Here is a 115,343-nt window from a genome sequence, read left to right as displayed (position 1 = left end):
GTCCCAACCGCCTCGCCCCGCCCAAGCGCCGCGGTGTGCTGACGCGGCTGCTGATGCAGTTCCACAATATCCTGCTCTACGTGATGCTCGGCGCAGCGGTGATCACCGCCATCCTCGGGCACTGGGTCGATACCGGCGTGCTGCTCGCCGCCGTGGTGATCAACGCCATCATCGGCTTCATCCAGGAAGGCAAGGCCGAAGCCGCGCTGGATGCCATCCGCGCCATGCTCTCGCCACACGCCACCGTGGTGCGCGGCGGCGACCGCCGCCAGATAGACGCCGCCGACCTGGTTCCTGGCGATCGGGTCTTGCTGGTTTCCGGCGACCGGGTGCCGGCCGACCTGCGCCTGGTGAAGGCGAAGGAACTGCGTGTCGAGGAAGCCGCGCTCACCGGCGAATCCCTGCCGGTGGAGAAAAGCATCGAAGCGGTGGCGGCCGATGCGCCGCTGGGCGATCGCTACGGCATGGCCTATTCCGGCACGCTGGTGGTGTTCGGCCAGGCCACGGGCATCGTCGTCGCCACTGGCGCGGCGACCGAACTGGGCAAGATCAACCAGATGCTCACCGGCATCCGGAACCTGACCACCCCGCTGCTGCGCCAGGTGGATCATTTCGGCCGCTGGCTGGCCTTCGCCGTGCTGGCCGCCTCCGCCGCCACCTTCGCCCTCGGCACGCTCTGGCGCGGTCATCCGGCCGCCGACATGTTCATGATGGTGGTGGCCCTGGCCGCCTCGGCGATTCCCGAGGGCCTGCCGGCGATCATGACCGTCACCCTGGCCCTGGGCGTGCAGCGCATGGCCCAGCGCAACGCGATCATCCGACGCCTGCCGGCGGTGGAAACCCTGGGCTCGGTGACGGTGATCTGCTCCGACAAGACCGGCACCCTCACCCGCAACGAGATGACCGTGCAACGGGTGGTCTGCGCCGATCACGTATTCGACGTCTCCGGGGTGGGCTACGAACCGGTGGGTGATTGCAAACTCGACGAGCGGATCGTCGACCCCGAGCATTACCCCGCACTGGCGCTGGCGATCCGCACCGGCGTGCTCTGCAACGACGCCCACCTCCAGCAACAGGCCCATCAGTGGCGCGTCATGGGCGATCCCACCGAGGGCGCGCTGCTGGTCCTGGGCGGCAAGGTCGGCTTCAGCCAGCACGTCGCCGACGGCGCCTGGCCGCGTCTGGACTCGATTCCCTTCGAGTCGCAGCACCGCTTCATGGCCTCCTACCACCAGGACAGCGACGGCGCGCCCTGGATCTTCGTCAAGGGCGCGCCCGAGCGCATCCTGGAAATGTGCGGCAGCCAGGCCGGGCACGCCGGCGACCAGCCCATCGACCGCGACTACTGGCGGCGCATGGCGACCGACACTGCGGCCAAGGGGCTGCGCCTGCTGGCGCTGGCCTGCAAGCGCAGCGCGCCGGCGAACGACCAGCTGACCTTCGCCGATGTCGAAGCCGGCTACACCCTGCTGGCGCTGGTCGGCATCATCGACCCGCCGCGCGAGGAAGCCATCGTCGCGGTGGACGAATGCCACCGCGCCGGCATCCGCGTGAAGATGATCACCGGCGACCATGCCGAGACCGCGCGGGCCATCGGCGCCCAGCTCGCCATCGGCGTCGGCAAGCCGGCGGTGACCGGCGCCGAAGTGGCGCTGATGGACGATGCCGCCCTGCGCCAGGTCGCCATGGACGTCGACGTGTTCGCCCGCGCCAGCCCGGAACACAAGCTGCGCCTGGTGCAGGCCCTGCAGGACGACGGCCAGGTCGTGGCCATGACCGGCGACGGGGTCAACGATGCCCCCGCGCTCAAGCGCGCCGACGTCGGCGTGGCCATGGGCCTGAAGGGCACCGAGGCGGCCAAGGAGGCCGCGGACATGGTGCTCGCCGACGACAACTTCGCCACCATCGCCTCCGCCGTGCGCGAAGGCCGCGCGGTCTACGACAACCTGAAGAAGTTCATCCTGTTCATGCTGCCCACCAACGGAGGCGAGGCGCTGGTGGTGATCGCGGCGATCCTCTTCGAACTCACCCTGCCGCTGACGCCGGCGCAGGTGCTGTGGATCAACATGGTCACCTCCAGCACCCTGGGGCTGGCGCTGGCCTTCGAGCCGGCCGAGCGCGGCATCATGGGCCGCCGGCCGCGCCCGCCGGGCGAGGCCCTGCTGTCGGGCTTCTTCGTCTGGCGGGTGCTGATGGTGTCGGTGCTGATGATGACCGGCGCCCTCGGCCTGTTCCTCTGGGAAATGCACAGCAGCGGCAACGTCGAGGCGGCGCGCACCATGGCGGTCAATGCGGTAGTGATGGCGGAGATGTTCTACCTGCTCAACAGCCGCTCGATCCTCGCCTCGGTCGTCAACCGCCAGGGCCTGACGGGCAATCCCTACGTGCTGCTGGCCATCGCCGCCTGCATTCCCCTGCAACTGGCCTTCACCCACGCGCCGCTCATGCAGTCGATCTTCGCTTCGACCGCTCTGTCGCCGCTGCAGTGGGGCCAGGTGGTCTGCGCCGGCCTGCTGGTGTTCGGCATGGCGGAACTGGAAAAGCTGGTGATCCGCCATACGCCGCTGGCCGCGCGAATAGCACCGGCCGGTGCACGCTGAGCCGCGCGCGGCGGCCCTGTTCGAAGCCGGACGGCACGCTCCGGTCCGGCTTCGCAACGGGCGTCAATCCCCCGTCACCGATCGGCCAGCAGCGCATAAAAATTGTGCACAATATTAAAATTAATTGTTTATTAGCCTGTCTACAGATTGCTATAGTCCGAGCATCCTGACCGACCGAACAGGTTTCGGCGGCCAGCGAAAGAGGTGCCGTGAAGCCTCGCAAGCCCATGACCGTACAACAACAAATGGCAGGCTTAACAATGACCGCAACCGAAACCAGGAGCGGCAGCGCTCCGCAAGCGAACCAGGACCTCATCTACCGGCTGGAGGACCGGCCCGCCCCGCTTCCCGCCATCTTCGCCGCCGTGCAGCACGTCCTGGCGAGTTTCGTCGGCATCATCACCCCCACCCTGATCATCGGCAGCGTGCTCGGCCTCGGCCAGTACGTGCCCTACCTGGTCAGCATGGCGCTGTTCGTCTCCGGCATCGGCACCTTCATCCAGGCCAGGCGCATCGGCCCCATCGGCGCCGGCATGCTCTGCCTGCAGGGCACCAGCTTCGGCTTCCTCAGCGCCATCCTCGCGGCCGGCTTCATCGTCAAGAGCCGTGGCGGCAGTCCCGAGGACATCCTCGCCACGCTGTTCGGCATCGGCTTCTGCGCCGCCTTCGTCGAGATCGCCTTCAGCCAGTGCATCAACAAGCTGCGGCGGGTGATCACCCCGGTGGTCACCGGCACCATCATCTGCCTGATGGGCCTCTCGCTGATCAAGGTCTCGATGACCGACATCGCCGGCGGCTACGGCGCCGAGGACCCTGGCGCGTTGCGCAACCTGGCGCTGGCCGGGCTGGTGCTGGGCACCATCATCGTGCTCAACCGCTTCGGCATGCCGCTGCTGCGGCTGTCGGCGGTGATCGTCGCGCTGACCATCGGCTATTTCGCCGCCTGGCTGATGGGCCTGGTGGATTTCTCCAGCCTCGCCACGCTGCCGACGTTCAGCGTGCCGCAGCCGTTCAGGTTCGGCTTCGCCTTCGACTGGATGGCCTTCATCCCGATCGCGGTGATCTTCCTCATCACCCCGCTGGAAACCGCCGGCGACCTGACCGCCAATTCGATGATCTCGCGCCAGCCGGTCCGCGGCCCGCTGTACCTGCGGCGGATCAGGGGCGGCATTCTCGGCGACGGCTGCAGTTCGGTGATCGCCGCGGTATTCAACAGCCTGCCGATGACCACCTTCAGCCAGAACAACGGCGTGATCCAGCTGACCGGGGTCGCCAGCCGCCACGTCGGCCGCTACATCGCGGCGATCCTGATCCTGCTGGCGCTGTTTCCGGCGGTGGGTGGCGTGCTGCAGGCGATGCCCAAGCCGGTCCTCGGCGGCGCCACGCTGATCATGTTCGGCACCGTCGCCATCGCCGGCATCAAGATCCTCGCCGAAGCCGGCCTGAACCGCCGCAACATGCTCATCGTCTCGATCTCGCTGGGCCTCGGGCTCGGCGTCGCAGCGGTACCCGAGGTGCTCAGTCATCTGCCTGAAGTATTGAAGAATATTTTCGGCTCGCCGATTACCATCGGCGCCTTCAGCGCGATCCTGCTCAATCTCTTCCTGCCGCGTGAGCCGGGCGAAGAGGACGTCTTCGACCCCGAAGAGCTGATCGAGGATGCCGTGGGCACCAACACCCTGTCGGTGAACATCCCCGATTACCGGGAGCACGACGGCCACCGCCGCGACGCCATGCCACAGGCCGCCAGGGCCGATTCCACCGGCTGAACGGCGCACGCCTCGCTTCCCGCCGCCGCGACCTTCGCCCAGAATACGCGCCCGGTCGCGCTCGGCCTCGCCCGATAAAAAAACACACAGGAACCCTCCACATGCAACTGAAGACTGCCCCACTCTGCCTCGCCCTCAGCGGCGCCCTGATCGCGACCCCGGCGCTGGCCGGCGACCTGCTGCACTGGCAGGACAACAGCCTGACCTACCTGTACGGCAAGGACTACAAGATCGACCCGGACACCCAGCAGACCGTCACCTTCGAGCACGCCAGCGGCTGGGCCTGGGGCGACATGTTCCTGTTCGTCGACAACATCTGGTTCAACGGCGTCAGCGGTAACGACGGCCACACCTACTACGGCGAATTCAGCCCGCGCCTGTCGCTGGGCAAGATCAGCGGCCGCGAGCTGTCGTTCGGCCCGGTCAAGGACGTGCTGGTCGCCGCCACCTACGAACGCGGCGAAAGCTCGGCCGACGGCGTGCCGAACCAGAACTACCTGCTCGGCCCGGCGGTGGACCTGGAGCTGCCCGGCTTCGACCGCTTCGCCCTCAACCTCTACTACCGCAAGCCCGATGGCTCAACCGGGCGCGCCTCCGGCCAGTGGCAGGTCACCCCGACCTGGGCCATGACCTTCCCGGTCGGCAAGTCCGACATCCTCTTCGACGGCTTCATCGACTGGGTGGTCAACGACGCCGGCTCCGAGTCGCGTGGCGACTTCCTCTCGAAGAACCTGCACATCGTGCCGCAGATCAAGTACGACCTGGGCAAGGCGCTGGACTACACACCGGGCAAGCTCTACGTCGGTATCGAGTACGACTACTGGAGCAACAAGTACGGCCTGGAAGACGGTTCGCTGCCGTTCAAGACCGACCAGAACACCTTCAGCGCCATCGTCAAGGCGCACTTCTAAGCGTCACGGCGAAGGGGCCAGCCCCCTTCGCCCGCCGCCCGGCGCTGGGTTGAGCGTCTCGCGAAGCCGGTGCCAGGGTCCGTTGACGTTTCGCTCGCGGCCGCGCCGGAGCCCGTTTTTGCGCGGAGTAAGGCATGAGGAGAGAAGTTTGGTCATTCCAAATGAACGACGAATAACGCATCGCCGCACAAAAACGGGCCCGGCCCTCCGGGTTGCGCGGCAAATGACACCCGCTGTCGTTGCAGGACTTGACAAGGGAACGACCATTGCCTGCATCCTGCGCCTAACCGGGTGCCATTTGTCGCAGCAACGCGGCTCGCGCCGAAACGTCAACAGGCCCTAGAATGCCGGCGGTCGTCGGCAAGCGACGGCAGCCAGCGAAAAGGCCCTATGTCCAGTATCCGTGAGCGCAACAAAGAGCTGATCCTGAAAGCCGCCAGCGAGGAATTCGCCGAGAAGGGCTTCGCCGCCACCAAGACCAGCGACATCGCCGCCCGCGCCGGGCTGCCCAAGCCCAACGTCTACTACTACTTCAAGTCCAAGGAAAACCTCTATCGCGAGGTACTGGAAAGCATCGTCGAGCCGCTGCTCGAAGCCTCGGCCCCGTTCAACCAGCCGGGCCATCCGGCCGAGGTGCTACGGGCCTACATCCGCACCAAGATCCGCATCTCCCGCGATCACGCCTGTGCATCCAAGGTGTTCGCCAGCGAGATCATGCACGGCGCCCCGCACCTGTCGCCGGAGCGCACCGTCCAGCTCAATGCCCAGGCTGCGCACAACATCGCCTGCATCCAGCGCTGGATCGACCAGGGTCTGATGGCCGACGTCGACCCGCATCACCTGCTGTTCAGCATCTGGGCAGCGACCCAAACCTACGCCGATTTCGACTGGCAGATCAGCACCGTCACCGGCAAGGCCCGCCTCGACGACGCCGATTACGACGCCGCTGCCGAGACCATCATCCGCATGGTGATCAACGGCTGCGAGGTGAGTGACACCGCCGCGCCCAACTGAGCTCCCGGTGCCCGTGCAGCCATAACCATAAAAAGAGGCTCGATATCGGACTGGCAAGATTGGGTGTGTTGAATGAAAGTTTTGCTTTCATGGGCGTTTAGCGAGTTGCTTGAAGGCTTGGTTTCGCCCTGCTGGGCGAGTTCCTTTTGGCAGTCGCCCGGATGGCCGGCCCCGCCAAAAGGAACCAAAAAGTCTTGCCCCTGCATACGGCCCTGCGCTTCGCTCCGGGTCCGTTCGCTCCATCGCCGCTTCAGGGGTCGGCTTACAAGGGCCATCCATGGCCCTTTAAGCGGGGACGCCCAGTCCTTTCGCCGCATCCCTGCGGCTCAACCCCCTACGCAACGATTCCGCTCACCCTCCTGAAGGGGCGTTGGGTGTCGCCTGATGGTTCGTGCAGAAAGAAAAAGCCAAGCCAAAGAAAACATCAACGATCTTCCAGGCAACTCGGACTCCATTCCCCGTCAGGAGGCCGAGTGGAGGTGTCGCGCAGGGGGACGCGAGGCATGGACGCCGAGCGAGGAATGATGGGACAGGGACGTCCCATCGTGACGGCCCCCGGAGCGGCACCGGAAGGAGGGAACCCCGGCGCAGCCGGGGCCGGATGTCGGGTGGCCTTCTTTTTGGTTCCTTTTTCTTGGCCAAACAAGAAAAAGGGACTCGCCCAGCAGGGCGAAACCAGAAGTATCAGCACACTCGATAAGCGATTTAACGACCAAGTCTCAGACTAAACCGAACAGCAGCACCATCACCCAATTTTGCCAGTCCGGTGCCAAGCATCCATATCCCATGAAATGCGAAAAAACGCAGCCGGCGCAGGGTCAGCCGCGCGCCCGTGCCGCATCGCGTAGCGCCTTGACCTGGTCATGGTTACGCAGCACCCCCTGATACTGCCGCTCGACGATGGTACGCACCTCCGCCGGCAGATCCTTCTCCAGCGCCTTGCGGTAGCTTCTCACCGCCACATCCTCGCCACGCTCGCATTCGTTGAGGATCGCCTCGTCGTCCTTGCCGGTGATCATCGACTTGAGGTCGACCCAGCGCCGGTGCATGTCACCAGCCACGCTGGTGCTGGTTTCCGGGGCGCCACCCAGGGTGCGCACCAGTTGCTGCAGCTCGGTCGCCGCGGTGGCACAGTCGCGCGCGCGCTGGTTCATGATGCTCTTGAGCTGCGGCTCGCGCAGATCCTCGGCACACTCCATGAAGCCCTTCTCGCCATCCTTGCTGGTCTCGATCAGATCGTTCAGTACGGAAATCGTATCTTTCGTATCCATTTCTCTCTCCTGCGGGACCGATTGAAATGGCCGGAATGATCGCGGCCTGCTTTCAAAATCGACTGCCCCGCAAGAACAAAGGTTCAGCGCAACCGCCCGGAGGCAACCGGCCTGCAGGCCACCTTCGCGCAAAAGGCGGTGCTCAGCGGCGCAGTTGCTCGAGCGGCGCCGGCCGGCCGAGCAGATAGCCCTGCGCCTTGTTGACCTGCAGCCGGCGCAGCACCGCGAGTTCGGCCTCGGTTTCGACACCTTCGGCCACCACCTTGCAGCCGGTCTCCTCGGCGAAGCGGATCAGCGCAGCGGCCAGCGCCCGGCAATCGGCGTCACTGTCGAGGTTGTGGATGAGGCTGCCGTCGAGTTTGATCACGTCCGGCTTGAGCCTGAGGATGTGGCGAAAGCTGGCATAGCCGGCGCCAGCGTCGTCCACCGCCAGGCGCAGCCCCCGCTCGCGCAAGGGGCGCAACACATCGGCCATGAGCGTGTAATCCGGAACCGAGGCATGCTCGGTCACCTCCAGCATCAGCCGGTCCAGCGGCTGCCCGCCGAGAACCTGGTCCAGACCTCCGGCCAGAATCGTGTCGGGCGACACGTTGAGCGAGAGGTAGCTGTCCGCCGGCAGGTGCCTGAGCCCCTGCAGAGCCGCCTCGATCAGCGCGACTTCCAGTTCCTGCTGAAGCCCGACCAGGCCCGCCTCGGCGAACCACTGGTCAGGGGAGCGCTGCGGCACCGCGCGAAAGCGCGCCAGCGCCTCATGGCCGACCACACGCCCCTCCCCCACATGGACGATGGGCTGGTAGACCACCGCGTAGGCGCGCTCGGCCAGGACCGAACGGATCCGTGCCTGCATCTCGTCACGTCCGCGCTCGCGCCTGACCTGGTATTCGAGCAGGCGGCCGGCGAAACCGGCGAACAACCGCAGGGTGTTCAGGTCCCGCTCGTTGAGGCTGCCGTCAGGCTGCGTGCTGAAACAGCAGAAGGTGCCGTAGAGTCTGCCGTCGCTGAAACGGATCGGCACGCTGAGGTGCGCGCCCACCGGCAGCGCGCGGGTCACCGGCAGCAGCAGGGCCTCGGCCAGCTGCGAGGCGTCGTTGATCAGCTCCGGCAGGCGGCCATCGACAATACGCTGGCAGTAGCTGTCTTCGAGCGGGCCGGCGTCACCGGCGCTGATCGTCACACGCTCGGTACGGCCATCGACATAGCGGAATATCCGCTCCTCGCCACTGAACTCGGCGATGAAGGCCACCTCCATGCCGAGATGGGTCCGTACCGAATGCAGGGCCTCGCAGAGCATCCCGCCAAGGGACAGGTCCTGCGTCTCCAGCATCTCCAGGAGAGGAAGCGATTGCGGCCCGCATTGCGCAGCCAGCGCGGAATCGATTTGCCTGAGCATCCGTACCTCCTGCCGAAAGCCTAGTGCACGCCCGGGCAACCGCACGGGCGCCGATTTCCCCACCTTAGAAGGCCGCCGACGAAACCGCCAGCGGCCGGCGAGGCGCGCTGGCGGGACTATTTGGCCGGTGCTCGCCGCCGCTTGGCGGCCGGGCCATCGGGTGGCGCGGCCAGCTCGATCCAGGCCGGGGCGTGATCGCTGGCATGCTCCTGGTCGCGCACCCAGCGGTCGACGCCCGCGTCCCGCAGACGCAGTGCCAGGTCGGGGCTGAGCAGCAGGTGGTCGATACGCAGGCCGGAGTTCTTCGGCCAGTGCTGACGGAAGTAATCCCAGAAGGTATAGATCCGCGCCTGCGGGTGCTGCGCGCGCAACGCATCGGTCCAACCCTGGGCGAGCAGGCGCCGGTAGCCGTCGCGGCTTTCCGGCTGCAGCAGCGCATCCTTCAGCCAGGAGCGCGTGTTGTAGATGTCTTCGTCGGTCGGCACCACGTTGTAGTCGCCGGCCAGCACCACCGGGTGGCCGCTGTCGAGCAGGCCGCGGGCGTGCACGATCAGCCGCTCGAACCAGGCCAGCTTGTAGTCGAACTTCGGCCCCGGCTGCGGGTTGCCGTTGGGCAGGTAGAGGCTGGCGACGACGATGCCATGAGCCGCGGCTTCCAGATAACGGCTGTGGCTGTCGTCCGGATCGCCGGGCAGGCCGCGGCGAATCTCCAGCGGATCGCCACCACGGGCCAGGATCGCCACGCCGTTCCAGGATTTCTGCCCATGCCAGAGCGCGCCGTAGCCGGCACCGTGAATGGCGTCGATGGGGAAATCGGCATCGGCGGCCTTCAACTCCTGCAGGCACACCACGTCGGGCTGTTCGCGCTCGAGCCATTCGAGCAGGTTCGGCAGGCGCGCACGGATACCGTTGATGTTGAAGGTGGCGATTTTCAGCGTGTCCACGGCAGGCCTCGCGACGAGAAGGCGAGTTTGAGGGTAGCAGCTGTTCTGACCGCACCAGCGTGCGGAGGTGCTCGCGAGCGACACAGCTCGAGGTGACGTAGGTTGGGTTGAGCGCCGCGAAGCCCAACGGGCACAACATCAGGCAGCGCTTGCGTGCGATGTTGGGCTTCGCCGCTACGCAGCTCAACCCAACCTACATAGCTCAACGCACCTCCCAGTACCCCGGCGCGTTGTAGATGGCCTTCAGGTAGTCGATGAAGAAGCGCACCTTCGCCGGCAGGTAGCGCTGCTGCGGGTATACCGCCTGGATGTCGTAGGCCGGCAGGGCGTACTCGTCGAGCACCGTCACCAGTTCGCCGCGCTTGAGCTCGGCCTGGATCTCCCAGGTCGAACGCCAGCCGATCCCGAGGCCCTGCTTGACCCAGTCGAACAGCAGCTCGCCATCGTTGCAGTCCAGGTTGCCGGCCACGCGGATCGCCACCTGCTTGCCGTCACGCAGGAAGGTCCAGCCGCGCTGCTGGCCGCCCTGCAGGTTGAACGCCAGGCAGTTGTGCCGCGCCAGCTCCTCCAGCGTCTGCGGCGTGCCGTGGGTGGCGAAGTACTCCGGTGCGCCGCAGACCACCCGCCGGTTGGGGAACAGCTTGAGCGCCACGTAGTTGGGGTCGGTGACCTCGCCGATGCGGATGCCCATGTCGTAGCCATGGCGCACCAGGTCGACCACGCTGTCGGTGAAGTTGAACGACAGCTGCAGGTCTGGATAGCGCGCCTGGAACGCCGGCGCGTGCGGGCCGATGTGCCGGCGGCCGAACGCCGCCGGCGCCGAGACCACCAGGTGGCCGCGCACCGAGGTGCGGTCGTGGCTGATGCTGGCATCCACCTCGTCGAACTCCTTGAGCAGCGCCCGCGCCCGCTCCAGGTACTGCTCGCCCAGGTCGGTCAGCGACAGCCCGCGGGTGGAGCGGTGCATCAGCTTCACCCCCAGGTGCCGCTCCAGCGCATCCAGGCGCCGGCCCATCACCACCGGGGTGACGTTTTCCTGATGCGCGGCGGCGGCGAAGCTGCCGCAGTCGGCCACCAGCACGAAGCTGCGCAGGGTCGTATAGCGGTCCATTCGATACTCCTGATATCGACAGAACTGAAGTCTCGGCCAATTCCGCCATGGAATCCAGGCCGGCATGCTTGGGCCACCTACAAAAACTATCGGATCCCTCGAGGAGGAAGAACCATGGCCCGCATGAGAGCAATCGATGCCGCCGTCGCGGTAATGCGCAAGGAAGGCATCGACACCGCCTTCGGCATTCCCGGCGCGGCGATCAACCCGCTGTATTCCGCCCTGCGGGCCGACGGCGGCATCCGCCACATCCTCGCCCGCCACGTCGAGGGCGCCTCGCACATGGCCGAGGGCTATACCCGCGCCCGGCCTGGCAACATCGGCGTGTGCATCGGCACCTCGGGCCCGGCCGGCACCGACATGATCACCGGCCTGTACTCCGCCTCGGCCGACTCCATCCCGATCCTCTGCATCACCGGCCAGGCGCCGCGTGCCCGCCTGCACAAGGAAGACTTCCAGGCCGTGGACATCGAGTCCATCGCCAAGCCCGTCACCAAGTGGGCGGTCACCGTGCTCGAACCGGCGCTGGTGCCGCGGGTGTTCCAGCAGGCCTTCCACGTGATGCGCTCCGGCCGCCCCGGCCCGGTGCTGATCGACCTGCCGTTCGACGTGCAGATGGCCGAGATCGAGTTCGACGTCGAGACCTACGAGCCGCTGCCGGTCTACAAGCCGGCGGCCAGCCGCGCGCAGGTCGAGAAGGCGCTGGACATGCTCTGCGCCGCCGAGCGCCCGCTGATCGTCGCCGGCGGCGGTATCTACAACGCCGGTGCCGAAGCGCTGCTGGTGGAGTTCGCCGAGACCCTCGGCGTGCCGGTGATCCCGACGCTGATGGGCTGGGGCTCGATCCCCGACGACCACCCGCTGATGGCCGGCATGTGCGGGCTGCAGACCAGCCACCGCTACGGCAACGCCAACATGCTGGCCTCGGATTTCGTGCTCGGCATCGGCAACCGCTGGGCCAACCGCCACACCGGCTCGGTGGAGGTCTATACCAAGGGCCGCACCTTCGTCCACGTCGACATCGAGCCGACCCAGATCGGCCGGGTGTTCGCCCCCGACTACGGCATCGTCTCCGACGCCGGCGCTGCGCTCGAGCTGTTCGTCGAAGTGGCCAAGGCGCGCAAGGCCGAGGGCCGCCTGCCGGATCGCCGCGCCTGGGCCGCCGACTGCCAGGAGCGCAAGCGCACCCTGCTGCGCAAGACGCACTTCGACGAGGTGCCGATGAAGCCGCAGCGCGTCTACCAGTGCATGAACAACGCCTTCGGCAAGGACGCCTGCTACGTCAGCACCATCGGCCTGTCGCAGATCGCCGCCGCGCAGTTCCTGCACGTCTACAAGCCGCGCCACTGGATCAACTGCGGCCAGGCCGGCCCGCTCGGCTGGACCATCCCGGCGGCCCTCGGCGTGCGCGCCGCGGACCCGGCGCGCAAGGTGGTGGCGCTGTCGGGCGACTACGATTTCCAGTTCATGGTCGAGGAGCTGGCAGTGGGCGCGCAGTTCAAGCTGCCGTACATCCACATCCTGGTGAACAACGCCTACCTCGGGCTGATCCGCCAGGCGCAGCGCGGTTTCGACATGGACTACTGCGTGCAGCTGGGCTTCGAGAACATCAATGCCGACCAGAGCGGCATGGAAGGCTACGGCGTCGATCACGTCGCGGTGGTCGAGGGCCTGGGCTGCAAGGCGATCCGCGTGTTCCGCCAGGAGGAGCTGCGCCCGGCCATCGAACAGGCCGAGGCCTGGATGGCCGAGCACCAGGTCCCGGTGGTGATCGAGGTGATCCTCGAACGGGTGACCAACATCGCCATGGGCACCGAGATCGACGCCATCAACGAGTTCGAAGCGCTGGCCAGCGGCCGCGAGGACGCGCCGACCGCGGTCGGGCTGCTGGATTGAGGCGTCCCGACACGGTGGATAAGCCGCAAGCGGCGTTATCCACCCTACGCCAAAGCAAACCGTAGGGTGGATGTCGCGAAGCACATCCACCGAAACCGCAACACCGAGGATGGCTGCGCGTCGCGCAACCACCACGAGCAACACCGAACTGTCCCTACAGACATCAGGAGAAAACCCATGCCCCGTTTTGCCGCCAACCTGTCGATGCTGTTCACCGAGCAGGACTTCATGGAGCGCTTCGCCGCCGCCGCCCAGGCCGGTTTCACCGGCGTCGAATACCTGTTCCCCTACGACTACCCGGCCGAGGAGATCAAGACCCGGCTGGACGCCAACGGCCTGACCCAGGTGCTGTTCAACCTGCCGGCCGGCGACTGGGCGGGCGGTGAGCGCGGCATCGCGATCTTCCCCGAGCGGGTCGCGGAGTTCCGCGCCGGTGTCGACCAGGCCATCGCCTACGCCAAGGTGCTGGGCAACACCCAGGTCAACTGCCTGGCCGGCATCGCCCCGCGCGACGCGGACATGGCCGTACTGGAGGCCACCTTCGTCGAGAATCTGCGCTACGCCGCGGAGAAACTGCAGGCCGCCGGCATCCGCCTGGTGATGGAGATGATCAACACCCGCGACATCCCGCGCTTCTTCCTCAACACCACCGCGCAGGCCCTGGCGATCCGCGAGCGGGTCGGCCACGCCAACCTCGCGCTGCAGTACGACATCTACCACATGCAGATCATGGAAGGTGATCTGGCGCGGACCCTGGAAAACAACCTGGCGGTGATCGACCACGTGCAACTGGCCGACAACCCCGGCCGCCACGAGCCGGGCACCGGCGAGATCAACTACCGCTTCCTGTTCCAGCACCTGGATCGCATCGGCTACCAGGGCTGGGTCGGCTGCGAATACAAGCCGGCCACCACCACCGAGGCGGGCCTCGGCTGGCTGAAGAGCCACAACGCCATCTGACCGCCACACCGACGCTCAAGCAGCAACGCAGGCCCCACGGCGGCCTGCCCCCACAGAATCGAGGAGAACACACATGGCTAAGATCGGATTCATCGGCACCGGCATCATGGGCAAGCCCATGGCAATCAACCTGCAGCAGGCCGGCCACCAGATCTTTCTGTCCCAGCACCACGACCAGGCGCCGGCCGAACTGACCGAAGCCGGCGCCGTCGCCCTGGCCAACCCCAAGGAAGTGGCGCAGGAAGCCGAGTTCATCATCGTCATGGTGCCGGACACCCCGCAGGTCGAGGACGTGCTGTTCCGCGCCGATGGCGTCGCCGCCGGCGTCGGTGCCGGCAAGGTGGTGATCGACATGAGCTCGATCTCGCCGACCGCGACCAAGCAGTTCGCCGAGAAGATCAAGGCGAGCGGTGCCGAGTACCTCGATGCCCCGGTCTCCGGCGGTGAAGTCGGCGCCAAGGCGGCCACCCTGTCGATCATGGTCGGTGGCAGCGAAGCGGCCTTCGAACGCGCCCTGCCGCTGTTCCAGGCGATGGGCAAGAACATCACCCGCGTCGGCGACAGCGGTGCGGGCCAGACCGCCAAGGTGGCCAACCAGATCATCGTCGCGCTGAACATCCAGGCGGTGGCCGAGGCGCTGCTGTTCGCCGCCAAGAACGGTGCCGATCCGGCCCGGGTGCGCGAGGCGCTGATGGGCGGCTTCGCCGGCTCGAAGATCCTCGAAGTGCATGGCGAGCGCATGATCAAGGGCACTTTCGATCCGGGCTTCCGCATCGCCCTGCACCAGAAGGACCTCAACCTGGCACTTGCCGGCGCCCGCGAGCTGGGCCTGAACCTGCCCAACACCGCCAATGCCCAGCAGGTGTTCAGCACCTGCGCGGCGCTCGGCGGCAGCGGCTGGGACCACTCGGCGCTGATCAAGGGCCTGGAGCACATGGCCAATTTCTCGATCCGCGAGGAGTAAGCCTTCGGGCACGCTGCAACGGGCCAGCGCCCCCACCTTCAGGGACAGACAGACCGGGTGGTGGGTAAGCGCGACAGCCGAGGCAGCTCCGCTCAAAGGGTCGGGCTTCGGTACGCAAGGTCGGAATCATCGCGTCTCCCCACGACCAGGCACCTTGCACACCTCGGAGCTCGACCGCCGCCTTCGGGCGGCACCCTTTCGATTCGCCCGGCAGAAGGAGTCACGGCCCGACTGCCGGGCGGGTCGATTCCAGCCCTCAGTGCTTGCGCCGGCGAGCATTAAGGTCTGCAATCGGCCCCACCCGCAATGAACCAAGGAGCCTTTCCATGACCCTCGATCCGCAAGCCCTGCTGCGCCAGTTGTTCGACAGTGCCATCGAGGCCGCCCATCCGCGCCATGTACTCGCCGACCATCTACCCGAAGACCGCAGCGGCCGCGCCATCGTCATCGGTGCCGGCAAGGCCGCGGCGGCCATGGCCGAAGCCATCGAGAAGGTCTGGGAAGGCGATCTGTCCGGGCTGGTGGTGACCCGCTACGAGCACCACGCCGACTGCCGGCGCATCGAGGTGGTCGAGGCTGCGCACCCGGTGCCGGACGATGCCGGAGAGCGCGTCGCGCGCCGCGTGCTGGAGCTGGTCGGCAACCTCGAGGAAAGCGACCGGGTGATCTTCCTGCTCTCCGGCGGCGGCTCGTCGCTGCTGGCATTGCCGGCCGAGGGCATCTCGCTGGCCGACAAGCAGGCGATCAACAAGGCGCTGCTGCGCTCCGGCGCGCACATCGGCGAGATGAACTGCGTGCGCAAGCACCTCTCGGCGATCAAGGGCGGCCGCCTGGCCCGGGCCTGCTGGCCGGCCAGCGTGTACACCTACGCGATCTCCGACGTGCCCGGCGACGAGGCGACGGTGATCGCCTCCGGCCCCACCGTCGCCGACCCAACCACCTCGGCCGAGGCGCTGGCGATTCTCGAGCGCTACCACATCGAAGTGCCGGCCAACGTGCGCGCCTGGCTCGAGGACCCGCGCTCGGAGACGCTCAAGCCGGGCGATCCGATGCTCGCGCGCAGCCACTTCCGGCTGATCGCCACGCCACAGCAGTCGCTCGACGCCGCCGCCGCGGTAGCCCGTGCCGCCGGCATCACCCCGCTGATCCTCGGCGACCTGGAAGGCGAAGCGCGCGAGGTGGCCAAGGTGCATGCCGGCATCGCCCGCCAGGTCGTGCTGCACGGCCAGCCGATTGCCGCGCCCTGCGTGATCCTCTCCGGCGGCGAGACCACGGTGACCGTGCGCGGCAACGGCCGCGGCGGGCGCAACGCCGAATTCCTGCTCGGCCTCACCGAAGCGCTGCAGGGCCTGCCCGGCGTGCATGCGCTGGCCGGCGACACCGACGGCATCGACGGTTCGGAGGACAACGCCGGCGCGCTGATGACCCCGGACAGCTTCGCCCGCGCCGAGGCGCTGGGCCTGCGCGCCGCCGACGCCCTGGCCAACAACGACGGCTATGGCTATTTCGCCGCGCTGGACAGCCTGATCGTCACCGGCCCGACGCGCACCAACGTCAACGATTTCCGCGCCATCCTGATCCTGCCACCGGACGCCTGAGGCGTCCCTGCGAGCCCGCCATGACACCCGACAAGAAGGTCAAGATCCTCGCCACCCTCGGCCCCGCCACCCGCGGCATCGACGATGTCCGTGAGCTGGTGGAAGCCGGCGTCAACCTGTTCCGCCTGAACTTCAGCCACGGCGAGCACGCCGACCACGCCCAGCGCTATGCCTGGATTCGCGAGGTGGAACGCCAGCTGAACCAGCCGATCGGCATTCTCATGGACCTGCAGGGCCCCAAGCTCAGGGTCGGCCGCTTTGCCGAGGGCAAGGTGCAACTGGAGCGCGGCCAGCGCTTTCGCCTCGACCTCGACGAGAGCCCGGGCGACCGCCAGCGGGTGATGCTGCCGCACCCGGAGATCATCGCCGCGCTGGAGCCGGGCATGACCCTGCTGATCGACGACGGCCGGCTGCGCCTGACGGTACTGTCCAAGCAGGACGACGCCATCGAGACGCGAGTGATCGCCGGCGGCGAGTTGTCCGACCGCAAGGGCGTCAACGTGCCCGAGGCGGTGCTGGAGCTCAGCCCGCTGACCGACAAGGACCGCCGCGACCTGGCCTTCGGCCTGGAGCTGGGCGTCGACTGGGTGGCACTGTCGTTCGTCCAGCGCCCGCAGGACATCCACGAGGCCCGCGCGCTGATCGGCAAGCGCGCCTTCCTCATGGCCAAGATCGAGAAGCCCTCGGCGGTGCAGCACCTGCGCGAGATCGCCCGGCTGTCGGACGCGATCATGGTGGCGCGCGGCGACCTGGGCGTGGAGGTGCCGGCCGAGAACGTGCCGCGCATCCAGAAGGACATCGTGCGCATCTGCCGCCAGCTCGGCCGGCCGGTGGTGGTCGCCACGCAGATGCTCGAATCCATGCGCTTCTCGCCGGCGCCGACCCGCGCGGAAGTCACCGACGTCGCCCATGCGGTGGCCGAAGGCGCCGATGCGGTGATGCTCTCGGCCGAGACCGCCTCCGGCGACTACCCGCTGGAAGCGGCCAGCATGATGAGCAAGATCATCCGCCAGGTGGAAAGCGGCCCGGACTACCAGGCCCAGCTCGACGTGCACCGGCCGAGCGCCGAGGCCACCCTGCCGGACGCCATCAGCTGCGCGATCCGCCGCATCTGCGCCATCCTGCCGGTGGCGGTGCTGGTCAACTACACCGAGTCCGGGCGCTCCAGCCTGCGTGCCTCGCGCGAGCGCCCGGCGACGCCGATCCTCAGCCTGACGCCGAGCCCCGCCACCGCGCGCAAGCTGACCGTCGCCTGGGGCGTGTATTCGGTGATCGACGCGCCCATGCGCGACATGGAGCAGGTCTGCCTCAACGCGCTGGAACTGGCCCGCGCCCAGGGCATGGCCGGCAGCGGCGACACCGTGCTGGTCACCGCCGGGGTGCCACTCGGCCAGCCGGGCACGACCAACTCGCTGCGCATCGAAATCCTCGACTGACGCCGGCCGGGCGCCCGCCCGGTTTCCCGGAGGAAGCGCGTGCAGGAGCGCGCCATGCGCGCGAGCCCCGGACCACGGGGCTCAACCACGGGTCGCCAGCGGGTCCTGTTCCTGCGGGTAGAGGTGTTCTTCCTCGATGCGCCCGTCGTCGCCATGCACCCTCACCGAGGCCGTGCGCAGTTTCATGTAGTCGCGGGTTTCGTCGAGGATGTCCTGCCGGGTCGATGTTTCGATCAGTGCGCGCTTGTCGCCCTCTTCGCGTAGCACCCAGCGATCGTCCTCGTGGGTGATGTGATAGATCTCCATGGCAGCCTCTGCGGTTGATGACGGTTCTTATATAGAGGCCAGGTCCAGCACCGAGGTTCGGCTCCTCGCGCAAGGTAAATTTCACCACAAAGGGTTCCGATAACCGCGCAACAGCCGGGTCGTTTCGACCCTTGCCTTCACGCAAACCTTGATTTCAGACAATTCCAGACCTGGAACGCTTATTGAAACAGCTCAGGCAGAGCCGGCCCGCACGCCCTGCGACCGGACATTTCCCAGCAAGAGGAAAACCCTGTGCTTTGCGCTGAACAACGAGACCTGATCAAGGCCACCGTACCGCTGCTCGAAAGCGGCGGCGAAGCCCTGACCACCCACTTCTACAACCTGATGCTCGGCGAGCACCCCGAGGTGCGCCCGCTGTTCAACCAGGCTCACCAGGCCAGCGGCGAGCAACCGCGCGCGCTGGCCAACGGCGTGCTGATGTATGCCCGGCACATCGACCGGCTCGAGGCCCTAGGCCCGCTGGTTGGCCAGGTCATCAACAAGCACGTCGCGCTGCAGGTCCTGCCCGAGCATTACCCGATCGTCGGCCGTTGCCTGCTGCGGGCCATCCGCGAGGTGCTGGGCGAGGAGATCGCCACCGACGCGGTGATCGACGCCTGGGCCGCCGCCTACCAGCAGTTGGCCGACATCCTCATCGATGCCGAGGAGCGCCTCTACCAGGCCAGCGCCGCCGCGCCCGGTGGCTGGCGCGGGACCCGGCGCTTTCGCATCGCGCGCAAGGTCGCCGAGAGCGAGGAGATTGCCTCGTTCCATCTGCAGCCGGAAGACGGCGGACCGTTGATGACCTTCCTGCCGGGCCAGTACATCGGCCTGCGCCTGCAGCTCGATGGTGAGGAAGTGCGCCGCAACTATTCGCTGTCCGCCGCCGGCAACGGCAGCGAATACCGCATCAGCGTCAAGCGCGAGCCCGGCGGGCGCGTCTCCAATGCGCTGCATGGCATGAGCGAAGGCGACAGCCTGGAACTGTTCGCCCCGGCCGGCGAGTTCGTCCTGCAGCCGAGCGACAAGCCGCTGGTGCTGATCAGCGGCGGCGTCGGCATCACCCCGACCCTGGCGATGCTCGAGCAGGCGCTGAAGACTTCGCGCCCGGTGCATTTCATCCACTGCGCCCGCAATGCCGGCGTGCACGCCTTCCGCCATGCGGTGGATGCCCTCGCCGAACGCCACGCGCAACTCAAGCGCTTCTATTGCTACGAAGAGCACCTCGCGGCGGACGCCACGCCCGACGCGGTCGGACGCCTGACCGAGCAGCGGCTGGCCGAGTGGCTGCCGGCCGACCGGGACCTGGATGCCTATTTCCTCGGCCCCAGGCCCTTCATGGCCGCAGTCAAACGCCAGTTGAAGGCCCTGGGCGTGCCGGAGCGACAGACCCGCTACGAGTTCTTCGGCCCGGCCTCGGCCCTCGAGTGACCCGCTTCCGGCCCGCGCGATGCGGGCCGGCTTCACCTCGCCCCACGGAGGTTAACCATGTTCCGGCATCATCCCGCCCCGCAACACCTGCTGAAGATGGCCAACGCGCTGATGCTCGGCGGCCTGCTGCTGTTGCTGCTCGGCGTCAGCGGCGCCTATTTCTTCGATCGCCATCTGGCACTGGGCACGCTGGTCGCCTCGCATGCACTGGTCATCCTCGGCCCCACGGCGCTGAAGATCGGCTACGTGATGCGTCTGCTCGCCCAGCGCCAGCAGGCGCTCACTGCCTGAGCTCCGGCAACCAGTGGCCTGTGCGGTTACAAGGCGCTGTGACGAGGAGCGGCAACGCCGTATCGGGGCCCGGAGCGCCGAAACCGACTAACCGAACTGACCAAACAGGCACTGGCCCATATCCGGAAGTTGCCTGCGCAAAGTTGTACCGTTTCGCTTGTAATTCCACCGAGCCATAGTCCTACATGGCATGGGGAAAACCATTCGTCTGCACTTGGAATCCTGGCGAAACTCCTACAGCGTTCCCTCCTCTGACACATAGAAGGCTGATTGACCTCTCTCTTTCAGCCCTGTGTGAAAGTCTCTATCCATTGAGGAGAAAAAGACATGGCAAGCAACAACCCCGGCAACTTCGCCAACGATCGAGAGAAAGCTTCCGAAGCCGGCCGCAAGGGCGGCCACAACAGCGGTGGCAACTTCGCCAACGACCGTGAGAAAGCCTCCGAAGCAGGCCGCAAAGGCGGTCAGAGCAGCCACGGCGGCGGCCGCAGCAGCTAATTACGGGCGGCAGTAAAAGAAAGGGGTGGGAACTACGGTTCCCACCCTTATTTTTCATATAAGAAAAAACGGAAAGTTACCGAGCACTTATGAAAACGCATATAAAAACTATCGACGCGCCATTAAATGCATGGCAAACATAGAGTTCACGGCAGCCCGCATAAACAGCCCACATAAAAAGCCACGACATAAAAGCACAGACTGCGCAAACATATTACCGGCGGATAAACGCACCGCCCGTAGACGACCAACGGCGACTTTCCCGTATGATCATGGGCCAACCTTCGATCCAGGAGTCGCCGGATGAGCAGCAGCGCATTCTCCGAACGGATCGTCCAGAGTCTGCTGGACACCGATTTCTACAAGCTCACCATGATGCAGGCGGTGCTGCATCACTACCCCAACGCCGAGGTGGAGTGGGCCTTCCGTAGCCGCTCGGGGGAAAACCTGGCGCCCTACCTGGACGACATCCGCCAGCAGATCGAGGCGCTTGCCGACCTGCGGATGACGCCAGACGAACTGGCGTTCCTCGAACGAATTCCCTACATGCAGCCGGACTTCATCCGCTTCCTCGGCCTGTTTCGCTTCGACCTGCGCTACTTGCGCGTGGAGGTCGAAGGCGGCGAGCTGGTGATCCATCTGCGCGGCCCCTGGCTCCACGTGATCCTGTTCGAGGTGCCGCTGCTGGCGACCATCAGCGAGGTACGCAACCGCGCACGCTACCCGACGGTCAGCCTGGAGCAGGCGCACGACCGGCTGGAGGAAAAATTCGCCTGGCTGCGCCAGCAGGCCAGCGCCGAGGAACTGGCCACCTTCACCCTGGCGGATTTCGGCACCCGACGACGGTTCTCCTTCGCCGTCCAGCAGATGATCGTCGCGCAGCTGCAACAGGGTTTTCCCGGCCGGTTCGTCGGCACCAGCAACGTCCACCTGGCGCGCACCCTGGGGGTCAGGCCGATGGGTACCATGGCCCACGAATGGATCATGGCGCACCAGCAGCTCGGCCCGCGGCTGATCGACAGCCAGATCGCCGCGCTGGACTGCTGGGTGCGCGAGTACCGCGGCGCGCTGGGCATCGCCCTGACTGACTGCATCACCATGGACGCGTTCCTGCGCGATTTCGACCTGTTCTTCGCCAAGCTCTTCGATGGCCTGCGCCACGATTCCGGCGACCCGCTCGAATGGGCGGAGAAGGCCATCGCGCATTACCAGCACCTGGGCATCGACCCGATGACACGCCAGCTGGTGTTCTCCGACGGCCTGGACTTCGCCTCGGCACTGCACATCCACCGTGCGCTGGCCGGCCGCAGCAATGCCAGTTTCGGCATCGGCACCGGCCTGACCTGCGACATCCCGGGAGTGGAGCCGACCAACATGGTCATCAAGATGACCGCCTGCAACGGCCAGCCGGTGGCGAAGATCTCCGACTCGCCGGGCAAGACCATGTGCCGCGACGAAGCCTTCGTCAGCTACCTCAGGCACGTCTTCGACCTGAACGGCCGAGCCGGCGGCTAGCTATCGGCGCGGCTCTCGGCGTGCTCGCCGTTCGAAGCCGCGCACAGGCGATTGCGGCCTTCGGTCTTGGCCCTATACATGCGCTGGTCGGCCAGTTCGAGCAGTTCGCGGAAGTCGCCGGTCTGGTCGGCGCGACGCTCCGCCAGGCCTATGCTGGCGGTCAGCGCCATGCCGTCCGGGCGCATGCCCAGCCCCTGACCGACGATACGCTGCAGCGCCTGGTGCGCCTGCGCCATGTCGGTGTCCGGCATGATCAGCAGGAATTCCTCGCCGCCCCAGCGCAGCAGGCTGTCCGAGCCGCGCAGGGTGCCCACCAGGCGGCCGGCGGCCTCGCGCAGCACACGGTCACCGGCTTCGTGGCCATGGCTGTCGTTGATCGACTTGAAGTGATCGAGATCGATGAATGCCAGCGCCAGCGCGCCATCGTTGCGCTGCGCCGAGTCCCATTGCAGGCGGAGGATTTCCTCGCCGCTGCCACGGGAGAATATGCCGGTGAGCGGGTCGCGGATGGCCTGGCGCACCAGAGCGATCATGAATGCCAGCTGGCTCATGCTGGCCAGGCTGGCGACGCCGGCGATCAGGATCAGCAGCCAGAAGGCGCCGGCGAACGACGGCCAGTTCAGGGTCGCCCAGCTCAGATAGCCGGCCAGCGCCTGCGCCAGCAACAGCAGGCAGGCCAGCACCAGGTTTTCCACCAGCGTCAGCGGGAAGATGGTCAGCCCCGCCATCAGCACGAACGGCAGGAAGGCGTAGCCGGCACCGACCACCGCGGAAAATTGCGCCAGCTGGTAGCTGCCGAGCAAGGTGTGCGAGGCGATGTAGAAGATGGTCGGGATGGCGAACAGGATCGCGATGGCCCGATAGGCGTCCAGCAGGTTGCCGCTCGGCCGGTAGAACAGCAGCAGGCAGGCGAATGCCAGGCAGGCCATCATCCGGAACCCGGCCAGCGCCAGCCACAACGGCGTCTCGAAGACCATCAGATCGATCAGGCTCCACAGCGGGGTCAGCACTGCGAAGAGGAAGGCGAACAGCCGTACGCGATTGACGATCAGCGTCGCGCGGCGTTGGCACAGCAGCAGGGAATGACGCCGGGGCGCCAGCAGGTGGCGCAACTCGTTGGGCTTGAGCTCGCTGGGCAGCAGCGTGGTCAATCGGTTGCGCAGCAGATCGATGAGCGATGGCATTTTATTGTTGTCCACTCGATGAGGGATTGGTTCTTCGCACAGCGACATGCAGCCTGCAAGCGCAGCTGCCGATGGCTGGGCACTTCAAATCCGTTTCAAGGCAAGGCAAAGAGTCGTCCCGGTTCCGCGCCGCGGCCGACGGCGCGAAAGTCAGCGCGAGCGATACTAATCAGCCATATGGCTACGACTGTTGAGCCAGGACAAGGAACACCCCCTATCTGAACGGATAGGTAACAAAATGCTTCGCCGCGGCTCGCACATCCAACCCGCGGCGCGGTCGAAGCAAGGCGCCACTCATACTTAAGAGCGAGCGGCCTCGCGCTGGAGAAATCGCCCTTTCGAGGGCTTATGAACCTGGACGGCAGCCGCTAGCGTGGCCGAGTCGCCCGAGCAGGCGACGTATCCACAAGAACAACAATAAGGAGATACCCGTGCAAAGCGCTCTCAAGCCGCTTGCGGCAGTCATGCTGCTCGCCTGCGCCCCCGCCATGGCCACCGCCGACTCCGGCCCGTTCAGCCAGTTCGTCAATTTCGGCGACTCGCTGAGCGATGCCGGCAACTACCCCGACCAGTTCAGTCCGCTTGCCAACGGCACACCCACCGGCGGCCTGCGCTTCACCAACCGTACCGGCCCGACCTATGCCGCCGGCAATGTGGAATATGCCGGCCAGGTGGCCACGCAGCTGCTCGCCAGCCAGCTGGGGCTGCAGTCGCTGCCATCGACACCGGTCCTGCCCGAGCCGCTGACCGGCAATCCGGACGGCACCAACTACGCAGTCGGCGGTTACCGCTCCGACCAGATTCTCGATTCGCTGACCGGCACCTCGACCGTGCCCGGCTTCAGCCGCACACGCCCCGGCTACCTGGTGGAGAACCCCAGGGTCGACCCGAATGCCCTCTTCTACCTGAACGGCGGCGCCAACGATATCTTCCAGCTCGCCAGCAACCCGGTCACCATGGCCCAGGCGGCGGGCAACATGGTGGCGGCCGTGGCGGCGCTGCAGGCGGCCGGTGCGCGCTATATCGTCATCTCGGACCTGCCGGACGTCGGCACCACGCCGCTGGGCAACAGCCTGCCGGGCCTGGGCGCGATGCTCAACGGCCTGAGTGACCAGTTCAATGCCGAATTGTCCGCCCAGTTGCAGGCCCAGGGCGGCAACTACGTGCTGCTCAACAACCGCCTGTTGCTGAGCGAGGTGCGTGCCGATCTGACCGGCTTCGGTTTCGACCCAGCCGTGCCGCAGACCTCGGTGTGCTTCGATCCCGGCCCGGATGCCGCCGCGCCCGACTGCCTGGAAGACCCGACCTACGGCATCAACAGCGCCACCCCGGACCCGAGCCAGCTGCTGTTCAACGACGGCGTGCACCCGACCACCGCAGTCCACCAGATCAGCGCCGACTACATGTATTCGATCCTCTCCGCGCCCTGGGAAATCTCGCTGCTGCCGGAAATGGGACGCTCCGCATTGCGCGCGCACCTGCGCCAGCTCGACGACGAACTAGCGGCCCAGCGCGGCAACTGGCAGGAGATCGGCAGCTGGCGTGCCTTCGTCCAGGGCGGCTACCGGCGCCCCGAGTACGACGGCTACGGTGGCGGCGACGGCCACAGCCCGAGCCTGGCGGTGGGCGCCACCCGGCGGATCAGCGAGGCCTGGCTGGCCGGGCTCAGCCTCGGCCTGGCGGAAAACACGCTGGAACTGGGACGGGCCGACTCCGAGTACGAGATGCGCAGTTACCTGGCCACGGCTTTCGCCCGCTACGAGCAGCAGCGCCTGTTCGCCGACATCAGCCTCAGCGCCGGTTACCTGGACTATCACGACCTCAAGCGCACGTTCGCCCTCGGCATCACCGAGCGCGCGGAAAAGGGCGATACCGAAGGCACGCTCTGGGGCGTCGCGGCAAAGACCGGCTTCAACCTGATGCAGGTGGGCGAGCGGCTGCAGTTCGGCCCCTTCATCGGTGCCAGCTACCAGAAGGTCGAGGTCGACGGCTACAGCGAGAAGGGCGCACGCTCCACGGCGCTGACCTACCACGACCAGGAGCTCGACTCGTTGCGCCTGTCGCTCGGCCTGTTCGGCGACTACGCGCTGAGCGAGCGCACGCGGCTATTCGGCGAGGTGGCGCGGGAAGTGGAGCGTGAGGACGACGAACGCGAGGACCTGCGCATGTCCCTCAACAGCGTGCCGGGCAACAGCTTCGAGCTGCCGGGAGCGGTCCCGACCGGCGACCAGACACGCTTCAGCGTCGGCCTGGCGCACCAACTGGCGCCGGGGCTGGCGGTGCGCGCCAACTATCACTACCAGGGCACCGACAACCGCGACCACGGGCTCGGCCTGTCCCTGGCCTGGGACCTGTAGCGGGGAATGGCGTCACTCGGGCCGCTGGCGCGGATTGTCCCAGCGGCCCTTGCCAAGCGCGCCTTGCGCGTTCTAGCGCGCGTCGATCTGCCCCTGCAGGTTGGCGATCTGCCCCTGCATGGCATTGATGGTGCGGGTGACCTGGGCGCGGAAGGAATCGAATTCCGCGGTATTGCTGCTCGGCGCCGGGCGGTTGTCCAGTTCGCTGCGCAGGACCAGGATGTCCTGCTCGAGACGGCTGATCGCCTGGCTCTGGTTGCCGCCCTGCTTGAGCGCCGCAACGTCCTTGCTCAAGCTGTCGACCCGCCCGGCCAGCTTGCCCTGCTCGTCCAGCGCGGACTTCAGCGCTGCCTGTTCGCTGCCCAGCGCCTTGAGGTTGTCGGCCAGGGTCGCGGCGGCGCCCTGTTGCCCCTGCAGGTCGGCGCCCAGGCGCTCCAGGCGTTTGCCATGGTCTTCCAGGCTGCGGTCCTGGTTGCCCTGCCGGCCGGCCAGGCTCTGCTGCTCGGTGGCGAAGGCCTGCTGCTTGCGGGCGAGTTCCGTGGCCTGCTGCTCCAGCTGCTTGATCCGCAGCTTCACCGCCTCGCTTTCGGTGGTCACGTTGGATTCGTTCGCCACCACCTTGCCGGAAATATCCTGCAGTTGCCCGGCAGCATCCTCGCTGATGCGCGCGAAGCTTTCCTGGGTGGCGACCAGCTGCATTTCCAGCATGGCGATCTTCTGATAGCTCCACCAGCCCAGCGCGCCGAGGCTGATCAGCAGCGCCAGCACCATCACCCACAGCGGGGCCGTGCTCGCCTTGCCGCCGCTGCCGGGGCGGCGCTTCTGCCGGGAGCGGCCATCGTCGTCCCGCTCGGCCGCGCCCCTGGGCAACGGCTCGAGATCCGGTGCCGGGTAGGGCTCCACACGGTCGCGACCTGCGGTCAGGCTGGGGATGTTTTCCAGTTCGTCGTGAGCATCGTTGCGCATGGTTTACCTTCAATGGCGCGGAGCAAGAAACAACGCGCAGTATAACGATTCGAATGACGGGCATCAGCGGCGATCGCCTGCCCGGCCGGATGCACCGGGCTAGAGCAGCGCGCCGCCTGGATCGCGCATTGCGGTGCACTTTTTCCTGCCGCGGGAGGCGAACCGGACATGCCGGCATCGCCCCCTGCCATGCCGGGCAGCCGGGCTGCACGCCGCGGCAATCGGCCGCCTCGGCCGCCATTCCCGCAGGCGGAATGCCGCTCAGCGCGGACTTGGTACATCCCTTGCTAAGTTGGTTCCGCCAACGGATAGACATTTCCAACAGGGATGTTGGGCCCTAAGGGCAATCGAGGAATACTTCATGGAGCTGAACAAGGCGGTTATCGACTGCATGCGCAGCCTGCGTCGCAGACTTCGCGATGAACAGCAACTGGACATCCACCTCAACCAGCCGGACGCCATCACGGCAATGCTTGCCGGCTGCATGCGCTCCAACGACGAGCTGACCCGCGACCTGGGCCGCCAGCTCGCCGCCTTCAGCGACCAGATCCCCGAACCGCCGCCTTCCCCGCCGCGCAGTAGCGCCAACAGCGGGCCCAGCGTGCGGATCTATCGAGGCCAGCGGGTACTCGCCTGAGGCCTGCGCGGGCAGTCGTTCATTCGGCCACCAGCCAGACCCCGGCGCAACGCACCAGATGCCGGGTCAGTTCGTCCAGCAACGCGCCACCGTTACGCCAGTGGTGCCAGTAGAGCGGCACATCGATAGGCGGTCCCGACAGCACATCGACCAGTTCGCCGCGCGCGAGTTCGCCGCGCACCTGCAATTGCGGCACCAGCCCCCAGCCGAGACCGCTCTGCAGCATGCGCACGAAGCCCTCGGATGAGGGGCACAGGTGATGGACGAACGTCTCGGTACCCCCGACCGCGGCCATGTAGCGATGCTGCAGACGGTCGTCCGGCCCGAAGACGATGGCCGGCACCCGCGCCAGATCCTCGGCCGCCGCCTGCCGCGGCAGGTATCGCTCGATGAAGGCCGGGCTCGCCAGCGCGCGGTAGCGCATCGCCCCCAGGTACTGGCTGCGCGCCCCCGCCACTGGCCGCTCGGCGGCGCAGACGCAGCCCGCCACTTCCCCGGCGCGCATGCGCTTGAGGCCGACCGCCTGGTCCTCCACCACGTGCTCGAGCAGTACCCGATGGTCGGCGCAGAACGGCGCCACCGCACCAGCCCACCAGGTCGCCAGACTGTCCGCGTTCAAGGCGATGCGCAGGCGCTCCGGCAGGCGATTGTCGTCCAGCGCCGGCACCTGGCCCTGCAGGTCGCGTTCGAGCAGGCGCACCTGCTGCACATGATTGAGCAGGCGCTGGCCCAGCGCGGTTGGCCGGGGCGGTGTACCCCGCAGCAGGACCGGCTGGCCGACACGCGCCTCGAGCAGCTTGACCCGCTGCGACACCGCCGATTGCGAGAGCCCCAGCGTCTGCGCCGCGCGCTCGAAGCCGGCCTGCTCGACGACCGCGGCAAGCGCCGCCAGCAGTTTGTAATCGAACATCAGTTTTCCTAATGCCAGTTAACCAAGATTCGTTTCTCTTATAACGCAGCAGCCCCCAGACTCGCCAGCATTGCAAATACGACACAAGGCGAGCGGACATGACGGCCATCTGGCAAAGCTATATCAACGGACTTCTGGTGGCGGCTGGCCTGATCATGGCCATCGGTGCGCAGAACGCCTTCGTCCTCGCCCAGAGCCTGCGCCGCGAGCACCATCTGCCGGTCGCGGCCCTGTGCATCCTCTGCGACGTGCTGCTGGTCAGTCTCGGCGTCTTCGGCCTGGCCGCCGTGCTGGCGAGCAACCCGTTGCTGCTGGAAGTCACCCGCTGGGGCGGCGCGGCGTTTCTGCTCTGGTACGGCGTGCTCGCGCTCCGGCGCGCCGCCCGGCCGCAGAGCCTGCAAGGCGGCAACGCCGCGCCACGCTCGCGCCGCGCCGTGCTGCTCGCGGCCTTGGCGGTGACCCTGCTCAACCCGCATGTCTACCTCGACACGGTGGTGCTGATCGGCTCGCTCGGGGCGCAGCAACCGGAGCCGGGCGCCTACACCCTCGGCGCCGCCAGCGCCTCGACCCTGTGGTTCCTGGCACTGGCGCTCGGCGGTGCCTGGCTGGCGCCCTGGCTGGCGCGGCCGCTGACCTGGCGCCTGATCGACCTCGGCGTCGCGGCGATGATGTTCGCCATTGCCGCGCAGCTGATCGCCGGCTGAGGCGAGCCGTCGCCATTTTCATGGGGGACAGGCTGCTTGATACCGGACTGGCAAGATTGGGTGTGTTGAAGAAAGTTTCGCTTTCATGGGCGATTAACGAGCTGCTTGAGAGATTGGTTTCGCCCTGCTGGGCGAGTTCCTTTTGGCAGTCGCCCCAAAAGGAACCAAAAAGTCTTGCCCCTGCATCCGGCCCCGGCTGCGCCGGGGTTCGTTCGCTCCATCGCCGCTTCAGGGGTCGGCTTACAAGGGCCATCCTTGGCCCTTTAAGCCTTTCGCCGCATCCCTGCGGCTCAACCCCTTACGCAACGATTCCGCTCACCCTCCTGAAGGGGCGTTGGGCGTCGCCTGATGGTTCGTGCAGAAAGAAAAAGCCAAGCCAAAGCAAACATCAACGATCTTCCAGGCGACTCGGACTCCGTTCCCGTCAGGAGGCCGAGTGGAGGTGTCGCGTAGGGGGACGCGAGGCAGGGACGCCGAGCGAGGAGCGATGGGACAGGGACGTCCCATCGTGACGGCCCTCGGAGCGGCACCGGAAGGAGGGAAGTCTGGCCGCGCAGCGGACAGACCCGGATGTCGGGTGCCCTTCTTCTTTGATTACTTTCTCGGCGAGCAACAAGATACGGAGCATAGCGGAGTAACAGCCGCAGGCTGGCCCGAAGGGCGAGCGAAGCGAGTCAAGTGACTCGGCCGGGGGGCCGAAACCAGAAGTGTCAGCACACTCGGTAAGCGCCCTGATCACCGAGGCGCAAGCCCAAACCAAATGGTGGCAACACCCAAACTTGCCAGTCCGGTATCAATCTTCGCCTCCCCGAGAAAACGCAATGAACCATCTTTTCCGGGGCGACCAAGGAACGCCACGTCGCAAGACGGGTCCACGCAAGGCGCAGCCAGTTGTCTGCGACCCGCAGCCGGCAAGCGGCGAAGGCCCTGGAACCCGCTTTTCCACACAGTTGCCGCGTGGTTTTGCCGCAGGTCGGGTGCTATGATCGCTGGCTCGCAGGCATGGAGCGGAAGGCTTCAGTCTGCCAGTTCGGCCGACCGTGAACGGCCAGAGATGCGCAAAGAATGTAGCGAGCGAAGGGAACGACAACGGTAACGGGCAGGACGCACGCATTGCACCCTGCTCGCCGGCGTCGCCGGAATCACCGCGGATCGCCTTCCCAGCTGGCCGCATCAATCCTCGACACCTGAGTAGGAGATACATCATGGCTTTCGAATTGCCGCCGCTGCCTTACGAAAAGAATGCTCTCGAGCCGTACATGTCCGCCGAGACGCTCGACTACCACCACGACAAGCACCACGCCGCCTACGTGACCAACCTGAACAACCTGATCCCGGGCACCGAGTTCGAAGGCAAGGACCTGGAAAGCATCATCAAGACGTCCTCCGGCGGCATCTTCAACAACGCGGCCCAGGTCTGGAACCACACCTTCTTCTGGAACTGCCTGGCGCCGAACGCCGGCGGCCAGCCGAGCGGTGCCCTGGCTGACGCCATCAATGCCAGCTTCGGTTCCTTCGACAAGTTCAAGGAAGAGTTCACCAAGACCGCCATCGGCACCTTCGGCTCCGGCTGGGCCTGGCTGGTGAAGAAGTCCGACGGCAGCCTCGGCCTGGCCAGCACCATCGGCGCCGGCAACCCGATCACCGTGGGCGACAAGCCGCTGCTGACCTGCGACGTCTGGGAACATGCCTACTACATCGACTACCGCAACGCTCGTCCGAAGTACATCGAAGCGTTCTGGAACCTGGTCAACTGGGACTTCGTCGCGAACAACTTCGCAGGCTGAACCCCCAGGTAGCACCGAAGAATGCCCGCACGTCGCTGCGGGCATTTTTCGTTTAAGGCCTGGGCGTTGCCTGCCGCTATATATCCGCAGGCGTCTGCGAAAAAACCAGGCGCCCATGCCGCCTCCCGTATGCAATGAGCCCCGTGCATTGGCGCTTCCACGGCACCAGTGAAAAAAATATCAATGCTGTCCATTTACGGTGAATCAGCGTCTTTGACGATTGCCTCATGACTATCAATACTTGCGCAACTGAGCACGGGCATGGAAAAAGGACCTCCTCTTGTTGAAGCTGGAATTGCGCAATAGCCTGTCGCGAAAGCTCCTGCGTGTTGTCCTGCTGTCCGCACTGGCGGTAGGGTTGGTGCTCAGTTGCGCACAGATCATCTTCGGCGCCTACAAGACCCGCCACCTGATCGAAGCGGACGCCCAGCGCATCCTGCGCATGACGCGCGATCCGTCGACGCAGGCGATCTACAGCCTCGATCGCGAAATGGGCGCCCAGGTGATGGAGGGCCTGTTCCAGCACGAATCGATCCGCATGGCCTCCATCGGCCATCCCGACGACGGCATGCTGGCGCTGAAGATCCGCCCGCCGCTCAGGCTGCCGACGCGCTGGCTGACCGACCCGATCCTCGGCCGCGACCAGCAGTTCTCCATCTCGCTGGTCGGCAAGCCGCCCTACAACGAATACTACGGCGACCTGCGCATCACCCTGGACACCGCCCAGTACGGGCAGGAGTTCATCAACGACTCGATCCTGATCTTCATCCTCGGCATCTTGCGCGCCCTGACCCTGGGCCTGGTGCTCTACCTCATCTACCAGTGGCTGCTGACCCGCCCGCTGACCAAGCTCATCGAGCATCTGGCACAGATCAACCCCGACCGCCCCGGCGAGCACAAGCTGCCGATGATCAAGGGCCACGAACGCAACGAACTGGGCCTGTGGGTGGAAACCGCCAACGGCCTGCTCGCCTCCATCGAGCACAACATGCACCTGCGCCAGGAGGCCGAAAGCAGCCTGCACCGCATGACGCAATACGACTCGCTGACCGGCCTGCCCAACCGCCGGCAGCTGCAGCAGCAGCTCGACCACATCCTCGACGAGGCCCGCCGCCTGCAGCGGCGCGTCGCGGTGCTCTGCCTGGGCCTGGACGACTTCAAGGGCGTCAACGAACAGTACAGCTACCAGGCCGGGGATTCCCTGCTGCAGGCCCAGGCCAATCGCCTGCGCGACCTGGGCAACAGGCTGGGGGCACTGGCGCGCCTGGGTGGCGACCAGTTCGTGCTGGTGCTCAGCGGCATCGAGCAACCCTACGAGGCGGCCGAGCTGGCGCAGAGCCTGCTCGACGACCTGGAAACCCCCATCGAGCTCGACGGGCAGCACATCCGCCTGCGCGGCACCATTGGCATCACCCTGTATCCGGAAGATGGCGACAGCACCGAGAAGCTTTTGCAGAAAGCCGAACAGACCATGACCCTGGCCAAGAACCGGTCGCGCAATCGCTACCAGTTCTACGTCGCCAGCATCGACAGCGAGATGCGCGCCCGCCGGGAACTGGAGAAGGACCTGGGCGAAGCGCTCAAGCACAACGAATTCCACCTGGTCTACCAGCCGCAGGTGGACTACCGGCAGAACCGCATCACCGGCGTCGAGGCCCTGCTGCGCTGGAAGCACCCGCAGGGCCGGCTGATTCCGCCAGACCTGTTCATCCCGCTGGCCGAGCAGAACGGCAGCATCATCGAGATCGGCAAATGGGTGCTCGACCAGGCCTGCAGCCAGCTGCGCGAATGGCACGCCCAGGGCTTCGCCGGCCTGCGCATGGCGGTGAACCTGTCCACCGTGCAACTGCGCCACCCGCGGCTGCCGGAAATGATCGGCGAACTGCTGCGCGATCATCAGCTGCCTGCCGAGACCCTCGAGCTGGAAGTCACCGAGACCGGGTTGATGGAAGACATCGACGCGGCCGCGCACAACCTGCACAGCCTGCGCCGCTCCGGCGCGCTGATCGCCATCGACGACTTCGGCACCGGCTACTCCTCGCTCAGCTACCTGAAGAGCCTGCCGCTGGACAAGATCAAGATCGACAAGAGCTTCGTCCAGGACATCGGCCAGGACGAAGGCGCGACCATCGTGCGGGCCATCATCCAGCTGGGCAAGAGCCTCGGCATGACGGTCATCGCCGAAGGCGTGGAAACGCCGGAGCAGGAAGCCTACCTGATCGCCGAAGGCTGCCAGGAAGGCCAGGGCTACTACTACAGCAAGCCGCTGCCCGCCCACGAGCTCGGCCTGCTGCTGCGCCAGTCGCAGCGCTTCGATCGCGCGGTCAATTCCGAGCTGCGCTAAGGGGCTGGGCGCTCGCGTGCCGGCTACGGCATCTTTCCCCGCGCGCACTCCAACTCGAGCGCCTGTCTGCTGCATGACAGCACTGACTGGTAGGAGCCGCTTGCGGGCGAACCGCCGCAACGCCGATGTCGTCGGCAAGGACCCGGCGCCCCGGGCTCCTACGGATAGGTGTGCACAGGCTGCTTTCTAGGCACAGGAGCCTTCCAGATAGCGGGGCTTGGCGAACCGGGAAAAAACCAGGCCGCCAGGCGTTACCAGGCGGTCACGCCCAGCTGCATCGCCAGCCACACCGCGCCCGCCAGGCACAGCGCCGCGCCAGCGGCGGCCTGCCAGCGGTAACGCCGGGTGAGCACCTCCTCGCCATGGCTGGAGAGCACGAACGGCAGCGCCTCGCGCGGGCGGCCCAGTTGGTGCAGGGAAGGCGCAGCGCTGCTCTGCCGGTGCCGGTCCTCGGCTTCCAGGCGCGCGGCCAGGTGCACGCGGTTCCATTCCTGTTCGTCGAGCCGGCCATCGGCATTGCTGTCGAAACGCTGCAACAGCCCGGCGAAATCGCCCTTCCACTGGCGAATCACTTCGCCCTTGGCCGCCTGCAGGTCGAGCCCCTGGCGCCCGCCACCACTGCTGCGGAAGTCACCGATGGCATAGAGCGGCTCGCCGGCGTGCAGGCGCTCCTCAGTGTAGCGATACGTCCTGCCACCGCTGAACAGGCGCATCCAGCCTTGCGGCGCCAGGCCGCGCGGGTGCCGAAGGCTGCCGGTCCAGACCTTGCGAAAGGCCGGGTGCACCTCGGCGCCGCGTGGGTCGATCAGGCATTCGCCGGTGGCGTCGGCCAGGCACAGCCACGCATCGCTGGTGCCCCGCTCGAGCACGCTCCAGCTGCTGCGCTTGCCGTTGGCGCGGTACTCCTCGATGCAGTAGCGCCACCACAGGCAGCGTTCTCCGCTCAGCGGCGCCAGCGGCTGCACGGCCGGCAGTTCCCGCAACACGCCGAGCAGTTCGACGTAGCCCTGCGCCGCCGAACGAATCCGCGAGGTCGGTGTGTCCAACAGGTGCCGCGCACGTGCCCAGCGCCACACGCAGAACCCACCACCGCCGAGGCACAGCGCCGACGCGAGGGCGAGGCCGAAGAGCTGAGCGAGATCCATCGTCAGCCGAACAACGACCTGAGGTCGACGTCGGCCTTCTCGGCCTCGCTGAACTGCAGCAGCGCCGCCTCCTTGAAAGCGAACAGCCGGGCCAGCACGGCATCGGGAAACTGCTCGATGCGCACGTTGTTCAGGTTGACCGCCTCGTTGTACAGCTCGCGGCGGTCGGCGATGCCGCTTTCCAGCCCGCTGATGCGCTGCTGCAGGTGGCGGAAGCTTTCGTTGGCCTTGAGTTCGGGGTAGTTCTCCGCCAGGGCGAACAACCGGCCGAGACCGGCGCGCAGCCCGCTCTCGGCCTGGCCGAGGGCACCGACGTCGCCCTGTTCGCGGGCGCTGGAGACCGCATTGCGGGCGCTGATCACCTGCTCCAGGGTGGCGCGCTCGTGCTGCATGTACTGCTTGCAGGTCTCGACCAGCTTGGGCAACTCCTCGTGACGCTGGCGCAGCAGCACGTCGATGTTCGCCCAGGCCTTGCCGACGCCGTGCTTCAACCGTACCAGGCCGTTATAGAGGATCACCGCATAGGCGGCGACGAGAAACAGCACCACCAGCACAACCACAGCGCTCAGGCTCATCAGGCTTCTCCATGAAGACCGTCGTTCGGAATGCCCGCATTCTAGCGGCAACGGCGAATGCGCAGAGAGAGGCGGCGCACGCATTCGCTTTGCACAAAATGAAAATCTTTCGCATTATTATCCGGTTCCACGAGCAGCCCTCCGGCCGCGCATCCGTTTACTCTCGCACGCAAAGGAATCCACACATGCTACGCACTCCCTTCTGGGCACCCGCCAGCCTCCTGGCCGTGGCCATCTCCCTCGCCGGTTGTGGTGAAGACAAAGCGCCCGTGAACCAGGCAGCCGCTCCGCAGGCCACCACCCAGAGCCAGCCCGCCGAGGAAGCCAAAGCCCAGGAGCAGGCGCCGGACGAGAGTGCCGCCAAGGCCGTCGTCAGCCACTATGCCGACCTGGCCCTGGCCGTGTTCAGCGATGCCCACGCCACTGCCGTCGAACTGCAGCAGGCCGTGGACGCCCTGCTCGCCACCCCCAGCGAGCAAACCCTGCAAGCCGCCAAACAGGCCTGGCTGGGCGCCCGCGTGCCCTACATGCAGAGCGAGGTGTTCCGCTTCGGCAATGCCGTGGTCGACGACTGGGAGGGCCAGCTCAACGCCTGGCCGTTGGACGAGGGCCTGATCGACTACGTCGAGGGCGACTACCAGCACGCCCTGGGCAACCCCGGCGCCACCGCCAACATCATCGCCAACACCGAACTGCAGATCGGCGAGGACAAGATCGACGTCAGCCAGATCAGCGGCGAGCTGCTGGCCAGCCTCAACGAACTGGCCGGCTCCGAAGCGAACGTCGCCACCGGCTATCACGCCATCGAATTCCTGCTCTGGGGCCAGGACCTCAACGGCACCAACCCGGGTGCCGGCCAGCGTCCGTATACCGACTACCTCGAAGGCGACGATTGCACCGGCGGCAACTGCGATCGCCGTCGCGCCTACCTGAAGGCAGCCACCGACCTGCTGGTCAGCGACCTGCAGGAGATGGTCGGCCAGTGGCAGGCCGGCACCGACAACTACCGCGCCAGCCTGGAAGCCGAATCGGCGGAAAACGGCCTGCGCAAGATGCTCTTCGGCATGGGCAGCCTGTCGCTCGGCGAGCTGGCCGGCGAACGCATGAAGGTCGCGCTGGAGGCCAACTCCACCGAGGACGAGCACGACTGCTTCAGCGACAACACCCACAACTCGCACTTCTACAACGCCAAGGGCATCCGCAACATCTACCTGGGCGAATACCAGCGCGTCGACGGCAGCACCCTCAGCGGCGCGAGCCTGGCATCGCTGGTGCAGGCCGTGAACCCCGAGCTCGACAGCACGCTCAAGACCGACCTGGAAACCACCGAGGCCAAGCTGCAGGTGCTCGTGGAAAGCGCCAACAACGGCGAAGCCTTCGACCAACTGATCGCCGCCGACAACGGCGCAGGCCAGGAAAAGGTGCGCAACGCCATCGCTGCACTGGTCAAGCAGACCGCCTCCATCGAGCAGGCGGCCGCCGCGCTCGGCATCAGCGACCTCAACCCGGACACCGCCGACCACGAGTTCTGATCGTTCGCCACACGGGTGCGGCGCCCTGCCGTGCCCGTGCGGTCTTGCCGTCGCCGCCGCGGGCTTTCCCCTAAAGCGCAAATGCAAATCCCTCTTATTCGAATTCGATTAGCCTGCTAAGATTGCGTCGTTTTTTTCTTGCCGCAGGTACGCTCCGATGTTCCCGTTGTTCCGCCGTCTGCTGCCGTTGCTGGCCCTGGCTCTCGCCGCCTGCGACGACGCGCCCCGCTTCGAGCATGCCGAACCCGGCGAAGCGCTCTCGGCCGGCAGCGCCACGGTGATGAAGTTCGACCAGAACGCCTTTTCCCTGCCCTCGGCGAATCTCGCACCGATGCGCCGCCTGGACTTCAGCGTCGGCAACAGCTTCTTCCGCAACCCCTGGGTGATCGCGCCGTCCTCCACCACCGCGCGCGACGGTCTCGGCCCGCTGCTCAACACCAACGCCTGCCAGAACTGCCACATCAAGGACGGCCGCGGCCATCCGCCCGGGCCCGAAGCCGCCAGCGCCGTGTCCATGCTGGTGCGCCTGTCAATCCCCGCCGGCCCGGAGCATGCCGAGGTGGTCCGGCAGCGCGGCATCGCCCCGGAACCCAGTTATGGCGGGCAACTGCAGGACATGGCGATCCCCGGCGTCGCGCCGGAAGGCAAGGTCCGCCTCGCCTACAGCATCGAGACGGTACGCTTCGCCGACGGCACCCAAGTGGAGCTGCGCAAGCCGCAGGTGCAGCTGAGCGAGCTGGCCTATGGCGAACTGCATCCGGATACCCGGATGTCGCTGCGCATCGCCCCGCCGATGATCGGCCTGGGCCTGCTCGAAGCCATCCCCGAACAGGCGCTGCTGGCCAATGCCGACCCCGACGACCGCGATGGCGACGGCATCTCCGGGCGGCCCAACCGGGTGTTCGACCAGCTCAGCCGTGAAACGGTGATCGGCCGTTTCGGCTGGAAGGCCGGCCAGCCGAGCCTGAACCAGCAGAATTCCGATGCCTTCTTCAACGACATGGGCCTGTCCACCCGCCTGTTCAGCGGCAGCAGCTGCACCGAGCGGCAGGTCGAATGCCGGGCGATGCCGGACGGCGGCGAGCCGGAGGTCAGCGACGCCATCCTCGCCCAGGTGCTGTTCTATACCCGCAACCTCGGCGTACCGGCGCGGCGCAATGTCGACGATCCACAGGTGCTCGCCGGCAAGACGCTGTTCCACCGTGCCGGCTGCCAGAGCTGCCATATCCCGCAGTTCACCACCGCCGCGGATGCCGCCGAGCCGGAGCTGGCCAACCAGCCGATCCGCCCCTATACCGACCTGCTGCTGCACGACATGGGCGAAGGCCTGGCGGACCACCGCCCGGAATTCGAGGCCAGCGGCCGCGAGTGGCGCACCCCGCCGCTATGGGGCATCGGCCTGACCGAGACCGTCAGCGGCCACAGCCAGTTTCTCCACGACGGCCGTGCGCGCAACCTGCTCGAAGCCATTCTCTGGCATGGTGGCGAAGCCGAAGCCGCGCGGCAGAAAGTGCTCGGCTTCGACCGCGAACAACGCGAGGCGCTGCTGAGTTTCCTCGAGTCGCTCTGAGCGCACCATCCCTATATGAGCCCCGCCACCGGACGGGAGCAATGAACACAGCCTTGCTGACGAGGATGCCATGACCCACACCCGCTCCATCCGCATCGCCACCGGCAGCATGCTGGCCGGCCTGCTGCTCAGCGCCTGCACCCCGGCCGATCCACAGGCAGAAGCCAGCAAGGCCCTGGCCGACGGCGTGCTGCTGCCGGCCTACATCCAGTGGGCGGAAACCGACCGGCGCCTGGCCGCCAGCGCCATCGCCTTCTGCGCCGGGAACCAGCCGCTGGAGCAGGCACGCGAAGCCTTCCTCCAGGCCCAGACTGCCTGGGCCGGAATGCAGCCGCTGCTGATCGGTCCCATGGGCGAAGGCAACCGTGCCTGGCAGGTGCAGTTCTGGCCGGACAAGAAGAACCTGGTGGCACGCCAGGTCACCACCCTGCTCGACAACAAGCCCGATCTCACCCAGGCCGACCTGGAGAATGCCAGCGTCGTGGTACAGGGGCTGACGGCCTACGAGTACCTCATGTTCGACAAGAGCATCGACCTGGCCGACAGCGCCAGCAAGGCCCGCTACTGCCCGTTGCTGGTGGCCATCGGCGAACACCAGCAGCGGCTCTCGGCCGACGTCCTGCAGCAGTGGGAAGCCAAGGGCGGCATGGCCGACCAGTTGCGCAGCTTCCCCAACGAGCGCTATGCCGAGCCCAGCGAGGCGGTCGCCGAACTGCTGCGGGTGCAGGTCACCGCCCTCGATGGCCTGAAGAAGAAGCTCGGCGCGCCGCTGGGGCGCCAGACCAAGGGCCATCCACAGCCGTACCAGGCCGAGGCCTGGCGCAGCGATGCAACCCTGGCGAGCATCGCCGCGGTGCTCGCCGGCGCCGAGCGCGTCTGGTCGGGCGCCAAGCAGGACGGCTTGCGCCAATTGCTCGGCACTGAACAGGCCGAGCTGGCCCGGCGCATCGACCAGGGCTATGCCGAGCTGCGCCAGCGGCTGCAGCAGCTGGACCAGCCCTTCGCCGAACTGCTCGCCGACGAATCCGGGCGGGCCCGCCTCAACGAGCTGTACATGCGGCTGGACCAGTTGCATCGCCTGCACCAGCAGGAACTGGCGCGCGCCCTGGGCGTGCAGATCGGCTTCAACGCCCACGACGGAGACTGAAGCATGAAGCGGCGTACCCTCCTCGGCCTGGGCGGTGCCGCGCTGGCCGCCGGCGCCATCGGCGGCTGGACGCTGATGCGCCACGGCGGGCAGCCGGTCCTGCTCTCGGCCCGCGACGATGCCGACGGCCGCCACTATGCGGTCGGCTACCGGCTCGACGGCAGCCAGGCCTTCGCCACGCCGGTGGCCGAACGCTGCCATGACGTCTACCCGCATCCGCATCTGCCATTGGCGGTCTTCGTCGGTCGACGGCCGAGCCGCGAGAGCTACCTGATCGATTCGCGCGACGGCCGCCTGCTGCAGGTGCTCGCCTCGCCGGCCGACCGCCATTTCTATGGCCACGGCGTGTTCCACAAGGATGGCGAGTGGTTCTACAGCACCGAGAACGACACCGCCGAGGCCGGTCGCGGCGTGCTCGGCGTCTACCGCCTCGAAGGGCGCCAGTTGCGGCGCGTCGGCGAGCACCCGACCCACGGCATCGGCCCGCACCAGCTGCTGTGGATGCCGGACGGCGAGACCCTGGTGGTCGCCAACGGCGGCATTCGCACCGAGGCCGACAGCCGCGAGATGATGAACCTCGACGCCATGGAGCCAAGCCTGGTGCTGCTGCGCCGCGACGGCAGCCTGGTCAGCAAGGAACAGCTGCCCGAACGGATGAACAGCGTGCGCCACCTCGCCGTGGCCGCCGACGGCACCGTGGTCTCCGGCCAGCAGTACGAAGGTGACCCGATGGACCGCGTGCCGCTGCTGGCGATCAAGCGCCCGGGACAGCCGTTCCAGCATTTCCCGCTGGGCGAGGCGCAGCGCCAGATCATGAACCAGTACACCGCCAGCCTGGCCATCCACGACGCGCTGCGGCTGCTGGCGGTGACTGCCCCGCGCGGTAACAAGGTGCTGCTCTGGGAGCTGGACAGCACCCGGCTGCGCCAGGAAATCCACCTGCCCGATTGTGCCGGCGTCGCGGCGGTACCCGAGGGCTTCGTCGTCAGCTCCGGCCAGGGCCGCTGCCGGCTGCTCGACTGCCGCGGCACGCACATCGCCAGCACCCCGCTGAGCCTGCCCGCGGGGCTCTGGGACAACCATTTGCGGGTGGTCTAGCGCTCAAGAAAACCCCATCGCCGCCGAGAAAGGGGGAGCGTAGGCAGGGATGCCCAGCGACGTTCGCCATTCGCTCTACGACGAGAATCCTCTCCATGCTCCGGAAATCCCTGCGCGCGCAACTGCTCGCGCTGATCGGCGGCAGCCTGCTGTCGATGCTGCTCACCGCCCTGCTCTGCATCCATGTCCTCAATGGCGACCTCGATGAATTCCAGGGGCTGCTCGATGGCCCGATGGCCAAAGCGCAGCTGATCGGCGAAGCCAACCTGGAATTCAAGATCCAGGTGCAGGAATGGAAGAACGTGCTGCTGCGCGGCAAGCAGGCCGACGCCCGCGAGCGCTACTGGGCGCAGTTCGAAGCACAGGAGGCGAAGGTGCAGGCCAGGCTCGCTGCGCTGCTCGAACGGAGCGCCGACGACCCGCTGCTGGCCCGCCAGGTCGAGGCCCTGCGCAACGAGCATCGCGCCCTCGGTAGCGCCTATCGCAAGGGTCTGGAGGCCTTCATCGCCGCCGGCAGCGACCCCGTGGCCGGCGACGCCGCGGTGACCGGTATCGACCGTGCCACCAGCGCGCAGATGGGCGAATTGCTCGCGCAACTGCAGCAGTCCGCCAGCGCCCGCGCCACCGACATCAGCGCGGATGCCGATGCCACCGCCCTGCTCGGCCCGCTGGCCATGCTGCTGGCCGGCGTGCTGGTGACGCTGCTCAGCCTGTGGCTGGTCAACCGCAACATCGTCAAGCCCATCGGCACACTGATCGAACACATCGCCCGCCTCAGCCAGGGCAAGTTCGCCGAGCGCGTGGATGCCAGCCGCGCCGACGAACTCGGGCGCCTGGCCGTGGCGGCGAACATCCTGCGTGATTTCCTTGCCGACACCTTCGCCCAGCTGCAGCGCAGCACCTCGAACCTGGACAGCGCCAGCGGCGAGCTGAACGCCATCGCCACCTTGATGGCCGAGGGCGCCCGCGACCAGTTCTCGCGCACCGACCAGGTCGCCACCGCCATGCACGAAATGTCCGCTACTGCCCAGGAGGTCTCGCGGCATGCCGCCGACGCGGCCCAGGCGGCCGATGCCGCCGACCGCTCGGCGCAGCAGGGCGAGGTGGTGATGCGCTCGACCATCGAGACCATCAGCCGCATGAGCGGCGAGATCAGCACCACCGCCGAGGTGATCCGCCGCCTGGAAAGCGACAGCGAACGCATCGGCAAGGTGCTTGAGGTGATCCGCGGCATCGCCGACCAGACCAACCTGCTGGCGCTCAACGCGGCCATCGAAGCGGCGCGTGCCGGCGAGGCCGGACGGGGCTTCGCGGTGGTCGCCGACGAGGTGCGCACGCTGGCCCGGCGCACCGCCGAATCCACCGCGGAAATCCACCAGATCATCGATACCGTGCAGACCGGCGCCAGCGACGCGGTACGCGCCATCGAGAGCGGGCAGGCGCGCAGCGAACAGGGCCTCGGCCAAGTGACGGAGGCCGGACAGATGCTGCAACGGATCACCGAGGCGGTCGAGGCGATCCGCGACATGAACCGCCAGATCGCCACTGCGGCCGAAGAGCAGACCGCAGTGGCCGAGGACATCTCGCGCAACATCACCGAGATCACCTCGATCGCCACCCGCAACCAGGCGAACGTCGAACGCACCGAAACCGCCAGCCGCAACCTTCACGGCCTGTCGGCCCAGCTCAGCGACGTGACGCAACGCCTGGCGGGCTGATCCCCCCGCCCGAAAGGGGCGAACCGCGCCACGGTCCGCCCCTTTACTTGCAGCCGATTCGAGGCTAAGTTTCCTCGCTCGCTCGGGCATCCGGCCGCCATGCACAGGCCAAGATCGCCGCCGCCCCGGCCACGAGCGAACCACCCGAACGGCTGCCTCGATCACGGCAGTAGACAGCCGGCTCACGTCTCCAAGGAACATGGAAAATGTTGCGCCGCATGCTGTTCATGCTGGGCGCGGTGATCGTCGTCGTACTGATCCTCGCCGCGCTCAAGTTCAACTCGATCTACCAGCAGATCCAGCAATTCAGCGCCCCTGCGCCGGCGATCAGCGTCGAGGCGCAAACCGCACGCCGGCTCGACTGGCAAAGCCGCCTGCCGGCCATTGGCACGCTCAAGGCGTCCCAGGGCATCGACCTCAGCGTCGAGGTCGCCGGCACCGTCAGCGAGGTGCAATTCCGCTCGGGCGAGAAGGTCGCCAAGGGCCAGCCCATCGTCCTGCTCGACAGCGAGGTCGAACAGGCCAGCCTGGACGCCGCCGAGGCCGATCTCGCCCTGTCGCGCCTGGAGTTCCAGCGTGCCCGCAGCCTGCTCGAGCGCCAAGCGGTTTCGCGCAGCGAATTCGACCGGCTCAACGCCGAGTTGCAGAAGGCCGACGCCAGCGTCGCGCAATTGCGCGCCAGCCTGGCGAAGAAGCGCGTGCTGGCCCCCTTCGCCGGCACCATCGGCATCCGCCAGGTGGATGTCGGCGATTTCCTCGCCGCCGGCACGCCGATCGCTACCCTGCAGGACCTTTCCACCCTGTTCGTCGACTTCTACCTGGCCGAACAGCACGTGCCGCTGCTGGCGCTCGGCCAACGCGTGCAGCTGCAGGTCGCCGCCTACCCCGGCGAGCGCTTCGAGGGGGTGATCAGCGCCTTGAACCCAAAGGTGGAGACGACTACGCGCAACGTGCAGGTACGTGCCGAGCTGGCCAATCCCGATGGCCGCCTGCTGCCCGGCATGTTCGCCGACCTGCAGGTGCTGCTGCCGACCCGGACCGCGCAGGTGGTGGTGCCGGAAACCGCGATCACCTACACGCTGTACGGCAACTCGGTGCTGCTGGTCAGCGAGGGTACCCCGCCGGAAGGCGTGGCCAGCGACGAGCCCTATCTGGTGGTCGAGCGGCGCTTCGTCAGCACCGGCGAGCGCCGCGACGGGCTGGTGCTGATCCTCGACGGGCTCGAGGGCGGCGAACGGGTGATCACCGCCGGCCAGCTCAAGCTGGACAACGGCACCCACGTCAGCCTCGCCGACACGCGCACGCTCGAGCCGGAGCCCGATCAGCAGCCCACGACCGACTAAGGGTGGCCCATGGCATTCACCGATCCCTTCATCCGTCGCCCGGTGCTGGCCAGCGTGATCAGCCTGCTGCTCGTGCTGCTCGGCCTGCAGGCCTTCAACAGCCTGACCATCCGCCAGTACCCGCAGATGGAAAGCGCGTTGATCACGGTCACCACCGCCTATCCCGGCGCCAATGCCGAGACCATCCAGGGCTACATCACCCAGCCGCTGCAGCAGAGCCTGGCCAGCGCCGAAGGCATCGACTACATGACCTCGGTGAGCCAGCAGAACGCCTCGGTGATTTCGGTCTTCGCGCGCATCGGCGCCGACACCGACCGCCTCTACACCGAGCTGCTGAGCCAGGCCAACTCGGTGAAGAACCAGCTGCCGCAGGATGCCGAGGACCCGGTGCTGAACAAGCAGGCCGCCGACTCCACCGCGCTGATGTACATCAGCTTCTACAGCGACCAGCTGTCCAACCCGCAGATCACCGACTACCTGTCGCGGGTGATCCAGCCCAAGCTGGCCACCCTGCCGGGCATGGCCGAGGCCGAGATCCTCGGCAACCAGGTGTTCGCCATGCGCCTGTGGCTCGACCCGGTGAAGCTGGCCGCCTACGGCATCTCCGCCGGCGACGTCAACGAGGCGGTGCGCAAGTACAACTTCCTCGCCGCCGCCGGCGAGGTGAAGGGCCAGTACGTGGTCACCAGCATCAACGCCGACACCGAGCTGAAGACCCCGGAAGCCTTCGCCGCCATTCCGCTCAAGACCCAGGGCGACAGCCGCGTGCTGCTGGGCGACGTGGCGCGCGTCGAGATGGGTGCCGAAAGCTACGATTCGATCAGCTCGTTCGACGGCATCCCCTCCGTCTACATCGGCATCAAGGGCACGCCCAGCGCCAACCCGCTGGACGTGATCAAGGGCGTGCGCGCGATCATGCCGCAGATCGAGGCGCAGCTGCCGCCCGGGCTCAAGGCGACCATCGCCTACGACGCCACCGAGTTCATCCAGGCCTCGATCGACGAAGTGCTGAAAACACTCGCCGAGGCCGCGCTGATCGTCATCGTCGTGGTGTTCCTCTTCCTCGGCTCGCTGCGCAGCGTGCTGATCCCTGTGGTGACCATCCCGCTGTCGATGATCGGCGTGCTGTTCTTCATGCAGGCCATGGGCTATTCGATCAACCTGCTGACCCTGCTGGCCATGGTGCTGGCGATCGGCCTGGTGGTGGACGACGCCATCGTCGTGGTGGAGAACATCCACCGGCATATCGAGCAGGGCAAATCGCCGTTCCAGGCGGCCCTCGACGGCGCGCGGGAGATCGCCATGCCGGTGGTCTCGATGACCGTCACCCTGGCCGCGGTATACGCCCCGATCGGCTTCCTGCAGGGCCTGACCGGCGCGCTGTTCAAGGAGTTCGCGCTGACCCTGGCCGGCGCGGTGATGATCTCCGGCGTGGTGGCGCTGACCCTGTCGCCGATGATGTGCTCCAGGCTGCTGCGCCACGAGGAGAACCCCAGCGGCTTCGCCCATCGCCTGGACGAATTGTTCGAACGCCTCAAGCAGCGTTACCAGCGCGCCCTGCACGCCACCCTGGGTACCCGGCCGGTGGTGCTGGTGTTCGCCGTGCTCGTCCTCGCACTGATTCCCGTGCTGCTCAAGTTCACCGAAAGCGAACTGGCGCCGGAAGAGGACCAGGGCATCGTATTCATGATGGCCAACGCGCCGCAGACGGCCAACCTCGACTACCTGGGCGCCTATACCGACCAGTTCCTGGAAATCTTCCAGAGCTTCCCCGAGTACTACTCCTGGTTCCAGATCAACGGCTTCGACGGCGTGCAAAGCGGCATCGGCGGCTTCCTGCTCAAGCCCTGGGACGAACGCGAACGCTCGCAGATGGAAATCCTCCCCGAGGTCCAGGCCAGGCTCGACCGGCTGCCCGGCCTGCAGATCTTCGGCTTCAACCTGCCGTCGCTGCCGGGCACCGGCGAAGGCCTGCCCTTCCAGTTCGTGATCAACACCGCCAACGACTACGAGACGCTGCTGCAGGTGAGCGAGCGCATCCGCAAGCGGGCCGAGGAGTCCGGCAAGTTCGCCTTCCTCGACATCGACCTGGCCTTCGACAAGCCGGAGATCGTCGTCGAGATCGACCGCGAGAAGGCCGCGCAGATGGGCGTTTCCATGGAAGATCTCGGCCTGACCCTGAGCACGCTGCTCGGCGAGAGCGAGATCAACCGCTTCACCATCGAAGGGCGCAGCTACAAGGTGATCGCCCAGGTCGAGCGCGCCTACCGCGACAATCCCGGCTGGCTGAGCAACTACTACGTGCAGAACGAACGGGGGCAGATGCTGCCGCTGTCGACGCTGATCCAGGTGCGCGACCGCGCGCGACCGACCCGGCTCAAGCAGTTCCAGCAGCTCAATGCCGCCACCATCCAGGGCTTCCCCATCGTCAGCATGGGCGAGGCCATCGAGACACTGCAGGGCATCGCCCGCGAGGAAGCACCGCAGGGCTTCAGCTTCGACTACGCCGGCGCTTCCCGGCAGTACGTGCAGGAAGGCCGCGCGCTGTACCTGACCTTCGCCCTGGCGCTGGCGGTGATCTTCCTGGTGCTGGCCGCGCAGTTCGAGAGCTTCCGCGATCCGCTGGTGATCCTGGTGACGGTGCCGCTGTCGGTGTGTGGCGCGCTGGTGCCGTTGTTCCTCGGCCTGTCGAGCATGAACATCTATACCCAGGTGGGCCTGGTGACACTGATCGGCCTGATCAGCAAGCACGGCATCATGATCGTCGAGTTCGCCAACCAGTTGCGGCAGGAACAGGGCCTGAGCCGGCGCGAAGCGGTGGAGCAAGCCGCGGCGATCCGCCTGCGGCCGGTACTGATGACCACCGCGGCAACGGTGTTCGGCATGGTGCCGCTGATCATCGCCAGCGGCGCCGGCGCCGTGAGCCGCTTCGACATCGGCCTGGTGATCGCCACCGGCATGTCGGTCGGCACGCTGTTCACCCTGTTCGTGCTACCGACGGTGTACGACCTGCTGGCCCGGCCGGACCGGCCACCGCTCGAAGCCGCGGCAGACGCGACGCACTAGCAGGCCATTGAAAAACATACGCTGACTCAGCCCGCGCCGCCCCCGCCCTGCGACAGGCCGTACAGGAACAGCAGCAAGTCCCGGTCGGGACGCAACGCCGTGCCTCCGTTCCTGGCAGCGGGCGGCAGCGGGCAATAGCTGCGGCTTTCGCCGCTTTGCACCAGTGTCGCGCCAGGTTCGTGCCAGGCCGCAACGCAGAGCGTGGCCACACCAAGCGCGCCGACGAGAAACATTCCTCGAGCAATTTCCAGCTTCATGGCGTAAACCCTTGATAGACCGCTAGTTAACTGAACGTAGCTCAGCTGATTAATTCCGCCGCTGTTTTTGGACGAACGGTTGGTGCAGGCCTGAGGTCGGTTGGGGCGGGGCGCGCAGCCTGGGGGGCGTAGGTTGGGTTGAGGAGCGAAGCGACGAAGCCCAACACGTTCCTGCGATGCCTGTTGGGCTGCGCTCAGTGCCAACCTGCCTGCGTGCGCAGGGTCGAACACCGGGCCGTTGCACGCGGGCCCGGTCAGGCACTTCCAGCAAGCCTCCATGCCACGGGGAAAGAGCCATAAAAAGGTTCTTCGCATTTCATGGGGACAGGCTGCTTGACACCGGACTGGCAAGATTGGGTGTGTTGAATGAAAGTTTTGCTTTCATGGGGCGTTTAGCGAGTTGCTTGAGAGATTGGTTTCGCCCTGCTGGGCGACTCACTTTTTTCAGTCGCGAAAAAAGTAAGCAAAAACGCTTGCCCCTGCATCCGGCCCTGCGCTTCGCTCCGGGTCCGTTCGCTCCATCGCCGCTCCAGGGGCACGCCGCGAAGGGACGTCCCTGTCCCTTCGCGTCTCTCGCGGCGTCCATGCCGCTCAACCCCTTCCACGACGATTCCGCTCACCCTCCTGAAGGGGCGTTTGGCGTCGCCTGATAGTTCGTGCATTGAGCAAAAAGCGAAAAGCAAAAACTTTGATCGTCCAGGCGACTCGGACTCCGTTCCCGTCAGGAGGCCGAGTGGAGGTGTCGCGCAGGGGGACGCGAGGCATGGACGCCGAGCGAGGAACGAAGGGACAGGGACGTCCCTTCGTGACGGCCCCCGGAGCGGCACCGGAAGGAGGGGAGTCTGGCCGCGTAGCGGACAGACCCGGATGTCGGGTGCCCTTCTTCTTTGGTTACTTTCTTGTTGGGCAAGCAACAAGAAAGTGACTCGGCCGGGGGGCCGAAACCAGAAGCGTCAGCACACTCGGTAAGCGCCCTGATCACCAAGGCGCAAGCCCAAACCAAATGGCAGCAACACCCAATCTTGCCAGTCCGGTGTCAATCCTTGCTTCTCCAAGAAAGCGCGATGAACCTAAAAAAAACCCCGCACGAGGCGGGGTTCTTTTTCGAGGCTGGGAGGCCGGTCGGCTTACATCATGCCGCCCATGCCACCCATGCCGCCCATGTCCGGCATGGCCGGGGCCGGCTTGTCTTCCACCACTTCGGCAACCATGGCTTCGGTGGTGACCATCAGGCCGCCGATGGAGGCCGCAGCCTGCAGCGCGGAACGGGTGACCTTGGCCGGATCGAGGATACCCATCTCGATCATGTCGCCGTAGACGTCGGAAGCGGCGTTGAAGCCGTAGTTGCCTTCGCCCTGCTTGACCTTGTCGACCACCACGCTCGGCTCGCCGCCGGCGTTGGCGACGATCTGGCGCAGCGGAGCCTCGACGGCGCGACGCAGCAGCGCGATACCGACGTTCTGATCTTCGTTCTCGCCCTTGAGCTCGGAGATGGCCTGCAGCGCGCGCACCAGGGCGACACCGCCGCCAGGCACCACGCCTTCCTCGACGGCTGCACGGGTGGCGTGCAGGGCGTCTTCGACGCGGGCCTTCTTCTCTTTCATCTCGACTTCGGTGCCAGCACCGACCTTGATCACGGCAACACCGCCGGCCAGCTTGGCCAGGCGCTCTTGCAGCTTCTCCTTGTCGTAGTCGGAGGTGGTGTCCTCGACCTGCTTGCGGATCTGCGCGACGCGGGCTTCGATGTCGGCCTGGGCGCCGGCGCCGTCGATGATGGTGGTGTTTTCCTTGTTCAGCACGACGCGCTTGGCGTTACCCAGGTGCTCCAGGGTAGCGGTTTCCAGGCTCAGGCCGACTTCCTCGGAAATTACAGTGCCGCCGGTGAGGATGGCGATGTCCTGCAGCATGGCCTTGCGGCGGTCGCCGAAGCCCGGCGCCTTGACCGCGGCGACCTTGACGATGCCGCGCATGTTGTTGACTACCAGAGTCGCCAGGGCTTCGCCTTCGACGTCCTCGGCCACGATCAGCAGCGGACGGCCGGCCTTGGCAACGGCTTCGAGTACCGGCAGCAGTTCGCGGATGTTGCTGATCTTCTTGTCGACCAGCAGCAGCAGCGGGCTATCCAGCTCGGCGACCATGGTGTCCGGCTTGTTGATGAAGTACGGCGACAGGTAGCCACGATCGAACTGCATGCCTTCGACGACGGACAGTTCGTTTTCCAGGCCCGAGCCTTCCTCGACGGTGATCACGCCTTCCTTGCCCACGCGCTCCATGGCTTCGGCGATGATGTCACCGATGGAGGCGTCGGAGTTGGCGGAGATGGTGCCGACCTGGGCGATGGCCTTGGAGTCGGTGCACGGCTTGGCCAGGTTCTTCAGCTCGGCGACGATGGCGACGGTGGCCTTGTCGATGCCGCGCTTCAGATCCATCGGGTTCATGCCGGCGGCAACGGCCTTCAGGCCCTCGTTGACGATGGCCTGGGCCAGCACGGTGGCGGTGGTGGTGCCGTCACCGGCCTCGTCGTTGGCCTTGGACGCAACGTCCTTGACCAGCTGGGCGCCCATGTTCTCGAAGCGATCCTTCAGCTCGATTTCCTTGGCGACGGAAACGCCGTCCTTGGTGATGGTCGGAGCGCCGAAGCTCTTCTCCAGCACCACGTTGCGGCCTTTCGGGCCGAGGGTCGCTTTCACCGCGTCGGCCAGGACGTTCACGCCCACCAGCATCTTCTTGCGTGCGGAGTCGCCGAATTTGACTTCTTTAGCAGCCATCTTGATTGATCCTCAATTCGTGAATTATGTACGGAGATTCGCGGTAATCAGGCTTCGATGACGGCGAGGATTTCGTTCTCGCTCATCACCAGCAGGTCTTCGCCATCGACCTTGACGGTGTTGCTGCCCGAGTACGGGCCGAACACCACCTTGTCGCCGACCTTGACGGCCAGCGCGCGCACTTCGCCGTTGTCCAGGACGCGGCCAGCGCCGACGGCAACGACTTCGCCACGGTTCGGCTTCTCGGCAGCGGAGCCCGGCAGGACGATGCCGCCGGCGGTCTTGGTTTCTTCTTCGCTGCGACGAATCACGACGCGGTCATGCAGAGGACGAAGCTTCATTGTCGATCTCTCCTACTAGAGTGGTTCCATGCCGATCCACGTGATCGGCGGGTTAGCAAATCCGGCGGTGCCGGTTGCGGCCCGCAGCGCGAGCCGCAGAAGACGGACTGTCGAACACCGACAGCGACCTTGCGGTGTCCGCTACATGCGGGCGTTCAAGAGTATTTCAAGGGGCGCCGATGAAATTTTCATGGCTGGAAACGAAACCGGCATGCCATCTGGCATGCCGGTCGGTCGTGCGGTGACGTTACCGATCACGGTCGCGCCGCTCCCATTCGCCTTCGATCACGTTCGGTCGCTGCGGGCCGGAACGCGCCTGCAGGTCGTCGGCAAAGGCGCGCTGGCGGCGCACCTGAGCCTCGATCCGGCGGTTGAGCACGCGCAGCAGCAGGTTGCGGGTCGGCGGGAAGAGAATCAGCAGCGCCAGCCCGTCGCTGATGAAGCCCGGCAGGAACAGCAGCCCGCCGCCGATGGCCATCATCAGGCCCTGGAGCATCTCGCGCTCCGGCAGCTCGCCGCGCGCCAGGCGCTCGCGGGCGCGCCAGGCGGTGGCGAAGCCGGCCAGGCGCAGCAGGAGGATGCCGGCGATGCCGCTGAGCACCAGCAGCAGGATGGTCGCCAGCGCGCCGATCGAGCTGCCGACCTTGATCAGCACGTACAACTCGGCCAGCGGAAACAACAGGAACAGCACAAAGAAGATTCGCATCGATGATCCTTGACGGAAGATTGGCTTCCAGTCATCTGTAGATGACGGCGGCGCGGGTCGAATTCAACCCGCATGGAACGGAGTCTGTAAACGGATTATGCAGGGCGCGGCTGACGCCAAGCTGAATCCACTCAGCTCAGCTCAGCGCCGCGCCATCGCCACCAGCGCCTGACGTACCGCCAGCGGCGTCTGGCAGATTTCGGCGAACGGCAGCCAGTGCAGCGCCTGGCCGATGCGCAGGTGAAAGCCCTCGCTGTCGATGCCGGCCAGCTGCGCCGGCGGATCGGCCGGCAATCCGGCCTGTTCGACGTAGTGGGCGATCGCCGCGGCATGATCGTCGTTCATGTGCTCGACCATGTCCCGCTCCACCTCGCCACCATCGGCGGCAAAGGGGTTGGCCAGCGCCACCCGGTCCAGCCAGTGAATCGCACCGAAGCCGCCGATATAGCGCCAGCGCACCGGTTCCAGGGTCCAGAAATCGAAGTCGTGCACCCGATGATAGTCCCGCGATTCGGGAAAATAACGGTAGTAGCGCTGAGCGGCCGCCTCGATCTGCGCGGGCTCGCTCAACTGACGCGCCTCGGCCAGCAGGGTGAGCCGGCCGGCGGCCTGGATATCGTCGGCACCGCGCTCGCCGACCAGCAGCGAGCAACGGCCGTCGGCCTTGAGGTTGCGGGTGTGCTGGGCGATGCGGCTGATCAGGATCAACGGCCATCCGCGGGCATCCAGGCAATAGGGGGCCACCGAGCCGAACGGAAAGCCGGGCATGGCCTGGGAATGGGTGCAGAGCACGCCACGGTATTCCTTGAGCAGGAGTTGTCGGGCATGCTTGACGGCTTCAGCGCTCACCTGGGGCTCCTCGAGAGGCTTCTTCGATTCGACGGAGCGCCCAGCATAACGGTTTCCCCCGCGGGCGTCGTTTACCGCAATAGAACGATAAGAAGGAGATTGGCATGCAGATCCAAGACAAGGTCATCATCGTCACCGGCGGCGGCCAGGGACTCGGCCGCGCCATGGGCGAGTACCTCGCCGGCAAGGGCGCACGCCTGGCGCTGGTGGACCTGAACCAGGAGCGCCTGGACGAAGCCGTGGCGGCCTGCAAGGCGGCCGGTGGCGACGCCCGCGCCTACCTGTGCAACGTCGCCGACGAGGCGCAGGTGATCGACATGGTCACATGCGTAGTCGAGGATTTCGGCGGCCTGCACGGGCTGGTGAACAATGCCGGCATCCTGCGCGACGGCCTGCTGCTGAAGGTCAAGGACGGCGAGATCAGCAAGATGAGCCTGGCCCAGTGGCAGGCGGTGATCGACGTCAACCTCACCGGCGTGTTCCTCTGCACCCGTGAAGTCGCGGCGAAGATGGTCGAGCTGCAGAGCCACGGGGTGATCGTCAACATTTCCTCGATCTCGCGGGCCGGCAACATGGGCCAGACCAACTACTCCGCCGCCAAGGCCGGAGTGGCCTCGGCCACGGTGGTCTGGGCCAAGGAACTGGCGCGCTACGGCATCCGCGTGGCGGGAATCGCCCCCGGCTTCATCGAGACCGAAATGGTCGCCAGCATGAAGCCCGAAGCGCTGGAGAAGATGACCGCCGGCATTCCGCTCAGGCGCATGGGCAAGCCAGCCGAGATCGCTCATTCGGTGGCCTATATCTTCGAGAACGACTACTACACCGGGCGCATCCTGGAGCTGGACGGGGGCCTGCGGCTGTAAAGATCGATATGAGGTAGGTTGGGTTGAGCCAGCGAAGCCCAACGGGGATCGGCAGGAACGTGTTGGGCTTCGTCGCTTCGCGCCTCAACCCAACCTACGGCACTGCGGCGACAAGCTCCAAGCCATAAGAGGAGCCCGATTCGCCTCCTCTTGCAGCTTGAAGCTTGCGGCTTGCAGCTGCTTTTTTTACCAGCCCACCCCGAAGCCGATGCTGTAGCGGGTTTCGTCGAGGTCGCTTTCGGCGCCACTGATGATGTCCTTTTCGGCCTTCATGTTCAGCGAGGCCCAGTCGGTCACCTTGTAGCGCAGCCCGACTTCGGCATCCAGTGCATAGTCCGCCACGTTCTCCAGCGGCTTGCCGAGTTCGCCGGTGCTGAACAGCTCGAACGTCTTGCCCACCAGATAGCGGTTGTAGTCCCACTTCAGCGCGGCCAGATAGAAATCTTCCTTGTCACCATCGGCGAACTCGTAGTCGCTGCGGTTGATCAGCGAGGCCAGCGAGAACGCGCCCAGATCGTTGTCCCAGAACTGGTAACCCGGACCGGTACCGATGGTCCGCTGCCGGCGCACGTCCTCGATCTGGTCGCGCTTGTAGTTCAGGCGCCCCTGCCAGAACCAGTGCTCGTCGAGAAAGCGGTCGAGCGCATACTCCACATCCCAGTTGTCGGTGACCGTCACGCCATCGCGGTATTCGCGGTTGTAGTTGCCGCTGCCGTTGTGCCGCCAGCGCCCGTGGCGGGCCTTGGTGTCGAAGGAGATGTCATAGTCGTCGGTATCGGTCTCGGCGCGCTTGTAATCCATCGCCACATCGATGTTGCCCTTCCAGGTGAAGTCCTGGATCAGTGGCTTGGGATGGATGATCTGCGAAATGCTCGCCAGCTCCACGGTGCGCGGTTCGGCACCATTGGCGAGGACGACCTTGCCCTCCTCGGCGGGGTGCAGCGACTGGGCCAGCTCGCCGGTGACATCGTCCTGCTTGATCAGCAGTTTCTGGTCGCTTTCCAATGTCGCGATCTTGTCCCATTTCAGCGGAATCGAACCGCCGTAGTCGGTTTCGATGAGCAGCTTGCCGCCATCGAGCACGCTGATCTTGCCGGTCAGGCGATCGCCGTTCTTCAGCCAGACGGTATCGGCGAGCAACGGCAGGGAGAATGCGGAAAGCGCCACGCAAAGCAGGGTTCTGGAAAACATAAATGAGCCGAAAAACTGATCGAGAGCGGTTGAAGGGCTGGCATTATCCCTATGCTTGTAGTCACAGCAAGCACTGACCGCTGAATGGGAAGCGAGTTCATCAACCACTCCGTTCGCCCCGCACAGGAAGCCTCGCGCATGATCGAACAAGCCCCTCTGCTGCCCCCCGGCGCCGATGCCGAAGCGCGTCGCGCGGCCGTCTACCTGGTGATGGCGCAGATCCCGCCAGGCAAGGTGGTGAGCTATGGCGAACTGGCCGCCATGGCCGGGCTCGGGCGGGCCGCGCGCTGGGTTGGCCGGCTGATGTCGCAGCTTCCGGACGACACCAGCCTGCCCTGGCACCGGGTGATCGCCGCCGGCGGACGCCTGAGCCTGCCGGCCGGCAGCCCCGCCGGGCACGAGCAGCGCATGCGCCTGCGCGCCGAAGGTCTGACCATCGCCAACGACCGGGTGGACATGCGTCGGCACGGCTGGCATTCGACGGAGCACAGCGGTTAGAGTGCGCCTTTCGTACCCCTCTGTGCAGAACCTCGATGTATGACCCGTGAAACCTGGCGCGATGCGCTAGCCGCCTACGCCAGCCCCGCCACACTGGCCCTGCTGTTGCTGGGCTTCGCCGCCGGTCTCCCCGCTGTTCTGGTGTTCTCCACGCTCTCGGTGTGGTTGCGCGAGGCCGGCGTCTCGCGGGAAACCATCGGCTTCGCCAGCTGGATCAGCCTGGCCTATGCCTTCAAGTGGGTCTGGTCGCCGATGCTCGACCAGTGGCGCCTGCCCTGGATCGGCGCGCTCGGACGCCGACGTTCCTGGCTGGTGCTGTCGCAGGCGCTGATCGCCCTGGGCCTGATCGGCATGGCCCTGTGCAACCCACAGCACAACCTGACCATGCTCATCGCGCTGGCGGTGATGGTGGCGTTTTCCTCCGCCACCCAGGACATCGCCATCGACGCCTATCGCCTGGAGATCGCCGAAGACAAACTGCAGGCGACCCTGGCGGCGAGCTACATGACCGGCTATCGCATCGCCATGCTGCTGGCCAGCGCCGGCGCCCTGTTTCTCGCCGAGTGGCTGGGTTCGAGCAACCTCGACTACAACCAGGCCGCCTGGAGCGTCACCTACCTGGCATTCGCCCTGCTGATCCTGCCCGGCCTGGTCACCAGCCTGGTGATCCGCGAACCGGATGCCGCCGCGCCGCTGCCCAACGAACCCTCGTGCTACAGCTTCAACCACCAGCTCGCCGCCGTCGGCCTGCTGCTGGTGCTGCTCGTCTCGGTACCGGCGATGATCAACGCGCTGATCGCCCAGGCCTGGCCGCGCGCGACGCTGTATGCGCTGTTCATTCTCGGCAGCGTTTCGCCGGTGGGCCGTGCGCTGCTGGTGCCGGTGCGCCATATCCTCGGCCAGGCCGGGCAGAAGCAGCGGCCGCCGCGTTTCGACTTCGCCCACCAGGCGGTGTCGGTGATCGTGCTGATCATCCTGATGGTTTCGACCACCGGCATGTTCCAGTCCTACTGGGGCGGCTACTGGCCGCGCGGCACCATGTACCTGCTGATCTGCTGGGGCTGCCTGTCGGCGCCGGGGCGCATCCTGATGGGCCCGGTGCTGACGCCGATCACCGACTTCATCGTCCGCTATCGCTGGCAGGCACTGCTGCTGCTCGGGCTGATCGCCACCTACCGGATGTCGGACACGGTGATGGGGGTGATGGCCAACGTGTTCTACATCGACCAGGGGTTTTCCAAGGACGAGATCGCCAGCGTCAGCAAGCTGTTCGGCCTGGTCATGACGTTGCTCGGCGCCGCCTTCGGCGGCCTGCTGATCGTGCGCTTCAACATCCTGCCGATCCTTTTCCTCGGTGGCGCCGCCTCGGCGGCCACCAATCTCATGTTCATGCTGCTGGTGGAAATGGGCGCGAACCTGAAGATGCTCATCGTCACCATTTCCTGCGACAACTTCAGCGGTGGGCTGGCCTCGACCGCCTTCGTCGCCTACCTGTCCAGCCTGACCAACCTGAAGTTCTCGGCTACCCAGTATGCGTTGCTCAGCTCGCTGATGCTGCTGTTGCCGCGCCTGCTCGGCGGCTATTCCGGGGTGATGGTGGAGCACCTGGGCTACAGCAATTTCTTCCTGGTCACCGCCCTGCTCGGCGTACCGACGCTGGTGCTGATCGCCTGGCAGTGGCGCAAGGGCGGTCGACAATCGGATGGCCCCGGCACCGAAGTCGCCTCCGAGCAGCCCTGAAACGACAAAGCCGGCTACACGCCGGCTTTGTCCTCGAAACGATGATCAGCTCTGTACCAGATGCACCACCCGTTGCGGGAACGGGATACCGACGCCCGCGGCGGTCAGCCGCTCCTTGGCCTGCTCGGTGAAGCTGAAGGTCACCGGCCAGAAATCCCCGGTCGCCACCCATACGCGCAACGACAGGTTCACCGCACTGTCGCCCAGCCCGGTGACGAACACCACCGGCTCGGGATCGCGCAGCACGCGCGGGTCCTCGGCGATCTCCAGCAGGATCTTGCGCGCCAGCTTGATGTCGCTGCCGTAGTCGATGCCGACATTGATGTCGGCACGGCGGCGCGGCTCGCGGGAAAAGTTGGTGATGTGCCCGTTGGACAACGCGCCGTTGGGCACGATCACGGTCTTGTTGTCGCCGGTCTTGAGCACGGTATGGAAGATCTGGATCGAATTGACGGTGCCGCTGACGCCCTGGGCCTCGATCCATTCGCCGACGCGGAACGGGCGGAACAGCAGAATCAGCACGCCACCGGCGAAGTTCGCCAGGCTGCCCTGCAGCGCCAGGCCGATGGCCAGGCCGGCAGCACCGATCACGGCGATGAACGAGGTGGTTTCCACTCCGACCATCGAGGCCACGCTGACCAGCAGCAGCACCTTGAGAATGATGCTGGCCAGGCTGCCGATGAAACCGTGCAGCGTCGGGTCGACCTGGCGGCGCTGCAGCAGGCCGCCGACCTTGGTGGTCAGCAGATTGATCAGCCACCAGCCGAGCAGCAGGGTGATCAGTGCAAGAGTCACCTGCGCGCCGTACTGCAATACGATCGGCAACCAGGATTCGGAAAGATCGACCAGCGAGTCGATGCTGAAGTCCATGAGAAGAAGCTCCTTTTTTGACAGCCGGGCCCCGCAGTGCGAGCCCCGGCGATAGAGGGGATGAAACGCACGCCCTAAGGCGCAGGGAATCAGTCGCGGAAGTTGTTGAACTGCAAGGGCATGCCGAATTCATGGCCGCGCAGCAGGGCGATGGCCTCCTGCAGGTCGTCACGCTTCTTGCCGGTGACCCGTACCTGCTCGCCCTGGATGGCCGCCTGCACCTTGAGTTTGGCGTCCTTGATGTGGGCGACGATCTTCTTCGCCAGCTCCTTGTCGATCCCCTCGCGCAGCACCACTTCCTGCTTCATGGTCTTGCCGGAAGCGTAGGCGTCCTTGATCTCCAGGCACTGGATATCGATCTTGCGCTTGACCAGGCTCAATTTGAGAATTTCCAGCATCTGCTCCAATTGGAACTCGGCTTCAGCCGTCACATTCACGGTGAGATCCTTCTGCTCGAAGCTACCTTTGCCGCGCAGGTCGTAACGGCGATCGAGTTCCTTGATCGCATTGTCGATCGCGTTGGTGACTTCGTGCTTGTCCAGTTCGGACACCACGTCGAACGAGGGCATGGGTTTCCTCCATATGAAAGAAAGCGCGACTGGCGACAAGGGCTGAACGCGCGTGGCTTGACGGTTAAGAATGCGCGTTCATTATAACGATTCGACGTGCCAGTGCCCGCCCGACGGCAATGCGTGACAGGACGTCCACCCTTCAATTGATTGAGCTTGCCAATGCCCAACCCTCACCTGAGCATCCTGGTGGTCGATGACGCCAAGTTTTCCAGCGTCATGATCGGCCGCGCGCTGAGCAAAGCGGGCTATCAGGATATTCGCTTCGCCAGCAGCGCCGCAGACGCCCTGGCCCAGCACGCACAACGCCCCGCGCACGTACTGCTGGCGGACTGGTTGATGCCGGAAATGGACGGCCTGCAACTCACCGAGCAGATACGCCGCCGTGATGCCCTGGGCGCCCACTACAGCTACATCATCCTGCTCACCGGGCGTGACAGCGAGACGGCCCTCGGCCAGGCGTTCGACCATGGCGTCGACGACTTCATCAGCAAGTCGGCGATGAACGAGCAACTGCTCCCGCGTATTCTCGCCGCCGACCGCCTGTGCGCCTCGCTGCAGCGGCTGAAGCAGGAAAACCACCAACTGGCGGCCAGCGTCGCCAATCTCGAACAGAACAGCCTGCAGGACCCGCTCACCGGACTGGGCAACATCCGCTACCTGCGCCAGCAACTGAGCGCCAGCCTGCGCCAGGTGCAGAGCCGGGGCACGGCACTGTGCTACCTGCAGGTCGGTCTGCCCGAAGCCCCTGCCCTGCGCGAGCGCTACGGCGACGATGTCTACGACGAGCTGCTCTGTGCCGTCGCCAAGCGCCTGCAGCAGCTGGTCCGGCCACTGGATGTGGTGAGCCGGGTCGATGAAAACCACTTCGGCCTGCTGGCGCTGGTCGACGACCTCAAGGGCTGCTCGCCGAGCAGCTTCAAACGCCTCCACGAAGGCCTGAACCTCAAGGCATTCAAGACCAGCCAGGGGTTCATCTCGCTCAAGGCGGGCATCGGCCTGGTCAGCCTGGACGCCGACGCCCTGCCAACCGACCCGCAGGCGATCGTCGAGCGCGCCACGGCCCTGCTGCCCAGCGCCTACAGCACCGGGCGCATCGCGCCGCTACGGCTGAAGCAGCCGGCCTGAACCGATGAGCTGGCACATCCTCGGCGCGGGCAGTCTCGGCAGCCTCTGGGCTGCGCGCCTGGCCCGCGCCGGCCTGCCGGTACGGCTGATCCTGCGCAACCCGCAGCGCCTGGCCCAGTACCGCAAGGCCGGCGGGCTCAGCCTGATCGAGGACGGCCAGCTCGGCCGCTACGCCATCCCGGCGGAACTGCCCGACGCACCGGGGGCCATCCAGCGCCTGCTGGTCGCCTGCAAGGCCTACGACGCCGAAGCCGCCATCGCCCAGGTGGCGGCCCGATTCGCCCCGCGCTGCGAAATCCTCCTGCTGCAGAACGGTCTCGGCAGCCAGCAGGCCATCGCCGCCCGCTGGCCCCAGGCACGCTGCATCTTCGTGTCCAGCACCGAGGGCGCCTATCGCGAAGACGATTTCCGCGTGGTATTCGCCGGCCGCGGGCAGAACTGGCTGGGCGACCCGAGCGAGTCGACGCCGCCGAGCTGGCTGGCCGAGCTGGACCAGGCGGGAATCGCGCAAAGCTGGAGCGACGACATCCTCGCCCGGCTCTGGCGCAAACTGGCACTGAACTGCGCCATCAACCCGCTGACCGTATTGCACGACTGCCGCAACGGAGAGTTGCGCCAGCATCGCCCGCAGGTCACCGCACTCTGCGCGGAGCTCGCCGAACTGCTTGCCGCCAGCGACCAGGCGGCGGCAGCGCAGGAGCTGGAAAGCGAGACATGGCGCGTCATCGAGGCGACAGGCGCCAACTATTCCTCCATGCATCAGGACGTCAGCCTCGGCCGACGCACGGAGATCCGCTACCTGCTCGGCCATGCCTGCGCGACCGCCGACGCGCTGGGCTTGCGGCTGCCGCGGTTGCGCGCGCTGCATGCACGGCTGCGCGCGCACCTGCGCCGGCACGGATTGCCCGAGGACTGAGGCACGGCTACCCTGCAGAAATCGTCCTGCCGTTCCATGCCCACCATGACTCTGCGCCAGCGCCTCGAAAACCTTCCGGTCGGCCGCAAACTGCTGCTCGCCCTGCTCGTCCTGCTCGCCGCCGTGCTGCTGGTGTCCAACCTGGCGTTCATCAGCGCGGCCTACTGGATTTCCCGGCAGAGCGTGGCGCCCCAGGCCATGCACACCCTCGGCGAGCTGTTCGCCACCGAGGAGCTCAGTGCGCGGGCGCTGGCCTCGCCGGAGTCGGCCAGCGCCCTGCTCGAGCGCCTGGATAACTACACGCCCCTGCGGGCGGCGGTGATCTATGACCGCGACGGCAACAGCCTGGCACAGCTGCAGCAGGGCGACCGGCTACGCCTGCCTGGCCAGTTGAGCGAGGTGGTGCAGTGGCGTGCCGGTGAAATCCGCGCCAGCCTGCTGGTCGAACTGCCCCAGCCGGACGGCCGCTCCGGGCACCTGCTGATGGTCGCCAGCAGCGAACTGCCCGGGGCCTTCTACACCGGCACGCTGACGGCGAGCCTGGCGATCCTGCTTGCCAGCCTGCTGCTCTGGGTACTGGTGGCGCGGCAGATCCGCCAGCTGATCACGCGCCCGATCCGCGATCTGGAAGCCCTGTCGCGCCAGGTGACCCGCGAGGAGAACTACTCGCTGCGCGCCACACCGAAGAACCAGGACGAGATCGGCCGGCTGGCCGATGCCTTCAATACCATGCTGTCGCGCATGGAGGCGCGCGAGCAGCAGCTCAAGCGCGCCCGCGACGATGCCCAGGAGGCCTTCGATCACGCGCAGGGGCTGGCTGAGGAAACCCGCCACTCCAACCGCAAGCTGGAGCTGGAGGTGCAGGTACGCAGCAAGATCGAGCAGAAGCTCACCGGCTTCCAGAAATACCTCAACAACATCATCGACTCGATGCCCTCGGCACTGATCGCCCTCGACGAGCAGCTCTACGTCACCCAGTGGAACCAGGAAGCCACCGCCCTCTCCGGCACACCGCTGGACGATGCGCTGAACCAACCGGTCTTCGTCGCCTTCGAGCCGCTCAAGCCGTTCCTCGCGCAGATCCGCCGCACCTCCGAGCACCATGAGGTGGAGAAGATCGAGCGCGTGACCTGGCACCGCCATGACGAGCCACGCCACTACGCCCTGACCTTCTATCCACTGACGGGCGCTGGCGGCCGCGGGGTGGTGATCCGCATCGACGACATCACCCAGCGCATCAACATGGAAGAAATAATGGTGCAGTCGGAAAAGATGCTCTCGGTCGGCAGCCTCGCTGCCGGCATGGCCCACGAGATCAACAACCCGCTCGGCGCCATCCTGCACAACGCGCAGAACATTCGCCGGCGCCTGTCGCCGGAACTGGAACGCAACCGCGAGGCCGCCGAGGAGACCGGGGTGCGCCTGGAGGCGGTCAACCAGTACCTGCATCGGCGCGAGGTGCCACAGCTGCTCGACGGCATCCAGCAGGCCGGCTCGCGCGCGGCGAAGATCGTCAGCCACATGCTCAGCTTCAGCCGCATGAGCAATCGCCAGTTGGCCGACTGCCACCTGCCGCTGCTGATCGACCAGGCGCTGGAGATCGCCGGCAACGATTTCGCGCTGCTGGACAGCTTCGACTTCAGGGCCATCCACATCGTCCGCGAGTTCGATCCGCGCGTGGATCGGGTGCCCTGCATCGGCAACGAGCTCGAGCAGGTGCTGCTCAACCTGCTGAAGAACGCCGCCCAGGCCATCCACCACAACCAGGGCAAGGAACCCGGCCAGATCATCCTGCGCACCCGGCTGAACCCGCCGTGGGCGGAAATCCAGGTCGAGGACAACGGCGGCGGCATCCCGGAGCCCGTGCGCAAGCGCATTTTCGAGCCGTTCTTCACCACCAAGGAGGTCGGCCAGGGAACCGGACTGGGGCTTTCCGTTTCGTATTTCATCATCACCAACAATCACCAGGGCCAGATGGAAGTGCAGTGCCAGCCCGGCCACGGCTCCACCTTCACCCTGCGCCTGCCGCTGAACTCGCCCGCCGAGCCGGTCGAGGCCTGAACAAGGAAACCACCCATGGGCAACCGACTGTCGAAGATCTACACACGCACCGGCGATCGCGGCGAGACCGGCCTGGCCGACGGCCGCCGGGTCGCCAAGGACCATCCGCGCGTGGAGGCCATGGGCGAGGTCGATACGCTCAACAGCCAGCTCGGCCTGCTGCTCGCCGAACTGGCCGCCGAACAGGCGCAATGCCCGGGGCTGGGCGAACTGCTCGAAGTCCTCGGGCCGTGCCAGCACCGCCTGTTCGATCTCGGCGGCGAGTTGGCGATGCCCGCCTACCAGGCGCTGGACGAGGCGGAAATCAGCCGACTGGAGCAGGCCATCGATCGCTGGAACCAGGAGCTGGGGCCCCTGAAGGACTTCATCCTGCCCGGCGGCTCCCGGCTGATCGCCCTCGCCCACCTGTGCCGCAGCCTGACGCGCACCGCCGAACGGCGCTGCCAGCAGTTGAACGCCTGCGAGGCCGTGCGCCCGGTGTTGCTGGCCTACCTGAACCGGCTGTCCGACGCCTTGTTCGTCGCCGCCCGGCTGGTCGCGCGACGCCAAGGTTGCGCGGAAATCCTCTGGCAACCGGCGGCCACGGCCGATGCGGATGCCTGAACAGCCGCAAAGCAGGCAGGCACGCCGGCGCGATGGCGTGCATGCCGCCTGGGAAGGCTTCATCGTCCTGCTGGTCTGCCTGAACCTGGGGCTGATCCTGTTCGACAGCCTGTTCGTCCTGCAGCCCATCAACGACTTGCTGCTCCGCTGGCTGCCGCGCCTGCACGAGCGCTACGACCGCTACATCCACGTCCATTTCCAGTACATCGACCTGGGCTTCGTGGCGGTCTTCGTCCTCGACGTGCTGCTGGGCTGGACCGTCGCCCTGTTCGAGCGGCGCTACGCCCGCTGGTACTACTACCCCTTCGCCCACTGGTACGACGTGCTCGGCTGCATCCCGCTGGCGGGCTTGCGCTGGTTGCGGGCCTTGCGCATCGGCGCGCTGCTGGTCCGCCTGCAGCGCCTGGGCCTGATCGACATGCGCGGCTGGGCGGTCTACGGCTTGTTCAGCCGCTACTACTACCTGCTGATCGAGGAACTCGCCGACCGCGTGATGGTGCGCCTGTTCGGCCGCCTGCAGCAGGAGATCGGCGCCAGCGACGACCTTTCCCGACGCCTGCTGCAGGATGTGGTGCGACCGCGCAAGCAGCGCCTGCTGAACGATCTGTCGCGCCGCCTGCAAGGCATGCTGGAAACCGGCTACCGCGACAATCGCGGCGCCCTCGAAGGCTACGTCAGCCAGCTGATCCACCAGGCGCTCGCCGACAATCCGGAAATGCATGCCCTGCGGCGCCTGCCCCTGGGCAACCGCCTGGCCACGACCCTCGACGAGGCGCTCAGCGATATCGCCGCGCGCCTGCTGCAGGGCGCCGTCGACGGCTTGCGCGGCGCGCAGTTCCAGGCGCTGGCGAGCAACCTCGCCGACGAATTCTTCGAGGCCTGGGTCTACCAGGACGAGAATACCGACCTGGCGCTGGAGGAACTGCTGGTGGACGTCATCGAAGTTCTCAAGCAGCAGGTGCTCGATCGCCGCTGGAGCCGCTTCGTCGGCCCTACGCCACCGCCGACGCCGCCGACGTGAGCACGGGTATTTGGCATTGCGCTGGTCGGATCTACGAGCCGATGAGCGGCTCGCAACCGGCGGCGGTCTTATTGCCCAGGCGGGCGCCAATGATCATCTCGGTGGCCCAATTGACCAGGATCGAGGTATAGGCCTCCTGGCAGCGCTCACTGCTCAGGGCGTGGTCGGCACCGTCGATGATGCGGTGGGTCAGCGAATGGGTGCGCTGGAACGCGGCCCGGTAGCTCATGATGGTTTCATGGGGCACGAAACTGTCGTGCTCGGACTCGACGATCAGCACATCGCCATGGAACGCGGCGCAGGCGGCCAGGACCCGATTTTCCTCCGGCCTGACCCGGCTGCTGCGCAACCGGTTGAGCGCTTCGCGGTCCAGCTGGCGCTTGGGCAGGCTCCAGTCCTCGTCGAGATACAGGGCCGGTACCCTTAGCCCGAGCCACTTGACCGGCCGTAGCGAACTCAGGATCGCCGCCAGGTAGCCGCCATAGCTGGTGCCAACGACGGCGATGGCCGCCGGATCGATGTGCGGGTGCTCGGCCAACAGATCGTAGGCGGCCAGCAGATCGTTGAGATTCTGCTCACGGGTCACCGTCTCTTGCTGCGCACGGGTCAGCGCATGGCCGCGCAGGTCGAACGACAGGCAGATGCAGCCGAGCCCGGCGATTCCACGCGCGCGGCTCAGGTCACGCTGCTGGCTACCGCCCCAGCCGTGAACGAAGAGCACGCCTGGCATCTTCGGCGGCGGCGAGAGGAAGGTGCCGGCAATGTGTTCATCATCGACCAGGATGTCTACCGTCTCACTATGGGTTGCCATATTCCTCCACCATTACGTATTTGGTGATGAATCCAACCTCCGCGTCTTCATCGCGGTACAGCACGCAGGCGCCCTCGGGCGGGACCTGCCGTGGCCCATAGAGCTCTCGCGAAGAGGCGCGCACCGCCCGTCCCGGCACGCCCTTGGCGAAGGCTTCCAGCGCGGCAATCTCGGCGCTGCTGGCACCGCCGATGCGCCAGGACTGTTCGAGCACGCCGGAGCGGGGCTGGCCCCGGCCGTCGATGCCCTGGGCGATGTCGTAGTTGCGGCGCGACGCGAAGAACTGTCGATAACAGGTCGAAGCGGCCTGGTCATACACCTGCGCCTGGCTGACCGCCAGGCGCGTGGTCTCCGGCAGGTCCATCGCCAACAGCGCATCGAAATCGCCTTCGACCACCACCAGGTCCGAGCCGCCGTAGACCTCGTTGCCGGCGTTGTCGCGGGTCAGGCACTGCGTGCCGTGATAGCTGACCTGCCGCCCGCCGACCCGGATCTGGCCGACGCTGAAGGTCGTCACCCGCTCCAGATGCGCTTCCATGACCAGGCCGTACTGGGCCAGCTCCTGCTCGTCGAGGGCGAGCAATGCCAGGTCGAGCGCGTCGATATCGTCGATGCGCTGCTGGCCGCGCCCGCCGGTCGCGCGCACCGGCTTGATGCGCAGCGGCCCTTCATTGAGCAGGCGCCGACCCGCATCGCGCGCATCCTCCAGGCTGAAAGCGCTGTATCCGGCCAGCACGCTGCCCTTGACCTGCGCGCCGAAGTCACGTGACCAGCCCACCGGCGCCACGGCATCCGGGCGCACCAGCGGATGGGTGATCGCCTTGGTTTCGACGAACGCTTGCGGCACCACGCCGCCGAACAGATCGCCCTCTCCCAGCAGCCCCAGCGCATGCGCTTCCCGCACGCCCACGACGGTACCCGACGGCACGAGATACGGATGAATCTCATAACGACGCGCAGGGTCGTATTCGCCGCCATAGTGCAGGCCCAACAATGCCGCCAGGCGCTCGGCCAGCGCCACATGGACGATTCGTTCATGCTGGGGCTCATCGGCCCGATTGGCATAGGTCATCACGGCCCGACGCGGGCACGTATCCGCATTCATCATTCGTGGACAGCTCCATGGACTGCTCGAACATGTGCGCCAGCCGCCTGAAGACGGCTGCGCGCTCGCTTCCACCTGAACGGCAGGGCACTGGCCCTGGCGGATCCGGTGTTCAGAAATAGACCCTGGACGGGGCACAACGATCCGTCACGAAGGTCATCGCCTCTATGCGACAAAGCCCAAAAGCATCGCCGCGAGGGCGCGCCGCTCACAAAAGCAGCCTGTGCGCACTGAACCCTGTGGGGCGCCCTCGCGGCGACTGCAGGCCGCAGGCCGGCCGAAGCGCCAGACACAAAAAAAAGGGAGCGGACTCGCATCCGCTCCCTTTCCAGGGGGTGCCGCTACAGCAGCTGGCCTCAGGCCGGGGCCGACGTCCGGATCAGGTGATCGAAGGCGCTCAGCGAGGCCTTGGCCCCTTCGCCCATGGCGATGACGATCTGCTTGTATGGCACCGTGGTCACGTCGCCCGCGGCGAATACCCCGGGGAGGCTGGTCTGGCCCTTGGCGTCGACGATGATTTCGCCGTACGGGCTCAGTTCCACGCTGCCCTTGAGCCAGTCGCTGTTGGGCAGCAGGCCGATCTGCACGAAGATGCCTTCCAGTGCCACGCTGTGCATTTCATCCGTGGCGCGGTCCTTGTAGAGCAGGCCGGTGACTTTCTGCCCGTCGCCCTGGACTTCGGTGGTCTGCGCCATTTTCAGGATGGTGACGTTGGGCAGGCTCTGCAGTTTGCGCTGCAGCACCGCGTCGGCCCGCAGGCCCTCGCCGAACTCCAGCAGGGTGACGTGGGCGACGATGCCCGCCAGGTCGATGGCCGCTTCCACCCCGGAGTTGCCGCCGCCGATCACCGCCACGCGCTTGCCCTTGAACAGCGGGCCGTCGCAGTGCGGGCAGTAGGCGACGCCACGGCCACGGTATTGCTGCTCGCCGGGCACGTTCATCTCGCGCCAGCGCGCACCGGTGGCGAGGATCAGGGTCTTGGCCTTGAGTTCGCCGCCGTTGTCGAACCGGACGCGGTGCAGGCCGTCTGCGCCGGCCGGGATCAGCTGGCTGGCGCGCTGCAGGTTGAGGATGTCGACGTCGTACTCGCGCACGTGCTCTTCCAGCGCGCGGGCCAGTTTCGGCCCTTCGGTTTCCTTCACCGAGATGAAGTTCTCGATGGCCATGGTGTCCAGCACCTGGCCGCCGAAGCGCTCGGCCGCGACACCGGTGCGGATGCCCTTGCGCGCGGCGTAGATGGCCGCCGCGGCGCCGGCCGGGCCACCGCCGACCACCAGCACGTCGAAGGCGTCGCGGGCCTTGAGTTTCTCCGCGTCACGGGCGCTGGAGCCGGTGTCGAGCTTGGCGAGGATTTCTTCCTCGCTCATGCGGCCCTGGGCGAAGGGTTCGCCGTTGAGGTAGATGCTCGGCACCGACATGATCTGGCGGGCTTCGACTTCGTCCTGGAACAGCGCGCCGTCGATGGCCACGTGCTTGACGTTCGGGTTGAGCACGGCCATCAGGTTCAGCGCCTGGACCACGTCCGGGCAGTTCTGGCAGGACAGCGAGAAGTAGGTTTCGAAGCGGTAGTCGCCGTCGAGGGCCTTGATCTGCTCGATGACCTCGGGCGCGGTCTTCGACGGGTGGCCGCCGACCTGCAGCAGGGCCAGCACCAGCGAGGTGAATTCGTGGCCCATGGGGATGCCGGCGAAGCGCAGGCCGATGTCGCCGCCGAGGCGGTTGAGGGCAAACGACGGTTTGCGCGCATCGTCGCCATCGGTCCTGAGGGTGATCTTGTCGCTGAGGCCGGCGATGTCCTGCAGCAGGCCCAGCAGCTCTTGGGATTTCTCGCCGTCATCGAGGGACGCGACGATCTCGAAGGGCTGCGTGACCTTCTCCAGGTAGGCTTTCAACTGGGTCTTGAGAGTGGTGTCCAACATGATCGACGGTACCCTACGTGCGAATTTCAGTTAATAAAACGCCCGGACGGGTCGCGTCCAGGCGTCGGGTTGGTAGAGGCCGGGTCACGGCCTCTCCAGCATGCAAGGCAGATAGGCGAAGCCTTAGATCTTGCCGACCAGGTCCAGCGACGGAGCCAGGGTCTTCTCGCCTTCTTTCCACTTGGCCGGGCAGACTTCGCCCGGGTGCGCGGCGGTGTACTGGGCGGCCTTCAGCTTGCGCAGGGTTTCGCCGACGTCACGCGCGATTTCGTTGGAGTGGATTTCCAGGGTCTTGATCTGGCCTTCCGGATTGATGATGAAGGTGCCACGCAGGGCCAGGCCTTCTTCGGCAATGTGTACGCCGAAAGCGTTGGTCAGCTGGTGGGTCGGGTCGCCGATCAGCGGGAACTGCGCCTTGCCAACGGCCGGGGAGGTTTCATGCCAGACCTTGTGCGAGAAGTGGGTGTCGGTGGTGACGATGTATACCTCGGCACCGGCCTTCTGGAACTCGGCGTAGTTGTTGGCCGCGTCCTCGATCTCGGTCGGGCAGTTGAAGGTGAAGGCTGCCGGCATGAAGATCAGTACCGACCACTTGCCCTTCAGGGACTCTTCGGTAACTTCGATGAACTTGCCGTTGTGGAAAGCGTTGACCTTGAACGGTTGGACTTGGGTGTTGATCAGAGACATCTGCTAACTCCTTCAGGGGGTTCAGAAATTTAACGGGGCCTACGATAACGCAGCCAGTCGCATACGGTTAATTGATTAAGAGAATAGGCAAAATTACTTTTCCCTATCGAAGCTCGTATAACGGGCGACCCTGTGCCATCGACCGGCAATCGTCATGCAGGTTCAGCGGGCCATAGCGCTCTTATCGCCGCCACACCCTGTGCGCCGGCCCGCCATGCATCGGGCAGGTGCGCCGGGGTCATGCCGCCGAGCACGAAGGCTGGCTGGTTGAAGCCCTGCAACAGCTCCGTCACCCGCGGCCATCCCAACGGACACGCCTCGGGATGCGTCGGCGTCGCCAGTACGGGTGACAACGTGACGAAATCTACGCCCAATGCCGTGGCCATGGCCAGCTCTTCGGCATCATGGCAGGAGGCCGCCAGCCATTGCCCGGCCGGAAGCGGCCGGGCCTGTCCCGCATGGCGTCGAAGCTGCTCGGCCGTCAGTTGCCAACCGGCGGCCGGAAACCCGCTCGCCCACTCCAGCGGGCCCTTGAGCATGAGCTGCGCCCGCCCGGCGCACAGGGCCAGGGCGTCGGTCGCCAGCGCCCGGTAATCGGCGTCGGACAGCGACGGTGCGCGCAGCTGGAGCAGGCGAATGCCGGCATCCAAGGCTCGCGCCAGGCCGTCCAGCAATTGCCGCGGGGAAGCATCGTCGGGGGTGATCAGATAGCGATCGGGCAAGCGCGCGGCGGCGACGATCGGCCGGTTCGCCGCCGGGAAGGCGTAGTCCGACAATCGTGCCGGCGCGACCCAGGCCAGCGGCTGGCCTTCGGCGCCGTGCGGCTCGCCGGAAAATGCCGATACCTCCCAGACATCCAGCAGGACGTGCTTGTCCGGGTAGTCGTGGCGCACCTGGATCAGCGGCCGCGCCGCCGTCACGCCGATGCCCAGTTCCTCCAGCAGTTCGCGCGCGAGCGCGGTCTCGACGGCCTCGCCCGCCTCGACCTTGCCGCCGGGAAATTCCCACAGCCCGCCCTGGTGTTTGTCGAGCGGCCGCTTGGCGATCAGTACGAGACCGTCCGCACAGCGGACGACCGCGGCTGCGACATGGATTCGTTTCATAGGTCAGGTTTCACGCTGCATGCTGTAGGAGCGCGCCATGCTCGCGAACCCCGGCCACGCAGAGTCATCGCGGGCATGGCCCGCGCCTACGAAAGCGCGCGCCCGCCTACCACAGCACCGCTTTTTCACGTGCGGTATTCGGCGTTGATCCGCACGTACTCGTGCGACAGATCGGTGGTCCAGATGGTCTCGCTGCAGGCGCCACGGCCCAGTTCGATGCGAATGGTGATTTCCTCGCGGGCCATCACCGCCGCCCCCTGTTCCTCGGTGTAGCTGGCCGCGCGGCCACCCTGGCTGGCGATGCAGACCTCACCGAGATAGACGTCGATCCTGCTCACGTCCAGCTCCGGCACACCGGCATAGCCCACCGCGGCGAGGATACGGCCCCAGTTCGGATCGGAGGCGAACAGCGCGGTCTTGATCAGCGGCGAGTGCGCGACGGCATAGCCGACGTCCAGGCATTCCTGGTGGTTGCCGCCGCCGTTGACCTGCACGGTGACGAACTTGGTCGCACCTTCGCCATCGCGGACGATGGCCTGGGCGACTTCCATGAATACCTCGAACACCGCCTGCCGCAGCTTGGCGAACAGCTCGCCGGCCGCCTCGGTGATTTCCGGCAGCACGGCCTGGCCGGTGGCGATCAGCATGCAGCAGTCGTTGGTGGAGGTGTCGCCGTCGATGGTGATGCGGTTGAACGACTTGTTCGCCGCATCGCGCACCAGATCCTGCAGCACGCCCTGCGCCACCTTGGCGTCGGTGGCGATGTAGCCGAGCATGGTCGCCATGTTCGGCCGGATCATGCCGGCGCCCTTGCTGATGCCGGTCACCGTGACGGTCACGCCGTCGTGCTGGAACTGCCGGCTGGCGCCCTTGGGCAGGGTGTCGGTGGTCATGATGCCGCTGGCGGCAGCGGCCCAGTTGTCCACGGACAGGTCATCGAGCGCCGCCTGCAGGGCGGATTCGATCTTCTCCACCGGCAGCGGCTCGCCGATCACACCGGTGGAGAACGGCAGCACCGCCGCCTCGTCGACGCCGGTCAGCGCTGCCAGGGCGGCGCAGGTGCGGCGGGCATTGGCCAATCCCTGCGGCCCGGTCCCGGCATTGGCGTTGCCGGTGTTGGTCAGCAGGTAGCGCACCGCGCCGTGCATGCGCTCGCGGGTGACCAGCACCGGCGCCGCACAGAAGGCGTTGGTGGTCGTCACGCCGGCCACGCGCGAGCCTTCGGCACAACGCATCACCACCACATCCTTGCGGCCGGGGCGCTTGATGCCGGCCGAGGCGATACCGAGTTCGAAACCGGGAACCGGATGCAGCGTGGGTAAAGGACCAAGACCGACCGCCATGGATACGCTCCTTCAGACGTTGAATGGCCCGCGGGCCATGAGGAAAACGGGGAGAAAAACGCCGCGAGCGGCAGGACCGGTCGCGGCGCGGGTTCACATGGAAAGGTTCCGCTTACTGGACCTGTCCATGGCAATGCTTGTACTTCTTGCCCGAGCCACATGGGCAGGGCTCGTTGCGGCCGATCTTCGGCTCGGTGCGCACCGGTGCCACGGCGACGTCGGCCTGGCCTTCGGCCTCGGCCTGCTCCTCCGGTTGCTCCAGCGCGGAGACTTCCGCATGTTGGAACTGCATGCGGCGCGCCAGTTCCTCGGCTTCGCGGCGCAGGCGCGCCTCCTCTTCCGCCGGGTCTTCGCGGCGTACCTGGACATGGGACAGCACGCGGATGCTGTCGCGCTTGATGGAATCGAGCAGATCCTGGAACAGCGCGAAGGACTCGCGCTTGTACTCCTGCTTCGGGTTCTTCTGTGCGTAGCCGCGCAGGTGGATGCCGTGACGCAGATGATCCATGGTGGACAGGTGCTCCTTCCACAGATCGTCCAGCACGCGCAGCACGATCTGCTTCTCGAAGGAGCGCAGCGCCTCGGCACCGGCCATCTCTTCCTTCTCGCGATAGGCGTCGAGCAGGGCCTGCATGATCTTCTCGCGCAGGGTTTCCTCGTAGAGCTTCTCGTCCTCGTCGAGCCACTGCTGGATCGGCAGGCGTACCCCGAAGTCGCTGTAGAGCGTGGCTTCCAGGCCGGGAATGTCCCACTGCTCCGGCAACGATTGCGGCGGGATGTGCCCCCCGATGGCGGCATCCAGCGCTTCCTGGCGGAACTCGACGATGGTCTGGCCGATTTCATCGGCGGCCAGCAGGCTGTTGCGCATGTGGTAGATGACCTTGCGCTGCTCGTTGGCGACGTCGTCGTACTCCAGCAGTTGCTTGCGCATGTCGAAGTTGCGTCCCTCGACCTTGCGCTGCGCCTTTTCGATGGCATTGGTGACCATGCGGTGCTCGATCGCCTCGCCAGACTCCATGCCCAGCGCCTTCATGAAGTTCTTCACCCGGTCGGAGGCGAAGATGCGCATCAGGTTGTCTTCCAGCGACAGGTAGAAGCGGCTGGAACCCGGGTCACCCTGGCGCCCGGCACGGCCGCGCAGCTGGTTGTCGATACGCCGCGACTCGTGGCGCTCGGAGGCGATCACGTGCAGGCCACCGGCCTCGAGCACCTGCTGGTGGCGCGTCTGCCAGTCCGCCTTGATCCGGGCGACCTGTTCCTCGCTCGGATTCTCGAGGGCCGCCACCTCCACTTCCCAGTTGCCACCGAGCAGGATGTCGGTACCGCGGCCAGCCATGTTGGTGGCGATGGTCACCGCGCCCGGCCGGCCGGCCTGGGCGATGATCTCGGCTTCCTTGTCGTGGTGCTTGGCGTTGAGCACCTTGTGCTCGATGCCTTCCTTCTCCAGCAGGCGCGAGACGTACTCGGAGGTCTCGATGGTGGCGGTGCCGACCAGCACCGGCCGGCCCTGCTCCCGGCATTCCTTGATGTCGGCGATGATCGCGGCGAACTTCTCTTCCTGGGTCAGGTAGACCAGGTCGTTGAAATCCTTGCGCGCCAGCGGCTTGTTGGTCGGGATGACCACCACCGGCAGGTTGTAGATCTGCTGGAACTCGAAGGCCTCGGTATCGGCGGTACCGGTCATGCCGGAGAGTTTCTTGTACAGGCGGAAGTAGTTCTGGAAGGTGGTGGACGCCAGGGTCTGGCTTTCCGGCTGGATCTGCAGCCCTTCCTTCGCCTCGATGGCCTGGTGCAGGCCCTCGGAGAGACGGCGGCCGGGCATGGTACGGCCGGTGTGCTCGTCGATCAGCAGCACCTGGTTGTTCTGCACGATGTATTCGACGTTGCGATGGAACAGCTTGTGCGCGCGCAGCCCGGAATAGACATGGGTCAGCAAGCCGAGATTGTGCGCCGAATAGAGACTTTCGCCCTCGGCGAGCAGGCCGGCCTTGGTCAGCAGTTCCTCGATGAACTGGTGGCCCTGCTCGTTCAGTTCCACCTGGCGGGTCTTCTCATCGACGGTGAAGTGGCCTTCCTGGGTAACGACGCCCTCTTCCTCCTCGATGTGCTGCTTGAGGTGCGGGATCAGCTGGTTGATCTGCTGGTAGAGCTTGGAGCTGTCTTCGGCCTGGCCGGAAATGATCAGCGGGGTGCGCGCCTCGTCGATCAGGATGGAGTCGACCTCGTCGATGACGGCGAAATTGAGCTCGCGCTGGTGCTTCTCCTCCAGGCTGAACGCCATGTTGTCGCGCAGGTAGTCGAAACCGAATTCGTTGTTGGTGCCGTAGGTGATGTCGGCGGCGTAGGCGGCGCGCTTCTCTTCCGGCGGCTGGAACGGCGTGACGATACCGACCGTGAGGCCGAGGAATTCGTACAACGGACGCATCCAGTTGGCGTCGCGACGTGCCAGGTAATCGTTGACCGTCACCACATGCACGCCTTTGCCGGCCAGCGCATTCAGATAGACCGCTAGGGTGGCGACCAGGGTCTTGCCCTCACCGGTGCGCATCTCGGCGATGCGGCCTTCGTGCAAGGTCATGCCACCGATGAGCTGAACGTCGAAATGGCGCATGCCCATCACACGCTTGCCGGCCTCGCGGCAGACGGCGAAGGCCTCGGGAAGGATCTGGTCGAGGGTTTCGCCTTTATCGAGACGGGCCTTGAACTCTTCGGTCTTGCTCCGCAGTTGCTCGTCGGAAAGCGACAGCATCCGCTCTTCGAGGGCATTGACGGCCTGCACCGCCTTGAGCATGCGTTTGACCTCACGCTCATTCTTGCTTCCAAAGAGTTTCTTCAATAAAGGCGCAAACATATCGACAAGGACTTCCATGCTGGGGATGGAGGCACGGCCGTGGACCTCACGGCTGCGTGCAAAGCGGCCATTCTACTCGGAAACGACAGTGAGGAAAGGTGCCTGACCGCGCAGCCCGGCGACGCCGCGAAGCCACCGGCGCTTGACCGCATGGTCATCGCCGCCACCGGAGCTCGCCGGACTGGCCGGCCCGAAGCGGGCAGCGGCGCATCGACCATGACCGGCCTGGAAGCATCGACGCGATGGCGCGAAAGCTTCTGCTACCATGTCGGCTCCTGCGTTCAAGACATACCGCCATGGCCTTTCGTCCGTCGCCGGCCCGCGCTCCCGCCGCCCTGCTGCGCGAGGCGAAGCCGCTCAGAGCACTATTCGGGGAAGCCCTGCGACTCGACCGCCTGCAGCAACTGCTGGAAAGCCAGCTGCAGCCGGCGGCGCGCGAGCATTGCCGCGTGGCCACCTGGCGCGAGGGCAGCCTGCTGCTGATCGTCACCGATGGCCACTGGGCGACGCGCCTGCGCTACCAACAGCGTCGCCTGCTGCGTCAGCTGCAAGCGTTCGAGGAGTTTGCCGGGCTGGCCCGCATCCAGATCAAAGTGCAGCCAGCGCCACCGCCGCGGCATATGCCGCCCCGCACCCAGCCGCTTTCCAGCAACGCCGCCGACAGCATCCAGGCCGCCGCCCAGGGTATCCGCGACCCCAAACTGCGCGCCGCCCTGGAACGCCTGGCCAGCCATGCCCAGCATGACGCCTGAGATCCGTCCCGCCGGTGCCGTGCATCGGCCATCGCGGGGCAGCACCCGTGCCCGGGGTCGGCTGGCGTTTCGCTCGCGGCCACGCCGGACTCCAAAGGCCTGCGCCGAACCATCCACAGCCCCCGGCTACCCGACTCCCGGAATCCGACCATGCTGATTGGCGCCCTGCTCGTCCTCACCTGGCTGATACTGCTGATTCGCTACCCGCTCAGAGCGGTGCCCGTCTCGTTGGGGGCCGCGCTGGGCCTGGTACTGATTGCCGGCTGGGTGCTCTGGCAAGAGCATCGTGAAGAACAGTTGCTGGCCCAGCTCGAGTTGCGCCTGGTCTATGCCCCCGAGCGCTGTCCCGGTGCCCAGCCGCTGTACACGAGCCTGCACAACCACAGCGACAAGCCCCTGCAGGAGCTGCGCTGGGAGGTCGCCGTCTATGCGCCGGGCTCGCGCACCAACCTGGCACGCGCCACCTTCGAGGCCCCGACCTATCAAGGGCCCGGCGATTTGCAGAGCGGTGCGCACTGGGAATCCTGCCTGCCCTTGCCGCCGCTGCGCAGCGGTTATCGCGCCGCCACGCTGGAATTTCGCGCCGAACGCCTGCAGGGCCGTTTCGCCAACTGACGCGACCTTCGCTGCGCACGGGCACTGTTCATCTTCGCCCGGCCGGCTTACACTGTACAAACAAACAGTATATTTCTGCCAATTGACCGAGGTGGTAAATGGCCGTCGAAGTGGTGTACCGCAGCAGCCGGGACCTGGAGCGTTTGTTCATGGATAAAGCCGAAGCCGATCGTCACGACAAGATGCTGGAGCTCGCCGAAGCGCTGGCGGCAGTGTTGCGGCATGCATCGCCCACGCTGAGCGAACAGCAGGCCGAAGACCTCGGCATCTATATGGCCAGGCACCGCGAACAGTTCGCCAAGGCCTTCAAGAACAACCCCGACGCCCTTTCCGAATTGCCGGGCGAGACAGCCTGAGCGAAGAAGGGCCGCCAGGCAGGACGCGCCATGGCGGTTGGCCTCGGGTCAGGCCCTCGTCGCACACGGGAAACTTGTCACCGTCTTGCCGGGTCCATTGCTGGCAGCCCCTCACACAGGTACTCAGGCATGACCAGCTCATTCCAGAAGATCAGCGATGTGTTTCGTCCCCACTACAACGTCAACTTCAGCATCGAGAAACCGGACGGCAGCATTCTACTGACCCTGACCGGAGCCGAGGGGGTGGCCGTGAAGCGCTTCATCAGCGCCGAGCAATGGCGGGACCAGCAACAGTTGCAACGCTTGATCACCAGCCTGCAATTCAGCCTCGCCATCGAGCGCGGCGAGCAGGCCCCAGCCATACCGGGCGAAAGGCTCCAGCCCGCCGCCCTGTAACGCCTCGCCTGATTGCCTGCAGGCTGCCGTACCGTCCGCGTTTCAGCGCCACAAAAACAAGAACGCCCCACCCCTTCCGCCTGTCGCCCCTCGAGGGTGTGCAGCGTGCCGCCGTGCCTGCAAGCAGACCGGCGGCCCGGCATCGGCGACCGTCAGAGCCAGGCCAGCGTCTTGGCCTTGGCCACCGCCTGCGTTCGGCGCGCGACTCCCAGCTTGGTGTTGATCCGGCGCGCATGGGTCTTGACCGTGTGCAGCGAAATGAACAGCTGCTCGGCGATCTCCTGGTTCGAACAGCCCTGGGCGATCAGACGCAACACGGTCAGCTCACGGTTGCTCAGCAGCAGATTGTCGGGCACCGGCCCCGCTTCATCCGGCTCGCGCTCGTATTGCAACAAGCGATCGCGCAACGACTCGCCCTTGGCGGCAGCCGGCATGACGCGCGCCAGCCAGAGAGGCTGGCGATGCTCCAGCTCGTACAACGGCTTGACCAGCTGCTGGCGGGCCGCTTCGCCGAGCGCCAGGCGCAACTCCTGTTCCGCCTCGGCCGTCTGGCCGCTGGCCTGCAGCGCTTCCGCCAGCGTGAAGCGGCACTCGCACGCCAGCCCCAGGCGCTGCGCACGCAGGTTCTGCTCGACCTGCCCACGCAACGCCATGATCGCCCGCTCCGGATGCCCCTCGAGCACATCGATCACCGCCAGGTAGCGGCGCAGCCTTGGCAGCAGTTCGTAGAAGCCCGATGGCGCCAGATAGCCCTTGCCCTCGTAGAGCTCCAATACCTGGCACAGCACCGCACGTGCCTTGCGCAACTCGCCCTGGTGCAACCAGGCGACGCCGGTAATCAGCAGCAGGATGCCGCGAAAGCGCGCCTCCGGCACATGCCGCCACTGCGTAAGCCGCTCGGCCTCGCGCAGCCAGTGATAGGCGCAGGAAAACTCCTGGTTGCGCGCGGCCAGCTCCGCAAGCCCGACATAGCCGAAGAAGCAGTACGAATCGCCGCAGGTTTCCGTCTCCACCTTGCCGCGCTGGTACGCCTCCTGGGCGGGCTCATCGAGCCCCTGATAAGCCAGCAGGTGGCCCTGCAGGAGCTGCAGCCGGCCGATGATCGGGCTATGGCGCACCGTTTCGCGCAGTGCCTGCAGCGCCTCGTCCAATACGCCAACGGCGCGCTCGAATTCGCCGGTAAGTTCGAGCAACTGGATGCGATCGACGCTGAGCATCACTTCGTAGAGCACGCTCCCCTTGAGGCGCGCAAGCTTCATGCCCTCGCTGTTGTAGTGTTGCGCCAGCTCCAGCTCGCCCTCGGCCATCGCCTGCTGCGTCAACGCCTGGTAGCACAACACGCGCTGCGCCCAGGCATGATCGGACAGGACTTCGAGCGCCTGCAGACAATTCTCGCGCGCCTCCGGCTCACCCCGCAGGCGCGCCAGGAAGCCCCGTAACGCCTGCCATTGAGCCAGCAGCTGGGCCTGGCGCCGGGCGTCCGGCTGGGGAAAGAACTTGGCCAGTTCGGCCAGGCACTCATCCACCTCATCGAGGCGCGCCGAGACGATCAACGCCCAGCCCTGCAGCACGATCAGCCGCGTGGTGCTGGCGAACAGATCCTGGGGTAGCTCGCTGCGCCACTTGAGAAAATGCGAGACGTTGTCACCGATCAGCAGTTGTTCCTGCCCGTAGCGCTGCAGGTAGTTGGCGGCCACCTCCGGCTGCCCCGCCCACAATGCATGCTCCACGGCTTCGCGCATCTCGCCGCGGCTGGCGAACCACTGGCAGGCGCGCAGGTGCACCTGGGTCGGCGAGACCGCCTCGCTGGAGCGCTGCAGCATCAGCGCCAGCGGCTTCCACAGGCGGAACCACTCGCCGCAGTTGTCGATCTGCCGGATGAACAGCTGGAACGTCTTGAGCACATCGAGAATGTCGCTGCCCACACCGTCGAGCACGTGGTCGCAAAGCTCCGCGGAGAAGCGTGGCATGCGCGCCAGCGCCATCAAGGCTCGCCGGACTTCGTCACTCTGCCCCGCCAGCACCTCGCGCTGCACGTAGTCGCGCAGCAGTGGCGTGCCGGCGACCAGGCGCTCGCGCAGCGCCTGTTCATCGGCATTGAGCAGCATCAGGCAGACGCCCGCCGGCCAGCCTTCGGTACCGCCGAGCAGTTGCTGGAAGCTCTCGCGCGGCAGCGCCAACCGGTGCATCTTGAGCAGCTGTTCGAGCTCCGCCGAAGTCAGTGCCAGGGCCTCCGCCTCCAGTTCGAACAGATGGCCCTGCAACAAGAGCCTCGGCAGCTTCCAGGCCGGCTGGCGGCGACTGGTCACCCACCAGCTGACCGAGGCCGGCCCCATGTCCAGCAGCATATCGAGGCAGGCATCGAGTTCGGGGCTGCGCTCACGCGGATAGTCGTCCAGCATGATCCACAGCGGCTGCCGGGCGCTGCGCAACAAGGCCAACAGCCCGTCCTGGACACTGGCGTCGCGCTCCAGGCTTTCCGACAACGCGACAGCCAACTGGGCGTGCAACGCCTCGGGGGAGCAGGTACGTCCGCCCAGGTCAAGCCATATCAACTGCGTATCCGCCGGGACCAGGCGGGCGCACTCGCTCATCAGCACGGTCTTGCCGAAGCCGGCGGGGGCACAGATCAGGCGCAACCGGCAATCGGCGGCCAGTAGCGCCTCGATCAACCTCGGCCGCGGTATGTGGACAGGTGGCAGACGTGGAATCGTAGCGACTTGCCCCTGAGCGCCAGCCTCTGCGCTGAGCGCATCAGGAATGAAGCGTACGGACATGGCAATGGTTCTCTTGTTCGAATCAATCCATTGAAACACAGCGCACGCCATCGACCGGACCTTGCGGCCCGATCACGACGGCGATGCCCGCTCATGCCGACATCGCGGGATGCAACGCTGCAGCAATTGCACCGCTTTGTCGACCCGTGCCGCTCAGCTGCCGCGCCGACTGGCTGCAAGCCGAATGAACGAAAATTATCATCCGCTTGTTCGAGGCAGAAAAAAAGGCGGCCAATTGGCCGCCTTTATTCATCGACGAAATGCCCCGGGATCAACGCACCCCGGCATTGCGCAGCGCCGCAGGCGTGAAGTCCCGCGCCGAGGCGCGATAGCCGTACTCGTGGGGCTTCTCCTCGTTGCTCATGCCGATGGCGATGTAGCGGCCGGAGATGATGTCGTACAGCGCCTCGAAGGCATATGCCGGCACCTTGTGCTGGTAGTACTGCAGCAGGTGGGCTTCACCTACGCGCCACAGCTGGCCACGGCCGTCGTACAGCTCCGACTGGACGATGGTCCAGCTGTCCTCGTCGACGAAGAAGCGCCGCTTGGCGTAGATGTTGCGCTCGCCGCTCTTGAGCGTGGCTTCGATCTCCCAGACACGGTGCAGCTCGTAGCGCGCCAGATCCTGGTTGGCGTGGCCGGCCTTGATGATGTCGTCGTACTTGAGGTCGCTGGAGGCGATATCGAAGCTGTTATAGGGCACGTACAGCTCCTTCTTGCCCACCAGCTTCCAGTCGTAGCGATCCGGCGCGCCGCTGAACATGTCGAAGTTGTCGGTGGTCCGCATACCATCCGAAGCGGTACCCGGACCGTCGTAGGCCACCTGTGGAGCACGACGCACGCGACGCTGGCCGGCATTGTAGATCCACGCCTGGCGCGGGTCCTTCACCTGGTCCAGCGAGTCGTGCACCAGCAGCACGTTGCCCGCCAGACGCGACGGCGCGGTTACCCGCTGCTTGAAGAACAGCAGGGCATTCTTGGCGCGCTCCGGATCCAGATCGGTCATTCCCGACGGGAAGGCGACCTCATCCTCGAAGTGGACCATGGTGTAGCTGCCATTGGTCTGCGGCGTCGCCTGGACGATGTTGCGGCGCACGTTGCCACCGCGATAGCGGGTGATGTGGTTCCATACCACTTCCAGGCCGTTCTGCGGAATCGGGAACGCGTAGTAGCGGCTCTCGGTGAAGTTGGCCAGACCGTTGCCGCCCTCGACGAGCTCGGTGTTCAGGGCGCTGGTCTTGGCAGCTGCGTAGATCTCGTCCGGAACGGCGACACTACGGTGGGTCGGGAATACCCGGATCTTGTAGGTATCCGGATAGCGCTTGAACATGGCCAGCTGGCCGGCGGTCAGCTTGTCCTTGTACTGCTCGGCGTTCTGCGCGGTGATGACGAACTTGGGCTGCTCATCCTTGAACGGGTTGGTCAGATGGCCGCTCTTGAGCGGCGCGGCGTCGGTCTTCAAGCCGCCGGTCCACTCGGGAATGGTGCCGTCTGCGTTACCGGCCTTCTCCGCACCCAGCGGCGTGAGGGACGTTCCGAGTTTGGCCGCTTCTTCGGGGGAAACCGCGGCCATCACACTGCTGGCGAGCAGGGAGAAGGCCAAGACACTCAATAGCTTTCCTGTTTTTTTCATACGATTCCAGTTCCTCTTGATCTTGTTATAGGCCGGAGGCCCATGCCTGTCGCTGATGTCCGGCCGATCATCCTCATCGGCCGGACACTCGGCTGGTCTCCTTAGAAGTTCACGCCCACGCTGAACGCGAGGAAGTCGCGGTCAACCAGCGTGTTGTAGTCGCCGCCGAAGAAATCGGTGTAGGACAGGCTGGCGGTGTACATATTCTGGTACTCGGCATCCAGACCAATGCTGACCGCCTTGGAGCCTTCGTTGAACAGACCGTTGGGGCCGTAGCCGTCGACGTCGTGGGAGAAGGACAGGTTGGGCTTGAGGTTGATGCCGGCGAAGACGTTGTCGTAGTCCGCGATGCCACGCAGGCGGTAGCCCCAGGAGTTGGCGGTGACGAAACCGTGGCGGCCGTAGCGGGCCAAAGCGGCTGGATCATCCGGGGTGCCGTAGATAGGATCACGCCCATAGCGCAGTTCGCTGGTGCTCTCGAGACCGCCGACATGCGTGTAGCCGACCTCGCCCACCACGGTCACCCTACCAGCGCCCAGTACTTGATCGAAGAAGTGAGTGAATGTGGTCTGCAACTGGGTGATTTCCTTGCGGTTGTAGCCGCGATTTTCTGCACCGAAAGTACTTTCAATGGGAGAGGTTCCCGGCGCAAGGGGATTAAGCAAAGCCCGAGTAAGGTCTTGAGTATTCAGCTGAACCGGTGCATTGGGTCGATAGCTGATCTCACCAGACCACGCGGTGCCAGTGGGCAATGTCGTAGAGAAGCTAAGGCCGTAAAGCTGGATATCTTCGGGGTACTCAAGGTAATAGCGGCCGTTGCCAAGCATGACGCTCTGCGCCAAACCAGAGCCAGCACCAGGCACGAGCCCATTAGCTGTACCGATAATGCCAGGCAGCTGCGCTGCGGTAGCCAAGCCAGCAGATCGCGTACTGACGTTTGGCGTCCGACTGTGGTAATTCATGAAATACGCACCATACTCGGTGGCATCACCCAACCAGCGCAATGCAAGACCGAACTGCCCCGAATCACGTGCATCCCGGTCGCCAGCTCGCGGCAAAACCACACCCTCAGGAGTGACTTCGAACCCCTGCCCGAACGCAGCAGCGACGGGTTGAAGAGGAGCGATTGCCGGGCTGCCCACGTGGTAGTTGGCATCACAACCATCCTGAACGACATCTACAGCGAAGAAAGTACCGCAATTATCGGCAACGGTCTGATCCCACTCGAGTTGATAGAACGCCTCCATGCTCAACCGGTCGGTCAGGCTCTGCGAGATGTAGAACATATTGACCGGAATCAGCCCCTCTTTGATCTCAGCACCCGGCCGGCGGAATGCTGCAGCGTCCAAGGGATTGATGGAGTTTATGCTGTTACCGATAAAGGTACTTTCGCCCCAGCTCACTACCTGCTTCCCAAGACGGACGGTCCCGGGCAGATCACCAACGGAATAATTGTGATAGACGAACGCGTCCAGAATTTGCGCGCCGGATGATTGAGCGGCTTCTTTCCGGTTGCTGTCGCTGATGTCCTTGAAAAGACGACTCTCATCCTTCAGCTCGAAGTCATACCAATACTTGCCGCGAACGAAGGCACCGCTATCGCGATAACGAAGCTCGAGATCGTGCACACCCTTGAAAATCTTGGAGAAGGTCTCGCCCTTCTTGAAGTTCAGACGACCATCGTCGCCGGTCTGGGTAAAGCCGGTACCGCCGTTGTTGATGCCGACCAGATCCCTGTCCCTGTCCGCCATGGACCAGCTGGCACCGATGGACATCGCCGAGTCGAATTGCCCTTCGATCTCGCCGATATTGAAGCTCACGGCGTAAGCCGGGGCGGCAGTGCCCAGCGCTACGGCGAGAGCTAGGGACTTCGGCTGGAAGATTCCTTGCCTTGTTGTTTTTGTCATGAGGCGCTCCTGATTGGTTCGAAGTGCGTAAACCCTACCCAGACGTAGAAGGAGGGTTAAGCGCACTAAGGTTTGATTTAGCTTGTAATCCTTTAGTATGAATAGCCTTTCCAGCATTGGCTTTCAGCGTGATTTCGTCTGGCCATGCCGTTCAGGGCTCACCTGAGATTAGCCTTGATTCCGCGCACCGCAAAGCCCGTCGCAGAGCCTTTGCGCCGGCGAAATGGGAGAAATGTCGGCCAGTTAGCCTAAAGTGCTATTCATGGCGGAGATACGGCGCCCGAAACAGGGCGAATGACCCGGCGCCGGCAGGGCGAGAGGCAGGAGCCGCGCCATCCGAACGGAGATGGCGCGAACAGGCTAGCGGCCAGCGAGCGTTACTTCGGGTGCCAGTTGGGGCGAAACGAAACACCGCAGTGAAGCGTCAGGGTGCGACGCCAAGGGGGCAATGCAAATCGAAGACCTGCCATAGGCTTGAAGCTTGAAAAGCATCGCCCCGAGGGCGGGCCTCCCACAAAAACAGCACAGCCCTCACCGACCTCCTGTGGGCGCGCCCTCGCGGCGATGCAGGCCGAAGGGCTGCCTGGAGCCTGGAGCCTGAAGCCTGAAGCCTGAAGCCTGAAGCCTGAAGCCTGAAGCCTGAAGAGCATCGCCTCGAGGGCAGGCCTCCTGCAAAGGCGGCATCAGCCGAATCACATACCTTTTACCGCATAGATGCCCGGCGCATTACGCCAGTAGCCCTTGTAGTCCATGCCATAGCCGAAGATGTAGCGATCGATGCAACTGAGCCCGACGTAGTCGGCCTTCAGGTCAGGACGCGCCTTGCGCTGGTGATCCTTGTCGATCAACACGGCGGTGTGCACCGCCGAAGCGCCGGCGTGACGGCAGAAATCGATGATCGCCCCCAGCGTGTGCCCTTCGTCCAGGATGTCATCGATGATCAGCACGTCGCGGTCGATGAAGGAGATTTCCGGCTTGGCCTTCCAGAACAGCTCGCCACCACTGGTCTCGTTGCGGTAACGGGTCGCATGCAGGTAGGACAGCTCCAGCGGGAAGTTCAGCTTGGGCAGCAACTTGCCGGAAAAGATCAAGCCGCCGTTCATCACGCAGAACACTACCGGGTTGCGTTCGGCCAGTTCGCCGTTGATCTGCTGCGCGACCGCGGCGATAGCCGATTCGACCTGCGCCTCGGTGTAAAGGCAGTCCGCTTCTGCCATGACTTGACGGATGTGTGCGAGATCGACGGACATGGTGCGATTCCCCAGTGGTAGACAAGATTGATAGGAACGCCAGCAAACCCGGCGGGCCGCCAGGCCGATCCACGCTGCAGTCGATAGCCTACGCAACGCAAAACCTGGCCGAACGGACCACTTTTCAGCCGCCCGCGAAAGGGCGGGGAAGATACTCACCCTGCATTCGGGCGGCAAGTCCATGGGATGAATGACGGGCGAATAGCCGCTGACCCGGTGATGCTTTAATCTAAGCCGGTTTATTCGCCCGCCGGAGCCCCCCCATGCCCATTCGAGAGATCCGCCACCCGCTGATCCGCCACAAACTCGGCCTGATGCGCCGTGCCGACATCAGCACCAAGAACTTCCGCGAACTGGCTCAGGAAGTCGGCTCGATCCTCACCTACGAAGCGACCTCGGACCTGCCGCTGGAACATTACAGCATCGATGGCTGGTGCGGCCCGGTCCAGGTCGAGAAAATCTCCGGCAAGAAGATCACCGTGGTGCCGATCCTGCGTGCCGGGATCGGCATGCTCGACGGCGTGCTCAGCCTGATTCCCGGTGCCAAGGTCAGCGCGGTGGGGATCGCGCGCAACGAAGAAACCCTGCAGGCCCAGACCTACCTGGAAAAGCTGGTCCCGGAAATCGAGCAACGCCTGGCGATCATCATCGACCCGATGCTGGCCACCGGCGGCTCGATGGTGGCCACCATCGACATGCTGAAGAAGGCCGGCTGCAAGGAAATCCGCGCCCTGGTCCTGGTCGCCGCACCGGAAGGCATCGCCAAGGTGGAACAGGCGCACCCGGACGTCGTCATCTACACCGCCTCCATCGATCAGCGCCTGGACCAGAACGGCTACATCGTGCCGGGCCTCGGCGATGCCGGCGACAAGATCTTCGGCACCAAGCAGAAGGACATCTGAGCATGTCGCACATGGAGGAATCCGTCGGCCGCCAGATCCTGGCCGGCGCGCAGATGCTGTTCGTGGCCTTCGGCGCGCTGGTGCTGATGCCGCTGATCACCGGGATGGACCCCAATGTGGCGCTGTTCACCGCCGGGCTCGGCACCCTGCTGTTCCAGCTGGTGACCCGCCGCCAGGTTCCGGTGTTCCTCGCCTCCAGCTTCGCCTTCATCGCCCCGATCATTGCCGCCAAGGGCGAGTTCGGTCTGCCGGCGGTGATGGGTGGCGTGGTGGCGGCCGGCCTGGTGTATGTCCTGCTGGGGTTTGCCGTGCGCCTGAAGGGGGCGGGCTTCATCGATCGCCTGCTGCCGCCGGTAGTCATCGCCCCGGTGATCATCTCCATCGGCCTGGCGCTGTCCCCGGTGGCGGTGAACATGGCCATGGGCAAGGCCGGTGACGGCAGCGCCCAGCTGATTCCCTACGAGACGGCCATGCTGATCTCCATGCCCGCCCTGGTGACCACGCTGCTGGTGGCGGTGCTGGGCAAGGGCCTGTTCCGCCTGGTGCCGATCCTGGCCGGCGTCGCGGTCGGCTACGGGCTGGCGCTCGCGTTCGGCGTGGTCGATACCAGCGGTATCGCCGCGGCGCCCTGGCTGGCCATGCCCAACTTCATCGCCCCCGAGTTCCACCTCGGTGCCATCCTGTTCATGGTTCCGGTGGCGCTGGCGCCGGCCATCGAGCACATCGGCGGCGTGGTGGCCATCGGCAGCGTGACGGGCAACAACTACGTCAAGAAGCCCGGCCTGCACCGCACCCTGCTCGGTGACGGTGTCGCCACCTCCGCCGCCGGCCTGTTCGGCGGCCCGCCGAACACCACCTACGCCGAAGTCACCGGCGCCGTCATGCTGACCAAGAATTACAACCCGAAGATCATGACCTGGGCGGCGGTGTTCGCCATCGCCCTGGCGTTCATCGGCAAGTTCGGCGCCGGACTGCTGAGCATTCCGGTACCGGTGATGGGCGGGATTCTCTGCCTGCTGTTCGGTTCGATCGCGGTGGTCGGCCTGAGCACGCTGATCCGCCACCAGGTCGACCTGTCCGAGGCGCGCAACCTGATCATCGTCTCGGTGACCCTGGTGTTCGGCATCGGCGGCATGGCCATCGGCTATGGCGAGTTCACCCTTTCCGGCATCTCGCTATGCGCGATCATCGCCCTGCTGCTCAACCTGCTGCTGCCCGGCGGCGATGGCTGGCGCAACAAGCAGTTGAACGACAGCGTTTGAGCCGGCGCGGCGCCGGTGCTCGCCGAGCGGGCCGTAGCTCGCCATCGGTTTTCACATCGTCGATACAGGCCGTTGGGCATTCATGCGCAAATCATGTCGTGAGGCTCGCTACACTGCGCCGATGAACGAAATCCCCCATCTGCAGCTGCACGCCCCCACCGTGAGCTGCTCCAGCTGCGCGGCCTGCTGCTGTCGCCTCGAAGTGCTGCTGTTCGGCGACACCGGCGTGCCGGAGCGCTTCATCGAGGTCGATGCCTGGGGCGGCGAAGTCATGCGGCGGCTGGAGGATGGCTGGTGCGCGGCGCTCGATCGCGACAGCATGCGCTGCACCATCTATGCGAACCGGCCATTGATCTGCCGGGAATTCGAGCTGGGCTCGGCGGATTGCCTGCAAGAGCGCCGGGGAAGCGCTTCGGCCTACCGCTAGGGCACTGCAGGGCCGAACGGCATGCCCTGCAGCGTCAACGAGGGCTGCTTCAGAACGCCATGCGATAGTGCAGCGAGTAGGTCTCGATGCCATCGTTCGGCTGCTTCAGGCCGGCGTTGGAGTAGTGGATCGCCCGCACACCCACTTCGTGGCCGCCGGCGAAGCGCAGGCCGGCGCCGAGGCGGTCCTCGAACTGGAACGACGAGCCGAGCTTGTTGCCTTCGACCTCGGTGTTTTCGAACGCAGCGATACCGATGCCCGCCTCGAGGTACGGCTTGACCGACTGCCCGGCGAATTCGTAGACGAATACCGGCGTCAGCGAGAGGCTGTGGTTACTGCTGCTGTCGTCACCCTCCCAGTAGGTGTAGCCGGCATCCCAGTAACCGGTCAGGCGCCCCGTGCCGGTCTGGAACCAACTGGTGCCGAAGTCGAACTGGGCGCCCAATCGATAGGTCATGGTCGACTCGCTGGTGTGACCGATAGCGGCGGTGAAATCCACCGCTTGGGCGGCCGCTATCTGCCCCATGGACAGCGCCGCCACAGCGGCCAAGGAGAACAGTTTTTTCATGGAAACTTCCTTATAAAAACACTTCGTTCGTTTTGGTTTTTTATTGCCCGCAACGTCTGAGAAAACCAGGCGAACCGGGAGTTCCTAGCCCGCGAAGAACTCGACTGCTGCATTTTCACCCCAAAGTATAGGCAGCACCCGCGCCATTCGCTGCGGATCACCGCTGCAGTAGAAGCGCTGTTGCGCCTCTGTCGCGACGAGAAGATGGCGTTCAGCCATCACTTCATGCAAGTGTCGCGCGACCGCCGCCCCCGTATCAATCAGGCGAACGTCGGCCGGCAGCAGTTCGGTCAGCAGCGGCCTGATGAAGGGATAATGCGTGCAGCCCAGGATCAAGGTGTCGCAGCCCTGCGCCAGCAACGGCTCGACCCAGCCGGCGAGCATCGCGCGCGTCTGCGCACTGCACAGGTCGCCGGCCTCGATGCGCTCGACCAGCCCGGGACAGGGCTGGGTGATGACGCGGACGTCCGTGGCGAAGCGATCGAGCAACGCGGCGAAGCGGGCACTCTTCAGCGTGCCGGTGGTGGCGAGCACGCCGACCACTCCACTGCGGGTCGCCAGGGCGGCCGGCTTGACCGCCGGCTCCATGCCGATGATCGGCAGGCGCGGGTACAGCTCGCGCAACTCGTTGATGCCGGCGGCGGTGGCCGTGTTGCAGGCCAACACCAGTGCCTTCGCCCCCTGTTCGAGGAGAAAGGCCGCAATGACGCGGCAGCGTTCGCGAATGTACTCGGGGCTTTTCTCGCCATAGGGCACATGGGCGCTGTCGGCCAGATAGAGCAACGACTCCTGCGGCAGGCGCTGGCGGATCGCACGCAGCACCGAGAGCCCGCCGACACCGGAATCGAACACCCCGATCGGGGCTGGGCATCTATCCATCGGCGCGCCCGCAGACGGCGCAGGCGGGATCGCGCTTGACCCGCAGCTCACGGAAACGGCTGGAGAACGCATCGACCAGCAGCAGCCGGCCCACCAGCGGCTCGCCGAAGCCGGCCAGCAATTTCAGCGCTTCCAGCGCCTGCAGGCTGCCGACCAGCCCCACCAGCGGGCCGATCACCCCGGCCTCGCTGCAGGTCAGCTCGGCCTCGCTGCCGTGGCCGTAGAGGCAGTGGTAGCAGGGACTGGCCGCATCACGCGGATCGAACACCGACAACTGCCCCTCGAGACGGATCGCCGCACCGCTGACCAGCGGCTTCTGCGCCTTCACGCAGGCGGCGTTGACCGCTTCGCGGATGGCGAAATTGTCCGTGCAGTCGAGCACCAGGTCGACGCCGGCGACTGCCGCATCGAGGGAGTCCGCGTCCAGCCCACTGCGGTACGGCACCAGCCGCACGAGCGGATTCAGCGCCTCCAGGCGCGCCATGGCCGAGTCGACCTTGTGCAGGCCCAGCGAGCGGCTGTCGTGGGCGATCTGCCGCTGCAGGTTGGTCAGGTCCAGCGTGTCGAAATCGGCCAGGTGCAGCTCGCCGACGCCGGCCGCCGCCAGGTAGAGCGCCACCGGCGAGCCGAGCCCGCCGAGCCCGACGATCAGCGCCCGGCTCTGCTTGAGCCGCAGCTGCCCGTCGACATCCACCTGTTTGAGCAGGATCTGCCGGCTGTAGCGCAGCAGTTCTTCGTCACTGAGCATGCAAGGACCTCGCGGAATGATTCATGGCAGGCGGCCCAGGCTGATGCGTTCGTGCCCGGCGAGATCGCGGCGGCTCTGCACCTCGCCGAAACCCGCCACCTCCAGCAGTTCGCGCACCGCGGCGGCCTGATCGTAGCCATGTTCGAGCAGCAGCCAGCCGCCGGGCTCCAGGTGAACGGGCGCCTGGGCGGCGATCAGGCGGATGTCGTCCAACCCGTCCGCGCCGGCCACCAGCGCACTGCGCGGCTCGAAGCGCACGTCGCCGCGCTGCAGGTGCGGGTCGGCCGCCGGAATATAGGGCGGGTTGCTGACGATCAGCCGGTAACGCTCGCCTTGCAGGGCGGAAAACCAGTGGCTGACCGTGAACCGCGCGTTGCCCAGGCCGAGGCGCTGCCGGTTGCGCTCGGCCAAGGCGACGGCCTCGTCCACCCGGTCGACGCCGGTCAGTTGCCAGCCCGGACGCTCCGCCGCCAGCGCCAGCGCGATCGCGCCGGTGCCGGTACCGAGGTCGAGCACCCGCACCGGTGTGGCCGGCAGCAGCGTCAACGCGGTTTCCACCAGCAGTTCGGTGTCCGGGCGCGGAATCAGCGTCTGCGGCGCGACGTCCAGCTCCAGGCTCCAGAAGCCCTGGCGACCAAGGATATAGGCCACCGGCTCGCCCGCGCGGCGGCGGCGCAGGCACTCTGCAAAGGCCTGGCGCAGCTCGGCGCTCGGCACCTGCTCCGGCCAGGTGCGCAGATAGCTGCGCGGCTTGCCGAGCACGTGGGCGAGCAGCAGTTCGGCATCCAGCCGCGGACTCGGCGAGTCGGGCAGGTCGACCGCTTGCAGCAGGGATTCGATGGTTTCCACGGCGCCTCCCTGGTAGGAGCCAACTTGCTGGCGATCAAGGTCGAGGTCGAATACAGCACGCATCGCGAGTACCTCCGCGACCACATGAAAAGCCGATCAATCGCCCAGCGCGGCCAACTGATCGGCCTGGTATTCCTGCAGCAGCGGCTCGATCACCTGCTCCATCGCCCCGCCAATCACTTCATTGAGCGAATACAAGGTCAGGTTGACGCGGTGATCGGTGACCCGCCCCTGCGGGAAGTTATAGGTACGGATACGCTCGGAGCGGTCGCCGGAACCGACCAGCAGCTTGCGTGTCTCGGAGATTTCCTTGTGCGCCGCGGCATCCTGGCGGTCCTGCAGCTTGGCCGCCAGCCAGGCCATGGCCTTGGCGCGGTTCTTGTGCTGCGAACGCTCCTCCTGGCACTCGACGACGATGCCGGTGGGCAGGTGGGTGATGCGGATCGCCGAATCGGTCTTGTTGACGTGCTGGCCACCAGCGCCGGAGGAACGATAAGTGTCGATGCGCAGCTCGGCCGGGTTGATCTCCACCGCCGCCTGCTCGTCCGGCTCCGGCAGCACCGCCACGGTGCAGGCGGAGGTGTGGATGCGCCCCTGGGATTCGGTTTCCGGTACGCGCTGCACGCGGTGCGCACCGGACTCGAACTTGAGCTTGGCGTAGACGTTGTCGCCTTCGACGCGCGAGATCACTTCCTTGAAGCCGCCGTGCTCGCCCTCGCTCTCGGAGAGGATCTCGACCCGCCAGCCCTGCTTCTCGGCATAGCGCGAATACATGCGGAACAGGTCGCCGGCGAAGATCGCCGCCTCGTCGCCGCCGGTGCCGGCGCGGATCTCGAGGAACACGTTGCGCCCGTCGTTGGGGTCCTTGGGCAGCAGCATACGCTGCAGGTTGCCTTCCAGCGTCTCCAGTTGCTCCTTGGCCTCGGCCACTTCCTGCTCGGCCATCTCGCGCAGATCGGGGTCGCTGTCCTTGAGCAGCGCCTGGGCGCCCTCGAGGTCCTGACGGACCTTGCGCAGCTGGCGATAAGTCCCGATCACCGGCTCGACCTCGGCGTATTCGCGCGAATAGGCGCGGAAACGGCTCTGGTCGCTGATCACCTCGGCATCGCCGAGCAGCGCGGTGAGTTCCTCGAAACGGTCCTGCAGGACGTCGAGCTTGTTCAGCAGCGAAGCTTTCATGGTTTTTCCGTGCCCTCGTGCAGGGCGAAGAGTTCCTGGGCCATGCTCAGCGCCTCGACGCGGCCCTCGGCGGAGAGCTTCTTCAACTGCACGCTGGGGGCATGCAGCAGCTTGTTGGTCAGCCCACGCGCCAGCTGCGCCAGCACCTCGTCGGCGTTGCCGCCGTTGGCCAGCAGGCGCTGGGCCTTGCCCAGCTCCTCGTCGCGAATCCGCTCGGCATGCTGGCGGTAGGCCTTGAGCACGTCCACCGCGGCCAGTTCGCGCAGGCGCTGCATGAAGTCGTCGGTGCCGGCGGCCACCAGCTCCTCGGCGGCCTGGGCCGCCCCCTGGCGGCTCTTGAGGTTCTCCGCGACCACTTCATGCAGGTCGTCGACGGAATACAGGTAGACGTCGTCCAGCTCGCCGACCTGCGGCTCGATATCGCGCGGCACGGCGATGTCGACCATGAACATCGGCTTGTGCTTGCGCCGCTTGAGTGCCTGTTCCACCGCGCCCTTGCCGAGGATCGGCAACTGGCTGGCAGTGGAGCTGATGACGATGTCGCTGTTGTGCAGTTCTTCGGGAATGTCGGCGAGCAGGATCGCCTGCGCACCGAACTCGGCGGCCAGGGCACTGGCACGTTCGAGGGTACGGTTGGCTACGACGATCTTCTTCACGCCCTGCTCGTGCAGGTGGCGGGCAACCAGGGTGATGGTCTCGCCGGCGCCGATCAGCAGCGCCTGGCTGCGCTGCAGATCGCTGAAGATCTGCCGCGCCAGGCTGACCGCGGCGAAGGCCACGGAAACCGGGTTCTCGCCGATCGCGGTATCGGTGCGCACGGTCTTGGCGGTGCTGAACGTCGCCTGGAACAGCCGCCCCAGCAGCGGACCGACGCTGCCGGCCTCGCGTGCCACGGCGTAGGCCGACTTCATCTGGCCGAGGATCTGCGGCTCGCCCAGCACCAGCGAATCGAGCCCCGAGGCGACCCGCATCATGTGGCGCACGGCCTGATCATCGACATGCACATAGGCGCACGCCTTCAGATCGTCGAGGCTGAGGCGATGGTAGTTGGCCAGCCAGGCCAGCACAGCGTCGGCTTCGACCTGGTCCTGCTGGAGATAGAGCTCGCTGCGGTTGCAGGTGGAGAGAATCGCCGCCTCGCGCGTGGGCGTGACGCGACACAGCTGCCGCAAGGCCTCGACCATCTGCTCGGGAGTGAAGGCCACGCGCTCGCGGACGTCCACCGAAGCGGTCTTGTGATTGATGCCAAGCGCGAGGAAAGCCATGCAGAATCGCTGAGTCGAAAACGGAGCGCGCAATTCTCCTACTTCGTCAGATGGAGAACAACCACCGCCCTCGATTGTCGGATGGATCGGACGTGCCGCCGCCACTCCCAGGGCCCGGTCCGCAGTGCCTGCCTGGCGCCCATGGGCTTGCCTGGCGGCTTGTGTCATCATGCCGCAACCGCATACCAGCCGTACATTTCCCTATGAAAAGACTCGTCGCCCTTGCCGCCCTGCTGTTTCTCGGTGGCTGCCAGACCTTCATGCAGAGCGCTCCGGACAGCGGCCCGCCGGTCGAGGACGCGACGCCGGAGAGCCCGCCTGCCGTGACGGAGCAAGGCTCGTTCAGCCGCGAGTCGCTCTACGCCCTGCTGGTGGCGGAACTGGCCGGCCAGCGCAACCGCTTCGACATCGCCCTGGGCAACTACGTCCAGCAGGCCCATGCGACCCAGGATGCCGGCGTCGCCGAGCGCGGCTTTCGCATCGCCGAATACCTCGGTGCCGATCAGGCGGCGCTGGATACGTCACTGATCTGGGCCCGCAATGCACCGGAGAACCTCGATGCCCAGCGCGCCGCGGCGGTGCAACTGGCACGCGCCGGCCGTTACGAACAATCGCTCGAGTTCATGGAAAAGGTCCTGCAGGGCCAGGGCGACACGCATTTCGACTTCCTCGCCCTGTCGGCCGCGGAAACCGACCCCGACACCCGCGCCGGCCTGCTGCAGAGCTTCGATCAACTCCTCGCCAAGCACCCGGACAACCCACAACTGACTTTCGGCAAGGCGGTGCTGCTGCAGCAGGACGGCCGCACCGAGGAAGCCCTGGCCCTGCTGCAGGCACAGCCGGCCCGCGAACGGCAGATTCCCTCCATCCTGCTCGAAGCCCGCCTGCTGCACAGCCTGCAACGCGGCGACGAGGCGCTGCCGCTGCTGGAAAAAAGCCTGCGCCAGCACCCGGAAGACAAGCGCCTGCGCCTGACCTATGCCCGCCTGCTGGTGGAACATGACCGCCTCGAAGACGCCATGGGCGAATTCGCCACCCTGGTGCAGCAGAACCCCACCGACGACGACCTGCGCTTTTCCATGGCGCTGGTCTGCCTGGAAGCCGAAGCCTGGCGCGAAGCCACCGTCTACCTGGAGGAGCTGATCGAACGCGGCAGCCATGTCGATGCCGCTTATTTCAACCTCGGCCGCGCCTACCAGGCCATGGGTGACACGGCCAAGGCGCTGGAGGCACTGGAGCAGGTCGGAGCGGGCAACGAATACCTGCCGGCCAAGCTGCTGCAGAGCCAGCTGCTGTATGCCAGCAAACGCGACCAGGAAGCCTCCGCGCTGCTCGCCCAGGCACGCCAACAGCAACCCGACTATGCCATCCAGCTGTATCTGATCGAGATCGAGGCGCTCTCCGAGCACAACCGCACCGAGCAGGCCTGGCAACTGGCCGAACAGGCGCTCGAGGAATTCCCGGACGACCTCAACCTGCTCTACACCCGCGCCATGCTCGCCGAGAAACGTGGCGACCTGGCGCAACTGGAAAGCGACCTGCGCTTCATCATCGAGCGCGAACCGGACAACGCCATGGCGCTCAATGCGCTGGGCTACACCCTCGCCGACCGCACCGACCGCCATGACGAAGCGCTGCAACTGATCGAACAGGCCTACCAGCTCAACCCGGAAGACCCGGCGATTCTCGACAGCCTCGGCTGGGTCAACTTCCGCCTGGGCAACCTCGCCGAGGCCGAGAGCCACTTGCGCAAGGCCCTGCAGCGCTTCCCGGACCACGAAGTGGCCGCGCACCTCGGCGAAGTGCTGTGGGCCCGCGGCGAACGCCGCGAGGCCCGCGCGGTCTGGTCAGAGGCATTGAAACAACAACCCGACAGCCAGGTTCTGCGCGACACGCTGAAGCGGCTGACCGGCTCGGAGAAGCCCTGATCCATGATCCTGAGAAACCTCCTCGTTCCCCTGCTCGCCCTGCTGCTGGCCGGTTGCGCCGGGCTCGGCCCGCGCGAATCGGTGGAAGGCACCGGCAACGCCGCCGCCTGGAAGGCACACAAGAGCCAGATCGCCAGCCTCGACGGTTGGCAGATCAGCGGCAAGATCGGCATCCGCGCGCCGCAGGATTCCGGCAGCGGCACCCTGTTCTGGCTGCAGCGCCAGGACTATTTCGACATCCGTCTCTCCGGCCCGCTGGGCCGCGGCGCCACCCGTCTCACCGGACGCCCGGACGCCGTATCGCTGGAAGTGGCCGGCCAGGGGCGTTTCGAAGCCACCTCGCCGGAAGCACTGGTGGAACAGCAGCTCGGCTGGCGGCTGCCGGTCTCGCACCTGCTCTGGTGGGTGCGCGGGCTGCCCGCACCGGACAGCCGCAGCCGCCTGAGCCTGGATGGCTCCAGCCGCCTGGCGCGGCTGGAACAGGATGGCTGGCAGGTCGACTACCTGGCCTACGCCGAGCACGACGGCTTCGCCCTGCCCGAGCGCATCCGCCTGCAAGGCCACGACCTGCAGATCACCCTGGTGGTCAAGGACTGGCAGCCACGCCAGCTGGGACACTGATGCAGACGCTGACCCTGCCGGCACCGGCCAAGCTCAACCTGATGCTGCACATCCTCGGCCGTCGTGCCGACGGCTATCACGAGCTGCAGACGCTGTTCCAGTTCCTCGACCATGGCGACGAGCTCAGCTTCAGCCTGCGCGACGACGGCCAGATCCGCCTGCACAGCGACCTACCGGGCGTCGACCACGACAGCAACCTGATCGTGCGTGCCGCGCGCCTGCTGCAGCGCGAAAGCGGTTGCGCGCTGGGCGCCGATATCCAGTTGCTCAAGCGCCTGCCCATGGGCGGCGGAATCGGCGGCGGCAGTTCCGACGCCGCCACCACCCTGCTCGGTCTCGACCGCCTGTGGCGGCTCGATCTCGGAGAAGATCGGCTGGCCGAACTGGGCCTCGGCCTCGGCGCCGACGTGCCGGTGTTCGTGCGCGGCCGCGCAGCCTTCGCCGAAGGGGTCGGCGAGCGCCTCCAGCCGGTCGAGCTGCCCGAACCCTGGTACCTCGTGATAGCGCCGCAAGTCTCTGTTAGTACAGCGGAAATATTTGCCGACCCGGAGTTGACACGTAATACCCCGGCCATTACAGTTCGCAGCCTTCTTGCTGGGGGCGGTCGTAACGATTGTCAGCCGGTGGTCGAAAAGCGCTACCCAGAAGTACGTAACGCTTTGAGCTTGTTGAACAAATTCGTTCCGGCAAGCATGACCGGCACTGGAGCTTGTGTGTTTGGGAGCTTCCCAAACGAAGGCGAGGCTGATAAAGTTCGCCGCCAACTTCCGGGCACTTTGCCAAGCTTCGTGGCCCAGGGCCGCAACGTTTCGATGTTGCACCGCCGCCTCGAAGAACTGGCGCAGGAAGTGAGTGCATAGCACACGGGTTGTACGATACAGGGGCGTCGCCAAGCGGTAAGGCACCAGGTTTTGATCCTGGCATGCGTTGGTTCGAATCCAGCCGCCCCTGCCATAACCTCCAAGGTTCGTACGATCGCAAGCGCACTCGAGTTGACCCTACAGGGGCGTCGCCAAGCGGTAAGGCACCAGGTTTTGATCCTGGCATGCGTTGGTTCGAATCCAGCCGCCCCTGCCATACACTTGAAGCTGTTCAAGAGCTCGCCTTTTGAACAGCTTTTTATTCATCGGACCCACCCTCAGGCAGGTACTGCGCGTGTCCAAGATGATGGTCTTCACGGGGAACGCCAACCCCGATCTGGCCCGGCGTGTCGTACGTCAGCTGCATATCCCCCTCGGTGATGCCTACGTCGGAAAGTTCTCCGACGGCGAAATCAGTGTCGAGATCAACGAAAACGTCCGCGGCAAGGACGTCTTTCTGATCCAGCCGACCTGCGCACCCACCAACGACAACCTGATGGAACTGGTGGTGATGGCCGATGCCTTCCGCCGCTCCTCGGCGACCCGCATCACCGCCGTCGTGCCCTACTTCGGCTACGCCCGCCAGGATCGCCGCCCGCGTTCGGCCCGCGTACCGATCAGCGCCAAGGTCGTGGCCGACATGCTCGACGTCGTCGGCGTCAACCGCGTCCTCACGGTCGACCTGCACGCCGACCAGATCCAGGGTTTCTTCGACATGCCGGTGGACAACATCTACGGCTCGCCGGTGCTGGTCGACGACATCCAGGCCCAGCGCTTCGAGAACCTGATGATCGTCTCCCCCGACATCGGCGGCGTGGTCCGCGCCCGTGCCGTGGCCAAGTCCCTCGGCGTCGACTTGGCGATCATCGACAAGCGCCGGCCGAAGGCCAACCAGTCCGAAGTGATGCACATCATCGGTGATATCGAAGGCCGTACCTGCATCCTCGTCGACGACATGGTCGACACCGCCGGCACCCTCTGCCACGCGGCCAAGGCCCTCAAGGACCATGGCGCGGCCAAGGTCTATGCCTACTGCACGCACCCGATCCTGTCCGGCCGTGCCATCGAGAACATCGAGGGCTCCGTGCTCGACGAGCTGGTGGTGACCAACACCATCCCGCTGTCGGCCGCCGCCCAGTCGTGCAGCCGAATTCGCCAGCTGGACATCGCGCCAGTGGTGGCTGAAGCGGTACGCCGCATCAGCAATGCTGAATCGATCAGCGCGATGTTCCGCTAAGCGAAAGCTTCGGAAATCGAACTGAACGTAATGTGCCCCGCCTCGCGCGGGGCTTTTTGCCCAACAGCCCGAGCGCTGGTCGCAAGCGCGACGGGTAATGTTGTTACTGGAGAAACGAAATGAGCAATTTCACCCTGAATGCCCAAGTGCGTTCCGACCTGGGGAAAGGTGCGAGCCGCCGCCTGCGTCGTAATGCCAGCCTGGTTCCCGCCGTCATCTACGGTGGCGACAAGGCCCCGCAGTCCATCAGCGTCCTGGCCAAGGACCTGGCCAAACTGCTGGAAAACGAAGCCTCCTTCAGCAGCGTGCTGACCCTGAACGTCGACGGCCAGAACGAATCCGTTCTGATCAAGGCGCTGCAGCGTCATCCGGCCAAGAGCTTCGTCCTGCACGCCGACTTCGTTCGCGTCGTTGCCGGCCAGAAAGTGGTCGCGCACGTTCCGCTGCACTTCATCAACCAGGAAAGCTCCGTGGGCGTGAAGCAGCAAGGCGGCGAAATCCTGCACAACATCAACGAAGTCGAAGTGTCCTGCCTGCCGCAAGACCTGCCGGAGTTCATCGAAGTCGATCTGGCCCAGGTCGAAGTCGGCCAGGTACTGCACATGACCGACCTCAAGCTGCCGAAGGGCGTCGAGCTGGTCTCCCTGGCCCACGGCAGTGACCTGCCGGTCGCCAATATCCATGCTCCGCGCGTGAGCAAGGAAGACGCTCCGAAAGAAGAAGGCGCTGCCGAGTAATCCACTCGCGCAGAGCTGAACAAGAGGCCCCCGTCGTGACTGCCGTAAAACTGATCGTCGGCCTGGGAAACCCGGGCCCGGAATACGACCAGACCCGGCATAACGCGGGGGCCTTGTTCGTTGAGCGGCTGTCGGCCCGCGAGGGCGTCCAGCTCGGCAACGATCGCAAGTACTTCGGCCTGGTCGGCAAGTTCCGCCACCAGGGCGAGGACGTCCGCCTGCTGATCCCCACCACCTACATGAACCGTAGCGGTCAGGCGGTGGCGGCACTGGCCGGATTCTTCCGCATTCCCCCCGAGGCCATCCTGGTCGCCCACGATGAACTCGACATGCCCCCGGGCGTCGCCAAGCTCAAGCAGGGCGGTGGGCACGGCGGGCACAACGGGTTGCGCGACATCATCGCGCGGCTCGGCAACCAGAACGGCTTCCATCGCCTGCGCCTGGGCATCGGCCATCCCGGCCACAGCAGCCTGGTGACCGGCTACGTGCTCGGTCGCCCGCCGCAGGCGGAGCGGGAAAAGCTGGAAGCCAGCATCGATTTCGCCCTCGAGGTTCTGCCGGAAATGCTTTCCGGCGACTGGACCCGGGCAATGCAGCGCCTGCACAGCCAGAAGGCCTGAACCTAACTCCGAGGCAAGCTCACCATGGGATTCAACTGCGGCATCGTCGGTCTGCCCAACGTCGGCAAATCCACCCTGTTCAACGCCCTGACCAAATCCGGCATCGCGGCGGAGAACTTCCCGTTCTGCACCATCGAGCCGAACAGCGGCATCGTGCCGATGCCCGATGCCCGCCTGGCGGCCCTGGCCGAGATCGTCAAGCCCGAGCGCGTGCTGCCGACCACCATGGAATTCGTCGACATCGCCGGCCTGGTCGCCGGCGCCTCCAAGGGTGAGGGCCTGGGCAACAAGTTCCTCGCCAACATCCGCGAGACCGACGCCATCGCCCACGTGGTGCGCTGCTTCGAGGACGAGAACGTCATCCATGTCGCCAACAGTGTCGACCCCAAGCGCGACATCGAGATCATCGACCTCGAGCTGATCATGGCCGACCTCGACAGCTGCGAGAAGCAGCTGCAGCGCGTCGCCCGCACCGCCAAGGGCGGCGACAAGGAAGCGGTGGCGCAGAAGGCGCTGCTGGAGAAGCTGATCCCGCACCTCACCGAAGGCAAGCCGGCGCGCAGCCTGCTGAAGAACTTCAGCGACGAGGAAAAGCGCCTGGCCCGTACCTTCCACCTGCTGACCACCAAGCCGGTGATGTACATCGCCAACGTCGCCGAGGACGGCTTCGAGAACAACCCGCACCTGGACGTGGTCAACGCCATCGCCGAGGAAGAAGGCGCCATCGTCGTGCCGGTGTGCAACAAGATCGAGGCCGAGATCGCCGAACTGGACGATCTGGAAGAGATGCAGATGTTCCTCGAGACCATGGGCATGGACGAGCCGGGGCTGAACCGCGTGATCCGCGCCGGCTACCAGCTGCTCAACCTGCAGACCTACTTCACTGCCGGGGTGAAGGAAGTCCGCGCCTGGACCGTACGCGTCGGCGCCACCGCGCCGCAGGCCGCCGCGGTGATCCACACCGACTTCGAGAAGGGCTTCATCCGCGCCGAAGTCATCGCCTACGACGACTTCATCGCCTACAAGGGCGAAGCCGGCGCCAAGGAAGCCGGCAAATGGCGCCTGGAAGGCAAGGACTACATCGTCAAAGACGGCGACGTGATGCACTTCCGCTTCAACGTCTGAGTCAGACAAAACCCCGCCCCGGCGGGGTTTTCTTCATTTACGCCCCCTTGAGAATCCTCTTCACAGAAAGACACTATCCAAGGCATCGCGGAAATGGGGTAATCCCACACTAAATAGGGTAATTCAGTCACCTATACCCTTTTCTGTAAAACGGTGCTGTGGGGGCAGAGCAGAGTCCGACCGAAAAAGAACGCGGGCAAATAAATCCGTGCCACCAAAGGCTCCGCAAAAACAGAGAATCGGCATCCAACCAAGCCGATCAAAGGATATGGAAGTGACAAGTATCGAGCAGAAGATCGAGCGTTTCATCAGCACGCTCGAAACCATGGGCGGTTCCGCCGGGAACCAGCGGCTGCGCGAGGCATTGGGGTGGCCAGAAACTACCTATGACGGCGTCAAGCAGCAGTTGCTTGCCGAGAGCCGGATCGTCACTGGCCGCGGACGCGGCGGCTCTGTCGCCATACTCGAATCCATCGAGGCAATGAAGGCAAGGATCATCAACTCTGTGGCGGTTCGTGAAGTATCCGCACCCTATGAGAACAAAGCAGTGAAAGAAGCTTCACCCAAAAACGCAGCTCCCGGGCAGCGCACCGGCGTCGTCAAGAAATCCGACCTCTACAGCTCCATCTGGGCCTCGTGCGACGAGCTGCGCGGCGGCATGGACGCCAGTCAGTACAAGGACTACGTGCTGTTCATGCTGTTCATCAAGTACATCAGCGACAAGTACGGCAACAGTGACGACTTCGCCCCGCCCGTGGTCATTCCGCCCGGCGCGTCGTTCCAGGACATGGTGGCACTCAAGGGCAACCCGGATATCGGCAATCTGATCAACACCCGGATCATTCAGAAGCTGATCGAGGCCAACACCAAGCTGGCCCGCAGTGACTTTCCCGACTTCAACGACCCCAACAAGCTCGGCGAAGGCGCGGCGATGGTCGAGCGTCTGGGCAACCTCATCGCCATCTTCGAAAAGCCCGAGCTGAACTTCGCCAACAACCGCGCCGACAACGACGACCTGCTCGGCGATGCCTACGAATACCTGATGCGTCACTTCGCCCAGGATTCCGGCAAGAGTAAGGGCCAGTTCTATACACCCTCCGAGGTCAGCAGCATCCTTGCGCAGGTGATCGGCATATCCCAGGCCAATACTCGCGGCTCTACCACCGCCTACGACCCGACATGCGGCTCGGGCTCGCTGCTGCTGAAGGTCGCCGCCGAGGCTGGGCGACATATCACCCTGGAGGGGCAGGAAAAGGATGTGACCACCGCCGGCCTGGCGCGGATGAACATGATCCTGCACGGTTTTCCCGACGCCACCATCCTTAGCGGCGACACCCTGGTGAACCCCAAATTCAAGGATGGCGAACAACTGCGCGCCTACGATTACGTGGTCGCCAACCCGCCGTTTTCCGACAAGCGGTGGGCCACCGGCCTCAACCCGGCCAACGACCCTTACCAACGCTTCGCCTGGGGCGAACCGCCTGCCAAGCAGGGCGACTACGCCTACCTGCTACACGTGATCCGCAGCATGAAGGCCACCACAGGCAAGGGCGCGGTCATCCTGCCGCACGGCGTGCTGTTCCGTGGCAACGCCGAGGCCCATATCCGCAGGCAACTGGTACGCTCCGGCATGCTCAAGGGCATCATCGGCCTGCCGACCAACCTGTTCTACGGCACCGGTATCCCCGCCTGCATACTGGTGCTGGACAAGGAGAACGCCAGCGCTCGCAAGGGCATCTTCATGCTCGACGCCAGCAAGGGCTTCATCAAGGACGGCCCCAAGAACCGCCTGCGCGAACAGGATATCCACCGCATCGTCGATACCTTCCGTCGGGGTGTGGATGTGCCGCGCTATGCGCGCATGGTGCCGTTGGATGAAATCGCCAGCGGGAGGAACGACTACAACCTCAACCTGCCGCGCTATATCGACAGCAGCGAGCCGGAAGACCTGCAGGATATCGATGCCCATCTCAACGGCGGCATCCCCGAGCGCGATCTCGACGCCTTCGCCGCCGATTGGCAGGAAATGCCCGCCCTGCGCCAGGCCCTGTTCGAGCCGCTGCGCCCCGGTTATGCACGGCTGCGCCAGCCGCTGAGCGAGGTACGCGCGATCATACTGGCCCACCCGCAGTTCCTGCATTTTCAGAGTAAAGTCGCAACCCTGTTCGGCAAATGGCAACAGGCCGTCATGCCGCTGCTCAGCAATATTCAGCCCGGCGACCAGCCCAAGGCATTGATCGCCCAGGTGTCCGAAACCCTGCTCGCCACCTTCCATGCCGCGCCGCTGCTCGATCCCTACGATGTCTACCAGCATCTGATGGACTACTGGGCCGAGACCATGCAGGACGACGCCTACCTGATCGCCGCCGACGGCTGGGTTGCCCAGCCTCGGCGCATCGTCGAAATCGACAAGAAGGGCAAAACCAAGGACAAGGGCTGGGTCTGCGACCTGCTGCCCAAACCCTTGATCGTCGCCCGCTACTTCGCCGCCGAACAGGCCGCGCTGGAGGCAACGCAGGCCGAGCAGGAAAGCCTCGTCAGCCAGCTCGCGGAGCTGGAGGAAGAGCACGGCGGCGAGGAAGGGCTGTTGTTCGAAGCCCAGGATGAAAAAGGCGCCTTGACCAAGGCGAGCGTCGGCCAACGCCTGAATGCCGCCGAGGAAGGCGGCGCCGATGTCGCCGAGCCCGGTGAAATCCCGCTGCTGCGCAGATGGCTGGAGCTAAAGGACAGCGAAGCCGCACTGAAACGAGCGCTCAAGGCGCTGGACGCCAAACTCGACCAGCAAGCCTACGACCACTACGCCCAGCTAAGCGAAGCCGAAGTCAAAACCCTGGTGGTCGAAGACAAATGGCTGGCCCATCTGCAAGCCGATGTGCAGCAGGAACTGCAGCGCATCTCGCAAACCCTGGCACAGCGTATTCGCGAACTGGCCGAACGCTACGACACCCCGCTGCCCAAGCTGGAAGATGAAGTAGCCGCCCTTAGCGCCAAGGTGGAAGCGCATCTGAAAAAGATGGGGGCGGTATGGAAGTAAGGCCGGGGTACAAGCAAACGGAAGTTGGGGTAATTCCGGAGGATTGGCAAGTATGCCGCCTCGGTGAATTAGGAAAACTGGAAATGGGAAAAGGGTTACTTAAAGGTGACATTTCATCTTTTGGTGATTTTCCTGCAATTCCATACACAAGCCTTTATACAGATTTATCAGAGGTTGTTGAGAGGGAGAATATAAAGTGGTTTGTGGATAAGAATAATGCGTCATATGTTGTGAATTCACCATGCGTGCTTCTTGCTAGCTCATCAAATGTATCGGCAAATACGGGGAAAGCCTGTGCCTTGGCGGATGGGTTTCCTGTCGCTGTTGGTAGAGAGGTTATTACACTTACCACGAAGCAAAACGTCATTTTCATTTCGTATCTGCTTGGGACGAATGCGTATAGAAAAAAAACACTCGACTCCGCAAAAGGCATTACCATTAAGCATGTGTATCCGACGACATTTGTCAATTACACAATTGCATTGCCACCAGCACCCGAACAGTCTGCCATCGCCACCGCCCTCAGCGACATGGACGCGTTGCTGGACGGACTGGATCGCCTGATCGCCAAAAAACGCGCCATCAAACAGGCCACCATGCAGCAACTCCTCACCGGCCAAACTCGTCTGCAGGGGTTCAGTGAGGAGTGGGAGGTGAAAACACTTGGTGATATTGTAGAGCGCTTTGTAGGTGGGGGAACGCCAAGCCGGGCAAACCCAGAGTACTGGGGGGATGAAATCCCTTGGGTGACTGTGAAGGATTTTGCAACTTTCAACCCGTTTCAGGCACAAGAGAGCATTACAAAGCTGGGGTTGCAAAATAGTGCGACTAATTTGATACCAGCAGGCACATTGATAACCTCGACTCGTATGGCGTTAGGCAAGACTGTGCTCTATCAAGTTGATGTAACGATTAATCAAGACTTGAAGGCATTGTTTCTAAAGCCAGAAGTGAATATTTATTTCTTGCTCCATTGGTTCGCCTATCATGGTGGGCGAATTGATGACATTGGTAGTGGAAGTACGGTCAAAGGGATATCGGTTAACGAATTGAAGCGCTTGGAAATAATAATTCCAAGGGAGGCTGAGCAAACCGCCATTGCCACCGTCCTCAGCGATATGGATACCGAAATCGTCGCCCTCGAAACCCGCCGCACCAAGACCCGTGCTCTTAAACAGGCCATGATGCAGGAACTGCTGACGGGCAGGACGCGGCTGGTCTGAATAGGTCGCGCGCCCTATGCTGCCCACGGATAACGCAGAAGATGGAACGCCAATGACCGACAACCCCAGCTCCCTGACTCCCGCTCCGCAGGGCTATGCCGACTGGCTGGCCGAGCTCAAAGGGCGCATCCACGGCGCGCAGCAACGGGCGGCGCTGGCGGTCAATCGGGAACTGGTGGGGCTGTACTGGCAGATCGGTCGCGACATACTGGCGCGGCAGGCCGAACAAGGATGGGGCGCAAAGGTGATCGAGCGGCTGGCCCATGACCTGCGCACCGCCTTTCCCGATATGAAGGGCTTCTCACCGCGTAATCTCAAGTACATGCGGGCCTTCGCCGAGGCCTGGCCGGACGCCGAAATTGTGCAACAGGCTGCTGCACAATTGCCCTGGGGCCACAACCTGGTGCTGCTGGAACGCCTGAAGGAGCCCGCGGAGCGCCTCGCTTATGCACAGGCCGCTTTCGAACATGGCTGGTCACGCAACATGCTGAACATCCATATCGAAACCCGTCTGCTGGAGCGCACGGGCAAGGCCGTTACCAACTTCGGCCAGCGTTTGCCCGCGCCACAGTCCGATCTAGCCATCGAGTCACTGAAAGATCCCTACCGCTTCGATTTTCTCGGCCTGAGCGAGCAGGCCCAGGAGCGCGAAATCGAGAAAGCCCTGGTGCAGCACGTCACCGATTTTCTGCTGGAGCTGGGCGCGGGCTTCGCCTTCGTCGGGCGGCAGGTGCTGCTGGACGTGGGCGGCGAGGAGTTCTTTATCGACCTGCTGTTCTATCACCTCAAGCTGCGTTGCTATGTGGTGATCGAACTGAAGGCGGGCAAGTTCAAGCCCGAGCATCTGGGTCAACTGGGCTTTTACCTGACGGCGGTGGATCGGCAGGTGAAACACGCGCAGGACAACCCGAGCATCGGCCTGCTGCTGTGCAAGAGCAAGAACAAGGTAGTGGCCGAGTACGCCCTGGGCGACAAGTCGCAGCCGATGGGCATTGCCGAATACAAGCTGGTGGAATCCCTGCCGCAAGAGCTGCAAACCAGCCTGCCGAGCATCGAGCAGATCGAGCGGGAACTGGCCAACACCCCGAATGAAAGCACCAAGGAATGATGCGATGAGCCAATCCCTGCCGCGCTCCGAGCGCAACTCACAGAACCGCGTGGCGAATCTGTTCACCAGCTCGGAGAACGCTGGCGGCCTGGGCTACGAACACCTGGGCAACTGGAGCAAGCGCGACAACAACCGCGCCATCGAAAGCGACCTGCTGCGCGCCAATCTGAGCGCACGCGGTTACTCGCCCGCCCATATCAACGCCGCCTTGCAGAAGCTGGAAGTCGCGGTGGACGTCACCGGCATCACGCCCTATCAGGCCAACCTGCGCACCTACCAGTTGCTGCGTTATGGCGTGCCAGTGCAGATCGCCGCAGGCCAGTCCCACGACACGGTGCAGTTGATCGACTGGGCGCAACCCGAACGCAATCACTTCGCCCTGGCCGAGGAGGTGACGCTCAAGGGGGTGAACACGCGCCGGCCGGATATCGTGCTCTATATCAACGGCCTGGCGGTGGCGGTGCTCGAGCTCAAGCGCAGCTCGGTGGATGTCGGCGACGGTATTCGCCAACTGCTCAGCAACCAGGAGGAAGTGTTCAACCAGGGTTTCTTCAGCACCGTGCAGTTGCTGCTGGCGGGTAGCGATGCGCAGGGTCTGCGCTATGGCACCACCGGCACGCCGGAGCAGTTTTTCGTGCAGTGGAAAGATGAACAGCCGCAAACCGCGGTAATCGCAGGCGCCTTACTGGATCGCCCGCTGGCACAGATGTGCGGCAAGGAGCGGTTGCTGGATCTGCTCCGCCACTTCGTCATCTTCGACGCGGGCTTCAAGAAGGTGCCAAGGCAGCACCAGTACCAGGGCATCAAGGCCGCTCAGGAGCGCCTGGCCAAGCGAGAAGGCGGGGTGATCTGGCACACCCAGGGCAGCGGCAAGAGCATCCTGATGGTGCTGCTGGCCAAATGGCTGCTGGAACATGACCCGCAAGCACGGGTGTTGGTGGTGACCGACCGTGACGAGCTGGACAAGCAGATCGAAGGCGTGATGCGTAACGCCGGGGTGATAGGTGCGGAATCGGCCTCGCCGCGCATCACCTCGCGGGCGGACTTCGTACAGAAGCTTGGAGCCACCACACCGCGCCTGTTGTGTGCACTTATCCACAAGTTCGATGCGGCCGATCTCAAGGGCGAGCCACCGTCGATTCACGGACGTTTCTATGTGTTCGTGGACGAGTGCCATCGCACTCAGGGCGGCAACATGAACAAGCAGATGAAGCGCTGGCTGGCCGATGCCCTTTTCCTCGGCTTCACCGGCACGCCGCTGCTGCGCAAGGACAGGCAAACCACCCGCGATGTGTTCGGCACCTATATCCACACCTACAAGTTCCATGAAGCGGTGGCCGACAAGGTGGTGCTGGACCTGAAATACGAAGCACGCGATGTGCCGCAGCGACTGACCTCACGCGAAGCCATCGATGCCTGGTTCGAGAAGAAGACCCGCGGGCTGAACAATTTCCAGAAATCCATCCTGCGCAAGCGCTGGGCAACGATGGAAGAGTTGATGAGTGCCAAGGAGCGCAAGGAGCGCATCGTTGCCAACATCATCGAGGACTTCAGCCTCAAGCCCCGCCTGGACAACGATCGCGGCACGGCGATTCTGGTGGCGGCCTCGATCTACGATGCCTGCCATTACTTCCGCCTGTTCCAGAACACCCACTTTGGCGCCCATGTAGGCATCATCACCTCGTTCGAACCCAACCCGGCGGCCATCTCGAAGGCGTCGTCCGGCAGCGACGAGCGTTACAAGTACGACACCTACAAGAAGCACGTCCTGCGCGAAGGCCAGAGCACCAAACAGTACGAAGACGAAACCAAGCGCCGCTTCATCGAGGAGCCGGCCAGCATGAAGCTGCTGATCGTGGTCAGCAAACTGCTCACTGGTTTCGATGCGCCCAGTTGCACCTATATCTATCTCGACAACGAACTGCACGACCACAACCTGTTCCAGGCCATCTGCCGCACCAACCGGCTCGATGGTGACGACAAGGACTATGGCCATATCGTCGACTACAAGGAGCTGTTCGGTGACGTGCAGCAGGCCATCGCGGTGTACAGCTCCGACGAACTGGACATCGACGCGGGTAACGGCGGGGATAACAACATCCACTTGAAGAACTGGCTCGACGAAGGCCGTAAACAGCTGGACGACGCGCGTGAAGCGCTGCATTACCTGTGTGAGCCGGTGGAGCAGCCCCGCGAACTGGAGCAGTTCATTCACTATTTCTGCGGCCATGCCGGTGATCCGGAGGCGCTGTTGGAAAGCGAGGCCCTACGTATCGCCTTCTACAAGGCGGTGGCGACCTACCTGCGTGCCTTTGCCGCCATCGCTCAGAACCTGGAAGAGGCCGGTTATTCAGGTAATGAAATCGATACCTTGCGGCGGGAAACCGAGTTCTATGCCGAGGCGCGTTCGGCCATCAAGCACTACAGCGGCGAAGAGCTGGACATCAAGCCCTACGAAGCCGACATGCGCCACCTCATCAACACCTACATTCAGGCGGAGCCGGCAAAGGCCCTGGGTGAGTTGGCCGAACTGTCATTGACCGAGCTGATCATCGAGACCGGTATCCACGACGCCATCGCCAAGAAGCTCAATGAGAAGGGCAAGCTATCGAAGAATGCCATCGCCGAAACCATCATCAACAACGTCCGCAAGACCATCATTCGCGACCGCCTGACCGATCCACGCTTCTATGAGCAGATGTCCAAACTGCTCGATGACCTGATTCAGCAAAGCCGCGAAAGCACAGAGGCCTATGAAGCATTCCTGCGCAATGCAGAAGCGCTGGTGAAGAAGTGGCACGAGAAACAGCATGACAGCGACGAACCCGCCATCCTGCGCGGGAATACCCGTGCGTTGGTGCTATATCGCAACCTGCCGGACATCATTGCCGATACCCAACCTGAAGAAGGCGTAACCCAGGAAGGAAGCGCAAATTACGGAGACCCGTTAGCTCTACTGGCCCTGCGGATCGACCGCCTGATGCGCGATGAGGCTCCTGCAGGCTGGCGCGGCGACGAAGCCAAGGAGCGCATCGTGCAGAACGTCCTGTATCCCCTGACCGGCCGCAACCGTGAGGCCACGCTCAAGCTCTTCGAACTGCTGAAAAATCAGCCGGGCGACTGATGGCACAGACACATATACGCCTGGGGGAGCTGGACATCACTGTCACGTTCAAGACGGTGAAGAATGTCCACCTTTCCGTGCATCCCCCCGAGGGCAAGGTGACGCTGGTGGCGCCTACCGGCACACGGTTGGAAGTCGCACGCGCCTACGCCGTTTCAAAATTACGCTGGATTCGCCAGCAACAAGCTCAATTGCAAACCCAGGCGCGTGAGACGCCTCGTCAGTTCGTCACCCGGGAAAGCCATTACATCTGGGGACGCCGCTATCTACTCACGGTGGTGGAGCGGGATGCGCCTCCTAACGTGAAGATGGATCATCGGCGCATTACTCTGAGCGTCCGCCCAGGAACCGATACGAGCAGGCGTGAGGCCACATACCAGGCTTGGCAAAGATCCCTGTTGCATGCAGCAATCCCGCCGTTTATCGAGCACTGGCAAAAACGTATCGGCGTACAGGTGGCAGGCTACTTTCTACAGCGCATGAAAACCAAGTGGGGCAGTTGCAACCATCTTCGTGCTCATATTCGACTCAATACAGAGCTGATCAAGAAACCTCGTGATCTGCTCGAATATGTGATCGTGCACGAGATGATCCACTTGATAGAACCGACGCACAGCGAGCGCTTTGTCGCCTTGCTGGATCAGCACTACCCTGCTTGGCGAGAAGCGCGTGCTGAGTTGAACGCGCTCCCCCTGGGACAAAGCGGTCTGAATGACATCTACCGGCCCAGCTAACATGCCCTGACACACCCCCGAAGCTACGAAACCCCTTGCAGCCCGGCGCTTCAAGGGGTTTTCTTTTTCTGTCGCAGCGACGCACCGGACGCAGGCGGATTGCCGGAGGGTGGCACCTCCGGCGCCCGTCATCAGGCGATCATTTTGGCAATGCGGCGGCGGCAGCGAAGGCTTCGTCGACGGCTCCCATCGCCAGCCCTTCGGCGTAGACAAACTCGACATCGGTCATGCCGAGGATGCCGAGAATGGTCTTCAGGCAAGGCACCTGGGAGTCGGTCGGAGTATCGCGGTACATGCCGCCACGAGCCAGCGCCACATCGCTCTTGAGCAGACCTTCCGGGCCGTTCTCGGTGTAGCGGAAGGTCACTCCGGCGCGGGCGAAGGCATCGAGCTAGGTCTTCAGTTGCACTGGTACGCCGAAGTTGTACATTGGCACGCCATTGTCGTTGCCGCAGCGCAATACCTGGCGCAGCATGGTCGCCCCCGGCATCCGGCCGAGCTCGCCGGACTTCATCGCGGCCGATTATCTGCGTCAGGCCAGCTGGAAACCTTTCTGGAAGCGTTCGAGCCACCGGCGCTGGGCATCTACGCGGTGCTGCCCAGCAACCGCTACATGCCCCACCGCGTACGGGTGCTGATCGAGTTCCTTTCCACCCGGCTGGCGCCCCGGCAGCCGTAAGCGAACTACAGCGGCCCTGAACTGGGTAAACGACCAGGCTACCTGGCGAGTGCAAGGCATGGCCAACACGCTAAGCAGGTTTATTCTTGCGGTACTCACTGCCCTGCTCGCGCGCCAAGGCGATGAAATTGGCCACTTGCGGTGACTGGTTAAGCTCCCGGCAGACCAGCGTGATCGGCGCCACCAGGCGTGGCTTGGCATCGCGAATGGAACGATAGGCCACGCTGTGTTCATGAAAACCGCGCATGGATGCCGGCACCACGGACACCCCCGCGCCAGCAGCCACGAGGCTGACATTGGTCAGCATGCGCTCCACCTCGAAGGCGACATGCGGCTCGAAACCGGCATTACGACAAGCCTGCAGCAGATTGGCGTACATGCCTGGTGCTCCAGGGCGGCGCACCAGGATCAGGGGTTCGTCGGCGAGATCCTTCAGCGAGACGGCGCCATTGCCCGCCAACAGGCGATGCCCGACAGGCAGCGTGAGCATCAGCTCCTCGTTGAGCAGACGGTGGTAGGCGACGCCCTGGGGATTGCCCACTGGCGCACGCAGGATGCCGACATCCACATCGCCCGCGCTCACGCCGCCGGTCAGCTCCTGTGCATTACCCTCGTTCAGGCCGATGTCCACACCGGGATACAGGTCCCGGTAGCGACGAATGATGCGGGGAATCAGTGGGTGTGACGCCGCCGAACTGGTGAAACCGACACTGAGGTGCCCCTCGATGCCCTTCGCCGTACGCGCCGCCTTGAGGGCACCCTGCGATACCCGCTGGAGAATGTCGCGTGCCTCGCGCAGAAACACTTCTCCACCGACGGTGAGGTCGACGCCCTTGGCATGGCGGATGAACAGATCGAAGCCGAGTTCCTGTTCGAGTGCGCGAATCTGCTGGCTCAACGGCGGCTGCTGCATGTTCAGACGAGCAGCGGCGCGAGTGAAGTGTTTTTCTTCGGCGACCATGACGAAGTAGCGAAGGTGACGAAGTTCCATGCAGGCTCTTACCGACGTTGGACTGGGCCGCCACACGATACCGAATCCGTCCATCGATGGGTTAGGATAACCGCCACTATGTGGCCATGACGCCACGACGACGAACAAGAATAAAACAGGTCGCGATGATCCTCAGGCATTCTCGGACGGGCATTGTCCTGCTTCTGCTGGCCCTCGGGCTGGGAGCAGTGCTGGGTGTCTGGCGGCCTGGGCTGGCAGTGGAAATGAAGCCGCTCAGCGATCTGTTCATTTCCGCCATAGGCCTGTGTGCGCCGCTGGTGATGTTCGTCCTGGTGTGCTCCAGCGTGGCCGCCCTGAGCGATTACCGCGCCACTGCCAGGCTGGGGTTGAAGGCGGTGGGGTACTGGCAATTGATGTCGCTGCTGTCGCTGCTGGTCGGCCTGCTCGTCGCGCGACTCCTGCACCCCGGCAGCGGCCTGCACCACATGGGCGGCGACTGGTCGGCCCTGGAGTCGGCCGCCGACGGTCCGCTCTTCTCGCAGATTCCCGGTCTGCTGATCGACTCGCTGGAGCAGAGCCTGATTCTCAAGGTACTGTTGATCGCCGTAGTCTGCGGCCTGTTGCTGGGCCATTCCGGCTCTGCCGGCCGGCGCCTGGTGCAGCAGCTCGACAAGGCAGTGGGCCTGGTCTTCCGTGGCATGCGGCTGGTCGTCGGCTTCGCACCGCTGGCCGCCTTCGGCGCCATCGCCTTCATCATCGGCAAGTATGGCCTGGAGGCCGCCCTGCCCCTGGCCAGGTTCGTCGTGGCGGCCTATACGGCCTGCCTGGTCTATCTGCTTCTGGTGCCGGCCATCGCCCTGCGCCTGGCCGGTTGCCGGCTCTGGCGGCTGGTCGGTTATGTCAAGGAGGAACTATTGCTGGTGGCCGCCACCGGATCGTCGGTCGCCGCTCTGCCACGCCTGATCGACAAGCTCGAAGCGGCCGGCTGCGACAGCCAGACCGTGCGCCTGACGCTCACCGCCGGCTATAGCTTCAACCTCAATGGCTCGAACCTCTACCTGGCGGTGGCTATCGTCTTCCTCGCGCAGCTGAGCCACGCGGACCTCGATGCCCTGCAACTGGGCACCATCCTGCTGGTCAGCCTGCTGACCTCGCTGGGTTCGACCAGCGTGGCCGGCTCCGCCTTCGTAACGCTCACGGCCACGCTCAGCGTGCTCAACATCGTGCCACTGGAAAGCATCGGCATACTGGTCGGGGTGGAGCGCCTGATGAAATGCCGCTCATTGACCAACGTGCTGGGCAACTGCGTGGCCTGTGTGGCCATCGCCCACTGGCACGGTAAAGTGGACAGGCAGCGCCTGCGCAGCGTACTGGGCTAACCTCTGCCGAGCGCCCACGTGTCGAATGCGGAAAGAAGGGGCTGCTTGCGGACGCATGCCATGCCGTTCGACCAGCCCGGCCGTCGTGCCGCGACCAACGAACACCACCTCCTGCAACCCTGGGAAATGGCTACTGCGCTTGAGGTAGTTGACCAACGCATCGAGGATCGTGAGAGCAGAGAGCCCGACCCGTCCCTCGCTGGAGGGCTCACCCTCGGCCCAGGCCTGCTCGCTATGCCAGGCAGGCCGGTCCGTGGGTACGCTGCGACCAGCGGCGACGCTGAACCGTGGCACGAGCACCAAGGTGCCATCGCGTATATCCAGGAGCGTCTCGCTAGCGCTCGAATCGACCTCGATACGCACGACGACACGCCGTATCCCCTGCGGCAGGTTGTACAGGTCGGCGTTGGCCGCCACCGCAATGGCGAAGCTACCGTTGGCCTCGTCGAGCCGCAGCAGTTGCACCGCTCCGTCGGCGGAGCAGACGGAGTCGGAGCGTCGCGCCGCGGTGTCGCTGAATGCCACGCCTGCCAGCACGACCGAGCAGAGCAGCAGGAGGGATCGGCGCGGGATAGCCATCTTTCACGCTCCGACGAGTTCGCCGTCCGGAGTCAGCGGGAAGCTGGCTGGAGTCTGGCAAAAGCCTTATCCAGCGCAGCATCTGCCTGGACCAGATGCTGGCGGCGCTCGCTCATCCAGCTCTCGTCTGCCTTCAGGCGTTTGCCCGCCTCGGCCAGCATGCGCTTGACCTCCGCCGGTTGCGGGCCGCCGGTGCCCTTGCGGGTCTGTACCATGGTGCGCGGTGACAGCGTGGCGCGGAAGGCATTCTCGCTCAGCGGCAGGCGCTGATCCTTCCAGTGGTACTTCTGTGCGGCCTTGGTATAGAGCTTCTGCGCATCGGCGTAGGGGAAATTCTTCGGCAGCAATCCCTGCTCGCGGGCTTGGCCGACGATCAGCGAGGCGAAGCTGTGGCCGATGCGGAACGGTACCCTGTACTCGCGCTCCAGAGTGTCAGCCAGTTCCATCGAGGTCGTCCAGTCGGCATCCAGCTCTTCCTGCGCCCGCTCGGGATTGATCACCAGGGCGTCGAGCACCAGGTCCAGGCGCTCGAACATATCGGTGGCAGATTTGAACAGCCCCAGGTCGTCGAAGGCTGCCTTGTAGTCGGTCATGCCGGTGGTGACGTTGTGCGCCCGGATGGTAGTGGCGCCGGCCAGACCAACCACGTCGGAGGCCGCTTCGCGGGTACGCATCAGCAGGCCGGGGTTGCGCTTCTGCGGCATGGCGCTGCTGGTATAGGTCGAGCCCTCCTCGAGCAGCAGCCAGGGACGCGTCTGATGGTACTGGGTGTGGATATCGCCGATCAGCGCGCCGACGCGGATCGCCGACGACGAGGCAATACCCGCCGCCTCCAGCGGGATGTCGAAGGTCGACACCTGGCTGGAGTCCAGCGAGTTCACCCGTACACCATCGAAGCCCAGCAGCGTGGCCAGGCGCTCGCGATTGAGCGGCCAGCCGGAGTTGGCCAGCACCGCCGTCCCCATCGGGCTCAGGTTCAGGCGCGCATAGAGTTCGCGGATGCGCTGGGCATCGCGCTCGAAGGCCGCCTCGAAGGCCAGCAGGTAATGCGCGTAGCTGATCGGCATGGCCTGCACGCCGTTGGTATAGGCCGGCACCAGGGTATCGACGTTGTCTCCGGCGATCCTCAACAGACGCGCGCGCGCAGCGTTGAGCGCATCGCTGTAGTCCAGCACCTGGGCACGCAGTACGGCCAGGCGATAGGTGGCGTACATGTCCTGGCGGCTACGTCCGGAATGGATCAGCGAGGCCTCCGGACCGATCTTGTCGATCATGATCTGCTCGACCTGCAGCACATCGCTGGGGCTCTTGCCGCCCGGCTGGGCTGCCTGATCGATTACATGCTGCACGCCACCGGCGATACGCCGCCCCTGCGCAGTGGAGACGATGCCCTCCTCGGTCAGCATGACGATCGAGGCCTTGTTGATGCGGTTCAACCAGGAGAACTGGCTTTCGTGGGCGCCGCCCTTGAGCGCCGACTTGTCCACTGTCGCGCCGATCTTGCGCGCCTGCGCGGCGCATTCGGCCGTGGTGCTACAGGGAAGTTCGGCAGTATTGGCCGCCAGCACGCTGGAGGAAGCGAACAGCGCATAGACGACAGCCAGATGAAGCAGGGTCTTTCTTGTTCTCATGGTTTTAGTTCCGCTCGGTATCGTGGAAGGCTCGCCCGCAGGGGAAGCGGACCAGCCAGATGATGCTAGCGGCAAGAAAAAGAGATATGAAATATATTAAAAATATCAAATCAAAACTTAAAAAATATCTAAGTATTCTTTTGCTCGCACGCTTCAACCCTACGATGCCACCTCGTTCCAGCCGCTAATAACCACTGTTGCCATCTGTCATTGCACACAGAGTCACGAACAACTCGATATTCAAAAAATATCAAATAGCAATTTTCAAGATATTTTATCTAGCCAAAAAGCGCTGCTAGGATCGACGCCATAACTCCAACCAACCGGGTCGCCCCACTCATGCCAACCAGTGGGTACGGCCCTAGTGGCATGCCGTCGGGAGACTTCCCGGCATGGCGCGCTGCGCTCTCTGTCGAGGTGGAATATGCCGTACGACGCTCTCTCGCTCCTGGGCTCCCCGATCAAGCACAGACTCAATCTCCGCGGAACGATGCTCCTCGCCGTCGCCCTGCTGATTACCGCCTTTCCTTGCACCTTCGCCAGAGCCGATCAGCAGATACTGCGCCTGGGCCAGACCAGCCCCTACAACTTCCTCGTTTTCGCCAACGCCGATCTGCAGCGTGCCGTCCCGGCCTCGCGCGCCGTGCTATTGATCCACGGAGTACAGCGCAATGCCGACGACTACTACCGCAATGGCCTGGGTCTGCTGGAAAAAGCCGGGCTCGACACCAGCGACACCTTGCTGCTGGCCCCCAACTTCCTCAATGAAGCCGACCGCCGCGCCGGCGCCGACATGCCGCTGTGGCCGCGCGACAAGTGGATGCATGGCACCGATTCCGAGAAAGGGCGCCCCGGTATCGCGGCCTTCTCCGTACTGGACGATCTGTTGTCTTACCTGGCCAATCGCCGACGCTTTCCCGCCATGCGAGAAATCGTCCTGATCGGCCATTCCGCCGGCGGCCAGCTCATGCAGCGCTACAGCATCCTCGGCGATGGTGATGAGCGCCTGGCCGATAGCGGCATCGGCGTCCGCTACGTGGTGTCCAGCCCATCGTCCTACGTCTATTTCGAGGACAGTCGCCTGCAGGACGGCACATTCAAGCCAGTGCGCACCATCATGTGCCCGAGCTTCAGCCGTTATCGCTACGGCCTCGATCGTGCGCCCTTCTATCTGACCCGCCAGGGGCTCGGTCCCGAACAACTGTTTCGCCGCTACGCGCGTCGCGATGTGACCTTCATGGTCGGCGAGCGGGACAACGACAGCGGTAACCGGGTCATGGACCGGACCTGCGGCGCCAACATGCAGGGCGCGCATCGTGTGGAGCGGCAGCTCAACTTCGTGCGCTACGAAGCCTTCCTCTCCGAAAAGTGGGATGTGCCGATCCACCACCCCCAGTTCCAGGTCGCCGGCATCGGCCACAACGCCGCCCGCCTGTTCGCTTCGGAAACCGTCGCCAGGGCACTGTTCCCGACGCACTGAACACTCCGCCCGCCCATCCACAAAAACAACAATGAGCTTGCCATGACTCGGACCATCCTCTCCGCTGGAGCCAGCCGTGCGCTGCATCCACGCAATCTGACCCTGCTGGCGGCCGCCATTCTCGCCGCCCAGGCCCATGCCGAGACCGTACCCTCCGCCGGCACGCTGTTCGACAGCAACCGTGACATCCTGCGCCCGGCCGAACGGGCTCAGGACGCACCGCGCGGCAAGGTGCGCATCGAGGCGCAGGACGAGCAGGTGCAACAGCCGCAGGGCGGCTCGGCCCAGCCGTCCGCGACCTTCAGAGTCAATGCCTTCAGGCTGACCGGCCAGCACGAGATCAGCGAGTCCCGCCTGCAGCAGGAGTTGCAGACCTATGCCGGTCGCGACCTGAATCTCGACGGCCTGCGCGAGGCCGCTGCCCGTGTTACCGAGCTGTACCGCAGCCGCGGCTATCTGGTCGCCCGCGCCTATCTACCAGCCCAGGAGGTCAGTGATGGCGTGGTCACCATCGGCGTGCAGGAAGGCCGGGTCGGCAGCGTGCGTGCCGAGCCTGAACCCTCCGTGCGCCTGCAGCCCGGCATGCAGCAGCGCTTCGTCGACGCCATCCCTAGTGGCAGCGTGATCCGCGAGGCAGACCTGGAACGCGTACTGCTACGCCTGTCGGATATCGCCGGTGTCTCGGTGCGCGCCATCCTGCAACCGTCACGCGAACCGGGCGCTTCCGACATCATCCTCAAGCTCAGCGAGATGACCGCCTGGACCGGCCGCGTCAGCTTCGACAACCATGGCAACTACTACACCGGGTCCAACCGGGTCACCACCAACGTCAGCCTCAACGACGCCTTCGGCTTCGGCGAGAGCCTGTTCTTCAATGGCCAGAACAGCTTCGAGGGCCTGGAGATCCGTGGCCTCGGCTATCGCCAGCCGCTGGGCGCCAGTGGCCTCACCCTGGGCGCCAACTACGCCGAGATGGAATACGCCATCGGCAAGAGCCTGAAGGCCGCCGATGCCAACGGCACCGCCATCGTCTCCTCGGTGTTTCTCGACAGCTCGCTGCTGCGCAGCCGCGATGCCAACATCTCGCTCAACCTGGCCGAGGAGCACCGTCATTTCGAGGATGAGGCAGGCGCCTTCGCGGTGAAGAAATCCGCCGTCTTTCGCAGCGCCACGCTCTATGGCGACTGGCGCGACGACTGGGCTGGCAGCAACCGCTGGAGCCTGGCCTACGGCATCGGCAGGCTGAACAAGGACACGCCGCTCGATGAAGCCCTCGATGAGCTGACCGCCAATGCCGCTGGCCGCTATCGCAAGGCCAACCTGGCGTTCAGCCGCCTGCAGGAGCTGGGTGGCGGCTTCTCGCTGTTCGCCTCCCTGAGCGGCCAGTGGGCGGACAAGAACCTCGACGCCTCGGAGAAATTCAGCCTCGGCGGGCCCAACGGCGTACGCGCCTACCCGGTCGGTGAAGCCGCGGGCGATGAAGGCCTGCTCGGCCGCCTGGAACTGCGCAAGTACCTGGGCCGTTACTACGGCGCCATCGCCGAAGCCACCCTGTTCGCCGACGGCGGCCGGGTGCGAGTGAACAAGAACCCCTGGGACGACAGCGTGAACCACCTGAGCCGCTATGGCTATGGTGTGGGCCTGAACGTCTATCATCGCGACCTGGTGATGAATGCCAGCCTGGCCTTCTCCCCCGGCGATGAACCGATCAGCGACGAGCGCGACAACAAGCGTTTCTGGCTCTCGGTCAGCGGTTCGCCGCAGGCCTTCGCCGGTCTGGCCAAGGACGTCGGCAGCCGCGAGGATTTCCGCGACAAGAACACCGAACTGGTGCTCTACGGATCGCTCGGCCTGGTGCCCGAATACATCGACCGGCGCGACTCCACCCACGCCTCTCCGGCGGACCAGAGCAAGCTGGCCACGCCCAATGGCCGCAACATGTCCAGCTACTGGCGCGCACGCGACAATGTCTCCTACATCGGTGCCCACGCCGGCATCCCGCTTAACGACGACACGCGCATCCTCTGGCAGCTGGAATACGGCATCTCGGTGAACTACACCCTGAGCGGCGACGACAGCGCACCGCTGTCGATCTCGCCCAACACGCGCCTGCGCAACTCCGGCGTGGCACTCGACGATGATCGTTTCGGCACCCTGCTCTATGGCGTGTGGGACATGCCGCTGAAGGAAAGCACCACCAGCCTCGATCCGTTCTTCGGCAAGACCAGCGCGGCCTACTACAACATCATCGGCTCGCCCGGCTTCAACAGCAGCCTGGCCAGCTACGTCTCCGGCCCGCTCAGCCAGGCCGACGAAAGCGTCAACTCCGATGCCGCGTT

At 65.1% G+C, this 115,343-nt stretch carries 93 protein-coding genes, 2 tRNA genes and 2 pseudogenes (2 of these 97 cut by a window edge); 58 read left to right on the top strand and 39 right to left on the bottom strand.

Going from position 1 to position 115,343, the window contains the following annotated elements; genetic code table 11:
* The 4 genes from CXK94_RS07865 to CXK94_RS07850 form a co-directional block, all read left to right on the top strand.
* On the top strand, positions 1–2,600 hold the 3' portion of the coding sequence (locus tag CXK94_RS07865; RefSeq protein WP_102893908.1) for a cation-transporting P-type ATPase. The gene continues 145 nt to the left of window position 1, outside the view; only the last 2,600 of its 2,745 coding nucleotides appear in the window; the start codon falls outside the window, past its left edge; it ends in the stop codon at positions 2,598–2,600.
* A 260-nt stretch (positions 2,601–2,860) separates the two neighbouring features.
* The gene (locus tag CXK94_RS07860) at positions 2,861–4,369 is read left to right on the top strand and encodes a uracil-xanthine permease family protein (RefSeq protein ID WP_180984398.1); all 1,509 of its coding nucleotides are present in this window, start codon (positions 2,861–2,863) and stop codon (positions 4,367–4,369) included.
* A 101-nt stretch (positions 4,370–4,470) separates the two neighbouring features.
* Entirely contained in the window at positions 4,471–5,280 is an 810-nt protein-coding gene (locus tag CXK94_RS07855) for an outer membrane protein OmpK (protein ID WP_102893907.1), read from the top strand.
* Positions 5,281–5,670: 390 nt separating this feature from the next.
* The gene (locus tag CXK94_RS07850) at positions 5,671–6,294 is read left to right on the top strand and encodes a TetR/AcrR family transcriptional regulator (protein WP_102893906.1); all 624 of its coding nucleotides are present in this window, start codon (positions 5,671–5,673) and stop codon (positions 6,292–6,294) included.
* Between the two features lie 818 nt (positions 6,295–7,112).
* On the opposite strand, the gene CXK94_RS07845 is transcribed toward CXK94_RS07850, so the two are convergent.
* The 4 genes from CXK94_RS07845 to CXK94_RS07830 all read right to left on the bottom strand — a co-directional run bounded on the left by CXK94_RS07845 (position 7,113) and on the right by CXK94_RS07830 (position 11,010).
* Positions 7,113–7,565, bottom strand: coding sequence for a PA2169 family four-helix-bundle protein (locus CXK94_RS07845; RefSeq protein WP_037043204.1), 453 nt, complete (start codon positions 7,563–7,565; stop codon positions 7,113–7,115).
* A gap of 142 nt (positions 7,566–7,707) precedes the next feature.
* Positions 7,708–8,889, bottom strand: a complete 1,182-nt coding sequence (locus CXK94_RS07840) for a sensor domain-containing phosphodiesterase (protein WP_371257632.1) — start codon at positions 8,887–8,889, stop codon at positions 7,708–7,710.
* 182 nt (positions 8,890–9,071) lie between these two features.
* Complete coding sequence (locus CXK94_RS07835) at positions 9,072–9,899, bottom strand: exodeoxyribonuclease III (RefSeq protein WP_102893905.1); 828 nt, start codon at positions 9,897–9,899, stop codon at positions 9,072–9,074.
* A 202-nt stretch (positions 9,900–10,101) separates the two neighbouring features.
* Positions 10,102–11,010 (bottom strand): LysR family transcriptional regulator, encoded by a 909-nt coding sequence (locus CXK94_RS07830; RefSeq protein ID WP_037043208.1) that lies wholly within the window; start codon positions 11,008–11,010, stop codon positions 10,102–10,104.
* 114 nt (positions 11,011–11,124) lie between these two features.
* Here CXK94_RS07830 and gcl point away from each other — a divergent pair, with 114 nt between their 5' ends.
* From gcl to pyk, 5 genes and pseudogenes are all read left to right on the top strand, one after another.
* Positions 11,125–12,906: a glyoxylate carboligase gene (gene gcl, locus CXK94_RS07825; RefSeq protein ID WP_102893904.1), complete on the top strand. Its 1,782-nt coding sequence runs from the start codon at positions 11,125–11,127 to the stop codon at positions 12,904–12,906.
* Between the two features lie 177 nt (positions 12,907–13,083).
* Positions 13,084–13,866: a hydroxypyruvate isomerase gene (gene hyi, locus CXK94_RS07820; RefSeq protein ID WP_102893903.1), complete on the top strand. Its 783-nt coding sequence runs from the start codon at positions 13,084–13,086 to the stop codon at positions 13,864–13,866.
* A gap of 31 nt (positions 13,867–13,897) precedes the next feature.
* Positions 13,898–14,830 (top strand): annotated as a pseudogene (locus CXK94_RS07815) (2-hydroxy-3-oxopropionate reductase); the annotation flags it as partial.
* Between the two features lie 326 nt (positions 14,831–15,156).
* Complete coding sequence (locus tag CXK94_RS07810) at positions 15,157–16,428, top strand: glycerate kinase type-2 family protein (protein ID WP_102893901.1); 1,272 nt, start codon at positions 15,157–15,159, stop codon at positions 16,426–16,428.
* Between the two features lie 20 nt (positions 16,429–16,448).
* Entirely contained in the window at positions 16,449–17,864 is a 1,416-nt protein-coding gene (gene pyk, locus CXK94_RS07805; RefSeq protein WP_102893900.1) for a pyruvate kinase, read from the top strand.
* A gap of 81 nt (positions 17,865–17,945) precedes the next feature.
* Here pyk and CXK94_RS07800 read toward each other — a convergent pair whose 3' ends face one another.
* On the bottom strand, positions 17,946–18,170 hold the full coding sequence (locus CXK94_RS07800; protein WP_037043216.1) for a DUF2188 domain-containing protein: 225 nt from the start codon (positions 18,168–18,170) through the stop codon (positions 17,946–17,948).
* Positions 18,171–18,422: 252 nt separating this feature from the next.
* On the opposite strand from CXK94_RS07800, the gene hmpA reads away from it, so the two are divergent.
* The 4 genes from hmpA (at position 18,423) to pncB (ending at position 21,905) form a co-directional block, all read left to right on the top strand.
* Positions 18,423–19,601, top strand: coding sequence for an NO-inducible flavohemoprotein (gene hmpA, locus CXK94_RS07795; RefSeq protein ID WP_102893899.1), 1,179 nt, complete (start codon positions 18,423–18,425; stop codon positions 19,599–19,601).
* Between the two features lie 57 nt (positions 19,602–19,658).
* On the top strand, positions 19,659–19,892 hold the full coding sequence (locus tag CXK94_RS07790) for a hypothetical protein (RefSeq protein WP_037043221.1): 234 nt from the start codon (positions 19,659–19,661) through the stop codon (positions 19,890–19,892).
* 327 nt (positions 19,893–20,219) lie between these two features.
* Positions 20,220–20,390 carry a general stress protein gene (locus CXK94_RS07785; protein ID WP_037043223.1) on the top strand — a complete coding sequence of 57 codons (171 nt, stop codon included), beginning with the start codon at positions 20,220–20,222 and terminating at the stop codon, positions 20,388–20,390.
* A 303-nt stretch (positions 20,391–20,693) separates the two neighbouring features.
* Positions 20,694–21,905 carry a nicotinate phosphoribosyltransferase gene (gene pncB / locus CXK94_RS07780; RefSeq protein ID WP_102893898.1) on the top strand — a complete coding sequence of 404 codons (1,212 nt, stop codon included), beginning with the start codon at positions 20,694–20,696 and terminating at the stop codon, positions 21,903–21,905.
* On the opposite strand, the gene CXK94_RS07775 is transcribed toward pncB, so the two are convergent.
* Positions 21,902–23,089, bottom strand: a complete 1,188-nt coding sequence (locus tag CXK94_RS07775) for a GGDEF domain-containing protein (RefSeq protein WP_102893897.1) — start codon at positions 23,087–23,089, stop codon at positions 21,902–21,904. The two genes, pncB and CXK94_RS07775, sit on opposite strands and share 4 nt — an antisense overlap.
* A gap of 431 nt (positions 23,090–23,520) precedes the next feature.
* On the opposite strand from CXK94_RS07775, the gene CXK94_RS07770 reads away from it, so the two are divergent.
* Positions 23,521–25,446 (top strand): autotransporter domain-containing SGNH/GDSL hydrolase family protein, encoded by a 1,926-nt coding sequence (locus CXK94_RS07770; RefSeq protein WP_102893896.1) that lies wholly within the window; start codon positions 23,521–23,523, stop codon positions 25,444–25,446.
* 72 nt (positions 25,447–25,518) lie between these two features.
* On the opposite strand, the gene CXK94_RS07765 is transcribed toward CXK94_RS07770, so the two are convergent.
* Entirely contained in the window at positions 25,519–26,412 is an 894-nt protein-coding gene (locus tag CXK94_RS07765) for a hypothetical protein (protein ID WP_037043230.1), read from the bottom strand.
* A 361-nt stretch (positions 26,413–26,773) separates the two neighbouring features.
* On the opposite strand from CXK94_RS07765, the gene CXK94_RS07760 reads away from it, so the two are divergent.
* Positions 26,774–27,049 carry a hypothetical protein gene (locus CXK94_RS07760; RefSeq protein ID WP_037043233.1) on the top strand — a complete coding sequence of 92 codons (276 nt, stop codon included), beginning with the start codon at positions 26,774–26,776 and terminating at the stop codon, positions 27,047–27,049.
* A gap of 19 nt (positions 27,050–27,068) precedes the next feature.
* Here CXK94_RS07760 and CXK94_RS07755 read toward each other — a convergent pair whose 3' ends face one another.
* On the bottom strand, positions 27,069–27,959 hold the full coding sequence (locus CXK94_RS07755; RefSeq protein ID WP_102893895.1) for a LysR family transcriptional regulator ArgP: 891 nt from the start codon (positions 27,957–27,959) through the stop codon (positions 27,069–27,071).
* A gap of 98 nt (positions 27,960–28,057) precedes the next feature.
* Between CXK94_RS07755 and CXK94_RS07750 the strand changes: the two genes are divergently transcribed.
* The 3 genes from CXK94_RS07750 to CXK94_RS07740 all read left to right on the top strand — a co-directional run bounded on the left by CXK94_RS07750 (position 28,058) and on the right by CXK94_RS07740 (position 32,794).
* Positions 28,058–28,663: a LysE/ArgO family amino acid transporter gene (locus CXK94_RS07750; RefSeq protein ID WP_037043235.1), complete on the top strand. Its 606-nt coding sequence runs from the start codon at positions 28,058–28,060 to the stop codon at positions 28,661–28,663.
* A gap of 1,205 nt (positions 28,664–29,868) precedes the next feature.
* Positions 29,869–30,450, top strand: coding sequence for a superoxide dismutase (locus CXK94_RS07745; protein ID WP_037043866.1), 582 nt, complete (start codon positions 29,869–29,871; stop codon positions 30,448–30,450).
* A 283-nt stretch (positions 30,451–30,733) separates the two neighbouring features.
* A complete protein-coding gene (locus CXK94_RS07740; protein WP_102894066.1) occupies positions 30,734–32,794 on the top strand; it encodes a putative bifunctional diguanylate cyclase/phosphodiesterase in 2,061 nt (686 codons plus the stop codon).
* A 251-nt stretch (positions 32,795–33,045) separates the two neighbouring features.
* Here CXK94_RS07740 and CXK94_RS07735 read toward each other — a convergent pair whose 3' ends face one another.
* Positions 33,046–33,939: a GIDE domain-containing protein gene (locus CXK94_RS07735; protein WP_102893894.1), complete on the bottom strand. Its 894-nt coding sequence runs from the start codon at positions 33,937–33,939 to the stop codon at positions 33,046–33,048.
* Between the two features lie 2 nt (positions 33,940–33,941).
* Positions 33,942–34,514: a LemA family protein gene (locus CXK94_RS07730; RefSeq protein WP_037043862.1), complete on the bottom strand. Its 573-nt coding sequence runs from the start codon at positions 34,512–34,514 to the stop codon at positions 33,942–33,944.
* A 185-nt stretch (positions 34,515–34,699) separates the two neighbouring features.
* On the opposite strand from CXK94_RS07730, the gene CXK94_RS07725 reads away from it, so the two are divergent.
* From CXK94_RS07725 to CXK94_RS07695, 7 genes are all read left to right on the top strand, one after another.
* On the top strand, positions 34,700–36,046 hold the full coding sequence (locus tag CXK94_RS07725) for an imelysin family protein (RefSeq protein ID WP_102893893.1): 1,347 nt from the start codon (positions 34,700–34,702) through the stop codon (positions 36,044–36,046).
* A 157-nt stretch (positions 36,047–36,203) separates the two neighbouring features.
* Complete coding sequence (locus tag CXK94_RS07720) at positions 36,204–37,616, top strand: di-heme oxidoredictase family protein (RefSeq protein WP_102893892.1); 1,413 nt, start codon at positions 36,204–36,206, stop codon at positions 37,614–37,616.
* A gap of 70 nt (positions 37,617–37,686) precedes the next feature.
* Positions 37,687–38,763, top strand: coding sequence for an imelysin family protein (locus CXK94_RS07715; RefSeq protein ID WP_102893891.1), 1,077 nt, complete (start codon positions 37,687–37,689; stop codon positions 38,761–38,763).
* Positions 38,764–38,766: 3 nt separating this feature from the next.
* Entirely contained in the window at positions 38,767–39,861 is a 1,095-nt protein-coding gene (locus CXK94_RS07710; protein ID WP_102893890.1) for a DUF1513 domain-containing protein, read from the top strand.
* Positions 39,862–39,956: 95 nt separating this feature from the next.
* Positions 39,957–41,579, top strand: a complete 1,623-nt coding sequence (locus CXK94_RS07705) for a methyl-accepting chemotaxis protein (protein WP_102893889.1) — start codon at positions 39,957–39,959, stop codon at positions 41,577–41,579.
* A 206-nt stretch (positions 41,580–41,785) separates the two neighbouring features.
* The gene (locus tag CXK94_RS07700; protein WP_102893888.1) at positions 41,786–42,922 is read left to right on the top strand and encodes an efflux RND transporter periplasmic adaptor subunit; all 1,137 of its coding nucleotides are present in this window, start codon (positions 41,786–41,788) and stop codon (positions 42,920–42,922) included.
* A 9-nt stretch (positions 42,923–42,931) separates the two neighbouring features.
* The gene (locus tag CXK94_RS07695; RefSeq protein WP_102893887.1) at positions 42,932–45,988 is read left to right on the top strand and encodes a multidrug efflux RND transporter permease subunit; all 3,057 of its coding nucleotides are present in this window, start codon (positions 42,932–42,934) and stop codon (positions 45,986–45,988) included.
* Positions 45,989–46,014: 26 nt separating this feature from the next.
* On the opposite strand, the gene CXK94_RS07690 is transcribed toward CXK94_RS07695, so the two are convergent.
* The 5 genes from CXK94_RS07690 to CXK94_RS07670 all read right to left on the bottom strand — a co-directional run bounded on the left by CXK94_RS07690 (position 46,015) and on the right by CXK94_RS07670 (position 50,909).
* On the bottom strand, positions 46,015–46,245 hold the full coding sequence (locus tag CXK94_RS07690; protein WP_102893886.1) for a hypothetical protein: 231 nt from the start codon (positions 46,243–46,245) through the stop codon (positions 46,015–46,017).
* 1,127 nt (positions 46,246–47,372) lie between these two features.
* Positions 47,373–49,013, bottom strand: coding sequence for a chaperonin GroEL (gene groL / locus CXK94_RS07685; RefSeq protein WP_102893885.1), 1,641 nt, complete (start codon positions 49,011–49,013; stop codon positions 47,373–47,375).
* 47 nt (positions 49,014–49,060) lie between these two features.
* A complete protein-coding gene (locus CXK94_RS07680) occupies positions 49,061–49,354 on the bottom strand; it encodes a co-chaperone GroES (RefSeq protein ID WP_102893884.1) in 294 nt (97 codons plus the stop codon).
* A 247-nt stretch (positions 49,355–49,601) separates the two neighbouring features.
* Positions 49,602–50,060, bottom strand: coding sequence for an FxsA family protein (locus tag CXK94_RS07675; protein WP_102893883.1), 459 nt, complete (start codon positions 50,058–50,060; stop codon positions 49,602–49,604).
* A 141-nt stretch (positions 50,061–50,201) separates the two neighbouring features.
* Entirely contained in the window at positions 50,202–50,909 is a 708-nt protein-coding gene (locus CXK94_RS07670) for a HugZ family protein (RefSeq protein ID WP_102893882.1), read from the bottom strand.
* Positions 50,910–51,013: 104 nt separating this feature from the next.
* On the opposite strand from CXK94_RS07670, the gene CXK94_RS07665 reads away from it, so the two are divergent.
* Positions 51,014–51,772: an SDR family oxidoreductase gene (locus CXK94_RS07665; RefSeq protein WP_102893881.1), complete on the top strand. Its 759-nt coding sequence runs from the start codon at positions 51,014–51,016 to the stop codon at positions 51,770–51,772.
* A 186-nt stretch (positions 51,773–51,958) separates the two neighbouring features.
* Here CXK94_RS07665 and CXK94_RS07660 read toward each other — a convergent pair whose 3' ends face one another.
* Entirely contained in the window at positions 51,959–52,963 is a 1,005-nt protein-coding gene (locus CXK94_RS07660; protein WP_037043618.1) for a DUF481 domain-containing protein, read from the bottom strand.
* A gap of 138 nt (positions 52,964–53,101) precedes the next feature.
* Between CXK94_RS07660 and CXK94_RS07655 the strand changes: the two genes are divergently transcribed.
* Both CXK94_RS07655 and CXK94_RS07650 read left to right on the top strand, forming a co-directional pair.
* Positions 53,102–53,461: an MGMT family protein gene (locus tag CXK94_RS07655; RefSeq protein ID WP_102893880.1), complete on the top strand. Its 360-nt coding sequence runs from the start codon at positions 53,102–53,104 to the stop codon at positions 53,459–53,461.
* Between the two features lie 39 nt (positions 53,462–53,500).
* Positions 53,501–55,201: an AmpG family muropeptide MFS transporter gene (locus CXK94_RS07650; protein ID WP_102893879.1), complete on the top strand. Its 1,701-nt coding sequence runs from the start codon at positions 53,501–53,503 to the stop codon at positions 55,199–55,201.
* Between the two features lie 45 nt (positions 55,202–55,246).
* Here CXK94_RS07650 and CXK94_RS07645 read toward each other — a convergent pair whose 3' ends face one another.
* Together CXK94_RS07645 and CXK94_RS07640 are read right to left on the bottom strand one after the other, a co-directional pair.
* On the bottom strand, positions 55,247–56,071 hold the full coding sequence (locus CXK94_RS07645; RefSeq protein ID WP_102893878.1) for a mechanosensitive ion channel family protein: 825 nt from the start codon (positions 56,069–56,071) through the stop codon (positions 55,247–55,249).
* Between the two features lie 89 nt (positions 56,072–56,160).
* Positions 56,161–56,640 (bottom strand): YajQ family cyclic di-GMP-binding protein, encoded by a 480-nt coding sequence (locus tag CXK94_RS07640; RefSeq protein WP_037043615.1) that lies wholly within the window; start codon positions 56,638–56,640, stop codon positions 56,161–56,163.
* A 162-nt stretch (positions 56,641–56,802) separates the two neighbouring features.
* Between CXK94_RS07640 and CXK94_RS07635 the strand changes: the two genes are divergently transcribed.
* Genes CXK94_RS07635 through CXK94_RS07615 form a run of 5 tightly spaced genes read left to right on the top strand, consistent with a single transcriptional unit; the run spans position 56,803 to position 62,369 of the window.
* Positions 56,803–57,768: a GGDEF domain-containing response regulator gene (locus CXK94_RS07635; protein ID WP_102893877.1), complete on the top strand. Its 966-nt coding sequence runs from the start codon at positions 56,803–56,805 to the stop codon at positions 57,766–57,768.
* 4 nt (positions 57,769–57,772) lie between these two features.
* Positions 57,773–58,684 (top strand): putative 2-dehydropantoate 2-reductase, encoded by a 912-nt coding sequence (locus tag CXK94_RS07630; protein ID WP_102893876.1) that lies wholly within the window; start codon positions 57,773–57,775, stop codon positions 58,682–58,684.
* Between the two features lie 45 nt (positions 58,685–58,729).
* Entirely contained in the window at positions 58,730–60,745 is a 2,016-nt protein-coding gene (locus CXK94_RS07625) for a sensor histidine kinase (RefSeq protein ID WP_102894065.1), read from the top strand.
* A 15-nt stretch (positions 60,746–60,760) separates the two neighbouring features.
* Complete coding sequence (locus CXK94_RS07620) at positions 60,761–61,348, top strand: cob(I)yrinic acid a,c-diamide adenosyltransferase (protein ID WP_037043607.1); 588 nt, start codon at positions 60,761–60,763, stop codon at positions 61,346–61,348.
* Entirely contained in the window at positions 61,341–62,369 is a 1,029-nt protein-coding gene (locus CXK94_RS07615) for a hypothetical protein (RefSeq protein WP_037043605.1), read from the top strand. The genes CXK94_RS07620 and CXK94_RS07615 overlap by 8 nt, the downstream gene beginning before the upstream one ends.
* A 31-nt stretch (positions 62,370–62,400) precedes the next feature.
* Here the strand turns inward: CXK94_RS07615 and CXK94_RS07610 are convergent, their stop codons facing one another.
* The 7 genes from CXK94_RS07610 to secA form a co-directional block, all read right to left on the bottom strand.
* Positions 62,401–63,180, bottom strand: a complete 780-nt coding sequence (locus CXK94_RS07610; RefSeq protein ID WP_037043602.1) for an alpha/beta hydrolase family protein — start codon at positions 63,178–63,180, stop codon at positions 62,401–62,403.
* A complete protein-coding gene (locus tag CXK94_RS07605) occupies positions 63,167–64,288 on the bottom strand; it encodes a DUF3182 family protein (protein WP_102893875.1) in 1,122 nt (373 codons plus the stop codon). Before CXK94_RS07605 ends, CXK94_RS07610 begins: the two co-directional genes overlap by 14 nt.
* Positions 64,289–64,641: 353 nt before the next feature.
* Positions 64,642–66,204 (bottom strand): alkyl hydroperoxide reductase subunit F, encoded by a 1,563-nt coding sequence (gene ahpF / locus CXK94_RS07600; protein ID WP_102893874.1) that lies wholly within the window; start codon positions 66,202–66,204, stop codon positions 64,642–64,644.
* Positions 66,205–66,327: 123 nt separating this feature from the next.
* Positions 66,328–66,891 carry an alkyl hydroperoxide reductase subunit C gene (gene ahpC / locus CXK94_RS07595; RefSeq protein ID WP_021208079.1) on the bottom strand — a complete coding sequence of 188 codons (564 nt, stop codon included), beginning with the start codon at positions 66,889–66,891 and terminating at the stop codon, positions 66,328–66,330.
* Between the two features lie 152 nt (positions 66,892–67,043).
* The gene (locus CXK94_RS07590) at positions 67,044–67,994 is read right to left on the bottom strand and encodes a Nudix family hydrolase (protein WP_102893873.1); all 951 of its coding nucleotides are present in this window, start codon (positions 67,992–67,994) and stop codon (positions 67,044–67,046) included.
* A gap of 125 nt (positions 67,995–68,119) precedes the next feature.
* Positions 68,120–69,337 carry a bifunctional glutamate N-acetyltransferase/amino-acid acetyltransferase ArgJ gene (argJ, locus tag CXK94_RS07585; RefSeq protein ID WP_037041191.1) on the bottom strand — a complete coding sequence of 406 codons (1,218 nt, stop codon included), beginning with the start codon at positions 69,335–69,337 and terminating at the stop codon, positions 68,120–68,122.
* Between the two features lie 112 nt (positions 69,338–69,449).
* Entirely contained in the window at positions 69,450–72,188 is a 2,739-nt protein-coding gene (gene secA, locus CXK94_RS07580) for a preprotein translocase subunit SecA (protein WP_037041188.1), read from the bottom strand.
* 296 nt (positions 72,189–72,484) lie between these two features.
* On the opposite strand from secA, the gene CXK94_RS07575 reads away from it, so the two are divergent.
* From CXK94_RS07575 to CXK94_RS07560, 4 genes are all read left to right on the top strand, one after another.
* Positions 72,485–72,940, top strand: coding sequence for a DciA family protein (locus tag CXK94_RS07575; protein ID WP_037041185.1), 456 nt, complete (start codon positions 72,485–72,487; stop codon positions 72,938–72,940).
* A 150-nt stretch (positions 72,941–73,090) separates the two neighbouring features.
* Positions 73,091–73,555 (top strand): multidrug transporter, encoded by a 465-nt coding sequence (locus CXK94_RS07570; RefSeq protein ID WP_102893872.1) that lies wholly within the window; start codon positions 73,091–73,093, stop codon positions 73,553–73,555.
* Between the two features lie 98 nt (positions 73,556–73,653).
* Positions 73,654–73,911, top strand: a complete 258-nt coding sequence (locus CXK94_RS07565) for a YebG family protein (protein WP_037041179.1) — start codon at positions 73,654–73,656, stop codon at positions 73,909–73,911.
* Positions 73,912–74,040: 129 nt separating this feature from the next.
* Complete coding sequence (locus tag CXK94_RS07560; protein WP_102893871.1) at positions 74,041–74,307, top strand: DUF3509 domain-containing protein; 267 nt, start codon at positions 74,041–74,043, stop codon at positions 74,305–74,307.
* A gap of 152 nt (positions 74,308–74,459) precedes the next feature.
* Here CXK94_RS07560 and CXK94_RS07555 read toward each other — a convergent pair whose 3' ends face one another.
* The 4 genes from CXK94_RS07555 to CXK94_RS07540 all read right to left on the bottom strand — a co-directional run bounded on the left by CXK94_RS07555 (position 74,460) and on the right by CXK94_RS07540 (position 81,874).
* Positions 74,460–77,084 carry a LuxR C-terminal-related transcriptional regulator gene (locus CXK94_RS07555; RefSeq protein ID WP_102893870.1) on the bottom strand — a complete coding sequence of 875 codons (2,625 nt, stop codon included), beginning with the start codon at positions 77,082–77,084 and terminating at the stop codon, positions 74,460–74,462.
* Positions 77,085–77,355: 271 nt separating this feature from the next.
* Complete coding sequence (locus CXK94_RS07550) at positions 77,356–78,717, bottom strand: DUF1329 domain-containing protein (RefSeq protein WP_102893869.1); 1,362 nt, start codon at positions 78,715–78,717, stop codon at positions 77,356–77,358.
* 101 nt (positions 78,718–78,818) lie between these two features.
* Complete coding sequence (locus CXK94_RS07545; protein WP_020308396.1) at positions 78,819–80,624, bottom strand: DUF1302 domain-containing protein; 1,806 nt, start codon at positions 80,622–80,624, stop codon at positions 78,819–78,821.
* Positions 80,625–81,316: 692 nt separating this feature from the next.
* A complete protein-coding gene (locus CXK94_RS07540; protein ID WP_102893868.1) occupies positions 81,317–81,874 on the bottom strand; it encodes a hypoxanthine-guanine phosphoribosyltransferase in 558 nt (185 codons plus the stop codon).
* 263 nt (positions 81,875–82,137) lie between these two features.
* Between CXK94_RS07540 and upp the strand changes: the two genes are divergently transcribed.
* The 3 genes from upp to CXK94_RS07525 all read left to right on the top strand — a co-directional run bounded on the left by upp (position 82,138) and on the right by CXK94_RS07525 (position 84,465).
* On the top strand, positions 82,138–82,776 hold the full coding sequence (upp, locus tag CXK94_RS07535; protein ID WP_102893867.1) for a uracil phosphoribosyltransferase: 639 nt from the start codon (positions 82,138–82,140) through the stop codon (positions 82,774–82,776).
* Between the two features lie 2 nt (positions 82,777–82,778).
* Positions 82,779–84,038 (top strand): uracil-xanthine permease family protein, encoded by a 1,260-nt coding sequence (locus CXK94_RS07530; protein ID WP_102893866.1) that lies wholly within the window; start codon positions 82,779–82,781, stop codon positions 84,036–84,038.
* A 121-nt stretch (positions 84,039–84,159) separates the two neighbouring features.
* A complete protein-coding gene (locus tag CXK94_RS07525) occupies positions 84,160–84,465 on the top strand; it encodes a YkgJ family cysteine cluster protein (RefSeq protein WP_102893865.1) in 306 nt (101 codons plus the stop codon).
* 49 nt (positions 84,466–84,514) lie between these two features.
* Here CXK94_RS07525 and CXK94_RS07520 read toward each other — a convergent pair whose 3' ends face one another.
* The 6 genes from CXK94_RS07520 to hemA form a co-directional block, all read right to left on the bottom strand.
* A complete protein-coding gene (locus tag CXK94_RS07520) occupies positions 84,515–85,033 on the bottom strand; it encodes an acyloxyacyl hydrolase (RefSeq protein ID WP_102893864.1) in 519 nt (172 codons plus the stop codon).
* Between the two features lie 84 nt (positions 85,034–85,117).
* A complete protein-coding gene (gene murI / locus CXK94_RS07515; protein ID WP_102893863.1) occupies positions 85,118–85,912 on the bottom strand; it encodes a glutamate racemase in 795 nt (264 codons plus the stop codon).
* Positions 85,905–86,660, bottom strand: a complete 756-nt coding sequence (locus tag CXK94_RS07510; protein ID WP_102893862.1) for a molybdopterin-synthase adenylyltransferase MoeB — start codon at positions 86,658–86,660, stop codon at positions 85,905–85,907. Before CXK94_RS07510 ends, murI begins: the two co-directional genes overlap by 8 nt.
* Before the next feature lie 21 nt (positions 86,661–86,681).
* Positions 86,682–87,509 (bottom strand): peptide chain release factor N(5)-glutamine methyltransferase, encoded by an 828-nt coding sequence (gene prmC, locus CXK94_RS07505; protein WP_102894064.1) that lies wholly within the window; start codon positions 87,507–87,509, stop codon positions 86,682–86,684.
* Between the two features lie 96 nt (positions 87,510–87,605).
* Complete coding sequence (gene prfA / locus CXK94_RS07500) at positions 87,606–88,688, bottom strand: peptide chain release factor 1 (protein ID WP_102893861.1); 1,083 nt, start codon at positions 88,686–88,688, stop codon at positions 87,606–87,608.
* The gene (hemA, locus tag CXK94_RS07495) at positions 88,685–89,953 is read right to left on the bottom strand and encodes a glutamyl-tRNA reductase (protein WP_102893860.1); all 1,269 of its coding nucleotides are present in this window, start codon (positions 89,951–89,953) and stop codon (positions 88,685–88,687) included. The genes prfA and hemA overlap by 4 nt, the downstream gene beginning before the upstream one ends.
* A 203-nt stretch (positions 89,954–90,156) precedes the next feature.
* Between hemA and CXK94_RS07490 the strand changes: the two genes are divergently transcribed.
* The 14 genes from CXK94_RS07490 to CXK94_RS07425 all read left to right on the top strand — a co-directional run bounded on the left by CXK94_RS07490 (position 90,157) and on the right by CXK94_RS07425 (position 106,304).
* Positions 90,157–91,881, top strand: coding sequence for a tetratricopeptide repeat protein (locus tag CXK94_RS07490; protein WP_102893859.1), 1,725 nt, complete (start codon positions 90,157–90,159; stop codon positions 91,879–91,881).
* A 3-nt stretch (positions 91,882–91,884) separates the two neighbouring features.
* The gene (lolB, locus tag CXK94_RS07485) at positions 91,885–92,502 is read left to right on the top strand and encodes a lipoprotein insertase outer membrane protein LolB (RefSeq protein ID WP_102893858.1); all 618 of its coding nucleotides are present in this window, start codon (positions 91,885–91,887) and stop codon (positions 92,500–92,502) included.
* Entirely contained in the window at positions 92,502–93,362 is an 861-nt protein-coding gene (ispE, locus tag CXK94_RS07480) for a 4-(cytidine 5'-diphospho)-2-C-methyl-D-erythritol kinase (RefSeq protein WP_102893857.1), read from the top strand. The genes lolB and ispE overlap by 1 nt, the downstream gene beginning before the upstream one ends.
* A 19-nt stretch (positions 93,363–93,381) precedes the next feature.
* Positions 93,382–93,456, top strand: a tRNA-Gln gene (locus CXK94_RS07475).
* A gap of 48 nt (positions 93,457–93,504) precedes the next feature.
* Positions 93,505–93,579 (top strand) — tRNA-Gln (locus CXK94_RS07470).
* 78 nt (positions 93,580–93,657) lie between these two features.
* The gene (locus CXK94_RS07465) at positions 93,658–94,599 is read left to right on the top strand and encodes a ribose-phosphate pyrophosphokinase (protein ID WP_037041197.1); all 942 of its coding nucleotides are present in this window, start codon (positions 93,658–93,660) and stop codon (positions 94,597–94,599) included.
* Positions 94,600–94,718: 119 nt separating this feature from the next.
* On the top strand, positions 94,719–95,336 hold the full coding sequence (locus CXK94_RS07460; RefSeq protein WP_037041131.1) for a 50S ribosomal protein L25/general stress protein Ctc: 618 nt from the start codon (positions 94,719–94,721) through the stop codon (positions 95,334–95,336).
* A 35-nt stretch (positions 95,337–95,371) separates the two neighbouring features.
* Positions 95,372–95,956: an aminoacyl-tRNA hydrolase gene (gene pth, locus CXK94_RS07455; protein ID WP_102893856.1), complete on the top strand. Its 585-nt coding sequence runs from the start codon at positions 95,372–95,374 to the stop codon at positions 95,954–95,956.
* A 24-nt stretch (positions 95,957–95,980) separates the two neighbouring features.
* Positions 95,981–97,081: a redox-regulated ATPase YchF gene (ychF, locus tag CXK94_RS07450; RefSeq protein WP_102893855.1), complete on the top strand. Its 1,101-nt coding sequence runs from the start codon at positions 95,981–95,983 to the stop codon at positions 97,079–97,081.
* A 274-nt stretch (positions 97,082–97,355) separates the two neighbouring features.
* Positions 97,356–100,115 carry an HsdM family class I SAM-dependent methyltransferase gene (locus CXK94_RS07445; RefSeq protein ID WP_258005943.1) on the top strand — a complete coding sequence of 920 codons (2,760 nt, stop codon included), beginning with the start codon at positions 97,356–97,358 and terminating at the stop codon, positions 100,113–100,115.
* A complete protein-coding gene (locus CXK94_RS07440; protein ID WP_102893854.1) occupies positions 100,106–101,338 on the top strand; it encodes a restriction endonuclease subunit S in 1,233 nt (410 codons plus the stop codon). Before CXK94_RS07445 ends, CXK94_RS07440 begins: the two co-directional genes overlap by 10 nt.
* Before the next feature lie 52 nt (positions 101,339–101,390).
* The gene (locus CXK94_RS07435; RefSeq protein ID WP_102893853.1) at positions 101,391–102,446 is read left to right on the top strand and encodes a PDDEXK nuclease domain-containing protein; all 1,056 of its coding nucleotides are present in this window, start codon (positions 101,391–101,393) and stop codon (positions 102,444–102,446) included.
* A gap of 4 nt (positions 102,447–102,450) precedes the next feature.
* On the top strand, positions 102,451–105,570 hold the full coding sequence (locus CXK94_RS07430; RefSeq protein WP_102893852.1) for a type I restriction endonuclease subunit R: 3,120 nt from the start codon (positions 102,451–102,453) through the stop codon (positions 105,568–105,570).
* Positions 105,570–106,304 carry a M48 family metallopeptidase gene (locus CXK94_RS07425; protein ID WP_102893851.1) on the top strand — a complete coding sequence of 245 codons (735 nt, stop codon included), beginning with the start codon at positions 105,570–105,572 and terminating at the stop codon, positions 106,302–106,304. The genes CXK94_RS07430 and CXK94_RS07425 overlap by 1 nt, the downstream gene beginning before the upstream one ends.
* 139 nt (positions 106,305–106,443) lie before the next feature.
* Here CXK94_RS07425 and CXK94_RS07420 read toward each other — a convergent pair.
* Positions 106,444–106,683, bottom strand: a pseudogene (locus CXK94_RS07420) (NAD(P)H-dependent oxidoreductase); the annotation flags it as partial.
* 24 nt (positions 106,684–106,707) lie between these two features.
* Here CXK94_RS07420 and CXK94_RS22390 point away from each other — a divergent pair.
* Positions 106,708–106,983, top strand: coding sequence for a hypothetical protein (locus tag CXK94_RS22390; RefSeq protein WP_180984408.1), 276 nt, complete (start codon positions 106,708–106,710; stop codon positions 106,981–106,983).
* Between the two features lie 70 nt (positions 106,984–107,053).
* Here CXK94_RS22390 and CXK94_RS07415 read toward each other — a convergent pair whose 3' ends face one another.
* Complete coding sequence (locus CXK94_RS07415; RefSeq protein WP_102893850.1) at positions 107,054–107,974, bottom strand: LysR family transcriptional regulator; 921 nt, start codon at positions 107,972–107,974, stop codon at positions 107,054–107,056.
* 86 nt (positions 107,975–108,060) lie between these two features.
* Here CXK94_RS07415 and CXK94_RS07410 point away from each other — a divergent pair, with 86 nt between their 5' ends.
* Positions 108,061–109,314 carry a cation:dicarboxylate symporter family transporter gene (locus CXK94_RS07410; RefSeq protein ID WP_336435507.1) on the top strand — a complete coding sequence of 418 codons (1,254 nt, stop codon included), beginning with the start codon at positions 108,061–108,063 and terminating at the stop codon, positions 109,312–109,314.
* Here CXK94_RS07410 and CXK94_RS07405 read toward each other — a convergent pair.
* Together CXK94_RS07405 and CXK94_RS07400 are read right to left on the bottom strand one after the other, a co-directional pair.
* Positions 109,216–109,893, bottom strand: a complete 678-nt coding sequence (locus tag CXK94_RS07405) for a hypothetical protein (RefSeq protein WP_102893848.1) — start codon at positions 109,891–109,893, stop codon at positions 109,216–109,218. The genes CXK94_RS07410 and CXK94_RS07405 overlap by 99 nt on opposite strands.
* 32 nt (positions 109,894–109,925) lie before the next feature.
* Positions 109,926–111,524, bottom strand: coding sequence for an argininosuccinate lyase (locus tag CXK94_RS07400; protein WP_102893847.1), 1,599 nt, complete (start codon positions 111,522–111,524; stop codon positions 109,926–109,928).
* A gap of 490 nt (positions 111,525–112,014) precedes the next feature.
* Between CXK94_RS07400 and CXK94_RS07395 the strand changes: the two genes are divergently transcribed.
* Together CXK94_RS07395 and CXK94_RS07390 are read left to right on the top strand one after the other, a co-directional pair.
* Complete coding sequence (locus CXK94_RS07395; RefSeq protein ID WP_102893846.1) at positions 112,015–113,004, top strand: hypothetical protein; 990 nt, start codon at positions 112,015–112,017, stop codon at positions 113,002–113,004.
* 42 nt (positions 113,005–113,046) lie between these two features.
* Positions 113,047–115,343: the 5' portion of a ShlB/FhaC/HecB family hemolysin secretion/activation protein gene (locus CXK94_RS07390; protein ID WP_102893845.1), read on the top strand. 739 nt of this gene lie beyond the right edge of the window; only the first 2,297 of its 3,036 coding nucleotides appear in the window; the start codon lies at positions 113,047–113,049; the stop codon falls past the right edge of the window.

Origin of the sequence: Stutzerimonas stutzeri (genome assembly GCF_002890915.1) — a bacterium.
GTDB lineage: Bacteria > Pseudomonadota > Gammaproteobacteria > Pseudomonadales > Pseudomonadaceae > Stutzerimonas > Stutzerimonas stutzeri_AF.
The sequence above is the reverse complement of the archived record's forward strand: the minus strand, read 5'-3'. Positions and strand labels throughout refer to the sequence as shown.

Excerpts from the sequence above, each read along its gene's own strand:
- CXK94_RS07565 (WP_037041179.1), top strand. The coding sequence starts at position 73,654 with ATGGCCGTCGAAGTGGTGTACCGCAGCAGCCGGGACCTGGAGCGTTTG.
- CXK94_RS07435 (WP_102893853.1), top strand. The coding sequence starts at position 101,391 with ATGACCGACAACCCCAGCTCCCTGACTCCCGCTCCGCAGGGCTATGCC.
- CXK94_RS07430 (WP_102893852.1), top strand. The coding sequence starts at position 102,451 with ATGAGCCAATCCCTGCCGCGCTCCGAGCGCAACTCACAGAACCGCGTG.
- CXK94_RS07415 (WP_102893850.1), bottom strand. The coding sequence starts at position 107,974 with ATGGAACTTCGTCACCTTCGCTACTTCGTCATGGTCGCCGAAGAAAAA.
- groL (WP_102893885.1), bottom strand. The coding sequence starts at position 49,013 with ATGGCTGCTAAAGAAGTCAAATTCGGCGACTCCGCACGCAAGAAGATG.
- CXK94_RS07765 (WP_037043230.1), bottom strand. The coding sequence starts at position 26,412 with ATGCGCAACGATGCTCACGACGAACTGGAAAACATCCCCAGCCTGACC.
- CXK94_RS07720 (WP_102893892.1), top strand. The coding sequence starts at position 36,204 with ATGTTCCCGTTGTTCCGCCGTCTGCTGCCGTTGCTGGCCCTGGCTCTC.
- CXK94_RS07750 (WP_037043235.1), top strand. The coding sequence starts at position 28,058 with ATGACGGCCATCTGGCAAAGCTATATCAACGGACTTCTGGTGGCGGCT.
- CXK94_RS07715 (WP_102893891.1), top strand. The coding sequence starts at position 37,687 with ATGACCCACACCCGCTCCATCCGCATCGCCACCGGCAGCATGCTGGCC.
- CXK94_RS07810 (WP_102893901.1), top strand. The coding sequence starts at position 15,157 with ATGACCCTCGATCCGCAAGCCCTGCTGCGCCAGTTGTTCGACAGTGCC.
- CXK94_RS07850 (WP_102893906.1), top strand. The coding sequence starts at position 5,671 with ATGTCCAGTATCCGTGAGCGCAACAAAGAGCTGATCCTGAAAGCCGCC.
- CXK94_RS07620 (WP_037043607.1), top strand. The coding sequence starts at position 60,761 with ATGGGCAACCGACTGTCGAAGATCTACACACGCACCGGCGATCGCGGC.
- CXK94_RS07625 (WP_102894065.1), top strand. The coding sequence starts at position 58,730 with ATGACTCTGCGCCAGCGCCTCGAAAACCTTCCGGTCGGCCGCAAACTG.
- argJ (WP_037041191.1), bottom strand. The coding sequence starts at position 69,337 with ATGGCGGTCGGTCTTGGTCCTTTACCCACGCTGCATCCGGTTCCCGGT.
- murI (WP_102893863.1), bottom strand. The coding sequence starts at position 85,912 with ATGGATAGATGCCCAGCCCCGATCGGGGTGTTCGATTCCGGTGTCGGC.
- CXK94_RS07615 (WP_037043605.1), top strand. The coding sequence starts at position 61,341 with ATGCCTGAACAGCCGCAAAGCAGGCAGGCACGCCGGCGCGATGGCGTG.
- hyi (WP_102893903.1), top strand. The coding sequence starts at position 13,084 with ATGCCCCGTTTTGCCGCCAACCTGTCGATGCTGTTCACCGAGCAGGAC.
- CXK94_RS07735 (WP_102893894.1), bottom strand. The coding sequence starts at position 33,939 with ATGGATCTCGCTCAGCTCTTCGGCCTCGCCCTCGCGTCGGCGCTGTGC.
- CXK94_RS07440 (WP_102893854.1), top strand. The coding sequence starts at position 100,106 with ATGGAAGTAAGGCCGGGGTACAAGCAAACGGAAGTTGGGGTAATTCCG.
- CXK94_RS07695 (WP_102893887.1), top strand. The coding sequence starts at position 42,932 with ATGGCATTCACCGATCCCTTCATCCGTCGCCCGGTGCTGGCCAGCGTG.
- CXK94_RS07785 (WP_037043223.1), top strand. The coding sequence starts at position 20,220 with ATGGCAAGCAACAACCCCGGCAACTTCGCCAACGATCGAGAGAAAGCT.
- CXK94_RS07745 (WP_037043866.1), top strand. The coding sequence starts at position 29,869 with ATGGCTTTCGAATTGCCGCCGCTGCCTTACGAAAAGAATGCTCTCGAG.
- CXK94_RS07665 (WP_102893881.1), top strand. The coding sequence starts at position 51,014 with ATGCAGATCCAAGACAAGGTCATCATCGTCACCGGCGGCGGCCAGGGA.
- lolB (WP_102893858.1), top strand. The coding sequence starts at position 91,885 with ATGATCCTGAGAAACCTCCTCGTTCCCCTGCTCGCCCTGCTGCTGGCC.
- CXK94_RS07725 (WP_102893893.1), top strand. The coding sequence starts at position 34,700 with ATGCTACGCACTCCCTTCTGGGCACCCGCCAGCCTCCTGGCCGTGGCC.
- CXK94_RS07405 (WP_102893848.1), bottom strand. The coding sequence starts at position 109,893 with ATGGCTATCCCGCGCCGATCCCTCCTGCTGCTCTGCTCGGTCGTGCTG.
- CXK94_RS07650 (WP_102893879.1), top strand. The coding sequence starts at position 53,501 with ATGACCCGTGAAACCTGGCGCGATGCGCTAGCCGCCTACGCCAGCCCC.
- gcl (WP_102893904.1), top strand. The coding sequence starts at position 11,125 with ATGGCCCGCATGAGAGCAATCGATGCCGCCGTCGCGGTAATGCGCAAG.
- ahpC (WP_021208079.1), bottom strand. The coding sequence starts at position 66,891 with ATGTCTCTGATCAACACCCAAGTCCAACCGTTCAAGGTCAACGCTTTC.
- CXK94_RS07635 (WP_102893877.1), top strand. The coding sequence starts at position 56,803 with ATGCCCAACCCTCACCTGAGCATCCTGGTGGTCGATGACGCCAAGTTT.
- CXK94_RS07540 (WP_102893868.1), bottom strand. The coding sequence starts at position 81,874 with ATGTCCGTCGATCTCGCACACATCCGTCAAGTCATGGCAGAAGCGGAC.
- CXK94_RS07425 (WP_102893851.1), top strand. The coding sequence starts at position 105,570 with ATGGCACAGACACATATACGCCTGGGGGAGCTGGACATCACTGTCACG.
- ispE (WP_102893857.1), top strand. The coding sequence starts at position 92,502 with ATGCAGACGCTGACCCTGCCGGCACCGGCCAAGCTCAACCTGATGCTG.
- CXK94_RS07550 (WP_102893869.1), bottom strand. The coding sequence starts at position 78,717 with ATGAAAAAAACAGGAAAGCTATTGAGTGTCTTGGCCTTCTCCCTGCTC.
- CXK94_RS07395 (WP_102893846.1), top strand. The coding sequence starts at position 112,015 with ATGCTCCTCGCCGTCGCCCTGCTGATTACCGCCTTTCCTTGCACCTTC.
- CXK94_RS07800 (WP_037043216.1), bottom strand. The coding sequence starts at position 18,170 with ATGGAGATCTATCACATCACCCACGAGGACGATCGCTGGGTGCTACGC.
- CXK94_RS07840 (WP_371257632.1), bottom strand. The coding sequence starts at position 8,889 with ATGCTGGAGACGCAGGACCTGTCCCTTGGCGGGATGCTCTGCGAGGCC.
- ychF (WP_102893855.1), top strand. The coding sequence starts at position 95,981 with ATGGGATTCAACTGCGGCATCGTCGGTCTGCCCAACGTCGGCAAATCC.
- CXK94_RS07845 (WP_037043204.1), bottom strand. The coding sequence starts at position 7,565 with ATGGATACGAAAGATACGATTTCCGTACTGAACGATCTGATCGAGACC.
- CXK94_RS07560 (WP_102893871.1), top strand. The coding sequence starts at position 74,041 with ATGACCAGCTCATTCCAGAAGATCAGCGATGTGTTTCGTCCCCACTAC.
- CXK94_RS07575 (WP_037041185.1), top strand. The coding sequence starts at position 72,485 with ATGGCCTTTCGTCCGTCGCCGGCCCGCGCTCCCGCCGCCCTGCTGCGC.
- ahpF (WP_102893874.1), bottom strand. The coding sequence starts at position 66,204 with ATGTTGGACACCACTCTCAAGACCCAGTTGAAAGCCTACCTGGAGAAG.
- CXK94_RS07700 (WP_102893888.1), top strand. The coding sequence starts at position 41,786 with ATGTTGCGCCGCATGCTGTTCATGCTGGGCGCGGTGATCGTCGTCGTA.
- CXK94_RS07860 (WP_180984398.1), top strand. The coding sequence starts at position 2,861 with ATGACCGCAACCGAAACCAGGAGCGGCAGCGCTCCGCAAGCGAACCAG.
- CXK94_RS07520 (WP_102893864.1), bottom strand. The coding sequence starts at position 85,033 with ATGAAAAAACTGTTCTCCTTGGCCGCTGTGGCGGCGCTGTCCATGGGG.
- CXK94_RS07680 (WP_102893884.1), bottom strand. The coding sequence starts at position 49,354 with ATGAAGCTTCGTCCTCTGCATGACCGCGTCGTGATTCGTCGCAGCGAA.
- CXK94_RS07530 (WP_102893866.1), top strand. The coding sequence starts at position 82,779 with ATGTCGCACATGGAGGAATCCGTCGGCCGCCAGATCCTGGCCGGCGCG.
- pyk (WP_102893900.1), top strand. The coding sequence starts at position 16,449 with ATGACACCCGACAAGAAGGTCAAGATCCTCGCCACCCTCGGCCCCGCC.
- CXK94_RS07510 (WP_102893862.1), bottom strand. The coding sequence starts at position 86,660 with ATGCTCAGTGACGAAGAACTGCTGCGCTACAGCCGGCAGATCCTGCTC.
- CXK94_RS07410 (WP_336435507.1), top strand. The coding sequence starts at position 108,061 with ATGACGCCACGACGACGAACAAGAATAAAACAGGTCGCGATGATCCTC.
- CXK94_RS07570 (WP_102893872.1), top strand. The coding sequence starts at position 73,091 with ATGCTGATTGGCGCCCTGCTCGTCCTCACCTGGCTGATACTGCTGATT.
- CXK94_RS07660 (WP_037043618.1), bottom strand. The coding sequence starts at position 52,963 with ATGTTTTCCAGAACCCTGCTTTGCGTGGCGCTTTCCGCATTCTCCCTG.
- secA (WP_037041188.1), bottom strand. The coding sequence starts at position 72,188 with ATGTTTGCGCCTTTATTGAAGAAACTCTTTGGAAGCAAGAATGAGCGT.
- CXK94_RS07610 (WP_037043602.1), bottom strand. The coding sequence starts at position 63,180 with ATGGCAACCCATAGTGAGACGGTAGACATCCTGGTCGATGATGAACAC.
- CXK94_RS07760 (WP_037043233.1), top strand. The coding sequence starts at position 26,774 with ATGGAGCTGAACAAGGCGGTTATCGACTGCATGCGCAGCCTGCGTCGC.
- CXK94_RS07830 (WP_037043208.1), bottom strand. The coding sequence starts at position 11,010 with ATGGACCGCTATACGACCCTGCGCAGCTTCGTGCTGGTGGCCGACTGC.
- CXK94_RS07590 (WP_102893873.1), bottom strand. The coding sequence starts at position 67,994 with ATGAAACGAATCCATGTCGCAGCCGCGGTCGTCCGCTGTGCGGACGGT.
- CXK94_RS07400 (WP_102893847.1), bottom strand. The coding sequence starts at position 111,524 with ATGAGAACAAGAAAGACCCTGCTTCATCTGGCTGTCGTCTATGCGCTG.
- CXK94_RS07855 (WP_102893907.1), top strand. The coding sequence starts at position 4,471 with ATGCAACTGAAGACTGCCCCACTCTGCCTCGCCCTCAGCGGCGCCCTG.
- CXK94_RS07730 (WP_037043862.1), bottom strand. The coding sequence starts at position 34,514 with ATGAGCCTGAGCGCTGTGGTTGTGCTGGTGGTGCTGTTTCTCGTCGCC.
- CXK94_RS07755 (WP_102893895.1), bottom strand. The coding sequence starts at position 27,959 with ATGTTCGATTACAAACTGCTGGCGGCGCTTGCCGCGGTCGTCGAGCAG.
- upp (WP_102893867.1), top strand. The coding sequence starts at position 82,138 with ATGCCCATTCGAGAGATCCGCCACCCGCTGATCCGCCACAAACTCGGC.
- CXK94_RS07545 (WP_020308396.1), bottom strand. The coding sequence starts at position 80,624 with ATGACAAAAACAACAAGGCAAGGAATCTTCCAGCCGAAGTCCCTAGCT.
- CXK94_RS07645 (WP_102893878.1), bottom strand. The coding sequence starts at position 56,071 with ATGGACTTCAGCATCGACTCGCTGGTCGATCTTTCCGAATCCTGGTTG.
- CXK94_RS07605 (WP_102893875.1), bottom strand. The coding sequence starts at position 64,288 with ATGATGAATGCGGATACGTGCCCGCGTCGGGCCGTGATGACCTATGCC.
- CXK94_RS07790 (WP_037043221.1), top strand. The coding sequence starts at position 19,659 with ATGTTCCGGCATCATCCCGCCCCGCAACACCTGCTGAAGATGGCCAAC.
- CXK94_RS07705 (WP_102893889.1), top strand. The coding sequence starts at position 39,957 with ATGCTCCGGAAATCCCTGCGCGCGCAACTGCTCGCGCTGATCGGCGGC.
- prfA (WP_102893861.1), bottom strand. The coding sequence starts at position 88,688 with ATGAAAGCTTCGCTGCTGAACAAGCTCGACGTCCTGCAGGACCGTTTC.
- hemA (WP_102893860.1), bottom strand. The coding sequence starts at position 89,953 with ATGGCTTTCCTCGCGCTTGGCATCAATCACAAGACCGCTTCGGTGGAC.
- CXK94_RS07675 (WP_102893883.1), bottom strand. The coding sequence starts at position 50,060 with ATGCGAATCTTCTTTGTGCTGTTCCTGTTGTTTCCGCTGGCCGAGTTG.
- CXK94_RS07490 (WP_102893859.1), top strand. The coding sequence starts at position 90,157 with ATGAAAAGACTCGTCGCCCTTGCCGCCCTGCTGTTTCTCGGTGGCTGC.
- CXK94_RS07655 (WP_102893880.1), top strand. The coding sequence starts at position 53,102 with ATGATCGAACAAGCCCCTCTGCTGCCCCCCGGCGCCGATGCCGAAGCG.
- CXK94_RS07630 (WP_102893876.1), top strand. The coding sequence starts at position 57,773 with ATGAGCTGGCACATCCTCGGCGCGGGCAGTCTCGGCAGCCTCTGGGCT.
- CXK94_RS07555 (WP_102893870.1), bottom strand. The coding sequence starts at position 77,084 with ATGTCCGTACGCTTCATTCCTGATGCGCTCAGCGCAGAGGCTGGCGCT.
- CXK94_RS07710 (WP_102893890.1), top strand. The coding sequence starts at position 38,767 with ATGAAGCGGCGTACCCTCCTCGGCCTGGGCGGTGCCGCGCTGGCCGCC.
- CXK94_RS07690 (WP_102893886.1), bottom strand. The coding sequence starts at position 46,245 with ATGAAGCTGGAAATTGCTCGAGGAATGTTTCTCGTCGGCGCGCTTGGT.
- CXK94_RS07525 (WP_102893865.1), top strand. The coding sequence starts at position 84,160 with ATGAACGAAATCCCCCATCTGCAGCTGCACGCCCCCACCGTGAGCTGC.
- pncB (WP_102893898.1), top strand. The coding sequence starts at position 20,694 with ATGAGCAGCAGCGCATTCTCCGAACGGATCGTCCAGAGTCTGCTGGAC.
- CXK94_RS07460 (WP_037041131.1), top strand. The coding sequence starts at position 94,719 with ATGAGCAATTTCACCCTGAATGCCCAAGTGCGTTCCGACCTGGGGAAA.
- CXK94_RS07775 (WP_102893897.1), bottom strand. The coding sequence starts at position 23,089 with ATGCCATCGCTCATCGATCTGCTGCGCAACCGATTGACCACGCTGCTG.
- CXK94_RS07640 (WP_037043615.1), bottom strand. The coding sequence starts at position 56,640 with ATGCCCTCGTTCGACGTGGTGTCCGAACTGGACAAGCACGAAGTCACC.